Origin of the sequence: Flavobacterium notoginsengisoli, from assembly GCF_014207905.1 — a bacterium.
GTDB lineage: Bacteria > Bacteroidota > Bacteroidia > Flavobacteriales > Flavobacteriaceae > Flavobacterium > Flavobacterium notoginsengisoli_A.
The window spans coordinates 230,687-346,029 of the sequence record NZ_JACHLB010000005.1; the positions used below are offsets into that span (position 1 = coordinate 230,687).

Annotated in this window: 113 protein-coding genes and 3 pseudogenes (2 of these 116 running past the window's edge); 57 read left to right on the forward strand and 59 right to left on the reverse strand. The window is 33.0% G+C overall.

Annotated features, from left to right (window positions below):
- The 4 genes and pseudogenes from HNP35_RS16120 to HNP35_RS23930 all read right to left on the reverse strand — a co-directional run.
- Positions 1–676: the 5' portion of a DEAD/DEAH box helicase gene (locus HNP35_RS16120; RefSeq protein WP_184164339.1), read on the reverse strand. 671 nt of this gene lie to the left of the window's left edge; 676 of the gene's 1,347 nt are visible here — the first part of the coding sequence; it begins with the start codon at positions 674–676; the stop codon falls past the left edge of the window.
- A gap of 169 nt (positions 677–845) precedes the next feature.
- The gene (locus HNP35_RS16125; RefSeq protein WP_184164342.1) at positions 846–1,610 is read right to left on the reverse strand and encodes a TIGR02757 family protein; all 765 of its coding nucleotides are present in this window, start codon (positions 1,608–1,610) and stop codon (positions 846–848) included.
- A gap of 36 nt (positions 1,611–1,646) precedes the next feature.
- A pseudogene (locus tag HNP35_RS23925) lies at positions 1,647–2,096 on the reverse strand (ABC transporter ATP-binding protein); the annotation flags it as partial.
- A gap of 213 nt (positions 2,097–2,309) precedes the next feature.
- Positions 2,310–2,525 (reverse strand): annotated as a pseudogene (locus tag HNP35_RS23930) (ATP-binding cassette domain-containing protein); the annotation flags it as partial.
- 322 nt (positions 2,526–2,847) lie between these two features.
- Between HNP35_RS23930 and HNP35_RS16135 the strand changes: the two are divergent.
- Positions 2,848–3,132: a hypothetical protein gene (locus HNP35_RS16135; protein WP_184164348.1), complete on the forward strand. Its 285-nt coding sequence runs from the start codon at positions 2,848–2,850 to the stop codon at positions 3,130–3,132.
- Between the two features lie 38 nt (positions 3,133–3,170).
- Here HNP35_RS16135 and HNP35_RS16140 read toward each other — a convergent pair whose 3' ends face one another.
- The 7 genes from HNP35_RS16140 to HNP35_RS16170 form a co-directional block, all read right to left on the reverse strand.
- Positions 3,171–5,951: a T9SS type A sorting domain-containing protein gene (locus HNP35_RS16140; protein ID WP_246453556.1), complete on the reverse strand. Its 2,781-nt coding sequence runs from the start codon at positions 5,949–5,951 to the stop codon at positions 3,171–3,173.
- 389 nt (positions 5,952–6,340) lie between these two features.
- A complete protein-coding gene (locus HNP35_RS16145) occupies positions 6,341–6,646 on the reverse strand; it encodes a DUF6787 family protein (RefSeq protein WP_184164351.1) in 306 nt (101 codons plus the stop codon).
- A 33-nt stretch (positions 6,647–6,679) separates the two neighbouring features.
- Positions 6,680–7,114, reverse strand: a complete 435-nt coding sequence (locus HNP35_RS16150) for a DUF6146 family protein (protein WP_184164354.1) — start codon at positions 7,112–7,114, stop codon at positions 6,680–6,682.
- Positions 7,115–7,286: 172 nt separating this feature from the next.
- The gene (locus HNP35_RS16155) at positions 7,287–7,850 is read right to left on the reverse strand and encodes a DUF937 domain-containing protein (protein WP_184164356.1); all 564 of its coding nucleotides are present in this window, start codon (positions 7,848–7,850) and stop codon (positions 7,287–7,289) included.
- A 102-nt stretch (positions 7,851–7,952) separates the two neighbouring features.
- Positions 7,953–8,903 (reverse strand): D-2-hydroxyacid dehydrogenase, encoded by a 951-nt coding sequence (locus tag HNP35_RS16160; RefSeq protein ID WP_184164359.1) that lies wholly within the window; start codon positions 8,901–8,903, stop codon positions 7,953–7,955.
- A gap of 103 nt (positions 8,904–9,006) precedes the next feature.
- Positions 9,007–10,077, reverse strand: a complete 1,071-nt coding sequence (gene serC / locus HNP35_RS16165) for a 3-phosphoserine/phosphohydroxythreonine transaminase (protein ID WP_184164362.1) — start codon at positions 10,075–10,077, stop codon at positions 9,007–9,009.
- A gap of 93 nt (positions 10,078–10,170) precedes the next feature.
- Positions 10,171–11,238 carry an acyl-CoA reductase gene (locus HNP35_RS16170; RefSeq protein WP_184164365.1) on the reverse strand — a complete coding sequence of 356 codons (1,068 nt, stop codon included), beginning with the start codon at positions 11,236–11,238 and terminating at the stop codon, positions 10,171–10,173.
- Between the two features lie 182 nt (positions 11,239–11,420).
- Between HNP35_RS16170 and HNP35_RS16175 the strand changes: the two genes are divergently transcribed.
- A complete protein-coding gene (locus HNP35_RS16175) occupies positions 11,421–11,771 on the forward strand; it encodes a 4Fe-4S dicluster domain-containing protein (protein WP_184164368.1) in 351 nt (116 codons plus the stop codon).
- A 168-nt stretch (positions 11,772–11,939) separates the two neighbouring features.
- Entirely contained in the window at positions 11,940–13,103 is a 1,164-nt protein-coding gene (locus tag HNP35_RS16180; protein ID WP_184164371.1) for a hypothetical protein, read from the forward strand.
- A gap of 61 nt (positions 13,104–13,164) precedes the next feature.
- Here HNP35_RS16180 and HNP35_RS16185 read toward each other — a convergent pair whose 3' ends face one another.
- Together HNP35_RS16185 and HNP35_RS16190 are read right to left on the reverse strand one after the other, a co-directional pair.
- Positions 13,165–14,361 carry a M57 family metalloprotease gene (locus HNP35_RS16185; RefSeq protein ID WP_184164373.1) on the reverse strand — a complete coding sequence of 399 codons (1,197 nt, stop codon included), beginning with the start codon at positions 14,359–14,361 and terminating at the stop codon, positions 13,165–13,167.
- 178 nt (positions 14,362–14,539) lie between these two features.
- Positions 14,540–17,245 (reverse strand): TonB-dependent receptor, encoded by a 2,706-nt coding sequence (locus HNP35_RS16190; protein WP_184164376.1) that lies wholly within the window; start codon positions 17,243–17,245, stop codon positions 14,540–14,542.
- Between the two features lie 295 nt (positions 17,246–17,540).
- Here HNP35_RS16190 and ychF point away from each other — a divergent pair, with 295 nt between their 5' ends.
- The 11 genes from ychF (at position 17,541) to HNP35_RS16240 (ending at position 30,070) form a co-directional block, all read left to right on the forward strand.
- Positions 17,541–18,635, forward strand: a complete 1,095-nt coding sequence (gene ychF, locus HNP35_RS16195; RefSeq protein ID WP_184164379.1) for a redox-regulated ATPase YchF — start codon at positions 17,541–17,543, stop codon at positions 18,633–18,635.
- A 347-nt stretch (positions 18,636–18,982) separates the two neighbouring features.
- Positions 18,983–19,660 carry a TIGR02117 family protein gene (locus tag HNP35_RS16200; protein WP_184164382.1) on the forward strand — a complete coding sequence of 226 codons (678 nt, stop codon included), beginning with the start codon at positions 18,983–18,985 and terminating at the stop codon, positions 19,658–19,660.
- Positions 19,661–19,666: 6 nt separating this feature from the next.
- A complete protein-coding gene (locus HNP35_RS16205; protein ID WP_184164384.1) occupies positions 19,667–20,344 on the forward strand; it encodes a hypothetical protein in 678 nt (225 codons plus the stop codon).
- 105 nt (positions 20,345–20,449) lie between these two features.
- Positions 20,450–21,409: a YihY/virulence factor BrkB family protein gene (locus HNP35_RS16210; RefSeq protein ID WP_184164387.1), complete on the forward strand. Its 960-nt coding sequence runs from the start codon at positions 20,450–20,452 to the stop codon at positions 21,407–21,409.
- Complete coding sequence (locus HNP35_RS16215) at positions 21,406–21,930, forward strand: NADPH-dependent FMN reductase (RefSeq protein WP_184164390.1); 525 nt, start codon at positions 21,406–21,408, stop codon at positions 21,928–21,930. The genes HNP35_RS16210 and HNP35_RS16215 overlap by 4 nt, the downstream gene beginning before the upstream one ends.
- The gene (locus HNP35_RS16220) at positions 21,931–22,911 is read left to right on the forward strand and encodes a transglutaminase domain-containing protein (RefSeq protein WP_184164393.1); all 981 of its coding nucleotides are present in this window, start codon (positions 21,931–21,933) and stop codon (positions 22,909–22,911) included.
- A 22-nt stretch (positions 22,912–22,933) separates the two neighbouring features.
- Positions 22,934–23,902: a transglutaminase domain-containing protein gene (locus HNP35_RS16225; protein ID WP_184164396.1), complete on the forward strand. Its 969-nt coding sequence runs from the start codon at positions 22,934–22,936 to the stop codon at positions 23,900–23,902.
- Between the two features lie 85 nt (positions 23,903–23,987).
- Positions 23,988–25,163 carry a nicotinate phosphoribosyltransferase gene (gene pncB, locus HNP35_RS16230; RefSeq protein ID WP_184164399.1) on the forward strand — a complete coding sequence of 392 codons (1,176 nt, stop codon included), beginning with the start codon at positions 23,988–23,990 and terminating at the stop codon, positions 25,161–25,163.
- Between the two features lie 163 nt (positions 25,164–25,326).
- The gene (locus HNP35_RS16235; protein WP_184164403.1) at positions 25,327–27,195 is read left to right on the forward strand and encodes a DNA topoisomerase IV subunit B; all 1,869 of its coding nucleotides are present in this window, start codon (positions 25,327–25,329) and stop codon (positions 27,193–27,195) included.
- A gap of 3 nt (positions 27,196–27,198) precedes the next feature.
- Positions 27,199–27,327, forward strand: coding sequence for a hypothetical protein (locus tag HNP35_RS23935; RefSeq protein ID WP_260402250.1), 129 nt, complete (start codon positions 27,199–27,201; stop codon positions 27,325–27,327).
- 22 nt (positions 27,328–27,349) lie between these two features.
- Complete coding sequence (locus HNP35_RS16240) at positions 27,350–30,070, forward strand: DNA gyrase/topoisomerase IV subunit A (protein ID WP_184164406.1); 2,721 nt, start codon at positions 27,350–27,352, stop codon at positions 30,068–30,070.
- Positions 30,071–30,134: 64 nt separating this feature from the next.
- Here HNP35_RS16240 and HNP35_RS16245 read toward each other — a convergent pair.
- Positions 30,135–30,794: pseudogene (locus HNP35_RS16245) on the reverse strand (AAA family ATPase); the annotation flags it as partial.
- Positions 30,795–30,796: 2 nt separating this feature from the next.
- Between HNP35_RS16245 and HNP35_RS16250 the strand changes: the two are divergent.
- Complete coding sequence (locus tag HNP35_RS16250; protein WP_184164409.1) at positions 30,797–32,560, forward strand: type VI secretion system baseplate subunit TssF; 1,764 nt, start codon at positions 30,797–30,799, stop codon at positions 32,558–32,560.
- Between the two features lie 67 nt (positions 32,561–32,627).
- On the opposite strand, the gene HNP35_RS16255 is transcribed toward HNP35_RS16250, so the two are convergent.
- From HNP35_RS16255 to murQ, 9 genes are all read right to left on the reverse strand, one after another.
- Complete coding sequence (locus HNP35_RS16255) at positions 32,628–34,412, reverse strand: cytochrome-c peroxidase (RefSeq protein WP_184164412.1); 1,785 nt, start codon at positions 34,410–34,412, stop codon at positions 32,628–32,630.
- Between the two features lie 70 nt (positions 34,413–34,482).
- A complete protein-coding gene (locus tag HNP35_RS16260) occupies positions 34,483–35,961 on the reverse strand; it encodes a hypothetical protein (protein ID WP_184164415.1) in 1,479 nt (492 codons plus the stop codon).
- Between the two features lie 158 nt (positions 35,962–36,119).
- Positions 36,120–36,755 (reverse strand): 3'-5' exonuclease, encoded by a 636-nt coding sequence (locus HNP35_RS16265; protein WP_184164418.1) that lies wholly within the window; start codon positions 36,753–36,755, stop codon positions 36,120–36,122.
- Between the two features lie 2 nt (positions 36,756–36,757).
- On the reverse strand, positions 36,758–38,677 hold the full coding sequence (locus HNP35_RS16270) for a DUF294 nucleotidyltransferase-like domain-containing protein (protein WP_184164421.1): 1,920 nt from the start codon (positions 38,675–38,677) through the stop codon (positions 36,758–36,760).
- Between the two features lie 145 nt (positions 38,678–38,822).
- On the reverse strand, positions 38,823–39,194 hold the full coding sequence (locus HNP35_RS16275; protein WP_184164424.1) for a DNA topoisomerase IV: 372 nt from the start codon (positions 39,192–39,194) through the stop codon (positions 38,823–38,825).
- 33 nt (positions 39,195–39,227) lie between these two features.
- The gene (locus tag HNP35_RS16280) at positions 39,228–39,803 is read right to left on the reverse strand and encodes a DUF1572 family protein (protein ID WP_184164427.1); all 576 of its coding nucleotides are present in this window, start codon (positions 39,801–39,803) and stop codon (positions 39,228–39,230) included.
- A 2-nt stretch (positions 39,804–39,805) separates the two neighbouring features.
- Positions 39,806–40,378: a pentapeptide repeat-containing protein gene (locus HNP35_RS16285; protein ID WP_184164430.1), complete on the reverse strand. Its 573-nt coding sequence runs from the start codon at positions 40,376–40,378 to the stop codon at positions 39,806–39,808.
- Between the two features lie 61 nt (positions 40,379–40,439).
- Positions 40,440–40,661, reverse strand: a complete 222-nt coding sequence (locus HNP35_RS16290; RefSeq protein WP_184164433.1) for a DUF6095 family protein — start codon at positions 40,659–40,661, stop codon at positions 40,440–40,442.
- Between the two features lie 183 nt (positions 40,662–40,844).
- A complete protein-coding gene (gene murQ / locus HNP35_RS16295; protein ID WP_184164437.1) occupies positions 40,845–41,657 on the reverse strand; it encodes an N-acetylmuramic acid 6-phosphate etherase in 813 nt (270 codons plus the stop codon).
- Between the two features lie 168 nt (positions 41,658–41,825).
- On the opposite strand from murQ, the gene HNP35_RS16300 reads away from it, so the two are divergent.
- Together HNP35_RS16300 and HNP35_RS16305 are read left to right on the forward strand one after the other, a co-directional pair.
- Positions 41,826–42,965 (forward strand): helix-turn-helix domain-containing protein, encoded by a 1,140-nt coding sequence (locus HNP35_RS16300; protein WP_184164439.1) that lies wholly within the window; start codon positions 41,826–41,828, stop codon positions 42,963–42,965.
- A 156-nt stretch (positions 42,966–43,121) separates the two neighbouring features.
- Complete coding sequence (locus tag HNP35_RS16305; RefSeq protein ID WP_184164444.1) at positions 43,122–45,509, forward strand: TonB-dependent receptor domain-containing protein; 2,388 nt, start codon at positions 43,122–43,124, stop codon at positions 45,507–45,509.
- Between the two features lie 280 nt (positions 45,510–45,789).
- Here the strand turns inward: HNP35_RS16305 and HNP35_RS16310 are convergent, their stop codons facing one another.
- Positions 45,790–46,458 carry a ZIP family metal transporter gene (locus HNP35_RS16310; protein WP_184164447.1) on the reverse strand — a complete coding sequence of 223 codons (669 nt, stop codon included), beginning with the start codon at positions 46,456–46,458 and terminating at the stop codon, positions 45,790–45,792.
- Positions 46,459–46,552: 94 nt separating this feature from the next.
- Positions 46,553–47,317 carry a class I SAM-dependent methyltransferase gene (locus HNP35_RS16315; protein WP_184164450.1) on the reverse strand — a complete coding sequence of 255 codons (765 nt, stop codon included), beginning with the start codon at positions 47,315–47,317 and terminating at the stop codon, positions 46,553–46,555.
- Between the two features lie 148 nt (positions 47,318–47,465).
- Between HNP35_RS16315 and HNP35_RS16320 the strand changes: the two genes are divergently transcribed.
- The 3 genes from HNP35_RS16320 (at position 47,466) to HNP35_RS16330 (ending at position 49,707) form a co-directional block, all read left to right on the forward strand.
- Positions 47,466–48,623: a THUMP domain-containing class I SAM-dependent RNA methyltransferase gene (locus HNP35_RS16320; protein ID WP_184164453.1), complete on the forward strand. Its 1,158-nt coding sequence runs from the start codon at positions 47,466–47,468 to the stop codon at positions 48,621–48,623.
- A gap of 145 nt (positions 48,624–48,768) precedes the next feature.
- The gene (locus tag HNP35_RS16325; RefSeq protein ID WP_184164456.1) at positions 48,769–49,005 is read left to right on the forward strand and encodes a hypothetical protein; all 237 of its coding nucleotides are present in this window, start codon (positions 48,769–48,771) and stop codon (positions 49,003–49,005) included.
- Between the two features lie 9 nt (positions 49,006–49,014).
- A complete protein-coding gene (locus HNP35_RS16330; protein ID WP_184164459.1) occupies positions 49,015–49,707 on the forward strand; it encodes an aspartate/glutamate racemase family protein in 693 nt (230 codons plus the stop codon).
- Positions 49,708–49,791: 84 nt separating this feature from the next.
- Here HNP35_RS16330 and HNP35_RS16335 read toward each other — a convergent pair whose 3' ends face one another.
- Genes HNP35_RS16335 through rlmD form a run of 3 tightly spaced genes read right to left on the reverse strand, consistent with a single transcriptional unit; the run spans position 49,792 to position 52,525 of the window.
- On the reverse strand, positions 49,792–50,631 hold the full coding sequence (locus HNP35_RS16335; protein WP_184164462.1) for a DUF6048 family protein: 840 nt from the start codon (positions 50,629–50,631) through the stop codon (positions 49,792–49,794).
- Positions 50,603–51,103, reverse strand: a complete 501-nt coding sequence (locus HNP35_RS16340) for a DUF6452 family protein (RefSeq protein ID WP_184164465.1) — start codon at positions 51,101–51,103, stop codon at positions 50,603–50,605. The genes HNP35_RS16335 and HNP35_RS16340 overlap by 29 nt, the downstream gene beginning before the upstream one ends.
- A gap of 9 nt (positions 51,104–51,112) precedes the next feature.
- The gene (gene rlmD, locus HNP35_RS16345) at positions 51,113–52,525 is read right to left on the reverse strand and encodes a 23S rRNA (uracil(1939)-C(5))-methyltransferase RlmD (RefSeq protein ID WP_184164468.1); all 1,413 of its coding nucleotides are present in this window, start codon (positions 52,523–52,525) and stop codon (positions 51,113–51,115) included.
- A 330-nt stretch (positions 52,526–52,855) separates the two neighbouring features.
- Here rlmD and HNP35_RS16350 point away from each other — a divergent pair, with 330 nt between their 5' ends.
- On the forward strand, positions 52,856–53,731 hold the full coding sequence (locus HNP35_RS16350) for a sensor histidine kinase (protein WP_246453558.1): 876 nt from the start codon (positions 52,856–52,858) through the stop codon (positions 53,729–53,731).
- Between the two features lie 13 nt (positions 53,732–53,744).
- On the opposite strand, the gene HNP35_RS16355 is transcribed toward HNP35_RS16350, so the two are convergent.
- The 4 genes from HNP35_RS16355 to epsC all read right to left on the reverse strand — a co-directional run bounded on the left by HNP35_RS16355 (position 53,745) and on the right by epsC (position 57,076).
- Positions 53,745–54,146, reverse strand: coding sequence for a hypothetical protein (locus HNP35_RS16355; protein ID WP_184164474.1), 402 nt, complete (start codon positions 54,144–54,146; stop codon positions 53,745–53,747).
- A gap of 129 nt (positions 54,147–54,275) precedes the next feature.
- The gene (locus HNP35_RS16360; RefSeq protein WP_184164476.1) at positions 54,276–55,262 is read right to left on the reverse strand and encodes an aldo/keto reductase; all 987 of its coding nucleotides are present in this window, start codon (positions 55,260–55,262) and stop codon (positions 54,276–54,278) included.
- A gap of 133 nt (positions 55,263–55,395) precedes the next feature.
- Positions 55,396–56,283, reverse strand: a complete 888-nt coding sequence (cysM, locus tag HNP35_RS16365) for a cysteine synthase CysM (protein ID WP_184164479.1) — start codon at positions 56,281–56,283, stop codon at positions 55,396–55,398.
- 1 nt (position 56,284) lies between these two features.
- Positions 56,285–57,076, reverse strand: a complete 792-nt coding sequence (gene epsC / locus HNP35_RS16370) for a serine O-acetyltransferase EpsC (protein WP_184164938.1) — start codon at positions 57,074–57,076, stop codon at positions 56,285–56,287.
- 190 nt (positions 57,077–57,266) lie between these two features.
- Here epsC and HNP35_RS16375 point away from each other — a divergent pair, with 190 nt between their 5' ends.
- Entirely contained in the window at positions 57,267–57,968 is a 702-nt protein-coding gene (locus HNP35_RS16375; protein WP_184164482.1) for a DUF1003 domain-containing protein, read from the forward strand.
- A gap of 66 nt (positions 57,969–58,034) precedes the next feature.
- On the opposite strand, the gene HNP35_RS16380 is transcribed toward HNP35_RS16375, so the two are convergent.
- A complete protein-coding gene (locus tag HNP35_RS16380) occupies positions 58,035–58,319 on the reverse strand; it encodes a DUF2752 domain-containing protein (protein ID WP_184164485.1) in 285 nt (94 codons plus the stop codon).
- A 107-nt stretch (positions 58,320–58,426) separates the two neighbouring features.
- On the opposite strand from HNP35_RS16380, the gene HNP35_RS16385 reads away from it, so the two are divergent.
- Entirely contained in the window at positions 58,427–58,600 is a 174-nt protein-coding gene (locus HNP35_RS16385) for a hypothetical protein (protein ID WP_184164488.1), read from the forward strand.
- Position 58,601: 1 nt separating this feature from the next.
- Positions 58,602–59,153: a Smr/MutS family protein gene (locus tag HNP35_RS16390; protein WP_184164491.1), complete on the forward strand. Its 552-nt coding sequence runs from the start codon at positions 58,602–58,604 to the stop codon at positions 59,151–59,153.
- Between the two features lie 151 nt (positions 59,154–59,304).
- Here the strand turns inward: HNP35_RS16390 and HNP35_RS16395 are convergent, their stop codons facing one another.
- On the reverse strand, positions 59,305–60,312 hold the full coding sequence (locus HNP35_RS16395; protein ID WP_184164494.1) for a hypothetical protein: 1,008 nt from the start codon (positions 60,310–60,312) through the stop codon (positions 59,305–59,307).
- Between the two features lie 87 nt (positions 60,313–60,399).
- Between HNP35_RS16395 and HNP35_RS16400 the strand changes: the two genes are divergently transcribed.
- A complete protein-coding gene (locus tag HNP35_RS16400) occupies positions 60,400–61,524 on the forward strand; it encodes a cysteine desulfurase family protein (RefSeq protein WP_184164497.1) in 1,125 nt (374 codons plus the stop codon).
- Between the two features lie 80 nt (positions 61,525–61,604).
- On the opposite strand, the gene HNP35_RS16405 is transcribed toward HNP35_RS16400, so the two are convergent.
- Positions 61,605–62,165: an L-threonylcarbamoyladenylate synthase gene (locus HNP35_RS16405; protein ID WP_184164500.1), complete on the reverse strand. Its 561-nt coding sequence runs from the start codon at positions 62,163–62,165 to the stop codon at positions 61,605–61,607.
- 212 nt (positions 62,166–62,377) lie between these two features.
- Between HNP35_RS16405 and HNP35_RS16410 the strand changes: the two genes are divergently transcribed.
- Both HNP35_RS16410 and HNP35_RS16415 read left to right on the forward strand, forming a co-directional pair.
- A complete protein-coding gene (locus HNP35_RS16410) occupies positions 62,378–63,163 on the forward strand; it encodes a DUF5672 family protein (RefSeq protein WP_184164503.1) in 786 nt (261 codons plus the stop codon).
- Between the two features lie 15 nt (positions 63,164–63,178).
- Positions 63,179–63,949: a lipopolysaccharide kinase InaA family protein gene (locus tag HNP35_RS16415; RefSeq protein ID WP_184164505.1), complete on the forward strand. Its 771-nt coding sequence runs from the start codon at positions 63,179–63,181 to the stop codon at positions 63,947–63,949.
- A gap of 244 nt (positions 63,950–64,193) precedes the next feature.
- On the opposite strand, the gene HNP35_RS16420 is transcribed toward HNP35_RS16415, so the two are convergent.
- The 3 genes from HNP35_RS16420 to HNP35_RS16430 form a co-directional block, all read right to left on the reverse strand.
- A complete protein-coding gene (locus HNP35_RS16420) occupies positions 64,194–64,970 on the reverse strand; it encodes a glycosyltransferase family 2 protein (protein WP_184164508.1) in 777 nt (258 codons plus the stop codon).
- 5 nt (positions 64,971–64,975) lie between these two features.
- Positions 64,976–66,043, reverse strand: coding sequence for a glycosyltransferase family 9 protein (locus tag HNP35_RS16425; protein WP_184164511.1), 1,068 nt, complete (start codon positions 66,041–66,043; stop codon positions 64,976–64,978).
- A 203-nt stretch (positions 66,044–66,246) separates the two neighbouring features.
- Entirely contained in the window at positions 66,247–67,278 is a 1,032-nt protein-coding gene (locus HNP35_RS16430) for a hypothetical protein (RefSeq protein WP_184164514.1), read from the reverse strand.
- On the opposite strand from HNP35_RS16430, the gene HNP35_RS16435 reads away from it, so the two are divergent.
- Entirely contained in the window at positions 67,278–68,027 is a 750-nt protein-coding gene (locus HNP35_RS16435; RefSeq protein WP_184164517.1) for a glycosyltransferase family 2 protein, read from the forward strand. The genes HNP35_RS16430 and HNP35_RS16435 overlap by 1 nt on opposite strands.
- A 75-nt stretch (positions 68,028–68,102) precedes the next feature.
- Here HNP35_RS16435 and HNP35_RS16440 read toward each other — a convergent pair whose 3' ends face one another.
- Positions 68,103–68,918: a 2,3,4,5-tetrahydropyridine-2,6-dicarboxylate N-succinyltransferase gene (locus HNP35_RS16440; RefSeq protein ID WP_184164520.1), complete on the reverse strand. Its 816-nt coding sequence runs from the start codon at positions 68,916–68,918 to the stop codon at positions 68,103–68,105.
- Positions 68,919–69,188: 270 nt separating this feature from the next.
- Between HNP35_RS16440 and HNP35_RS16445 the strand changes: the two genes are divergently transcribed.
- The 3 genes from HNP35_RS16445 to HNP35_RS16455 all read left to right on the forward strand — a co-directional run bounded on the left by HNP35_RS16445 (position 69,189) and on the right by HNP35_RS16455 (position 72,023).
- Complete coding sequence (locus tag HNP35_RS16445; protein WP_184164523.1) at positions 69,189–69,818, forward strand: PAS domain-containing protein; 630 nt, start codon at positions 69,189–69,191, stop codon at positions 69,816–69,818.
- A gap of 171 nt (positions 69,819–69,989) precedes the next feature.
- Positions 69,990–70,403, forward strand: a complete 414-nt coding sequence (gene ruvX, locus HNP35_RS16450; protein WP_184164526.1) for a Holliday junction resolvase RuvX — start codon at positions 69,990–69,992, stop codon at positions 70,401–70,403.
- A gap of 126 nt (positions 70,404–70,529) precedes the next feature.
- Positions 70,530–72,023, forward strand: a complete 1,494-nt coding sequence (locus HNP35_RS16455; RefSeq protein WP_184164529.1) for a malate:quinone oxidoreductase — start codon at positions 70,530–70,532, stop codon at positions 72,021–72,023.
- Between the two features lie 41 nt (positions 72,024–72,064).
- On the opposite strand, the gene HNP35_RS16460 is transcribed toward HNP35_RS16455, so the two are convergent.
- Positions 72,065–74,287, reverse strand: coding sequence for an FUSC family protein (locus tag HNP35_RS16460; protein WP_184164532.1), 2,223 nt, complete (start codon positions 74,285–74,287; stop codon positions 72,065–72,067).
- 200 nt (positions 74,288–74,487) lie between these two features.
- Between HNP35_RS16460 and def the strand changes: the two genes are divergently transcribed.
- The 3 genes from def (at position 74,488) to mazG (ending at position 76,498) form a co-directional block, all read left to right on the forward strand.
- Entirely contained in the window at positions 74,488–75,078 is a 591-nt protein-coding gene (gene def / locus HNP35_RS16465; RefSeq protein WP_109192716.1) for a peptide deformylase, read from the forward strand.
- Positions 75,079–75,140: 62 nt separating this feature from the next.
- Positions 75,141–75,629 (forward strand): DUF5606 family protein, encoded by a 489-nt coding sequence (locus HNP35_RS16470; RefSeq protein WP_184164535.1) that lies wholly within the window; start codon positions 75,141–75,143, stop codon positions 75,627–75,629.
- Positions 75,630–75,727: 98 nt separating this feature from the next.
- Positions 75,728–76,498 carry a nucleoside triphosphate pyrophosphohydrolase gene (gene mazG, locus HNP35_RS16475; protein ID WP_184164538.1) on the forward strand — a complete coding sequence of 257 codons (771 nt, stop codon included), beginning with the start codon at positions 75,728–75,730 and terminating at the stop codon, positions 76,496–76,498.
- Here the strand turns inward: mazG and HNP35_RS16480 are convergent.
- The gene (locus HNP35_RS16480; RefSeq protein WP_184164541.1) at positions 76,495–77,178 is read right to left on the reverse strand and encodes a Crp/Fnr family transcriptional regulator; all 684 of its coding nucleotides are present in this window, start codon (positions 77,176–77,178) and stop codon (positions 76,495–76,497) included. The two genes, mazG and HNP35_RS16480, sit on opposite strands and share 4 nt — an antisense overlap.
- A gap of 203 nt (positions 77,179–77,381) precedes the next feature.
- Here HNP35_RS16480 and HNP35_RS16485 point away from each other — a divergent pair, with 203 nt between their 5' ends.
- From HNP35_RS16485 to HNP35_RS16520, 8 genes are all read left to right on the forward strand, one after another.
- Complete coding sequence (locus HNP35_RS16485; protein WP_184164544.1) at positions 77,382–79,769, forward strand: heavy metal translocating P-type ATPase; 2,388 nt, start codon at positions 77,382–77,384, stop codon at positions 79,767–79,769.
- A gap of 114 nt (positions 79,770–79,883) precedes the next feature.
- Entirely contained in the window at positions 79,884–80,075 is a 192-nt protein-coding gene (ccoS, locus tag HNP35_RS16490; protein WP_091491194.1) for a cbb3-type cytochrome oxidase assembly protein CcoS, read from the forward strand.
- A 2-nt stretch (positions 80,076–80,077) separates the two neighbouring features.
- Positions 80,078–82,261 carry a cytochrome-c oxidase, cbb3-type subunit I gene (ccoN, locus tag HNP35_RS16495; protein WP_184164547.1) on the forward strand — a complete coding sequence of 728 codons (2,184 nt, stop codon included), beginning with the start codon at positions 80,078–80,080 and terminating at the stop codon, positions 82,259–82,261.
- Positions 82,262–82,268: 7 nt separating this feature from the next.
- Complete coding sequence (locus tag HNP35_RS16500; protein WP_184164550.1) at positions 82,269–82,463, forward strand: CcoQ/FixQ family Cbb3-type cytochrome c oxidase assembly chaperone; 195 nt, start codon at positions 82,269–82,271, stop codon at positions 82,461–82,463.
- 1 nt (position 82,464) lies between these two features.
- A complete protein-coding gene (locus HNP35_RS16505; protein ID WP_184164553.1) occupies positions 82,465–83,406 on the forward strand; it encodes a cbb3-type cytochrome c oxidase N-terminal domain-containing protein in 942 nt (313 codons plus the stop codon).
- Between the two features lie 16 nt (positions 83,407–83,422).
- Positions 83,423–84,841, forward strand: a complete 1,419-nt coding sequence (ccoG, locus tag HNP35_RS16510; RefSeq protein ID WP_184164556.1) for a cytochrome c oxidase accessory protein CcoG — start codon at positions 83,423–83,425, stop codon at positions 84,839–84,841.
- Between the two features lie 12 nt (positions 84,842–84,853).
- On the forward strand, positions 84,854–85,303 hold the full coding sequence (locus tag HNP35_RS16515) for a FixH family protein (RefSeq protein WP_184164559.1): 450 nt from the start codon (positions 84,854–84,856) through the stop codon (positions 85,301–85,303).
- Positions 85,304–85,310: 7 nt separating this feature from the next.
- Entirely contained in the window at positions 85,311–86,012 is a 702-nt protein-coding gene (locus HNP35_RS16520; RefSeq protein WP_184164562.1) for a sulfite exporter TauE/SafE family protein, read from the forward strand.
- Between the two features lie 19 nt (positions 86,013–86,031).
- On the opposite strand, the gene hemN is transcribed toward HNP35_RS16520, so the two are convergent.
- The 5 genes from hemN to HNP35_RS16545 form a co-directional block, all read right to left on the reverse strand.
- Positions 86,032–87,396 (reverse strand): oxygen-independent coproporphyrinogen III oxidase, encoded by a 1,365-nt coding sequence (gene hemN / locus HNP35_RS16525; RefSeq protein WP_184164565.1) that lies wholly within the window; start codon positions 87,394–87,396, stop codon positions 86,032–86,034.
- Between the two features lie 120 nt (positions 87,397–87,516).
- Positions 87,517–87,993 carry a hypothetical protein gene (locus HNP35_RS16530; protein ID WP_184164568.1) on the reverse strand — a complete coding sequence of 159 codons (477 nt, stop codon included), beginning with the start codon at positions 87,991–87,993 and terminating at the stop codon, positions 87,517–87,519.
- Between the two features lie 98 nt (positions 87,994–88,091).
- A complete protein-coding gene (locus HNP35_RS16535) occupies positions 88,092–88,439 on the reverse strand; it encodes a hypothetical protein (protein ID WP_184164571.1) in 348 nt (115 codons plus the stop codon).
- Between the two features lie 108 nt (positions 88,440–88,547).
- On the reverse strand, positions 88,548–88,970 hold the full coding sequence (locus HNP35_RS16540; protein ID WP_184164574.1) for a DoxX family protein: 423 nt from the start codon (positions 88,968–88,970) through the stop codon (positions 88,548–88,550).
- A gap of 122 nt (positions 88,971–89,092) precedes the next feature.
- Positions 89,093–90,721, reverse strand: a complete 1,629-nt coding sequence (locus tag HNP35_RS16545) for an acyl-CoA carboxylase subunit beta (RefSeq protein WP_184164577.1) — start codon at positions 90,719–90,721, stop codon at positions 89,093–89,095.
- Positions 90,722–91,058: 337 nt separating this feature from the next.
- On the opposite strand from HNP35_RS16545, the gene HNP35_RS16550 reads away from it, so the two are divergent.
- The 3 genes from HNP35_RS16550 (at position 91,059) to HNP35_RS16560 (ending at position 92,491) form a co-directional block, all read left to right on the forward strand.
- Positions 91,059–91,649 (forward strand): TetR/AcrR family transcriptional regulator, encoded by a 591-nt coding sequence (locus HNP35_RS16550; RefSeq protein ID WP_184164579.1) that lies wholly within the window; start codon positions 91,059–91,061, stop codon positions 91,647–91,649.
- A gap of 69 nt (positions 91,650–91,718) precedes the next feature.
- A complete protein-coding gene (locus tag HNP35_RS16555) occupies positions 91,719–92,177 on the forward strand; it encodes a hypothetical protein (protein WP_184164582.1) in 459 nt (152 codons plus the stop codon).
- A 2-nt stretch (positions 92,178–92,179) separates the two neighbouring features.
- Positions 92,180–92,491, forward strand: coding sequence for a DUF3817 domain-containing protein (locus HNP35_RS16560; RefSeq protein ID WP_184164585.1), 312 nt, complete (start codon positions 92,180–92,182; stop codon positions 92,489–92,491).
- Between the two features lie 250 nt (positions 92,492–92,741).
- Here the strand turns inward: HNP35_RS16560 and msrB are convergent, their stop codons facing one another.
- Positions 92,742–93,185 carry a peptide-methionine (R)-S-oxide reductase MsrB gene (msrB, locus tag HNP35_RS16565; RefSeq protein ID WP_184164587.1) on the reverse strand — a complete coding sequence of 148 codons (444 nt, stop codon included), beginning with the start codon at positions 93,183–93,185 and terminating at the stop codon, positions 92,742–92,744.
- Positions 93,186–93,258: 73 nt separating this feature from the next.
- Positions 93,259–94,357 (reverse strand): peptide chain release factor 2 gene (gene prfB, locus HNP35_RS16570; protein WP_184164589.1). Its coding sequence is split into 2 segments (ribosomal slippage): positions 93,259–94,293 and positions 94,295–94,357, totalling 1,098 coding nucleotides; the frame shifts between segments, so codons are not numbered across the junction.
- A gap of 151 nt (positions 94,358–94,508) precedes the next feature.
- On the opposite strand from prfB, the gene HNP35_RS16575 reads away from it, so the two are divergent.
- Positions 94,509–95,528 (forward strand): threonine aldolase family protein, encoded by a 1,020-nt coding sequence (locus HNP35_RS16575; RefSeq protein WP_184164592.1) that lies wholly within the window; start codon positions 94,509–94,511, stop codon positions 95,526–95,528.
- Between the two features lie 52 nt (positions 95,529–95,580).
- Here the strand turns inward: HNP35_RS16575 and HNP35_RS16580 are convergent, their stop codons facing one another.
- Positions 95,581–96,555, reverse strand: coding sequence for a hypothetical protein (locus HNP35_RS16580; RefSeq protein ID WP_184164595.1), 975 nt, complete (start codon positions 96,553–96,555; stop codon positions 95,581–95,583).
- Positions 96,556–96,565: 10 nt separating this feature from the next.
- Positions 96,566–96,886, reverse strand: coding sequence for a YbaB/EbfC family nucleoid-associated protein (locus HNP35_RS16585; protein WP_091491161.1), 321 nt, complete (start codon positions 96,884–96,886; stop codon positions 96,566–96,568).
- A gap of 69 nt (positions 96,887–96,955) precedes the next feature.
- Between HNP35_RS16585 and HNP35_RS16590 the strand changes: the two genes are divergently transcribed.
- The 4 genes from HNP35_RS16590 to HNP35_RS16605 all read left to right on the forward strand — a co-directional run bounded on the left by HNP35_RS16590 (position 96,956) and on the right by HNP35_RS16605 (position 102,729).
- On the forward strand, positions 96,956–99,091 hold the full coding sequence (locus HNP35_RS16590) for a S9 family peptidase (RefSeq protein ID WP_184164598.1): 2,136 nt from the start codon (positions 96,956–96,958) through the stop codon (positions 99,089–99,091).
- Positions 99,092–99,162: 71 nt separating this feature from the next.
- Positions 99,163–100,203, forward strand: a complete 1,041-nt coding sequence (locus HNP35_RS16595; protein ID WP_184164601.1) for a PLP-dependent cysteine synthase family protein — start codon at positions 99,163–99,165, stop codon at positions 100,201–100,203.
- Positions 100,204–100,524: 321 nt separating this feature from the next.
- Positions 100,525–101,433 (forward strand): LamG-like jellyroll fold domain-containing protein, encoded by a 909-nt coding sequence (locus HNP35_RS16600; RefSeq protein WP_184164604.1) that lies wholly within the window; start codon positions 100,525–100,527, stop codon positions 101,431–101,433.
- Positions 101,434–101,829: 396 nt separating this feature from the next.
- Positions 101,830–102,729, forward strand: a complete 900-nt coding sequence (locus tag HNP35_RS16605) for a LamG domain-containing protein (protein ID WP_184164606.1) — start codon at positions 101,830–101,832, stop codon at positions 102,727–102,729.
- 43 nt (positions 102,730–102,772) lie between these two features.
- On the opposite strand, the gene HNP35_RS16610 is transcribed toward HNP35_RS16605, so the two are convergent.
- Positions 102,773–102,976 carry a hypothetical protein gene (locus HNP35_RS16610; RefSeq protein WP_184164610.1) on the reverse strand — a complete coding sequence of 68 codons (204 nt, stop codon included), beginning with the start codon at positions 102,974–102,976 and terminating at the stop codon, positions 102,773–102,775.
- A gap of 386 nt (positions 102,977–103,362) precedes the next feature.
- The gene (locus tag HNP35_RS16615) at positions 103,363–104,076 is read right to left on the reverse strand and encodes a YebC/PmpR family DNA-binding transcriptional regulator (protein WP_184164613.1); all 714 of its coding nucleotides are present in this window, start codon (positions 104,074–104,076) and stop codon (positions 103,363–103,365) included.
- A 489-nt stretch (positions 104,077–104,565) separates the two neighbouring features.
- On the opposite strand from HNP35_RS16615, the gene HNP35_RS16620 reads away from it, so the two are divergent.
- Positions 104,566–105,816, forward strand: coding sequence for a site-specific integrase (locus HNP35_RS16620; RefSeq protein ID WP_139420232.1), 1,251 nt, complete (start codon positions 104,566–104,568; stop codon positions 105,814–105,816).
- A 95-nt stretch (positions 105,817–105,911) separates the two neighbouring features.
- A complete protein-coding gene (locus tag HNP35_RS16625) occupies positions 105,912–106,379 on the forward strand; it encodes an immunoglobulin-like domain-containing protein (RefSeq protein ID WP_139420230.1) in 468 nt (155 codons plus the stop codon).
- A 91-nt stretch (positions 106,380–106,470) separates the two neighbouring features.
- Here the strand turns inward: HNP35_RS16625 and HNP35_RS16630 are convergent, their stop codons facing one another.
- From HNP35_RS16630 to HNP35_RS16640, 3 genes are all read right to left on the reverse strand, one after another.
- Positions 106,471–106,752 carry a helix-turn-helix domain-containing protein gene (locus tag HNP35_RS16630; RefSeq protein ID WP_139420228.1) on the reverse strand — a complete coding sequence of 94 codons (282 nt, stop codon included), beginning with the start codon at positions 106,750–106,752 and terminating at the stop codon, positions 106,471–106,473.
- Entirely contained in the window at positions 106,749–107,045 is a 297-nt protein-coding gene (locus tag HNP35_RS16635; protein WP_139420226.1) for a helix-turn-helix domain-containing protein, read from the reverse strand. Before HNP35_RS16635 ends, HNP35_RS16630 begins: the two co-directional genes overlap by 4 nt.
- Positions 107,046–107,145: 100 nt before the next feature.
- Positions 107,146–107,571: a hypothetical protein gene (locus HNP35_RS16640; protein ID WP_139420224.1), complete on the reverse strand. Its 426-nt coding sequence runs from the start codon at positions 107,569–107,571 to the stop codon at positions 107,146–107,148.
- A 107-nt stretch (positions 107,572–107,678) separates the two neighbouring features.
- Here HNP35_RS16640 and HNP35_RS16645 point away from each other — a divergent pair, with 107 nt between their 5' ends.
- Positions 107,679–107,939: a DUF3781 domain-containing protein gene (locus HNP35_RS16645; RefSeq protein ID WP_139420222.1), complete on the forward strand. Its 261-nt coding sequence runs from the start codon at positions 107,679–107,681 to the stop codon at positions 107,937–107,939.
- Between the two features lie 509 nt (positions 107,940–108,448).
- Here HNP35_RS16645 and HNP35_RS16650 read toward each other — a convergent pair.
- From HNP35_RS16650 to HNP35_RS16660, 3 genes are all read right to left on the reverse strand, one after another.
- On the reverse strand, positions 108,449–108,766 hold the full coding sequence (locus HNP35_RS16650; RefSeq protein ID WP_184164616.1) for a DUF6922 domain-containing protein: 318 nt from the start codon (positions 108,764–108,766) through the stop codon (positions 108,449–108,451).
- A 39-nt stretch (positions 108,767–108,805) separates the two neighbouring features.
- Positions 108,806–109,480: a nucleotidyl transferase AbiEii/AbiGii toxin family protein gene (locus tag HNP35_RS16655; RefSeq protein WP_139420218.1), complete on the reverse strand. Its 675-nt coding sequence runs from the start codon at positions 109,478–109,480 to the stop codon at positions 108,806–108,808.
- A gap of 143 nt (positions 109,481–109,623) precedes the next feature.
- A complete protein-coding gene (locus HNP35_RS16660; RefSeq protein WP_139420215.1) occupies positions 109,624–110,082 on the reverse strand; it encodes a DUF3408 domain-containing protein in 459 nt (152 codons plus the stop codon).
- A 564-nt stretch (positions 110,083–110,646) separates the two neighbouring features.
- Between HNP35_RS16660 and mobA the strand changes: the two genes are divergently transcribed.
- Positions 110,647–111,081 carry a conjugal transfer protein MobA gene (mobA, locus tag HNP35_RS16665; RefSeq protein ID WP_184164619.1) on the forward strand — a complete coding sequence of 145 codons (435 nt, stop codon included), beginning with the start codon at positions 110,647–110,649 and terminating at the stop codon, positions 111,079–111,081.
- A 4-nt stretch (positions 111,082–111,085) separates the two neighbouring features.
- Complete coding sequence (gene mobB / locus HNP35_RS16670; RefSeq protein ID WP_184164622.1) at positions 111,086–112,342, forward strand: conjugal transfer protein MobB; 1,257 nt, start codon at positions 111,086–111,088, stop codon at positions 112,340–112,342.
- A 77-nt stretch (positions 112,343–112,419) separates the two neighbouring features.
- On the opposite strand, the gene HNP35_RS16675 is transcribed toward mobB, so the two are convergent.
- Positions 112,420–113,511 (reverse strand): tyrosine-type recombinase/integrase, encoded by a 1,092-nt coding sequence (locus HNP35_RS16675; protein WP_184164625.1) that lies wholly within the window; start codon positions 113,509–113,511, stop codon positions 112,420–112,422.
- A gap of 910 nt (positions 113,512–114,421) precedes the next feature.
- On the opposite strand from HNP35_RS16675, the gene HNP35_RS16680 reads away from it, so the two are divergent.
- Both HNP35_RS16680 and HNP35_RS16685 read left to right on the forward strand, forming a co-directional pair.
- Positions 114,422–115,063, forward strand: a complete 642-nt coding sequence (locus HNP35_RS16680) for a DUF305 domain-containing protein (protein ID WP_184164627.1) — start codon at positions 114,422–114,424, stop codon at positions 115,061–115,063.
- 8 nt (positions 115,064–115,071) lie between these two features.
- Positions 115,072–115,343, forward strand: the 5' end (the start) of a protein-coding gene (locus tag HNP35_RS16685; RefSeq protein WP_184164630.1) for a YncE family protein. It continues 1,132 nt past the right edge of the window; the window shows 272 of its 1,404 coding nt (coding positions 1–272); it begins with the start codon at positions 115,072–115,074; its stop codon lies off the right edge, out of view.

The following is a 115,343-nucleotide window of genomic DNA, read 5'->3' on the forward strand; positions in this document are numbered from 1 at the left end:
AATTCGGAACATTATAAGTAAGCTGAGTAATTTTTTCTAATGGAGTTCCTGATGGAGCTAACGTTACTTCTTCAGGAAATTCAAAATAATCATTTAAAAGATCATCAACTTCATCTGTCATTGTTGCCGAGAATAAAATGTTTTGGCGTTTGGTTTTCATCATTGCAAAAAGTGAAGTTAGCTGTGGTCTGAAACCTAAATTCAGCATTTCGTCAAATTCGTCAATAACCAGTTTTTGAGTTTCATCAAAACGAACAACTGCGTCAAGCGCTAAATCCATTGTACGTCCAGGTGTTCCAACTAAAATGTCTACACCTTCGTAAACCGCTTTTTTTTGTGTATTGATGTTTACGCCTCCATAAATACCTAAAGTTTTAACCGACATGTATTTAGTTAGTTTTTCTACTTCTTCAACCACCTGAACCACTAATTCACGGGTTGGAACCAGAATCACAATTTTAGGAGTATTGGTATGAGTAAACTTGTAAAGTTTTAAAAGAGGCAGTAAATAAGCAAATGTTTTACCAGTTCCGGTTTGTGCAATTCCCATCATATCGCGTCCAGACATGATTACAGAAAAAGATTTTTCCTGAATAGGAGTAGGCGTAACAAATCCTAATTCGTCAACTGCTTTTTGTAATGATTTTGGAAGATTGAATTTTTCGAAAGTGCTCATTTGCTTTAAATTTTGTGCAAATGTACGTTAAATTCATGGTTTTTTGTTGAATTTGTAATTTTTGATGTCTTTTTGTCACTCTGAGCGAAGTCTGAGAGTATTTCAAATAAAACGTAAGCTTCGACTTCGCTCAGCCTGACAATGTGAGTTTTATGTGAATTTCTAAGTTTTAAAAACCTTCGAAAACCCCTAATCCAAACAAAGCAAAATCATATTTTACAGGGTCATTCGGATCCATTTCTCTTAATTTTGTATCTAATTCTAATAATGCTTTTGCATCATTTTGCTTTCGCGAAAGAATTTCGAGTTTTCGAGCTACATTTCCAGAATGAACATCGAGCGGACAAGAAAGAACAGCAGGAGAAATGCTTTTCCAAATTCCTAAATCTACTCCTTTTGCATCTTGACGAACCATCCATCTTAGATACATGTTAATTCTCTTCGCGGCAGAATTATTTAAAGGATCGGAAATGTGTTTTTGAGTTCTTGCTAAATGATCGGTTTCAAAGAATATTTTTTTGAATTCGCTAATGCTTTTTTGTAAACTATCTTTTTCTTGATTTTTAGCGAAGACATTTTCTAATCCGTTGTGGTTTACATAAATGTTTTTTAGACCTTTTATAAAACCAGCGAAATCGTGTCCATTGAAAGTTCTGTGAACAAAAGTTTCCAGCCTAGCCAAATCTTCATCAGAATGTGACATAACGAAATCGTATGGCGTATTACCCATTAATTCCATCATTCTGTGTGAATTCTTGATAATCATTTTACGATTTCCCCAAGCGATAGATGCGCTCAGAAAACCAGCAATCTCAATATCTTCTTTTTGAGTAAAAAGATGCGGAATCTGAACAGGATCACTTTCTATAAAATCCTGATTATTATATTGAATGACTTTCTCATCTAGAAAATCTTTAAGTTCTTTTTGATTCATATAAAAATGAAATATTCTTATTTACAGGCAGAGATTTTAATTACTAATTTGCCCATCGACCATAACCAATTTTCTATCTGCCATATTCGCTAATTCTTCGTTATGTGTTACAATAACAAATGTCTGTCCGAATTCGTCGCGAAGCTGAAAAAATAATTGATGCAGATTTTCTGCAGAATGTGTATCTAAATTTCCAGAAGGTTCATCAGCAAAAATAACATCTGGTTTATTGATTAAAGCTCTTGCAACAGCCACACGCTGCTGTTCTCCTCCAGAAAGTTCACTTGGTTTATGATTTATTCTATGAGAAAGTCCAAGATAGGTAAGCAACTTTACGGCTTCTTTTTCTGTTTCTGATGGTTTTTTACCTGCAATATGAGCTGGAATACAAACATTTTCTAGCGCTGTAAATTCTGGTAAAAGTTGATGAAACTGAAAAATGAATCCCAAATTTAAATTTCTAAAATCAGATAGTACTTTGTCTTGTTTGCTTTTCTTTTTAAAATAACGATTGTAATAAAAAAGCATTGAAATTATAGGTAAAAAAAGCGATATACTTGCAACTAATCGAAGTGTGTCATCGAAGATTTTTGTTCTAAAAAACAATAAATAAACTGCTAGAAGTATGATATAAATAGAACCCGTCCAAGTAATAATTTTAAAATTCCTTTCTTGTTTTGAACTCTTGTTCTGAACATTTTGCAATTCAAGAATGTCTCTTCCGTTAATGGTTAAAGAAGAATCTGCATTATGGTCTGGTTTGTCTAAAGTTCCTAAAATTTGCAATAAAGTTGTTTTTCCAGCACCTGAAGCACCAACAATAGAAACAATTTCGCCTTTTTTAATATGTAAATCAACTCCCTTTAAAACTTCTAGTTTGTCGTAAAATTTATGTATGTTTTTTGCGTGTATCATTTGGTGAAACTGTTTTTACAAAGAAACGAAGATTATAGTCAATATCAAATTACAATAATTAAATTCCAAATTCCAAGCGAACTTTGTCAAAGTTTTAAACTTTGACAAAGTTGTAGAAAATCTAAAATCTAAAATCTAAAATCTAAAATCTAAAATCTAAAATCTAAAATCTAAAATCTAAAATCTAAAATCTAAAATCTAAAATCTAAAATCATTAATCGGCATATTTATTGGTATGGGAATTTAGAAATTAAATTAGAAAATGAAATAATAGAATTTGGCAGATTCTTTTTAATTTCGATAAACTAAAAACAAATGTAAGATGCAGGATTTGAATGTTGTAGAAGATGATAAGCTGTCAAAACTAATTATCGGATTGGTTTTGGATGGAATTGGAATGATTTCTTTTTCTATTCCGCTTCTTGGTGAATTTTCAGATGTAATCTGGGCGCCAATTGCAGCTTTTTTAATGACAAGAATGTATAAGGGAAGAGTAGGAAAGGTGGCTAGTGCTTTAACTTTTATTGAAGAGATACTGCCTTTTACAGATTTAATTCCGTCATTTACCTTGACATGGATTTATACCTATTTCTTTCAGAGAAAATAAAAAAAAGGACGGTTTTAAACCGTCCTTTTTGATTTGTTTTACTGTACAATAATTTTTTTAGTATACTGCGTTTTTTTAGTTTGTGGATCAGTGACTTTAATTAGAAAAACTCCTTTAGAATGCAATTGAATTGTTTCTGCGGTATTTCCTCTAATTTTTTGTCTTAATAATTCTTTTCCAGAAATATCATATATTTTAAGATCCGAAACTTCTGATTCTTCATTATCAATAAATACCGAGAATGCGCCATTGCTCGGAACTGGCCACACATTAAAAGAATTATTTTTTATTTCTTTGTTAATTTCTGCTGTTGCTAAGTTAATGCTCTGTCCGCTTATTATATTTACTTTTCTTTTCATTGTACCGCCTTCAGAATCGGTTACTGTAAATTCAAAAGAACATAAACCATTTGATGCTGGAGTAAAAGCTACGGTATTTGTGTTTAACACAGCGCCTCCGTTTACAACATTTGAAATAGAATAAGAAACTCCGCTAGTAAATCCTTGCGATAATTTTTGGATGTTAATATCTATTTTTTTTCCGTCAGGAGATTCATAATGTGGCAAAGACATCCATTGTAAATATTTATCTAAGTTTGTGTAGCCATCTTGATCTGTATCAGCATTTGCATCTGAAAAATCACCAGCGCCAGAATTTAAATTTGTACCGATTAGAGTTTCCCACCAATTTGGAAGTCCATCTAGATCTGTATCCCAATTTGCATCTCTATTCACTATCGGATATATTTCAAAACCGCCTACATCAGATTCTTTGTCTGGAAATCCTGGTTTGCCTGTTACGCTTCCAACAGCAGAATAAGTTCCGTTTAAAGTTTCATTAATAATTCTTTGGTCATGATCATCAAATATTGGCTGGGTACATCCAACATCTGAAAGAACAATTTTGTAGGCATTTTTGGCAGATTGTGTTGTTACGTAAGAAGGGAAAAAGGGTGTGTTTACAAAGTTTTCAAATGTTATGGCAACTCCAGAAGCTTTTCTTCCAGCAGTTTGATTGCTTTCGTCAAAATATCCAGGCATTACGTTTCCGCTAAAATAACATTGCTGTGTTCCAGTTCCAGCTCCTTCATTTTGTTGGTTGAATGCCGTAAATATTTTAGAACCTGCACCTGGTTTATAGTAATTGTTTACAAAGTTTACTTCTTTAGTTCCTCCGTCTGTAGTTCTTCCGCCCCAGTTGTAAACGACATTATTAGTAATATCCATTCTTCCTGCATAAGCACCGCTTCCATCTAAACCTCCTCCAAGACTCCAGTTTCTACCATAACAATGTGCAAGTAAATTGTGGTGAAAACTTCCAATATCACCGCCAATTGTTGCTGCATAACCGTGTTCTGTTCCAGCAGGATAATTTTGGTGATTTGCTGCGTTTAACGCTTCAGAAATAAGTGTTCTTTGCAATGTGATGTTTTTTCCAGATCTTGAGCTAAAAGATTCATCAATTGTCCAGCTGATAGAACAATGATCAATAATACTATTGTCTGCACCAGTTAATCCCATTCCGTCATAAGTAGGTCCAGCACCAATTCTCACTCTCAGATTTTGTACCACGGCATCGTTTCCAGTAACGCCGAAAGGAGCAGAACGTATGCAGATTCCTTTTCCAGGAGCAGTTTGTCCCGCAACTGTTACGTAAGGTTGGCTTAAAACTAGACGTGATTGTAATTGGATAATTCCAGAAGTATTAAATACAATAGTTCTTGGTCCGATATCATTTGTAACAGCTTCGCGGAAACTTCCTGGACCACTGTCATCTAAATTAGTTACTACTACGACTTTCCCGCCGCGTCCGCCTCTTGCGAAACGTCCGTAACCCTCAGCGTCAGGAAAAGCAAGTTGTGCAGGGCGAAAACGCCATACATTTCCTTTTTCAACTCCATTTGCTAAAACTTCATCGATGCGCCAGAAATAAGTTTCTCCTGTGTATAATCCGTTTATTTGATAAGTATTGCTTGCTAGAGCTTGGTTTCCTTTGTATTCTGGAGAAGATGTTGTAGCGGCGTTTACTGCTGCTTGGTCAGTTCCAAAATAAATATTATGCGAAACAGCATTGGCAGCGGCTGTCCATTGCAATAATTTGCCTCCAGAAGTTAACTCCACATGTTCGTCATTTTGTTTTGGATTTGGATTTGTCGCTTGATAAAAAATGTTTGGTGTATTCAATTCAAATCCATTGAACATAATGTTTTTAATATTTTCTGTACCTGAAGTTTCTGCAGCCATTAATATCACAACATCGGTTCCTGTCGTGGCTTGAAATTTTAAATAAACAGATTTTGCATCAGCAGTTTTTAAAGCTCTCACTGTTGGAATCAAATTATCGACAACCAAATTTCCATTTATAGAAATATCTATTGGACTAAAATTATTTCCTGATGGACTGTCTACAGCATTGAAGAAGCCTAAAAATGTATGTTCGCCAGTTGTTAATCCGCTTATTTTAAGTTCAATTTGAGCTCCTAAATTGGCTGTAGTCCCTTTTACGGTAAGTCCGTCACTTACTAATCTTGCGTAATATGGAGCTTGTATTCCGGCTTTGTACCAATTTGTTCCTAAGGCATCTCCATTATTTCCAACTCGCGTTACGGTAAACGTTACACCATTTTCTGTATAAGTACTTGTGTTTCCTGAAGCTACTACCCAAGTGCTGTAATCGGGATCGTTAACTTCTGTTTTAGGTCTTCCTGACTGGTCAAAGTCAATTTTTACAATCGGATTTTGGGCAAAAATCTTTGTTTTCGGTGCAATGAGACAGATTAAAGTCGCCATTACGGAGAGTTTTAAGTAGTTTTTCAGCATTTCAAATTGTGGTTTGGTTAGTAAGTAATTTTAGTTAGAAAATAAAAAATCTTCAATAGCTTGATTTTCAATAGAAAATTCATTTCTAACTATTGTAAAGTTTGGAATTACTTAAAATAAAACTATCCTGCACCATCCTGTTCTGGTTGTTGATTTATTATAAATTTTAGAATAAAAAAACGTATTGTATTTTTTTAATCTAAATTTTTTATGATGTTTATATCTTATTAATATTAGGATGGAATGAATATTGAACCTAAAAGATAGTTTTGTAGAATAACTATTTTTGAAATTGAATTAATTTAAAAATAATAGAAAAATCATGATCAAGAAAGGATTCTGACCAGAACGGATTTTAAGAATAGTGGTGTAAAAAAATGTAAATGAAATTAGTCTTTAAATAAGAAGCCAAGTCCCATTCTTTTTAGCATTTTCTTTTCGAAATTCCAAAAGAAACGGAATTGTCCAAAAAGAGTTCCGATAGCGACTAATAAAACTTGATAAACAGGAAGGATAATCAATAAACGAATAAGGGTAAACCAAACAGCGCCTAAATCTTCTTTGTGAATTCCAACCCAGTCACAGAAAGGTCTAGAAATCCATGCAGATGCCGATCCGGTGATGGCAAAAACAATTAGTATGATTATGGCTTGTAGGTTGGAAGTAATTCCCCAACGTTTTTTTAATTTGTCCATTATTTATTTATAACCATTACAAATATACTAACATTATCGTAATGGCACATAGCCAGCGAGCTTTTGTTTGTAAGTATTTTGAAAATAAATCATATAATTGTAAATTAAGTAATTCACTTCGTAACCGTAATGGATTTGGGGTTGATAATCAATCCTCATTTCGTATAAATTCGGACTGTATCGATTTGGCTGTAAAACCCTATTATTCCATTCTGTCACATATTGATAGTTTTTATTTTCGAGGAAAGCCAATGTGTGATAATTTCTCGGAAGAGCCATAGCGTTTAGCCAGTAATTAAACCCATTGTCAATAATGATAACTTCATATTCTAATGAGTCATTCGCAATTCTAACCGTGTCATTTGCTTTTTTATTTGAAACATTGTCATTGCCAGCAATATTTTGCGAAGCAGTAGAGCATGCAATTATTGTTAATAATATAATTAATATGGAAACGATTTTTTTCATGACTTAAATTTACGAAATTTTTTTTAAAGGGGCTAAGGTTCTAAGTATCTAAGGTTCTGAGTTTTTTTTACAAAAAAAGCCGTTTATATAAATAAACAGCTTTTTGTATTTCAAAAAAAATATTATGTTTTTAAATCTTAGTTCCTCAGAACCTTAGAATCTTAGAGTCTTTTTATTTGCTTCCAAACAATTTTCCAATAAATCCTGCAATTCCGCCTTTACTTTTTGTTACGACTAAAACATCTGCAACGTCGACTTTTCCGTCGTTGTTTTGGTCTAGTCCGAATTGCATTCCATATTTAGAAATAGTATCCATTATTCCAGAAGCTTGTCCGCTATTTCCGGAAATTGAATTTATGATGTCTGAAATTTGAAAACTACTATCATTAGGATCTTTGGCTTTATTAACTAAAGAACCTAAAATTTGTGGAATTAAATTAGATGCCACTCCGTTAGAATCGGCACTGCTTAAACCAAATTTTTGTCCAAGATTACCGCTTAATTGCTGTTGAATTTGCTGTACTACTGGATTTGAACTATCAATTGCAGAGCTTCCATTAAATAATCCTGCAATTTGATCCGTACCGCCTTCAGAGACGATTTTTTTTAATCCTTCAAAAATAGAATTGCTGGTTTCGCCAATTACAGCTTCATTATGTTCGTTTGGGACTGCACTATTGTTTACAACAGCATCTCCTCCGTATTGTTGTACTAATTGGGTTAATTGTTCAAACATGATATTAAGGATTTAGATTAGAACTCAAATTTAAACAAAAAAAGAAAGGGATTTATTAAACAATGTTAATAAATCCCTTGCAAGTAATTTAATTATAGTTAATTAGCTTAACAAAGTAATGATTTGTGATGCTAATTCAGTACCAATTCTATCTTGTGCTTCTCCAGTTGCAGCTCCGATGTGTGGAGTCAATGAAATTTTAGAATGCATTAAGATTGCCATTTCTGGTTTTGGTTCGCTTTCGAAAACGTCTAAACCTGCAAAAGCAACTTTTCCTGAATCTAAAGCTTTTACTAGCGCCACTTCATCAATAACGCCACCACGAGCACAGTTTACGATTCCTACACCATTTTTCATGATTTCAAGTTCTTTTTCTCCAATGATATAACCATCTTGTGCAGGAACGTGTAATGTAATGAAATCAGCTTCTTTGAATAAAGATTCTAAAGATTGAGAAACGATTTTAGTTGTGATTGATTGTCCGTCGAAAAATTCAACTTTTACATCAACTTCTGGAATAAAACTATCAGCAGCGATAACTTTCATTCCTAAACCAAGAGCCATTTTTGCAGTAGCTTGTCCGATACGACCAATACCAACAATACCTAAAGTTTTTCCTCTTAATTCAGTTCCGTTAGCGTATGCTTTTTTCAAACCGTCGAAGTTTGAATCTCCTTCAAGAGGCATGTTTCTGTTAGAATCATGTAAAAAACGAACACCAGAAAATAAGTGTCCGAAAACTAATTCAGCAACAGATTCTGAAGATGAAGCAGGAGTGTTGATTACATGAATTCCTTTGCTTTTTGCGTAATCAACATCGATATTATCCATACCAACACCACCACGTCCGATGATTTTGATTCCAGGACAAGCATCGATAATGTCTTTACGCACTTTAGTTGCGCTACGAACTAAAATTACGTCAATGTTGTTTTCGTTTATATAGTTAGCTACTTGTTCTTGAGCTACTTTTGTAGTGATAACTTCAAATCCGCCTTTTTCTAAGGCTAGAATTCCACTTTTAGAAATTCCGTCATTTGCTAATACTTTCATTGTATTTATTTTGTTTATTTGGTTAATCGTTTAATTGTTTAATCGATACACCAATTTTAATTTTTTCTTTTTTTGTACTGAAAACTGTTACTGCGACTGAAAACTAAACTTTAGTTTCAAGTGCTTTCATTACATCAACTAAAACCTGAACGCTTTCAATTGGCATAGCGTTGTAGATAGAAGCTCTGTAACCACCAACAGAACGGTGTCCAGGTAATCCTGAAATTCCAGCTTCTTTCCATAAAGCGTCAAATGTTGCTGTATGATCAGGGTTTGTCAACAAGAAAGTTACGTTCATGTTAGAGCGATCTTCTACGTTTGCAGCACCTTTAAATAATGGATTTCTGTCGATTTCAGCGTATAACAATTCTGCTTTAGCGTTGTTTAATTTTTCAACAGCAGCGATTCCACCTTTCTCTTTAATCCATTGTAAAGTTAAAAGAGAAACGTAAACAGCAAATACAGATGGAGTATTGTACATACTTTCTGCTTTGATATGTTTAGCGTAATCTAACATGCTAGGAATAGTTCTTCCGTTTTTGCCTAAGATTTCTTCTTTAACTACAACTAAAGTTGTTCCTGCTGGTCCCATATTTTTTTGAGCACCTGCATAGATTAAGTCGAATTTAGAGAAATCTAATTCGCGTGAAAAAATATCAGAACTCATATCGCAAACAACTGGAATGTTAGTTGCTGGGAATTCTTTCATTTGAGTTCCAAAAATGGTATTGTTACTTGTACAGTGAAAATAATCAGCATCAGCTGGAATTTCGTAACCTTTTGGAATATGAGTATAATTGTCTTCTTTTGAAGAAGCTACAACGATAGTTTCTCCGAAAAGTTTAGCTTCTTTGATCGCTGCGGTTGCCCACGTTCCTGAATCTAAATAAGCTGCTTTTCCGTTTTCTTTTAATAAATTGTATGGTGCCATTAAAAATGCTGTACTTGCACCACCTTGTAAAAATAAAGCCTGATAACCTTTTCCTTGAAGTCCTAATAATTCTAAAGCAAGGGAGCGAGCTTCTTCCATTACCGCAACAAAATCTTTACTTCTGTGCGAGATTTCAAGAATAGATAATCCTGAATCATTAAAATTTAAAACTGCTTTTGATGCCTTCTCAAAAACTTCCTGAGGTAAAATACTTGGTCCTGCGCTGTAGTTGTGTTTTTTCATGGTTGTTGTTAATAGTCGAAAATTTTAAAGACGCAAATTTCGGCAATAAGAGCCGAAAAAGCGTTAAAATATTCGAAATAATTAAACAATTTATTACTTTGTTGTTAACAAAAACGTTATAGTATCGACATTATCTGCGTAATCCCACAATTGCGGTTTTTGAGTTTCTCCGAATGCAATGCTATTTGGTGTCAAATTACTGCTTACAATACACTGAATTTGTTCTGAATCGTTTTTTAGTCGTTCTTTAAGTTCTTCAAGGTTTTCGTAGTATTCATAAAAAACGCTCGAAATAGGAGAGGCGTAGCTTGAATCTTCTTTTATGGTTAAAAAACCGTTGTCAAGCAACTTAAAATTACTCATTAAAAATACGGCCTTATTGTAATCATAATTGTTGGCATATTTTTCATAATGAATAACGTCTTGATATTTAAACATAGCTTGAAAAAAAGCATCAAAAGAATAGTCTTTAGGAACATAAAGTTTAGAAACATTTCGGCATCCTAAACCAAAATATCTGAAAATATCTTCACCTAAATTTTCTAATTCTTGAGTAGTTTCTATTCCTGTCAAAACTGCAGTAGAATTTCTGTTTTTGCGAATAATTGAAGGTTTGTCTTTAAAGTAATATTCAAAATAGCGAGCTGTATTATTGCTTCCTGTTGCAATTACTGCGTCAAAATTTTCTAGTTTTCCATCAACGAAAGTGATTTTATCTTTAAAGTTTTCATCAACAGCAATTAAATATTTGGCCAAAAATGGCAATAAATGCTGATCATTTGAAGACGTTTTGATTAAAGCTTTGTAACCCGTTATTAAAACAGACAGAAAATCATGAAAACCTACTAAAGGAATATTTCCAGCTAAAATTAAAGCAACTGTTTTAGAATTATCGTTATTTTCATCAATTGTATAAACAGAAAGCCATTTGTTAATGTTCTCTTCTGTTAAAGCTTCTGCCCAAGATTGTATCGAAAAATAAACCTGTTCGGGCGTATACCATCCATTATGTGATTGCGATAAATGTATCAGATTTTCGAAATCATCAAAAAAGATATCATTATATAAGACGTCAGATTTTCTTGCAGAAGCTCCTTCTGAAAATTGACTTAAAAATTTTCCTAATTCAACAAAAACACTTTTTTTTGTTTCTAATGTCATAATGTTTGCTTATGAATTGTTTTGATTGTAATTTTGCACAAAAATAAGCATAATTAAGTCGAAAGACAAAAGTCCAAAGTCGAAAGTCCAAAGTTGAAAAGACTTTAAAAACTTTTACTTTAATACTTTCAAACTTTATGGCTTTAGACTTTATGATTTTTAAACTTTAAGACTAAAAAACGATGGCAATTATTATAACTGACGAATGTATCAATTGTGGGGCTTGCGAACCAGAGTGCCCAAATACAGCAATATATGAAGGAGCGGATGATTGGAGATATAAAGACGGAACAAGTCTTTCTGGAACAATAGTTTTACCTGACGGAACTGAAGTGGATGCAGATGATGCGCAAACTCCAATTTCTGATGAGATCTATTATATTGTACCAGGAAAATGTACAGAATGTAAAGGTTTCCATGATGAACCTCAATGTGCTGCTGTTTGTCCGGTTGACTGTTGTGTGCCAGACGATAATCACGTTGAAGATGAAGAAACTTTATTAGAAAGACAATCTTTCCTACACGGAGAGTAAGTATTTCTGATATTTTAAATATAATCCTGAGTCAAAAGCTCAGGATTTTTTTTTACCCTGATATCAGGTATTTACAAAGGTTAATTTGTTGATAACGAATGTTTTGTTTTTTGACTATTGCTTTATTGTTAAAAAAATAATACTTTAGTTAAAAAAATAACAATGCTTATGAAGAAATTGCTACTTCTATTTGTGGTTTTATTTAGCTATGTAAGTGTTTTGGCACAAAGTGAGGAGTATTCTATTATTGTTAAGGATATAGAAACTTTGGAGCCAATACAAAATGCTACGGTTAAAATAATGAAAACCCAACAGATTTTATTAAGCAATGAAGATGGAAAAGTTACTTTTATGCTAACTGGAGGATCTAATGTTCAGGTTTCTGAAACTGATTATGAAGATTTGACTGTACGCTGGACTTCTTTAAATGGAGAACAAAAATTTGTTATTTATTTAAAGAGTAAAAAAAACAAATTAGATGAAGTAGTATTATCTAAAGAATCTCCAGAAAAAATACTGCAGAAATTGGTAAACAATTCTAGAAAGAAAATTAGTGTTTCTCATAGACAGAAAGTATATGTTAGAGAATTTTTTATGCTCGACAATCAGTATACCTATTATAATGATGGATTGGTAAATTTTCAGTTTGATAAAAATAATAAAGCGACCACTTTATTGGTTGAGCAAAATAGATCCTACGGATTATTGGAAGCTGATGTAAGTGCTGATTTAAAAGGATATAATTTGAATGATATAATGGAAAATTATTCAAATTTTAAATATTTAGAGCCTTTATTAAATCCAAAATCCAAAAAGGAATATGATTTTACTACCAAAGGACATTCAAAAAATAAAGATTATTATGTAATGTCTGTTGTTCCTTTGGATAAATCGAAAGAAGCAATCGACAATTTTGAAATTATTTACGATCCTATAAAAAAGATTATTTTAGAATATACGATTTCGGTAACTCCAGCTAGTTTGGATAAAATAGAGGAGAAAACGAACGTAGGAGATAAAAATATTACGAAATCCTTTGTAAATGTAAATTACCGATTAGACGGAGATGATTATTACATTTTAAACTCTAATGAGGAAATTGGGTATACAGTTATAGAAAAGGAAAAGTCGAAAAATATTCAGGTTAGAAATAGTTTTGTGACAACAGGTTTCAATAAGCAGAATTTTACTTATAAGGAAAGCGATGTTTTTAAAGAAAAATCACTTTTCAATAAAAAGAACAAAATTTTGACCAATTATTGGGATATTTCTGGTTTTACCGCTACAGATGAAGAAAAAGCCATTATTGCCTCTTTAGAATTTAAATTGTAATTAAATATAAATAGAAAAAAAATCCTGAACGATTACGTTCAGGATTTTTTTTGGTTCTAAATTACTTAACTATCACATATCCCAATATTTTTTTATTAAGACCGACGGCATCTCTATTGATTATTGAAAATTCCTGATGATATGCTATTTCTCTATATTGACGCCATAATTTTGCGTCCATAGTTTCATAACTATAAAGTGGAGTTGTTCCAGGTTGCTGTGTTGGGTACAAATATCCTTCAATTCTGTTTGATGATGGAGATGTACTTGTATAATAATTATAATCACTTATATTAGTTTTGTAGATTCGATATAAAGGCACAGTGCCTGGGAGTGCGCTGGAATATAAATAGCAAATATCTCCATTAAAATTAAATTGGCCATCTCCGCTACCTTTTTCACAAGGATCTGTTGTATATAGATTACTGATTCCTTTGGTATATCTATATAGTTTTTTTGTATTAAGACCAAGTGGATATAATGTACTTATGGCAATATTATCATAAGGACTAAAATTGATCCAATTACTAACTACAGCATTCATTACAGAATTAGGATCAGATGTTGGAGTGCATGGAATTAATTCAGATGAAGTTGAATTGTCGGTATGGGTAAAGCCAAAATTGTGTCCCATCTCATGTGTAATTGCGAATGTTTTTTGTGTTGCCGATAAAGAATTATAGTAAGTATTGATAGTTATACTGTTCCCTGAATTACCGTTCGCATCGGGGAAATTTGCAAAAGCTATTACACTAGTGGCAGAATCAAAGTAAATTTGAATATTTATACTAGTGGGAGTAGGTGAATTTACTGAACTTACTGTGATATTAGAATTTATATTGTTCCAGTTAATAATAGCTTGATTTATTGCAGTTTTCCAATCGTTTGGCACATCTGGAGAAACATAAATTTGAATTGTAGAGGAATAGCCAGGTGTCATTGTAAATGGCGATTTTCTTTGTGCGGTTTTTCCAGTGTTGTTTGAATTTGAGTTTGTATAATGTTCGCGGGCATCTTTTAATGATATAAAAGCGTCTCCGTCAATAACAAAATTATTCTTTGCTTTTTGAAAAGAGATTTTACTAAGTTCTATGTTTAATGATTTAGAGATAAAGTTGCTTAAAGTTGCAACTTCATTTGGGTCTGTAACTGAAGCTGCCGTTGAGTTACTTTTTGTTTTCTCTTCGTCGCTACATTGAATAAATGTCAGAGCGCTAAAAACGAGAATGAATTTAAATAATCGTGTAAAATTTTTCATAAATTTGTTTTTTTATTTAAGGTTATTCTTAATAAAGATATTAATTTTTTATTGTATGTAAAAAAAAGTTTACTTATTTACCTAATTGATATAAAAAAACCTGAACGATTAAGTTCAGGTTTTTTTGTTTTTTTTGTCAGGCTGAGATATCCCGAAACTTCGGAGAAGCCCAATATTTTTAGAAATTAAATCCAAGTCTTGCGTAGTAATATGCGCCGTTGAATCCCATTTGTACGGCATCCCAATAACCACCAGCTTCAACCCAGTCATCTTGCTGATCAGGATAGATGTTTAATAAGTTATTGGCACCAAGAGTTATTTTGGTTGATTTAGAAAGCTTGAAGCCTAAAGTTAAATCAGTTACAATTTTAGCGCCGTAAGTGTCTGTAGCAGCTTGTTTCTGAATTGCATATAATTCTGCATCTGTTTGTGATGGAGAAGTTCTAAAATCTTCAGGAGTTAAATCACTCATTTGATAATCTAATAATTTGACTTCGCTAAATCTTGTGAAAGATAATCCAGCGTCAAACCATTTTCTAGCATAATTTAGATTTAAGCCAAATTTATTCGCTGGAGCAGAAGCTAATAAAAAAGCTCTGTCGCGTTCTCCAAAGAATGTTTTTTCATCTAAATCGCCATTTTTTATTTTATCAATTTTCATATGATTAATGTTTCCAACAAGAGTTGCTTCAAATCTATTGCTGTCAAAAGTTTTTTTCCAAGCCAAAACGATGTCAAGTCCTGTTGTTTTTGTGTCTACTCCATTTACGAAAAACTGTGCTTTGTCTACATTCATTCCTAAAGCAGTCGCGTCAAAATAACCAGTTAACACAATTCTGTCTTTTACATTAATTAAATAACCGTCTACGGTTGCTGTAAAATCTCCAAGAGAAGCGGTAAAACCAAGAGAAGCATTTACAGCTTTTTCTTCATTTAATTTATTAATTCCAAAAGCTCTTGTCACTGGACTATCATTTGAAGCAAGCAAAACTTCTGTTGCACCGCCAGAACTGAAGTTTGTAAAACGTAAATTATAATAAATCTGTGCTAAAGAAGGTGCGCGAAACCCTGTACTTACAGAACCTCTTAAATTAATTTTGTCTGTTAATTTAAGTCTCGAAGCAAACTTACCATTCAAAGTACTTCCGAAGTCATTGTAATTTTCATAACGAACAGCACCGCTTACCATCCATGTTTCTGTAACATCTAATTCTGCGTCGGTATATAAAGAGAAGTTGGTACGGCTTTTATTTACTTCGTTTGCAGGGCTGTATCCAGGAAAACCTTGTGATCCTCCAGGTCTTGGCTCGCCAGAAATTGGATCAATTGGCGCGCTTTGTGTTGTTGGATCAGTAATTGGCACGCCATTAGTGTCGTAAGTTGCATAAGAACCTACTTCTCCAGCAAAAATTTCAAATTGTTCTACTCTAAATTCAGTTCCAAATGCAATGTTTAGTCCGCCAAGGATATCTCCATAATTTTTAGAAACATCTAAATTAGTTGTGTTTTGAAGTAAGCTGTGACCTCCAGCATCAAATTCTGTTGGAGAATTTTCTTCAAGCGAAGCATTTAAAGTCCCTTTGATATTATAATGAAATTTATTTTTACCTAAAGTATTGCTAAAATCCCATTTCCATCCTCCTGAAGTTTCTGTTCTAATTCCGGCAGCAATTGAATTATCATTAATTTTTGATGTAATTCTTGGTGTAAACCCGCCTGGATATATCGCTTCTACAACTCTTTCGCCGTCATTTCTGGTAAAGGCGTAAGCATCAGTATCTCTGAAATTACTTCCTCCAAAAGCATAAAATTGTGTTTTTTCTGAAATAGGAATAGCAAGATTGGCAAATAAATTCACACCTTGGATTTCTGCTTCCCCAAATCCTTTTCTAAAATCAAAACCAGGTCTTAAAGTTTTGTTTTTGTTTAAAAATTCTCCAGTAACATTTACATATCCACCTTTGGTTCCAATTTTAGTTCCATAATTGGCCGCAATTTTTACAGAGCCACCATCAAAATCTTGGTCTTTTCCAAATGAGTTACCATAACCATGTTGATCCAATCTGTAACCTTTTGTATTAGCTGTGCCTTCAGGAAAATCTCCTTTTGCATTTGTGTTAAATGCTCCATAAGTGACAGATCCTGTAAATTCATCTACACTATCATTTGTTACAATATTGATGACTCCAGCAATAGCATCAGAACCATATTGGGCTGCAGCACCATCACGAAGGATTTCAATTCTTTTAATAGAAGCTGCAGGAATAGCATTTAAATCGGTTCCAGTATTTCCGCGTCCGCGAGTACCAAATAAATTGATTAATGAAGATTGGTGTCTTCTTTTGCCGTTAATCAAAACCAAAGTTTGGTCTGGTCCCATACCTCTTAAAGAAGCAGGGTCAACGTGATCGGCTCCGTCTGAACCAGATTGTTTATTAGCATTAAAAGAAGGAGCAACATATTGCAATAATTGGTTGATTTCAATTTTTCCACTTTGAGTTGTAACATCTTTTACGTTGATTACATCAATTGGTACAGCAGAATTTACAACTGTTCTTTTTGAATTTCTAGAACCAACGACAACAACATCATTTAAAACCTGACCATCACTTTCATCTAAAACCACATCAATTTTATCTCCAGAAACGATTTTTTCTACAGAAGAAAATCCGACATAGCTAAAAATTAACGTTGCACCATCTTTTACTTTTATTCTGTAACTCCCCTCAAAATCAGTAGAAACTCCGTTTGATGTTCCTTTTTCGACAATATTAACACCTGGAAGCGGCGCTCCAGTTTTGTCTTTTACAAAACCCGAGACCTCTTTCTGGGCAAAAATAAATGCTGAACTCAGCAGAAATAGTAATAATGCAATCTTTTTCATGGTAATTGGTTTTTTGGTTTGTTTTTTATTGATTAGTTTTATAAAAGTAATGTTTTTTAACAAAAACTTAAGGAAATGTTTAAAAATTTTCCAGAACAGCTTTAAAATTATATTATTGAACATTTTTGCTTCGTGCAAGAGCTATTAAATCTTATATTTGCAAAATTTTAAAGCCAAAAAATAGTATTTTGGCAGAAATCGAAAAAACAGATAAATCATAATACATTAAATTACAGCATTTAGTGTTTTAGGTCTAAATAATAAAGGCCGAATAAAATAATATAGAAACAAACAGATGAAAGCAGGAATTGTAGGATTACCAAATGTTGGAAAATCAACATTATTTAATTGTTTATCTAATGCAAAAGCGCAAAGTGCAAACTTTCCTTTTTGTACAATCGAACCAAATATTGGTGTTGTAAACGTTCCAGATCCAAGAATTAATAAATTGGAAGAATTGGTAAAACCAGAGCGCGTTCAAATGGCAACTGTAGATATCGTTGATATTGCGGGTTTAGTAAAAGGAGCAAGTAAAGGTGAAGGTCTTGGAAACCAGTTTTTAGGAAACATTAGAGAGTGTAATGCTATTATTCACGTTTTGCGCTGTTTTGATAATGATAATATTGTTCACGTTGACGGAAACGTAAATCCAATTCGCGATAAAGAAACAATTGATATCGAATTGCAGTTAAAAGATTTAGAAACAATCGAAAAACGCTTAGAAAAAGTAAAACGTGCTGCAAAAACTGGAAATAAAGAAGCTCAAGCTGAAGAAGCTTTATTAAACAGAATTAGAGAAGCTCTTTTGCAGGCAAAATCTGCAAGAACAATTGTTCCTCAAAATCAAGACGAAGAAGTTTTATTGGAAAGTTTCCAATTAATTACGGCAAAACCAGTTTTGTACGTTTGCAACGTTGACGAAAGTTCTGCAGTAAGCGGAAATAAATATGTAGATCAAGTTCGTGAATTAGTGAAAGATGAAGATGCTGAAGTTATTGTACTTTCAGTAGGAGCAGAAGCTGATATTACAGAATTAGAAAGCTACGAAGAGCGTCAGGTTTTCTTAGAAGACATGGGATTAGAAGAGCCAGGAGCATCGGTTTTAATTCGTGCGGCTTACAAATTATTAAAGCAACAAACTTACTTTACAGCTGGTGTAAAAGAAGTTCGTGCTTGGACAATCAATATTGGAGCAACTGCACCACAAGCAGCTGGAGTTATCCATACTGATTTCGAAAAAGGATTTATCCGTGCTGAGGTAATTTCATATGATGATTACGTTCAATACGGTTCTGAAGCAAAAGCAAAAGAAGCTGGAAAATTCAGAGTTGAAGGAAAAGAATATGTTGTAAAAGATGGTGATGTAATGCACTTCCGTTTCAACGTTTAATTTTTTTTTCTGAGAGAAGAATAAGATTTTAGAAGAAAGAATAAAGACTAAACTGCTGGAGAGATTCAGCAGTTTTTTTTATGTTTAAAAACTTAAGACTTAGTGTTGTCAGGCTGAGCGAAGTCGAAGCCCACGCAAAGATTGTCGACTTTCTTTGCGGAGCTTCTAGCGTGTCCTTCGACTTCGCTCAGGATGACAATTGGGATAAAAAAAGAATGATGTAAATCTGAGCTTTCACGAAAGCGAATCGGTAAAATTTGTGTACTATTTTTAGTGTTATAATTTTTGGCTCAAAATTTGGTTACAGAAAAAATAACCAATTACTAATCTAAAATCAACCAATCAAAATGCTAAAAAGAACTTTCAAATTTCTAGGCTGGACACTGTTCGGAATCTTTAGTTTTATTGCTTTATATGTTACTGCCGTTTTAATAATTTCAAAAATCACAGTCAATTCAGATGTTGCTCAAGTTGAAGAGCAAAATGCAATTCCAATTTACATTCTTTCAAACGGCGTTCATACCGATATTGTCGTTCCAATCAAAAACGAAATTAAAGATTGGCGAAACGAAATTCAATTCAATCAAACCCAATCTAAAGATTCCTTAATGAATTATATCGCTTTTGGTTGGGGCGACAAAGGTTTTTATTTAGAAACGCCAGAATGGGCAGATTTGAAAGCAAGTACAGCTTTTAAAGCCGCTTTCGGAATTAGTTCTTCTGCCATGCATACGACGTTTTTCAAGCAATTGAGAGAAGGTGAGGATTGCAAACGCATTTTAATTTCAAAAGAAAACTATAAAAAATTAGTCAATTATATTTCAAATAGTTTTCGTAATCCTGTTCATCCAGAATGGATTGAAGGCCACAGCTATGGAAGAAAAGATGCTTTTTATGAAGCAAAGGGAAGTTACAGCCTTTTTTATACTTGTAATACTTGGGCAAATAGCGCTTTAAAAGCTGCGAATCAAAAAGCTAGCTTGTGGACGGTTTATGATAAAGGGATTTTTTGTCATTATAAATAAAGAGCTATGAAAAAAAGGTTTATAATATTTGTTGTAATAGCTGTAGTTAGTTCTTGCAAAAAAGCCGATGCGGAAGCCACTCCTTTAAATAGTTATACTTTTTATTTTGAGAATCCCCAACCAATTAATGATTCTGAGTTAAATAGTTTTCCTCCTAAATTTCAAGGACTATACAAGACAGCCGATTCTAATTTTTTAAGAATTACTGATGATAGAATCCTTAAAGAATATTATTTTAAATTAAAGGTTCACAGAAAAGAACTGGATTCTCAAAAATCTGAATATGATCTTGTTGATGGAAAGCTAATTACAAAAGATACAAAGGATAAATACGATGTGCTTAAAATAGGTGATTCAATAGAATTATCTCAAACAATCACAGACACATTATATAGATTATCATATAATCAAAAATTAAAACGTATTAGTGGACAGCTGGTTTTGAGTACTCGAGATTCTGTTTTTTGGGAAATGGAAGTAATTTCGTTAGAAAAAAATATCCTTAAATTCAAACATATTTTTCTGCAAGAAGACCTAAAACGATTAGATTCTGTTACCCAAACAAAAGGACAAATGTTAGACTCGCTTTCTTATTTGATAAAACCAACGAGAAAGGAATTTAAAAACATTTTGAAGATTAAAAATCTGGGTAAAGATCGCCTCTATACTAAAGTTTCTGAATAGATTAATAGTATATAAGATGGAAAAAATATAAAATATCATTAAAAAGAGAGAATTCATACGTTTTCATTATTGCGTAAATTTGAGAGAATATCAAAAAATCAGCAAATGAAAATCAAAAGTATACTTTCCAAAACATGGTTTCTTTTAAAAAATACTTTTTTAGAATTTAACGATGATAACGCCATTAAACTTAGTGCGGCATTAGCATATTATACCATATTTGCGTTGCCACCTTTATTAATTATTATCATTACGATTTGTGGAGTCTTTTTTGGAGAAGAAGCAGTAACAGGAGAATTGTACGGACAAATAAATGGTTTAGTTGGTAACGGCGCAGCTGGTCAAATTCAAGAAGCTATTAAAAATGTGCAATTGTCTGGAGATAATGTTTTTGCAACCGTATTTGGAGTTGTAATGCTGTTAATTGGGGCATCAGGAGTTTTTGCTGAAATACAAAGTTCAATCAATTTTATTTGGGGATTACGAGCAAAACCGGATAAAGGAATTAAGAAATTCATTCAAAACCGTTTGATGTCATTTTCTATGATTGCTTCGGTTGGTTTTTTAATGTTAGTCAGTTTATTTATTAGTACAACTTTAGATTTACTGAGTACACGTTTAAAAGTTTATTTTCCAGAAAGTACTGTTTATTTGTTTTATGTAATCAATATTATCATTGTGTTGGCGAGTATTAGTACTCTTTTTGCCATTATTTTTAGAACATTGCCAGATGGAAAAATAAGATGGAAAGATGCTTTTATAGGATCTGGAGTTACTGCAATCCTTTTTATGATTGGTAAATTTGCAATTGGTTTTTATTTAGGAAGTTCGACAGTTGCATCAGTTTACGGTGCGGCAGGTTCGGTAATTATTATTTTGGTTTGGGTTTATTATTCGGCAATAATTCTGTATTTTGGAGCAGAATTTACGAAGGTCTATGCAAAATCTTATGGAGGAAAAATATATCCTAACGAATATTCAGTAGAAATTGCAAAAGAGATTTACGAAATTGATACACCAAGAAAAGAACCAATTGAAGAAAAATTATTAAACGAAAAACCATGAAAATAGTAGCCTTTGGAGGAAGTAACAGCAAGCAGTCTATCAATAAACATTTAGCAACTTATGCGTCTAGTCTTTTCGAAAATGCAGATGTAGAGGTTTTGGATCTAAATGATTTTGCAATGCCAGTATTTAGTGTTGATTTAGAAAAAGAAATTGGACAGCATGAAGTAGCAAAAGCATTTCTAAATAAACTTAAAGAGGCAGATGTTTTGGTTGTTTCAATGGCAGAAAATAATGGGAATTATTCTGTAGCTTTCAAAAATGTTTTCGATTGGAGTTCTCGAATTGAAAAAGATGTTTTTCAGCATAAACCAATGCTTCTTTTAGCAACTTCACCAGGTGGAAGAGGAGGTGCATCTGTTTTAGGAATTGCTCAAAATCTTTTTCCGCGTTATGGTGCAGAAATTAAAGGAAGTTTCTCATTACCAGCATTTGGCTCGAATTTTGATTTACAAGATAATAAAATATCTAACCCTGAGTTAGATAAAGAACTTAAAGATATTATCAAATCAAATTTTTAAATGCCACAAAAAAAGATTTCATTTTTATTCTTTTTACTACATATTGTTTTTTTCAATTTTGCTTTCTCCCAAAAGATTAGCGAAGTTGACAAGATTGTAGCTAAATATCCTAAAAGCTTTAATTCAACTGAAAAACTGGCTGAAAGAATCGAAAAAGATTTTGATTCGGATGCCGAACGCGCCCGTGCGATTTACAGCTGGATTGCTTTTAATGTAAAATACGATTACAATGTATATTTGAATTCGCCAAAAGCGCAAGGGTTTAGTTATTCTTCTGAAGCTGAAAAACAAAGGAAATTAAAACAGATAAATGATAATTTAATTCAGAAAACTTTTAAAACTCAAAAAGGGGTTTGTGAAGGTTTTACGGCTTTGTATCAATATTTAGCTGAGTTGGTCGGATTGAAATGTGAAATAATTCGTGGCGATTCTAAAGTTTCCTTAAGAGATATTGGGCGCAAAACTACTTCATCCAATCATGCATGGAATATAGTTTTAATTGATAAAAAATGGCGTCTAATTGATGTAACTTGGGGACAAGGCTATTATGACAGCAGTAAAGGAAGAATGGTAAATGATTACAATCCAGTTTATTTTGATACTGATCCCGATTATTTCTTTGCCAAACATTTTCCAGACTCTGGAACTTTTTTAGGAAGCCGTTTAAGTAAAGAAGACTTTTTAAATGGTCCTTTAATTTACAATACGACAATTGAAAAGGATTACAGAATCAAAACTCCTGATTCTGGTATAATTCAAGCTAAAAACGGAGACAAAATCACAGTCGAAATTAAAAATGTTTCCAAATCCAATCAGGTTTTTTATTTAAATAAAAAGAACCAAGCTGTAAAAGTGCTAAATCCAAAAGAAAAACGTGGAGGTTTAGAATTTCAAATTCTTATAGATAATAATATTGGTGATTATGTCACTATATTTATAGATACAAACAGTATTGTTTCGTTTAAAATTGTTTCGAAATAAGATTTTTTCAGCCTAAAAATTTATGATCACACGAAAAATTGCTTTTGTATTTCTTTTTTTGAACTTCTTGAATTTGTCTTATTCTCAAAAGTATAATGCAATTGATAGTATTGTATCGAAATATCCAAATTTTGCAGATACAGAAAAACTGGCAGAACGAATTCAAAAAGATTTTACTACAGAATACGATAAAGCAAGAACGATTTACAGTTGGATTACGCTTAATATTGAATATGATGCAAAAAAGTTTTTCAATCCTTCGGTTCCAAAATCATTTATTTCTAAAGACCCAACTGAAATTGACAGAGAAATAAAGAAGTATATAGATAATGAGATAAAGAAAACGTTTAGAAGTAAAAAAGGAGTCTGTGAGGATTTTTCTCGTTTATATGAACAAATTGGTACTTTGTCAGGTTTAAATGTAAAGGTAATCAATGGAGATGCAAAAATTGATTTTAATGATATCGGTAGAAAAAGATTGTACAGTAGGCACGCATGGAATGTAGTAGAAATTGATGGTAAATGGATCTTGATAGATGTTACTTGGGGAGAAGGCTATCTAGATTACAAAACAAAAACAACAGTTAAAGAATTTACACCAGTTTATTTTGATACAGATCCGAAATATTTTTATGCTTTACATTTCCCTGAATCTGAATATAAAAACCTTAAAGATAAAGAGGTTTATTTGAATGGACCATTAATTTATAATCAAACGATAGAAAGAGATTGTGAGATTTTAATGCCAAAGTCGGGTATTGTTACCGCAAACATCGGAGATGAAATTTTGTTTAAAATTAAAAATCTATCAGAATTCGATGATTTATATTGTTTTGATGACGATGGCCAAGAAATTGAAATGTTTGATGTAAGAGAGAAAAATAATGTATTAGAATTTGAGATTTTATGTCAAAAGAAGAGAAATCAGTTTGTTACACTTTATCGACATTATAAAGCTATTGCTTCTTTTAAAATAATATCAAAGCAATAATAAATTAAGCTGAATCTCACTCAGATCATTTTCTTCTTCTGACGAAATGATGTATCTTAGCAGGAATGATCCGAATTTGAACATTATGGAAGCAACTTTTCTGAAATCGATCCTCGATAATGATTTCTATAAATTTACGATGCAGCATGCTGTAATCAAACTTTTTCCGAAAGCAAAAGTTCGTTACGGATTCATAAATCGTGGTAAACATATTTTTCCAGATGGTTTTGCAGATTTACTTCGAAATGCTGTAGACGCAATGGCTGATCTTCGTTTAACTAAAGAAGAAAAAAACTATCTGGCACATTATTGTCCCTATCTCGATCCAACTTATTTAGATTTTCTGCAAGGATATCGTTACGATCCATCTGAAGTTCATATTACTCAAGAAGGTTCAGAAATAAAAGTTACTGTTGAAGGATTTTGGTACAGAACCATTTTATGGGAAGTGCCTTTAATGGCTTTGATTTCGGAACTTTTTTATAAATCAAATCATTTGATTCGTCTAAATGATGAAGCGGTAAAAAAACTTACCAAAGAGAAAATCGATAATTATAATAAACTTGGAGTTTCGATTTTAGAATTTGGAACGAGACGTCGCCATTCTTACGATGTTCATGATTTGGTAAATGAAACTTTACGAACAAACGGTGGAAATAGTTTTATTGGAACCAGTAATGTACATTTTGCAATGGTTAATAATAGAAGACCTTTGGGAACTCATGCACATGAGTGGTTTATGTTTCATGCCGCACAATATGGTTTTCAAATGGCCAATTATTTAAGTCTTGAAAATTGGACAAAAGTATATGGAGGCGATCTTGGAATAGCTTTGAAGGACACTTACACCACAGAGATTTTTTTCAATCAGTTTGATAAAAAATATTCTAAACTTTTTGATGGTGTGCGTCACGATAGCGGCGATCCGATTGAATTTGCTCAAAAAGTGATTTCACATTACTCCAAAATGGGAATTGATCCAAAATCAAAAGCTATAGTTTTTTCTGATTCTCTCAATTTCGAAAAAGTAAAAAAGATTGCAGATTTCTGTCAAGATAAAATAAAAATGTCATTCGGAATTGGGACAAATTTCACTAATGATGTAGGCCTTCCTGCTATGAATATGGTGATTAAATTAACCGACACAAAACCAGATAATGTACATTGGCAAGGCGTTGTTAAACTTTCAGATGAAAAAAACAAAAACACCGGAACGCCCGAAATGATTGCATTGGCGAAAGAAGTGCTCGGAATCAAATAGTGTTTTTTTGCTGAAAATGCAGTTTTTACATAATTTTAGTGTTCGTTTTATTTTAAAATCAATTTAAATAGATTTTTAACTGTTATTATTCGTAACAAAAAGAAAATACACTTTCATTTTTTGCTAAGAAATGGTACATTAGCAAAAAATCCTAAATTCATTTATGCTAGAGCAAAATCAATACAACGAAGATAATATTCGTTCACTCGATTGGAAGGAACATATTCGTATGCGTCCGGGTATGTACATCGGGAAATTAGGGGACGGATCATCACCGGATGATGGTATTTATATTCTTTTAAAAGAGGTTTTAGACAACTGTATCGATGAGTTCGTTATGGGTGCTGGTAAGACTATCGAAGTATCTATAAAAGACAAAACAGTTTCTGTTCGTGATTATGGACGTGGAATTCCGTTAGGAAAAGTGGTCGATGTAGTTTCGAAAATGAATACTGGAGGAAAGTACGATTCTAAAGCTTTCCAGAAATCAGTTGGTTTAAATGGTGTCGGAACAAAAGCTGTAAATGCACTTTCTACTTTTTTTCGTGTAGAATCGGTTCGTGATGACAAACAAAAAGGAGCGGAGTTTTCGGCTGGAAATTTAGTTTTAGAAGAAGATGTAATCGATACGACCAAGCGTAAAGGGACAAAAGTTGTTTTTACGCCAGATGAAACTATTTTCAAAAACTATAAATTCCGTTTAGAATATGTAATCAAAATGGTCAAAAACTATTGTTATCTAAACAATGGTTTGACGATTATTTTCAATGGAGAAAAATACTATTCAGAAAACGGACTTCGTGATTTATTAGAAGAAACCATCAATGAAGAAGATCTAGAATACCCAATTATTCATTTAAAAGATCACGATATTGAGGTTGCGTTAACACACAGTAAAACGCAATACAGTGAAGAATATCATTCTTTCGTAAACGGTCAGAATACAACACAAGGAGGAACGCACTTAGCGGCTTACCGTGAGGCGGTTGTAAAAACAATTCGTGAATTTTACAATAAGAATTTCGAGGCATCAGATGTTCGAAAATCGATTGTAAGTGCAATTAGTATTAAAGTAATGGAACCGGTTTTTGAGTCTCAGACTAAAACCAAATTAGGTTCTACCGATATGGGTTCAGATGATGGAACTCCGGCAGTTTCTGTTCGTACTTTCGTTAACGATTTCATCAAAACGAAACTGGACAATTATCTGCATAAAAACCCGCCGACAGCCGAAGCTTTATTACGTAAAATTCTTCAGGCAGAACGTGAAAGAAAAGAATTGTCAGGAATTAGAAAACTGGCGACAGATCGTGCTAAAAAGGCCAATCTTCACAATAAAAAATTAAGAGATTGCCGTGCGCATCTTCCAGATACCAAAAACCCAAGAAACTTAGAAAGCACGCTTTTTATTACCGAGGGAGATTCGGCTTCTGGATCGATTACAAAGTCGCGTGACGTAAATACACAAGCGGTTTTCAGTTTACGTGGTAAACCTTTGAATTCATACGGAATGTCTAAAAAAATTGTGTATGAAAACGAAGAATTCAATTTGTTGCAAGCTGCACTTGATATAGAAGATGGATTGGAAAAATTACGCTACAACAACATTGTAATCGCAACCGATGCCGATGTCGACGGAATGCACATTCGTTTGCTTTTAATTACGTTTTTTCTTCAGTTTTTCCCTGAATTAATCAAAGAAGGACATTTGTATATTTTGCAGACACCACTTTTCAGGGTTCGAAACAAAAAAGAAACCATTTATTGTTATTCTGAAGAAGAAAGAAAAGACGCGATCGAGAAATTAAAACCAAAACCAGAAATCACACGATTTAAAGGTTTGGGAGAGATTTCGCCAGATGAGTTCAAAAACTTTATTGGGGACACAATTCGCCTTGATCCTGTTATGATGGATAAACATACTTCGATTGAGCAGTTATTATCTTTCTATATGGGGAAAAATACTCCAGATAGACAAGAGTTTATTATCAAGAATTTGAAAGTTGAGATTGATGAATTGGAGGAGGCTTAATAGATGGAAAAGAAAAAATTGATATACGCAGCAATTGTATTTATTTTAAGTTTTGCTTTAACTTATACTGTAATAAAAATGTATAAAAATAGGCAAAGCAAAGAAACAGTTGAAAATATTAAGGATAAATAAAATAATATCGGAATCAAAATAAATGAAAGACGAAGAAGACGACAACATAATTCCAAACGACGACGAGAATAATCAAGAGGAAAACCTGATGGATGATAATCAGGATGGAAATGACGATGAGATTATTGATGTAGACGCGAAGCATTTTGAAGGAGCGCATTTTTACGAAAATCAGGAAGAAGAAGGAGAAGACGTTATTACCAAAGTAACCGGAATGTACAAAGACTGGTTCTTGGATTATGCTTCGTATGTAATCTTGGAACGTGCAGTTCCTGCTATCGAGGACGGATTTAAACCAGTTCAGCGTCGTATTATGCACTCTTTAAAAGAGTTGGATGATGGTCGTTATAATAAAGTTGCCAATGTTGTTGGTCACACCATGCAGTATCACCCACACGGAGATGCGAGTATTGGTGACGCTATGGTACAAATTGGTCAGAAAGATTTATTGATTGACTGCCAAGGAAACTGGGGAAATATTTTAACAGGAGACGGTGCTGCGGCGCCCCGTTATATTGAGGCACGTTTATCTAAATTTGCTTTGGAGGTTTTATATTCTCCAAAAATTACAGAATGGGGATTATCGTATGATGGTAGAAAAGCTGAACCGATTAATCTTCCAGTAAAATTCCCATTGCTTTTAGCTCAAGGTGCAGAAGGTATTGCAGTTGGTCTTTCGACAAAAGTTCTTCCTCATAACTTCAACGAATTGATTGATGCTTCGATTAAAATCTTAAAAGGAAAGCCATTTACGCTTTATCCTGATTTTATGACGCAAGGTATTGCCGACGTTTCGAATTACAATGACGGAATGCGTGGCGGTCGTGTGCGTGTGCGTGCTAAAATTTCGCAATTAGACAAAAATACATTGGTGATTACACAGATTCCGTTTTCGACCAATACATCGAGTTTAATTGACAGTATTTTGAAAGCCAATGAAAAAGGTAAAATCAAAATCAAGAAAATTGAGGATAACACCGCTGCCGATGTAGAGATTTTAATTCATCTTTTTCCAGGTGTTTCGCCAGACAAAACAATTGATGCCTTGTTTGCTTTTACAGCTTGTGAAACTTCTGTAGCGCCTTTAGGATGTGTGATCGAAGACAATAAACCGTTGTTTATTGGAGTTTCTCAAATGTTGAAAATTTCAACACAGAGAACAGTCGATTTACTTCGTCAGGAATTAGAAATTCAGTTAGAAGAATTAAAAAATAAATGGCATTTTTCTACTTTAGAAAAAATCTTCATTCGTGAAGAAATGTATATCGACTTCAAATTGTATGGAGACAGAGAATCACTTTACAAATATTTATACGATCGTTTTGAGCCTTTCAAAAAATCATTCGTAAGAGAAATCAACGATGATGATTTACAAAGACTGACTCAAATTCCAATGATTCGTATTACACGTTTCGACTCTGATAAAGCAGATGATTTAATCGCGAAGTTAGAAGACGAGATGAAAGAAGTAGAGCATAATCTGGAACATTTAACAGATTTTGCAATTGCTTATTTCACCAAATTAAAAGAGAAATACGGAAAAGGACGTGAACGTCAGACAGAATTACGTGTTTTTGATAACGTTGAAGCTACAAAAGTAGTTTTACGTAACACAAAACTTTATGTAAATCGCGAAGAAGGTTTCGTAGGAACGAGTTTAAAGAAAGACGAATATGTAGGAGATTGTTCTGATATTGATGATGTTATCGTGTTTTTACGTGACGGTACATTGATGATTACTAAAGTCGATGCTAAAACTTTTATCGGAAAAGATATTATACACGCCGCCGTTTTTGATAAAAACGATAAACGTACTATTTATAACATGATGTATCGTGATGGTAAATCAGGTCCGTCTTATATTAAGCGTTTTAATGTTACTGGTGTAACGCGTGATAAAGCTTACGATTTAACAAACGGCACAAACGGTTCTCAGGTAGTTTATTTTTCACATAATCCAAATGGAGAAGCTGAGGTTGTGACTATTTTATTGCGCCAAGTTGGAACGATCAAAAAACTAAAATTCGATATTGATTTTGCTAAGTTAGCAATCAAAGGAAGAGGTTCTAAAGGAAACTTAGTTACTAAATATCCAATCAAGAAAATTGAATTAAAAGAAAAAGGTATTTCGACTTTATTGCCAAGAAAAGTTTGGTTTGATGATACCGTAAAACGCTTGAATGTAGACGCGAGGGGAGAATTATTGGGAGAATTTAAACCTACAGATAAAATCTTAGTAATTAGCCAGTCAGGAAAATTAAAGGTAATTATTCCAGAATTATCGACTCATTTCGATGAAGATATGATAGTCTTGGAAAAATGGAAACCTAAAAAACCAATCTCGGCTATTTATTACGATGGTGAAAAAGAACGTTACTTCTTAAAGCGTTTCTTAGTTGAAAATGAAGGAAAAGAAGAAAGCTTTATTACAGATCATCCAAATTCGCAGTTAGAGATCGTTTCGACGGATTATCGTCCTGTAGCACAATTGGTTTTTGCAAAAGTAAAAGGCGTTCAAAAAGACGATTTGCATATTGATGTAGAGGACTTTATAGCCGTGAAAGGTTTTAAAGCTCTTGGAAACCAATTAACGACTGATAAGTTAAGACAAGTAAACTTGTTAGATCCACTTCCTTACGAAGAACCAGTAGAAGAAGTTCCAGAAAAACCAGAAATATCAGAAGATGATCCGGTTGAGACAGAATTAGATGATGATGGCCAAATAGGTTTGGTTTTAGAATAAAAAGAGAAAAGCGCTAAGATTTATTTCCTAGCGCTTTTTTATTGTTTTTTGAGGTTGCCAATATTTAATTTTCAATAGTTGCAATTTCTTCTTTAATCCATTTTACTTGATTGTTTTCAATAAGAACAAAAACGATATCACCATCTTTTACTTCACCAGATATTATTTTTTTAGCTAAAGGTCTTCTCAAATGGCTTCTGATAATACTTTTAAGAGGTCTAGCTCCGTATTTGGCATTAAAACCATTTTCTGCCAGATAAAGTTTAGTTTCAATTGGGATATTGACCGTAATATTAATGTTTTTCAATAAATCCATGAATTCTTTTTTGAGATGTACTTCAAAGATCTTTAATGCATTATCTTTACTAATAGGCGCAAAAGGGACAATTTCAGTTAGACGGCCTAAAAATTCTGGTCTAAAATAATTTGCCATGATTTCTGTTAAAGAATTTGAAGTAGGGATTTCATTATTATTGAATGAGTTCACAATATGATCAGCACCAATATTTGATGTAAAAAGAATAATGGCATTCGAGAAATCACCTTCTTTTCCTAAACGATCGTGAAGTTTACCCTCGTCCATAATCTGAAGGAAAATATCAAAAACAGAAGGATGCGCTTTTTCGATTTCATCAAATAAAACAATAGAGTAGGGTTTTTCCCGAATCTTGTTTATTAGCAAGCCTCCAGCGTCATACCCTACGTATCCTGGCGGGGAGCCATGAAATGGAAACTTCATTTGATCCTGTAGTGGCGATGATGCTGAATGCATTATCATATGAATTGGAAAAAGTAGCTCACGAACTCGAAGATTCTAAAACCCGTGTTGTCGAAAGGGTTTTAGAAATTATGTTTCCAGAAGTGACATCTGGAGCGAAACCCGCCAGGGCTATTGTGCAAGCATTGCCAATAGAGAATAATATTAAAGTTTCTCTGCAAAATCAAATGACAGCAAACAGAAGGATTCATAATATTTATAATCCGTTGGCGCCAATTGCAAAAGATATTGTGCTTGCGCCGACTTTGGAAGTAAAGTTGTCTGCCTGCGAAATAAAATATATTGCCTACGAAAGAAATCTGCATAAGATATCCAATCTTTTTTATAAAGATATTGTTAGGAATTATAATCATACTCTGCCAGCAGGAGAGATTGTTCTGGGAATCGAATTAAGCAGCGAAAGGGTATCAGAGTTAGATGATTTAATGTTATATATCGATATTAAAAACACTCATCAGAAAGAGATGTTTCATTATTATTTAAAACAAATGAAATGCTTTCATGATGATAAAGAGATAGAAGTAAAAGAAGGCTATAATGTACCTTTAAATAACCTCGATATTAACGGAATTATTAATAATAACTATTCAAACTTAACTGAAATTCTACAGGAGGTGAACGAGTTTTACTTTGATAATTTTTATACTTTAAAAGGGAATTTGAAATATAAAAGTATAAATGAATATGGCTCAGAATATAAAGCTTTTGCAGAAATAGCAGATAAAAATGAAAAGCCAGTTATTTGGTTAAAGATGATATTTCCGGAATCATTAGTTCCTCAAATTATCGATAATGTTTCTTTTACAGCAAACTGTATTCCTGTAATTAATAAGAAGAAACATTCCTTAACTAAGACATTGAATACTTTTCTGTCTTATATAGCTTTAGACACAAAGAATGATATTTTTCTAGATATAGACACTGTTGTAGATGGGTTAAACAGGCGTTACGAAATAAAAGAATTTAAGGAAGGTATTTTAGAAGAAGGAAATGCAGTATTAAGAGCAGGAGGAGTTTCCAGATTTGATTCTAGAACGGCTTCTGAATTATTGCAAAATGTGTTAGATTTATTAAAAGACGAAAGTTCTTCTTTTGCAGGTTTGGGAAAAGACTTTATGAACAGCTCTTTAGTTGAGATTAATCAGTTATTAGCTTCGGTAGAACAACAGGCAAAAGAAAGCAATTTTTCCAAAAATAATGATCCTTATTTGATGATTAAGCCCAAAGCAGACGAGTCAATAGGAAAATCATTTAAGATTAGCTATTGGTCAACATGTGCAGATGAAGGAAACGATATTAAAGCAGGAACCATTCTGGAATGTAAGGATGATTTGTTTTTTGTAAGTAATAGCACTACGCTAATGACCAACACTACGGGAGGTTTAAATAAACAAAGCAATAAAGACAGAATCTTAGCTTATAGAAATGCTTTATTGACACGTGGAAGAATTGTTACTTTTGCAGATATAAAAGCTTTTGGTTTTAGTCATTTTAAGAGTACAATAGAAGATATTAAAATTGAAAAAGGAACGCGAAAGGAAATCTCTGTAAAAGCAGGATTTAGCAGAACGGTCGATATTTATATTAAAACAAATCCTGAAGAGAAACAGCATTTGTCCAATTCGGAGTGGGAGTATTTGTGTGATAGTTTCATGAAGAATCTTAAAAATAAGTCATCAAATGTATATCCTTATCGCATGTTTGTTGATTAAGAAAAGTAAAAAACGCCGAAAAATATACTTTTCGGCGTTTTTGTTGAATTGAGGTTTTATTTTGGTTTTACTGGTATTTTTTATCCGTAAGTGTCTTCATAAAAGCAACAAGCGCTTTTTCTTCTTTGATAGTTAAATTCAGTTTATCGAAAGGAAGTGTTTGATTTTCTACTTCGTAACCCAAACCAATTCCACCTCCTTTGTTGTAGAAAGAAACTACCTCTTCCAGCGTTTTAAAAACTCCGTTATGCATGTACGGAGCTGTAACAGCCGAATTTCTAACCGTTGGTGTTTTGAAAGCACCAACTAATTGTGGCATTTGATTGTATATATAGCGACCTTTATCGGGACTTAATTTCTTTCCAGAAGCTTCACTAGGAGTTCCAATAACTTCGTGTTCTGTTTTGGAATAACTTGGCGGAACTGTTCCGTTAAATAGAGGCGTAAAATGACAGGTCGCACATTTGGCTTTTCCCATAAAAAGATTCATTCCCTCAATTTCTTCGTTGTTTAACGCATTTTTGTTTCCACGCATATATTCATCAAATCTGGAATCAAAAGCATTTAAAGAACGTACATAGCCTGCTATGGCATTTTGAATCTGCCAAGCTTCAGGTTTTGTGTTTTTTGGATAGGCTTTTTTGAAGAGAGCAACATATTCTTTGTCTTGCTGAATTTTAGCATGAATGTTTTCCATTGAACCATGCATTTCATCTTTATTCTGAATCACATCGACGCTTTGTTTTTCTAAATCCAATTGGCGCATATCCCAAAATTGAGCATTCTGTAGAGAAGCATAGGTTAGAGTGGGAGTGTTTCTAGGTAAACTCATTCCAGTCAATGAAACGTTTGTTTTTAAGCCGTCTGTAAAAGCCTTTTCAGGATTATGGCAGGTTGCACAGCTTCGGTCATTGTTTTTGGAAAGACCTTTATCATAAAATAATTTTTCTCCCAAAACTGCTTTTTCTTTGGTATAATTATATTCTTCAGAAAGTACAAAAGCGTTTACATCAAAAGCATCTTTATCAAATAAAGTTTCAATAGTTGGTTTTAATGGGCTACTTTTCTTTACATTTTTTATTTTTTCTTCTTTCTGAAAAGCTTTTAAATTTTTAGAAATCGGATTTAGGTATTCACTAATAAAAGCAGCGCGGTTAAAAGCATTAAAATTATTATTGTCAGTGCAATATTTTTGAGCTTTTTTAGTGATTTCTTTTAAAGCAGACAATGATTTATTACCTGCATTAATTTTTTCAAGAGTTTCGGGAATTGAGATTAAACTTTCTCCAGCTTCCGGAATTGAAGATTGCAAAATCGGACTATCAAAACCGGTAATTCCCAAAGCAATAACTCTGAAAACATTCTGCTGAATGGCATCCAAAACATAATCATCACTTATCGTAATGACTTCAAAAGTACTTTTAAGCTGTTTAATATTCGATTGAAAAATATTTAATTCTCGTATTAAGTCTTCTTTGCTTTTGCTGTCATATTCTGGATAAATCATTTCTTCCATAACTTGAAAGCCATGAGGTTCAAAAGATCTGTTTTCTTCCAATTCCATTTCGTCCAGAGCTGGTCCGTTCATAAAACGTGCAGTTTCGGGAATAAAGTATTCAATTGCCCATTCTGTTTTTTTATAAGCCAAACGGGATTTTTTAAATTGGGCTACAATTTCTTTTGGAGAAGCATTTGTAGTTACTAATTTTTGAAATTGTACAATCTCATTGTTTAGTTTACCTAAATCAATAAGCAAATCTTGTTTGATAGTCGGTTTTGAAGCCTCATTTTCTTTACATGAAAAGAAAAAAGAAAGCAGTATAAATAAAAAAGTAAAGTGCTTTAATTTCATAATAGTATTGTAAATAGAAACAACCCCTATTGAAAAATAAGGGCTGTTTTTATGATTTTAAACGAAATTATTATCGCTGTACGTTTCTAATAATTACAGTTTGTCCGCCTTCTTTGTTGGTTTGAGTTCCAGAACCGTCAGCATTTTTAAATGCATCGCTCTGCCAAGTGTGAGGGTGAATGTTTACTGTGAAAGTATTTGGAACACCAATGATCTCTGAAATATCTTCCATGGCACCGTATTCCCAGCTTCCAAATCTCATTTCGCCAGATTGGTTGTAAAGTGTATTCCAAGCCACATCTGTTCTCTTGTGGTTCATGTTTAGCCAAGCTTTGTTTTGTTTAGAAGCAATGTTGTATTGCCAAATGTATGAATCGTGTTGAGCAGCTGCATAATAACTGTCGCCATCTTCCTGAATGTAAACGTAATTTTCAGTAACACATAAGTTATCCGGATTGATGATTCCTGTCCCTGGAGTACTGTCACCTTCAACAGCCAATTCTAAAGTTCCTTTTAATGGGTTTGTAGCGTCTAATTTCAGTTTATAAACTCTTCCCCACATTGTATATCCGTCAACAGGAGCATTATTTGTTGCTTGTCCAGTTGCAGTAAAGTAGATTTCTCTATTGTTACTTGCGCTTCCTTTTCTGTAATCTACGTCTTCAACTCTTGAAAAACGAATTGCTTTCAAATCGTTTACAGTTGTATTAATCACAGCTCCAGTTAAGTTTTTAGCATTTGGAATTTCAACAAATTCAACTGGATAAGAATTGTTTAATGTGATAGTTGTTTCAACCTGATTTCCGTCAGTTCTTTTTAGAGCATAAAGTTTTCCGTTTGATAAATCACCAACAGTACTTACATACATAATCAGCTGACCAGCACTTACGTGAGATGTTGCATAAGATTGATCTTCTCCAATTAAAATAACAGTTTTTCCAGGGTAAGCCTCTTTTGGAAGCGGAACAGCGTTTTCCATACTTGCTTTTCCTAAAGCTGGTAAAACTCTGTCGGTTCTTGCTTTGTCTGTAGATAATCCAAGCGGGTTAATTCCGTGAACCATACTTTCTTGACCGCTTTCTCCAGCAGTTAAAAACATTGGGCCAAATCCGTGAATTTCTGGAGTTGCTAAAGTTGCGGAGCATAAACGAGTTAAACCTCCAACACCATCAACAATGTAATCACCTTTTACAGGCTTGAAAGTTTTATCTAAATATACTCTTGATACAGATTGAATAATTTCGTGGTTTGTAATCAAGATGTATCCATCACCATTTGGATCTTTCATCAATCCAGCTCCATCTGGCTGTGCTCCATAAACAAAAGAAGGTGAATTAGGAAGAACATCGGCACTTGTAATTAAAGTACTGATTTTTAGATTTTCAAATCCTGTCATCGGATAAACAAATGCAGGGATTTTTGATTGTGAGGTAAAATCGATGCTAGCATTTACATCGTTTTTCGAATCTTTGTCATCATTTTGACAGCTTACTAAGGAAAGAGACGCTATTCCAAATAAAGCAATAGATTTAAGAAGGTTAGTTTTCATAATTGTTTTTGTGTTTTTTTTTGATAGAACAAAGCTATCTTTCCAAAACAAAATACAGGTTATGTTAATTTTTTCTTAATGCTAATAATTGTAAGTCTTGTATTATCAAATAGTAAATAATAGGTTTCGAATGTAAAGTTAAGACTCATAAAAAAATCTTAAAGAGGCTTAAAAAGCTGATTTAAGTTAGTTGCTTTTTTCTCTTTCAGTTTTTTTACAATTTTAAGAAACGCGATGGCAGTAATGTAGGCATCCCCTAAAGCGGTGTGTCTGTCCTTTTTTGAAATGTCAAATTTATCAGCCAAATCGTCTAAAGTGTAATGATCTTTTCGTTCAAACAAATGAGATTGAATTAAAGTCTTTTTATACAAATAAGCCGTATCTAAAGTTTTGTTTGTTAACGAAGGAAGACCATTTCTTTCTAAAGCTTTATTAATCATTGTAACATCAAAAATGGTATGATGCGCAATGATTATTGAATCGCCTAGAAAATCTAAAAATTGTTGTAATGCTTCCAGTTCGCTCGGACGTTTAATAAGCAAGTCTTTTAATATTCCATGAATCTGAGCTGTAGATTTATCGTAATGATCTTGTTCAAGATAAATTTCAAAGCTGTTTTGAACATTGATAATTCCGTTTTGAAGCACAAGCGCGCCAATGCATAACATTCGGTCATTATCGTAATCAAAACCTGTAGTTTCAGTGTCTAAAACCACAAAACGAGTTTCTTCGATGGTGATGCTTTCATCAAAGAAATTATGTTCTTCTTTTTTCCAAAAATTGAATAAACTCATTATTATACCAGATTTGAGATATTAAAACGTACCGAAATTAATTCCTGAAGCTCTTTAATAGTTTTAAAAGTACGTTTCAGTTTAATTTTTTCCATTTTCGTTAAAGATTCCAATTCGATAAACTGACCAGAATCATGATGCAATAATCCTTGTTTGGTTCTGAATTTTAATAAGGCTTTAAACGAATACGAACACGATAAATACAATTCTCTGTTGTTAGGTTCTAACTCTGCCAATTTTTCAAAACGTTCGGCTGTATTGCTTATTCCTTTTATAGAATGTGATAAAATTAAGACACGCGCAGCATCAGTTAAAGGCATTAAAGCTCTTCGTTTAATGTCGAAGTTGTCTTTATTGGCTCCGTCCTGTTCTACTAAAAATTGTCTAAAGAAACCTGTAGGAGATGGACTTTGCAAAGCACCGCTCACCAAATGCATATAAAAAATTGGATTCGCTTTTATAGTTTCAAAAATATAATCTGAAAGCTGACTTACTATTTCGGTATCACCATAAGTAGAGCTGTAATCAAAGAAAATAAAAGATAATAAAACCTCATTTTTTCCAGGATTGGTAATCCAATGATGTACTTGAGCTTTCCAATCGTCAAGACTCATACACCATTTTGGGCTAGATGCCATCATGTCGGCAGGACAGTAATCATATCCAATTTCAAAAAGACCTTTATTGACTAGTCCTGCAAATTTTTGGAAATAAATTCTGGTTTCATCCCTAAAAACTTCGTTTACATTTTCATATACAATAGCATTATCTTGGTCGGTATGTAGCATTTGTTCGCCTCTTCCTTGACTTCCCATTGCTAGCCATGCAAATTTTACAGGAGGCGGACTGCTCATTTTGTCAATACAGATTTCAATTACACGAGTAGTGCAAGCTTCATTCAGTTCTGTAATAATTTTGGTAATTAAAGTCATAGGAATATTTTGATCTAAATATCCCTGTAGCAATTGCATAATCTGGTTTCGAATAGGCTTTATTTCCTTAATTTTTTTGGTACGTTTTAAAGCTTTTATCAAAACTGCAGGATTGTTTCCAAGTGCAACCATTACGTCATGTTTCGATAAAATACCAACTGCTTTAGTATTTATTGTTCCATCTTTTGTTAAGCATAAATGGCTAATATTGCTTTTCATCATTGCCATTTGTGCTTCTGTAACAGTCATTTTTTTTGGATACGTAATAACTGGTTTTGTCATTATCGTTTCTGCTGTTGTTGTAATAGGAAAATCACCAGTTACAATTTTATTGCGCAGATCTTTATCGGTCAAAATACCTATGGGAAGCATTTCATCTACAATCAAAATCGCTCCAACTTTCTTTTTATTCATAATTATGGCGATATCTTTTACAGTTGTAGAAGGACTGCAAGTCACAATTTTTTTTGAATATTTAATGGGAGCTAAATCAAAAGAATGATTGTTAGATTGAAGATTGTCATCTAATATTTCATCACCGTATAATTTATCTTTATGGATATCAGAATAAGGATTTCTAGTATTTGAAGCATAACTTTCTATCAAGAAATTACCGATATTTCTATTTTCTAAAGCATAAGGCTTAAAAACAGCAATCGGAATAGCATATAAAATACTTTCCTCATGCGCTACCGCTTCCATAATATAATTTTCTTGTGCTAAAAGCGGGCGAAGTCCAAAAATATCACCTTCGTCACACATGTCTAAAACTGTATTTTTGGTGCTTTTTTTCAAAGCGACAGCACCTTTATGTACTACATAAAAAGAATCGTGAGTTTTGTCGTTTTCAGCAAATATTACAGCATCTTTTTCTTTATAAATAATAGAAATCTGTTCAGATAGTTTTTCTAAATCTTTCGGATGCAAAAAATTAAATGGCGGATATCCTTTTAAAAAGTCGGCAACTCTCTGCGAAATGGTATTTTTCATGTGGCTAGATTAAAGTTCTAAAGTACTATTTAAAATAGAAATGTAAAAGAAACACGTTATAATAATTTGCCACAAAGGCACAAAGTCTCAAAGAAATAAATCCTTCGCGTCTTTGTGCCTTTGTGGCAGAAGAAAGCTTAATTATTTAATCAACTCTATGAACAGTACCACGCTGTTTCTCTTCAGAACCAACCAGACCAAATTCAAAAGTGTAAGAATCTTTAGAAGTCGTTAAAATTTTCATGCTGATGGCTTTTTCTTCAGCCATGTTTTTTGGATGTTTTTTCTGCAGAATATATTCACAGTCGCTTACCCAACGAATGGTTGCTGTATCTGTCTTTCCTTCAAAGGTTTCGATTTCAATATATTCTTTGCGTTCAAATAAAGTAGTTTTTTTAACGCCGTTTACTTCAGTTTCAAATTTGAATTTACCGGTTTTAAAATCTTTGCAATTGTGTTCTGCATTGTAGCAAGATACTAAAGCTAGAATAGGGAATAAGAATAGTATTTTTTTCATTTTTTTTTATGCTTAAAGCTTATAGCTTTTTTATCATTTCAATCTTTTCAGTTCATCATCGGTAAAGTTCTTAATTTCTTTTTCTTTGGCAAACTTTTCGGCATTGTAATTTCCCGATTTATTCTTCGGAATCGATAAACTATTCCACTCGCTGTTTTTCAATTGTTTGGCATAAAAAACAATCTGTCCAACATGATAAGGATAATGCGCTAATTGACGATTGATTGCTTCAATAACCGTATGGCCTTCATTTCGGATGTAAATAATGTCTGAAAGCTGTTCGGGTTTTAAACTTTCTAAAGCATTTTCAAGACAATTCCAGCCTTTGTTCCAAACTTCGAGAACTTCTTCTTTAGATTGTAAATCATTTTCAAATTCGGCATCACGATTTCGCCATTCTTTTTCGCCATCAGAAGTTAAAAAGTCAGTCCAGCGTGAAAGCATATTTCCTGAAATATGTTTAACAATGGTTGCAATACAGTTGGTATCATCATTAAAAGAAACAAAAAGCTGTTGAGGTTCGAGTTGATCGATAGCTTTTTCGCCAAGCATTTTATAATACAAAAACTGTTTTTTGACACTTTCCAAGTAAGATTGATCGGCGCTCATGATTATACTATTTTAATATCATATTTATCTAATAATCCGACAATGCCCTCTGTAGAAAACTGAGCCTTTTTCATCGGATTGAATTCGGGATCAATTTTGTAATTGTAAGCTGTTTTAAAATTGACTCCAGCCAATTGTGTTTCGTTAAAGATCGCCCCATCGAGATTACAATTATCAAAAACAGAACTCGTTAAATTAGTTCCGATAAAAGTTACCTCGCGAATCGAAGAATTGATAAATTTGGTTTTAGGCATTTTTTTGTTTGTAAACAAAGCATAATCTAGTGTGCAATCTTCGAAGTAAACCTGAAATAAGAAATCGTCACATTCGTTAAAAGCAATGCCGAGAAGTTTACAATTTTTAAAAGTGACATTCTTTAAACTTGTTCCTGTTAAACTGGTCATAGACAAATTACAGTCAATGAATTCGCAGTCTAAAAAAGTATTGGAACCAAAATTACTGCTAGAAAAATCACAGTTTTTAAAAACGCAGTCTTCAAATTCACGATTGTTGATTCGTTTATCAATGTAAACGACTTTCTCAAATGTTTTCTGAATGTGAATTAGACTTTCCATTTTATATAAAGTATTAAACCTAACAGGTTTTTAAAGCCTGTTAGGTTTGTATTGTGATTATTTAGTCATTAAATATACCCTTCATAATAATTTTCAATCCTAAAAAGATCAAAAACATAGAAGATAAACAAGCAATAATTCCAATTCCTAAAACAAGATAATGCCAGTTGGTATGCTGATTTTGAAAAGCATTATAAATCATCGATGGTCCAAGAAACATCAAAGGCAGAGCGCCTGATAAATATTTCACTCCTTTTATAAGTAATTCTTTATTTGTTGCCATGTTTTTAGTTTCAAGTTTAAGGTTTCAAGTTGTTTGACTTGTATTTAAACGCAAAGGTCGCAAAGTTTTTTTACATTAGAAACTTTAAATAAAACGCAAAGTTCGCAAAGCTTTAGAAAACCTTGCGAACCTTGCGTATACCTTAGTGTGCTTTGCGGTTAAATCATCAAGCAGAAAACACTTTTATTTCTTATAATTATCAACAGCATTTCTCACGCTGCCGTATTTTTTTAATAATTCGGAGGCTTCTTCATAAGAAACAGAAATTTCATCCATAATCATTTTAACGCCTCGATCAACTAGCTTAATGTTGCTTAATTGCATGTCAACCATTTTATTTCCTCTCACTTTTCCAAGCTGAATCATTGACGCAGTAGAAATCATATTCAAAACTAGTTTTTGAGCTGTTCCCGCTTTCATACGTGAACTTCCTGTAACGAATTCCGGACCAACCACAACTTCAATAGGAAATTGAGCAGTTAAAGCTAACGGACTTCCTGCATTACAAGTAATACAGCCCGTAATAATATTATTTTGATTACAAGCTTCTAAACCGCTGATAACATAAGGAGTTGTTCCAGACGCAGCGATTCCGATTACGACATCATTAGAATCAATATTATGACTTTGAAGATCAATCCAGGCATTTGTTGTACTGTCTTCGGCATTTTCTACAGCACGTCTTATAGCTGTATCACCACCAGCGATTATTCCATTTACCAAATCAAAAGGAACGCCAAATGTAGGCGGACATTCTGATGCATCAACAACACCAAGACGACCAGAAGTTCCTGCTCCGATATAGAATAATCTGCCTCCTAATTTTAATTTAGAGACGATTTGTGGAATCAAAGCTTCGATTTGCGGTAAAGCCTTCTCTACAGCATAAGGAACCGTTTTGTCTTCTTGATTAATGTTTGACAACAATTCATGAACAGACATTTTTTCTAAATGTTCATATTTTGAAGATTGTTCCGTGGTTTTTGTAAATGTCATTTTATCGTTATTTAGACTCGCCAAAATTAATATATTTTATCTCAATCTCGCAAAGTTCAAAGATTTATAATCTTCATTTTATTTCTTTTTTGTTATTAAAGACGATTTTGAAAGATCATTGTTGCACCAACGAAAATATTATATTTGTTTATTATTTTAACTAAATAAATGGACAAATTAGATTTATTACAGGGAATAGCTCGAATTTCAGTTTTTGTTTCCTTATTGCTTGCCTTTTTTTTATTGACAGTAAAAACTCAAAATAAACTGGCAAATCGCTTATTTGCATGGTTTTTTATTTTTTCGGCAATTGATCTTAGCGGATTTTTTATCGAAACGACCAATAGAGTTGAACTTAATTTGGAAATTTTTAGGGCTACATCCTGTTTATTAGGAATGCCATTATTCTATCTTTTTGTTCTGGCAGTCTGTTATTCAGATTTTAAACTAAAAAAGAAGCATCTTGTCCATTTGATTCCTTTTGTAGTGGTCAATTTGGTTTTTATCCCTAGAATTTATTTGAATTTTGATCTGAGTTTTGAAAATTTTTTAAAGACTTTGAACCTGAAACCTGAAATTTATTTTATTCAAATTGTAGTTGAATTTCAATATGCGTTCTACATTATCAGTGTATTTTTAATTTTAAGAAAGTACAGAGAAATCTATTTGGAAAATTATGCTAACCCAAGCACGGCAACTTATAAATGGCTTTTTCAAATAACTTGTGTTTTTCTTACTGCACATTCTGTAGTTGTTTTAAAAAATTTATTGCGTTATAGCGGTTTTAGAGAAATATTTCTTTGGGCAAATGTTCTTGTCGGAAGTATTGCTCTATTTATAACGTGCTGGTTTATAATGAAAGCACTAAATCATCCCGAACTTTTTAGGGGAGTTAATTCTAAATTGAAATTAACAAAAGAGATTCTGCCGAAAGTTGAAGAAAAACAGGAATCTTTAAACGAACAAAATGATTTAATCAAAATTCAGATTTTAAATCTAAAACAATATATGACCGAAAAAGAGCCTTTTCTGGATCCGTCATTAACAATTCAAGAATTGAGTAATCAGATTAATATTCCAGTACGAGATTTGTCTGTTTTAATTAATCATCAAATGAATCAACATTTTTTTGATTTTGTGAATGAATATCGAATTCAAAAAGCCATGAAAATCTTAAAAGATCCTTCTAAAAATGAGTTTACGGTTTTAGAAATCTTATACGAAGTTGGTTTTAACTCTAAATCTTCTTTCAATACCTCTTTTAAAAAATATACCAATTTAACTCCGACTGCTTATCGAAACGCTTAATAATTAAGGGTTTGTAAAAAGTCGTACGTCGCACGGAATAAAGTCGAACTAATTTTCTAAACAGAAAATGGTTCGACTTTTTTTTGTCGGTCGCGTAGGGAGAATTTCTAAGGCAACTTTGCTTCAAATTAATCAAACAAGCAAAAAATAGAAATCATGAAAAAAGCAAACCTTCTTATTTTTTTACTATTACCACTATTTTGTTTAGCACAAACGACTTTAAAATTAAAAGGAAAAATAACGAGTGAAAATGCTCCTTTAGAATGGGCAAATGTTTCCATTTTAAATTTGGAAGGAAAAATTATTAACGGAACTACCAGTTTGCAAGACGGATCTTTTGAGATTAATCTTAAAAAGGATTCGTATAAAATGATCATAAATCTCTTGGGGTTTACAGATTTTGAAAAAGAGATTGCAATTTCAAAAGATACTGATTTGGGACTTATTGTTTTAAACAAAAATGTTACCGATTTGGTCGAAGTCGTAATTCAAACTAAAAAGAAAACAATTGAGCAAAAAACGGATCGACTAATTTATAATCTCGAAAATAATGTTTCAACAACAGGAAGCGATGCCTTAAGCGCTATAAATACAGCTCCAGGAGTTGTTGTAAAAAATGATGCAATAACAATTTTGGGCAAAGGAACTTCTCGTGTAATGATTGATGGTCGTTTGATTGAACTTACAGGAGAGGAATTAAACAGTTTTTTAAAATCAATTTCAGCGAGCGATATTAAGAATATTGAAATTATTAGCAATCCGCCAGCAAAATACGAGGCAGATGGTTTTGGCGGATTAATTAATATTATTATGAAAAAAGGTGTTAGAGATTCTTGGAAAAATACAGTCACAGCTTCTTATGATCAGAATAGATATGGAATTTATACGCTTAGGGATAACTTTTTTTACAACAAAAATAAGTTTAGATTTTCGGCAAGCGTTAATGGAAAAACAGGGTATAAAAATGCTGATGAAGTTTTGGAAATGTATTTTCCTGATGGACTTTCTAAAATGAGCAGTACAACAAAAGTAAAAAATGAAAATTTTTCTGGAAAAATTGCTTTAGATTACGATTTATCTGAGCGTACTACAATTGGTTTTCAGTTTTTGAATGACAGAAATAATCCTGATTTTAATTCGGATATCAGAATTGATAATTATAATACTCAAAATGAATTGGATAACGTTACACTTAATAAAAGTTTTACCGATAAAGGTTCAAAAAATCAGACTTATAACGGGCATTTGATAACCAAATTAGATTCTCTAAACCGAAAATTATCTTTTGACGTGGATTATTTTAATTACAGTTCAAAATTCAACCGAGATTTTACTGCAAATGATTATTCATCTGAAATGCAATTTATTGGAATAAATCAGGCAGGAAGAAATATTTCGAATCAAGATATTGATAATTGGAGTTTTAAGGCAGATATGGAGCATCCGTTTACAGCATTTAATTTGTCTTATGGGGCAAAAATGAGTTTTACAAATAGTGTAAGCGATGTAGCTTTTTACAATACAATTTCTGGAACTCCAGAATTAGATCCAAATCAATCAAATCGATTTAAATACACTGAAAATAATCAGGCTATTTATATTAACGGAGATAAAAAAATAAATGAAAAATGGAACATTCAATTGGGATTAAGGCTTGAAAACACCGAAACTAATGGGTTTTCGGAAACATTGAATCAGGAAAATGTAAATAATTATTTAAAGCTGTTTCCCACTTTTTTTACTTCTTACAAGAAAAATGATAACAATACTTTTAGCTTGAATTATGGAAAAAGAATTAACAGACCTCGTTTTGATTTATTGAATCCATTTAGAATTTATATCAATAGCAATAGTTATTCTGAAGGGAATCCGTTTTTGAGACCTTCTTTTAGTGATAATTTTGAATTAGCACATTCGTATAAAGATATTTTGAGAACGAGCATTTTTGTCAATGTAATTACAAACGGTTATGGCGTGATTTTCACATCAAATCCAGATACAAATACGCAGATTGTAACACGCGAAAATTATTTTAAAGGATTAAACTATGGTCTGGGAGAAAGTTATTCTGCTAGTTTTGTAGATTGGTGGCAAAGTGAAAATTCGGTATATTTTTTAGGTTCACAAACCACATTTACAAAGGATTTTGATGCAACACCTTCGAATAGTTTACAGATTGATTTTACGACAAATAATACTTTTATTTTAGGAAAAACTACTAAACTTCAGATTGATTTTAATTATAGTACTCCGTTCAAAAATGGTTTGTATAATATTGGTTATGTTTCGAGTTTTGATATCGGTTTTAAACAAGATTTATTGAATAAAACTTTGCAGATTGCATTTTTAGCAAATGATATTTTTAATACTTCATATTTAAAAGATTTTACTTCGGTCGTAAATGGTGTAAAACAAGTTTACAGTCAAAACGAAAGTAATCGATTTGTACGATTGTCGGTAATTTACAATTTTGGAAATAATAAAATCAACATTAAAGAACGAGCTTTTGGAAATCAGGATGAGAAGAAAAGAACAGGGAATTAGATAGTTATTAATTTTTATCAGAAATTTTAAACCTAAAAAACTATAACAGCAGTGATGTCACTCTGAGCGAAGTCGAAGAGTATAACGTAAAGGGCTTCGACTTCGCTCAGTCTGACATTGTGAACAGAACTTGAAACCTGAAACCTGAAACTTGAAACTTTTTTGCGTGAGGGATAGGAGGAAGCTACCGAAGTAGCCCGGATAGCCCGACAGCTTTTAAGTAAATGCCCAATGAACGCAAAGTTTGTTGGGCATTTACTTAAAAGGTGGCACGCCCCGATTATAAAAAGAATGCCAGTAGAATTCCGAGAACGATCATAGAAACTTTAGCAATATTGAATTTATGTCCTTCGCTGCTTTCAAAAATGATAGTCGATGAAATATGGAACAGAATACCAATTACAATGGCTGTTATTTCGGTATAATAATCGTTTAATATAGGTAGAAATTCAGAGGCTACAGTTCCTAGCGGTGTCATGATGGCAAAGGTCAGCATGAAAGCAAAGATGGCTTTTTTATTTAAATCGGCATTGATGAAAAATGTCGTTAAAATTACAGCAATTGGCAGATGATGAATGGCAATTCCGATGGCAAGACCTTGATGATGACTTACCGGAAAACCTTCTAAAAACGCATGAATGCATAAACTGATAAATAAAAGCCACGGAATTTGAGACATTTTTGCATGGCCGTGAACGTGTCCGTGTTCTGCTCCTTTTGAGAAAAACTCCAGTACGATCTGGAATAAAATTCCGATCATTATAAATATTCCAATGTTATGATTATGAGATTCGTAAACTTCTGGAAGAAGGTGCATCACAGTCAAAGACAATAGAAAAGAACCGCTAAATGCAAGCAGTAATTTTAAATTGGTTTTGTTTTTTGGTTTAATAAACAAAGCCACGCCATATCCTAGAAGTACAGAAAATAAGGGTAGTAGATAATTCATCTTTTTGTTTAATCGTTTTTTGTTTAATTGTTTAATCGGGTTTTTTGTCAATTTGCTCTAACGATTAAACAAATCAACGGTTAAACGATTAAACTTACTTAAAAATCATGATTAATCTTTCGCTTTCGGTTTTGTGGAATTTTTTAAGCTTGTAATCTCCAAAAATATCTAATAGAAAAATCCCAGCTTCGTCCATCATATCCTGAAAGTCTTTCAAAGTTAATGCTTTTACTTTTTCTGTAAAATGATATTTTCTTCCTTTATCTTCAAAATCAATTTCTTTAAAAATATGCCCGTCTTCAACGTATCTTTTAATATGAAAATCAATATCTTCTACAGTTTTTACTTCTTCTGGAACAAGATTTTCAATAACGTTTGTTACGTTCATGAAATCAATTACGGCGAATCCGTATTCTGATAAACTTTCTTTGATTGCTTTTAAAGTAGTGAGATTATCGTCATCATTTTCGAAATAGCCAAAACTGGTAAAAAGATTGAAAATAGCATCAAATTTTTCTTCAAAAGGTTCGCGCATATCGTGCACTTTAAAATGAAGTGTTTCGTTACTGTTTTTGCTGGCTTCTAAAATACTGTTTTCAGACAAATCGGCGCCTAGAACATCAAAACCTAACTGATTTAAATAGATAGAATGACGACCTTTTCCGCAAGCCAAATCCAATACCTTGGCTTTTTCGGGCAAGTTTAGATAGTGCGTTAAATTGTCCATGAAAATCTGAGCTTCACGATAATTACGATCCTTGTAAAGAATATGATAATACGGTGTATCAAACCATGAAGAATACCAGTTTTGATTATCACCATCCTGATTCGGAATTGATTCGTTATGCGTTACAGACATTTATTCTATTTCAATTAATTTAAAGTCCGGCAAATTTAGTGTATTTTTGCCGAAAAATAACTATTTAACAACGATACATTGTTGCATTATGTGAAGATGCAAGATTGGCATCTTTTAATTTTTAGTTTTTTTTAATTTAAAAGAAAAAATGGAAGAAAATTTTAAAATGATTGCCAAATGTTTTTTTGGCTTTGAAGAAATATTAGAAAAAGAATTACGCACACTTGGAGCTCAAGATGTTGAAAGAGGTGTAAGAATGGTAAGCTTTAAAGGCGATAAAGGTTTTATGTATAAAGCCAATCTATCTTTACGAACTGCACTTAAAATATTAAAACCGATTTACTCTTTTAGAGCAAATAACGAGCAAGCGCTATATAAAGGAATTTCAGGTGTGAACTGGTCTAAATTCCTAAATGCAAATCAAACTTTTGTGATTGATTCGACTGTGCATTCTACTTATTTCAATCATTCTGAATTTGTTTCTCAAAAATGTAAAGATGCGATTGTAGATCAATTTAGAGAGAGAACGGGTCAGCGCCCTAGTATTGATAAGCAATATCCAGATTTACGAATTAATATTCATATTGATAAAGACCAAGTTTCTGTAGCTTTGGATACTTCTGGAAATTCATTGCACCAGCGTGGCTACAGAACAGCAACGAATATTGCACCTATCAATGAGGTTTTGGCAGCGGGAATTCTTTTGCTTTCAGGTTGGGACGGACAAAGCCACTTTTTAGATCCAATGTGTGGTTCTGGAACTTTCTTGGCAGAAGCGGCAATGATTGCTTGTAATATTCCAGCGAATATCAATAGAAAAGAATTTGCTTTTGAAAAATGGAAAGATTGGGATAACGATTTATTTGATACCATTATTGAAAGTTTAATGAAAAAAACTAGAGAGTTTCATTATACAATTAAAGGTTTTGATAAAGCGCCAAGTGCCGTTAGTAAGGCAAAAGACAATATCAGAAATGCCAATTTAGAAGATTATATTAAAGTTTACGAAGATAATTTCTTTGATACTGAAAAAGAAACAGAAGGAAAGCTTCATATCGTTTTCAATCCGCCTTATGATGAGCGTTTGGATATTCATATGGAAAGATTTTACGCTAATATTGGAGATACTTTAAAGAAAAATTACCCAGGAACAAACGCTTGGTTTATTACCGCGAATCTAGAAGCTCTAAAATTTGTGGGATTAAAACCTTCAAGAAAAATCAAACTTTTCAACGGAAGTTTAGAAGCACGTCTCGTAAAATACGAAATGTACGAAGGAAGCAAGAGAACGAAATTTCAAGTCTAAGTTTCTAAGATACTAAGATTCTGAGGTTCTAAGAATTTTAGTGAAATACAAAAGAATAAAAATATTAAGTTTCTAAGAATATAAGTTGCAAAGAAAAAAATCTTAGCATCTTAGAACCTGAGAACCTTAGCAACTCAAAAAAAACATGTCAAAATTACAACTACGCGCTTTTTTATATCAATTAGCGGCATTTGCGGTTCTTTTTATCGCATTCCGATTTTTAATTGACGCTTATACAGGATTAACAGGAATCTGGATTCCGCTAACAGCCTTTATTGTTGGAACAATTGTTGGCCCAAAATTTCAAGCCGTACGAACTAAAGATGGTGAAAAGCTTTTTATGAAATGGCTTTTTATAAAAGGAATTAAAGAAATCGGATAATTAAAGATTATGAAGAAAATTGGACTTATTGGTGGAATAAGCTGGGTTTCGACATCCGATTATTATACTTTAATTAATAAAGGAATTAATGATAAACTTGGCGGATTAAACTTCTCCGAATGTCTTATTTATTCTTTTAATTATGCTGAAATCAAAAAGAATAACGATAATAACGATTGGGATTCGACTTTTAAAATGCTTTTAAAAGCTGCTGAAGTTTTAAAATCGGGCGGGGCAGAGGCGATCGTTTTATGTGCCAATACGATGCACTTGATAGCAGATAAACTTCAAAATGCAATTGGCTTGCCTCTTATTCATATTGCAGAAGAAACGGCTGTTGAAATTCAGAAAAAGCAACTTAAAAAAGTAGGTTTACTCGGAACGAAATTCACAATGGAATTGGATTTCTTTAAAGATAAATTAACCGAAAAAGGAATCGAAACTATAATTCCAACCTCTCAAGAAGATAAAGATTTCATTCATTATACCATATTTGAAGAACTTGGCCGCGGAATCGTAACGGAAGAAACAAAAAAACGTTATTTAGAAATTGCAAATGGATTAATTCAAAATGGTGCCGAAGGAATCATTTTAGGCTGTACTGAAATTCCATTAGTAATAAAAGAAGGAGATTTAAGTGTTCCTATTTTTGATACCACTTTAATTCATACACAAGCAGCAATTAATTTTCAATTATCATAAAAAAAAAAGCAAATTCTAATTTAGAATTTGCTTTTTTTTAATATCTCAGAACCTTAGTTTCTTAGCATCTTAGAGCCTAAAAAATTAAGGCTTTTTCTTTTTAGAAGCTTCTTCTTTTACCACTTCAGAAGCCATTGTTTTCTTTTTATAGATAGGAATGAAATAAGAAACAGTATAGTTAAAACCTACTCCAAAACTTCCATCGTATGTTCTGTTGAAACCTGGAATGTATAAATTTTCAAAATTGTCAGGTTCTTTATTCATAACCAAAAGTTTAAGCTGTACACCAAAGCCAACAAAAACGTTTTTTACAACTTGTGCCTTCAATCCTAAACCAACTTCAATCCAGCCAGCTGTTAGACCGCTGTATTTATGATATTCGTCTATTGCAGGAAGTTCTCCCCAATATGGGTTCGGATTGTAGATTTTATAGTTATATAATTCTTGGTTGAAAGTACTAAAACCACCACGCATTCCAATTGTGATAAGATTTTCCATATCCAGCCAGTTTTGATAAAAATTGTAATCAAAACCACCTTTAATATAGGTTCCAGAAGCCGCAGAAGTTAATCGGTCGTCTACCGTTTTTTTATCTTCATAACCTAATTCGGCTGCTAAATAGTATTTTTTTGTTAATCTCCAATCTCCAACAAACTCAATACCTTTATAATCTTTATCATAAAGACCGCGAGTCAATTTGTATAAATCGACACCTACGCGAAGTCCATAACGATCTGTTTTTACAACGCTGTCTTTTTTTACCTCCTTAACAACTTCTGTTTTTACAGTTTCAGTTTGCGGTTTTTTGGTTTTTATTTCTGTATCTTTTTTATCTTTTGAGATCTCTGGTACATCTTGAGCTTGCCCTAAAAATACCGAAAACAATAAACAAATACTAGAAATAAACTTCAACGTGTGTTTCATTTTCAGAGTCAATATTAGGGTTAATTAATTGAACTGTAGACATCCAAACAGTGTCTCCGTCTGGATCTGTACGATTAACAGATTTTACATTAAAAATAGTCTTAAAACCGCAAGCTCTTGATACATAAACGTTTTGAGTCGTATAATTAATAGTCAAAACATCTGCGTTTCTATCCGAAGGAATAGTGCTGGCTGCATTATAAGTTAATTTATAGGTTGTAATAGTGTCATTAACTTTTAGAGGTAGTGCGATAGTGCTTACACCTGCAAAAGAAAGTCCGGTTGCTGCGTCCATACCTTCACCAACGGCAGTCAAATTACTTATTTTTCTTTGTACGCTAGGGTCATTATTATCATAAAATGTAATAACCATTCTTGGTGTAGTTGGTGTATTGGCGTCGCAGATATCATCTTTCTCACAGCTTGACAAGCCAAAAGTAAAAACCAATAAAAGAGAGACTAGTTTTTTCATCTATATTTTTTATCGAAGTTCTAAAAGTACAACATTTTCAACATGATGTGTCTGCGGAAACATATCTACAGGTCTAACACGTGTTACTTTGTATTTTTCATCCATTAAAGCCAAATCACGTGCTTGTGTTGCAGAATTACAACTTACATAAACGACTCTTTCTGGAGCAATTTTTAAAATTTGCTCCACAACATCTTTATGCATTCCGTCACGAGGCGGATCTGTTATAATAACATCTGGTTTTCCGTGTTGAGCAATAAAAGCTTCATTAAATACTACTTTCATGTCTCCAACAAAAAACTCGCAATTAGTAATATTATTGCGTTCTGCATTGGCTTTAGCATCAATAATTGCTTCAGGAACACTTTCTACTCCGATTACTTTTTTTGCTTTTTTAGAAACAAACTGTGCAATTGTACCAGTTCCAGTATACAAATCGTAAACAGTTTCGTTTCCTGTTAATCCAGCAAATTCTCTTGTAATTTTGTATAATTCGTAAGCTTGGTCAGAATTGGTTTGGTAGAAAGATTTAGCATTAATACTAAATTTTAAACCTTCCATTTCTTCTAAGATGTAGTTTCTTCCTTTGTAAAGAATAACGTCTTGATCGTAAATAGTGTCATTTTGTTTTCCGTTTACTACATATTGTAATGAAGTAATTTGAGGGAATTTCTCGTATAAATGATCTAAAATTAATTCTCTATTTTCTTTGTCATCTTCAAAAAACTGAATTAAAACCATGATTTCGCCAGTAGAAACGGTACGAATCATTACGGTTCTCAATAATCCAGAATGCTCTCTCGGATTGAAAAAAGCCAGATTATGCTCATTTGCAAATGCTCTGATCTCGTTACGAATTGCATTTGAAGGATCTTCTTGCAAATGACATTTATTAATGTCAAGAATTTTATCCCACATTTTAGGAATGTGAAAACCTAAAGCATTTCTGTTTCCTAAATCTTCAGTGCTTCCAATTTCTTTTTCTGTAAGCCAACGGCTGTTTGAAAAAGAAAATTCCATTTTATTTCTATAGAAAAACTGTTTCTCAGAACCTAAAATATCTTCAAATTCTGGAAGCTCGATTTTTCCTATTCTCTGTAAATGATTTTTAACTTCATTTTGTTTGAATGCAAGCTGTTGGCCATACTTCATATTTTGCCATTTGCAGCCTCCGCAAACGCCAAAATGTTCGCAGATTGGATCTACTCTGTAATCAGATAATTCATGAAATTGTACGGCTTTACCTTCGTAATATGCCTTTCTTTTTTTAAATGTTTGTACGTCCACAACATCTCCAGGTACCACATTCGGAATAAAGATTACTTTTCCGTCAGGCGCTTTGGCTACTGAAACTCCTTTTGCACCAGCATCAAGAACTTGAATTTGATGAAAGACAACTTTGTCTGTATTTTTTCTTCCCATAGCGCAAAAATAAGCCTTTGAAAACTTTTACAAATTTTATTTATAAAATTTTTTAGAAATTCTTTAAAAAATTAGTTTAATCCAGTTTAAAAGTTAATTTTGTTTGTGTAATAAACCCAAAGAATTACAGTTTTAACCTACTATTATTGTTGCTTTATGAAGTTGTATCATACACTCTCACGAATAAGCTTTCTTAAAAGAAGTTATGCTTTTAAATTTCTATTTGTTGCATTTATTGGTATTCATATCCCTTTAATCGGAATTTTATTTTTTGTACTCTATTTTCAGCACAGTATTTCGCCAACTTCTATTCTTGTATTTTCTTTGTTAATGACCTTGATCGCAACGGCATTGACACTATTGATTTTAAATCGATTAATAAAACCTATAGAAATAGCCTCAAAAGCATTAGACGATTATAGAAGTACACGAAAATTATCGGTTTTGCCAACAGAATATACAGACGAAGCTGGTTTATTAATGTGTAATATTCAGGAGTCTATTTATGAGGCAGAAGGTTTTATTAACGAAAAACAAGATTTAATTTATATGCTTTCGCATGATTTAAAGAACTTTGCTGGTAATCCGCAAGGTTTAGCTAAATTAATCATAAGCGAAGAACCTTCGGATTCTGTTAAAAATCTAGCAGAATTAATTTGTGAATCTACCAATCTTCAATTTAGATATATTGAAAACTTCATTAAATTATTAAAAGAACAAGATGAAGTTGTCAAAGTAAATCAAGAAACTAAAACGGTTTTATTTCCTAATATTCTTCCTTTTGTAAATGAACAAGTCGAGCAACGTTTATTCGATAAAAAAATAACACTCAATTTAGTTTTAGAATGTGTCGAAGCCAAACTAAAAATCGACGAAGGTTTGTTGATTCAGGTTTTAGTGAATTTGATTAGCAACGCCGTAAAATTCTCTTATTTTGATAGCGAAATTAAAGTCCGAATCTATTCTGAAGATTCTAAATTAATCCTTACCGTAAAAGATAACGGAATCGGTTTTGATAAAAATCAAATAGAAGAATTGTTTAAAAAATTCACCAAAATGAGCCGTTTAGGAACCGCAAATGAAGGCTCTACCGGAATCGGACTGTATCTTTGCAAAAAAATAATCGAACGAAACAAAGGTCGATTGACAGCATCAAGCGATGGCAAAAACCGTGGTGCCGAATTTAGAATAGAGTTTGATATCTAATTTTCTTTGGTTTTTAGTACAATGCTGTTGCGTAACTTAATTTAGGTTTTCCATCAACGCAATCTACTCCGGTTGGAGGGATTACAACATCGCAGGTTGACATTATATTCCATTTTATGTCATAAGCAGTTTGTGCGTCGGTGTATGCTTTTACTTTGGCAAGAAATGCTTCTTTATTTATTTTTTTTGAGTATGGAATAAAAAGTGCTACGCCTCCACAGGCTTTAGTGCCAAGCGGCGTAAAATCCCAATCTTTTGCATCCGTACATGATTGTGTAGTTGCTAGAGAAAGTGCAATAATCTCCTGATGCATTTTTTCTAATTTTGCAGCTTCTTGTTCTTGAGTGGTTGCTTCATCATTTGTGCAAGAAGATAAAAATAAGGTTGCAAGTAAAATAAAACTTAGTCTTTTCATGGTTAGTGATTTTATAGTTAGTTTTATTATTAGATGTGGTGATTCACAAATGGTTGCGTGAATATAAAAAAAAACTGAGATACATGAGCAAAAATGCAGTATCTCAGAATTTAAAATGTCTTTAAAAAATTACCAAAGCTGATGAACAGCAGGTTTTATCAATTCATCGTAAATTTTATTCATTTCCGAAATTTGTTCATTCGATAATTTAGGAGCGTCATAAACCGATAAATTCGATAAAACATGATTTACTTTTGATGCGCCTGGAATAATACAGCTAATTTCATTAAAACTCAAAATCCATTGTAATGCAATTGGAGCAAGATTTTCAGATCCTGGAAATAAAGCTTTTAATCTTTCAACAGCTTTTAGACCTAAATCATAGTCAATACCAGAGAAAGTTTCTCCTTTATCGAAAGCTTCGCCATTGCGATTAAAATTACGATGATCTTGAGGTTCGAAAGTAGTGTTTTTGCTGAATGTACCCGTTAAAAGTCCGCTTGCAAGAGGAACTCTCGCGATAATTCCGATATCTTTCTTCTTCGCTTCTGAGAAAAATAACCCAGATGGACGCTGACGAAATAGGTTGAAAATAATTTGAACAGTAGTTACGTTATCATATTCAATTGCTTTTAAGGCTTCTTCGACTTTTTCTACACTGACACCAAGATTAAGGATTTTTCCCTGTTCTTTTAATCGGTCAAAAAGTTCAAATATTTCAGGACGATAATATACTTCTGTAGGCGGACAATGCAATTGAATCAAGTCTAAAGTTTCTAAACCTGTTCTTTTCAAACTGTCTTCCACAAATTTCTGAAGTACTTTTGGCGAATATCCTTCATTAACATGTGGATTGATCTGACGACCGCATTTTGTGGCAACAAAAATTCGTTCAGAACGAGAGCGAACGACTCTTCCAACAGCAGTTTCACTTAACCCGTTTTCATAAACATCAGCAGTATCAATAAAATTTACGCCGTTGTCAATAGCAGTATTTAAAAGTTCGTCGGCAGTTTTATCATCAAAACCCGATCCCCATTTTCCTCCAACTTGCCAAGTGCCAAGCGAAATTTCAGATATATTAAAATTTGTTTTTCCTAGTTTTCTGTAGTTCATTTTTTTTAAGGTTCTAAGGTTCTGAGGTGCTAAGATTCTAAGTTTTTTTCTAAAGTTGCTGAGATTCTGAGATACAAAGTTTTTTAGTTATCCAAATCTTAGCATCTTAGAACCTTAGCAACTTAGTATCTTTTTAATCAAATAAATCCGAAGACAAATAGCGATCGCCTCTATCGCAGATAACGGCAACCACAACTCCAGATTCTAATTTTTCGGCAATTTTTAAGGCAACGGCAACAGAGCCTCCGCTGCTCATTCCTGCAAAAACACCTTCTTCAAGAGCTAATCTTTTCGTCATCGCGCGAGCTTCTTCTTCGCTTACATCAACAACAGTATCAACTTTTGATGCGTCGAAAATTTTAGGAAGATATTCTTGTGGCCATTTACGAATTCCAGGGATCTGAGAACCGTCGCTTGGCTGCGCACCAACAATTTGAACATTCGGATTTTTCTCTTTCAAATATGTAGAAGTTCCAATAATAGTTCCTGTTGTTCCCATTGCCGAAACAAAATGTGTTACAGTTCCATCCGTATCGTTCCAGATTTCTGGACCTGTTGTTTTGTAATGTGCTTTCCAGTTGTCATCGTTTGCAAACTGATTTAGCATCAAATAACCGCCTTGCGCTACTTTTTTGTCTGCATAATCACGAGAACCGATGATTCCTTCGCTTGCAGGCGTTAAAATAACAGTTGCACCGTAAGCACGCATAGTTTGAGTTCTCTCTTTTGTAGAATCTTCTGGAAGAACTAATTCTATTTCTATACCAAATAATTGCGCAATCATTGCTAAAGCAATTCCAGTATTTCCGCTCGTTGCTTCAATTAATTTGTCACCTTTTTTAATGTCGCCTCTTTCTAAAGCAGCAGCAATCATATTGTAGGCCGCTCGGTCTTTTACGCTTCCTCCAGGATTATTTCCTTCAAGTTTAAGTAAAAGTTTGACATTTTTATTAGGAACCAAATTAACTGTTTCCATCAACGGAGTATTGCCAATGAGGTTTAGTAATTTATGTGAATTCATTTTATTTTTTTTCTTTGATTTTAACTTCAGTTGTAGTGGTGTTCAAAACGATAGAATCTGCCGGAATCGATTTTGTAATCCATGAATTTCCTCCTACAATGCTATTTTTTCCTATTACAGTTTCGCCTCCGAGAATTGTTGCATTAGCATAAATGCAAACATTATCTTCTACAGTTGGATGCCTTTTTGCATTTTTCATTTCCTTGCTTACGCTCAAAGCACCAAGCGTAACGCCTTGATAGATTTTTACATTCTTTTTAATAACGGTCGTTTCACCAATTACAATTCCAGTAGCGTGATCGATAAAAAATGGCGATTCAATGTTCGCTCCAGCATGAATATCGGTTCCTGTAATTCGGTGTGCATATTCGCTCATTAAGCGAGAAAAAAGGAGCAAGTCTAGTTTGTACAATTCATGGCTTAATCTGTAAATAGCGATCGCGTAAAAACCTGGATATGCTAAGTAAACTTCATCGATACTATTAGAAGCAGGATCATTCTCTAAAATATATTCGGCATCTTGATTTAATTTTTCTAAAACACCAGGAAGTTTTTCAAGAAATCGGTCCCAAATAGAACCACATAAATTTTGCGGTTTTTTACAAGCCAAAACAGCTATTTCTTTAAAACGGATTTCTAATTCGTCAATGCTTTCGTCTAAAGCTGCATTCGAATCAAAAAGAGTATAAAAAAGCTTTTCAGTAAAGTCTTCTGTTTTTGTTTTAATACCGTAATTTATGTGCGAATGGCTCTTTAAAGCCTTTATATTTTGTATGATATTGTCTTTTGTCACAATGGTAAAAATGAATGAATAATTTTGGAACGTTAAAAGTAAGGTGTTTTTTGGAAATAAAGTCACGATTTAACTAAAGAAATTTTCTGTAGAATATCATATTTGTGATAAAAAAGCAATTGTAAACGAGGCTTTTTTATAACATTCTTAAGAAGTTATTTACGTAAATTAGCCTATAAAATTTACAAAAATGAAAAACAATCAAACATTTAAAAGTGCTATTTCGGGACTTCCTTTTTCTGAAAGTGAAAAAATCTGCGGAAAATCTATTCATGATCCAATTTTGGGTTTAATTAAAAAAGAATTTCCCGATTTTAATGATGATGATTGTATTGCTGTAAACGAGTTGAATTTATATCGCCAAAAATACATTTCGAATTACCTTTCGACAGAAATCGGAGCACTTTCGGCTATGGAAAAAAGCGTTATTTCGTCTTTAAAAGATGATAAATCAATCGTAAGTAGCGTAGAAGACGAGGAAGAGCCTCGAAATCTTGGGCAAAGAGTGGCAGATAAAGTAGCAGATTTTGGAGGTAGCTGGACTTTTATTATCTCGTTTGTGGTTTTTATTACCATTTGGATTAGCTCAAATGTTTATATTTTTCTAAATAAAGGTTTCGATCCTTATCCGTTTATTCTCTTAAATTTAATTCTTTCTTGTGTTGCTGCTTTGCAGGCTCCGGTAATTATGATGAGCCAGAATCGTCAGGAAGAAAAAGATCGAAATCGTGCTAAAAAAGATTATATGATTAATCTAAAATCAGAATTAGAAATCAGAATGATTCACGATAAAATTGATCATTTGATTATGCATCAGCAACAAGAATTAATCGAAATTCAGAAAGTTCAAATTGAGATGATGAATGATATTTTGGATCAGATTAAGAAGTAGAATTAATTAAAATTTCATTTTTTAAAATCACAAATTCCAAAAAGAGGGCCGTTTTTTTTCGAAAATCTAAAAATAAAAATGCTTTAGATAATAGCCAATAATTATAAAAACGAAATTCAAAATTGCCATTTTCCAAACTAGTTTTTTATTTTTTTTTGATTTGTCTAAAAAATGAAATAATACAAAAAACAAAAATAAAAGACAGGAAAATATCGCTGGATACATTTTAAAAGCGGCTAAAAATTCGCCTTGAAAAAGTAAGAATAACGAGCGCTGAAAACCACATCCTAAACAGTCAAAACCAAAGATGGTTTTGAAGAGGCAAGGAATCATATATTGCTCTAAATTCATGGCAGTTCTTTTTTGCAATTTTACTAAAAAAATGTGACAAAGGTTTCGGGTAGGATGAAAGTGCTATTTGAAAGTTTTATACTTTTGGAATCTTAAACTTTGAGTAAATGAAAGCTTTTAAAATTATAATAATGATTCTTGCGATTTCGGTTGCGTTGTATGAGCAAGTTTCTGAAGAAAAAAATATCTATATCATGATTGTTGCAATTGTGGTTTTCATGTTTGGAATGATGCAATTGAGCGCAAAAACGCCAAGTAAAAATAACGATAAAGAAGAGTAGGATGTTGGTAAAAGGAGATAAGGTTTCAGTACTCGATGAAGCCATAAACGGAACAGTAGTTTCGGTCAAAAATAACGAAATTTTAATAGAAACTACAGATGGATTTACGATGACATTTTTTGTCAACGAATTGCTTAAAATACAAGATTCCAGTAATTTAATGAATTCTATTAAAAGAATTAATTTAGATGAAGTTTCAAAAGAAAAAACAGAGCCAAAACCGAGAAGTTTTGTTAAAGAAAAGAAAGATAAACGTGATTTTGGAGTTCCAGAATTCGATTTACACATCGAAAAATTAGTTCCCAATAAACGCGGAATGTCGAATTATGATATTTTGACTTTACAGACAGAAACAGCAAAAAGGCATATCGAATTTGCTATTAGAAATCGCATTCCTAAAATCGTTTTTATTCACGGCGTTGGCGAAGGAATTTTAAAAGCCGAACTTGATTTTTTGTTAGGACGTTATGACGGAATAGATTTTCAAGACGCCAATTATCAAAAATATGGTCTTGGTGCGACCGAAGTTTATTTTAGACAAAACAATAAATAAAGTAATTTTAAAGCGCTCAAATACTTTCATTTTTGAGCATAAAAAAACGTCTGTTTTTTGATCTGATTTCTTTTAAAATCAGCTTCGAAAAACAGACGTTTTTTTGTAAGAATATTTTTTTTTGATTTCTCAGAGAAATCGGTTTGGATTATTAAGGTATAGTTTTGGTAATTGTTCCAAGAACGAAACTATCTCCTAGCTCAAAACCAGTTTTTCCTTTAACTCCTTTAACGAGTCTTACTTTTCTTAATACTATCGTGTGAGTAAAAGTTTTTTCCCCTACTACTGTGGTGGTAACTTCTATCATACCACTTTTGTTTTCCACTCCTATTTGTCCTGTCCATGTTTGGTCAACAGTTGGTGTTTCCGGTTTTTTTTCTACGCAGATTGCTGCGTCGGTAAAAGTACCCGTACCCGATTTTACTGTTCTGTAATATACCATATTTTCTGTTGAAGTAATATATCTTCGACGAGGTTGATTGGTTGGAGTGACCACATTTTGAAGTAAATAATCTGTATCCATGTTTTCAATCGATAAATAGAAAGAAGTATTTAGATTATAAACTCCTTTCATATACGAACATTCTCTAACTTGCTGATCGGCTGGAAAGACTAAACTTGCTGAAGGTACAGTGGTTACATAATTTCCAAAAACAAATTTTTCGTTAGTTTGAATTCCGCTTGGTTTTGCAAAAGTGATATTTCTAAAAATCACGCTATGTGTGTATCCTGTTATTCTCGAACTTCCATCTGTTGTATTTGGAATTTCATTTGAATTACTTTCAATTTCGATTACACCATCTGTTCCAATCCATTCTTCTGTGATTTTTGGAGTACTTGGAGGGATTGTTCCGCAGATATTTGCTGTTGCTACGGTTCCATCGTATGCTCTGTATAGCACTCGATAAGAACCATTTCCTTTTGAGTCGATGTTGTAAGTGTAAGTAGAATCGTTTTCATTTCTAAACGATCCTGCAGGCATTTGAAGTAAAAGAGCTTCTTGAGTTTTTAATTTATAAACTAATGTACTTGTTGCTGCATCGCCACAGGCTTGACTCTGCTCAATATCTTCGAAGTTTATAGTGTCTACAGTTAAATCTCCGTCATCGCATCCGTTCAAGAAAAGAGCAAATAGTAGGAGGGCGGTATATTTTTTCATTGTAAAATTTATTTTGGTCAAAAATAGTGAAAAAATTGCCAAATGATATTTAAGATTTGACAATTGATATTTCTTAACTTTGCAGTAATGAAAAAAGTATACCTAGATAACGCCTCAACAACTGCAATGCGTCCTGAAGTAGTTCAGGAAATGACAAAAGTAATGTTGGAGGATTATGGAAATCCATCTTCTACACATAGTTTCGGACGAAACGGTAAAACAATCTTAGAGCTTTCAAGAAAAAGTATTGCTAAACATTTAAACTGTACGGCGCAAGAAATCATTTTTACGTCTGGCGGAACCGAAGCTGATAATTGGATTCTTCGCTCGGCGGTAGAAGATTTAAAAATTGAAAGAATTATTACTTCCAAAATAGAACATCATGCCGTTTTGCATACGGTTTGGGTCCTTAAAGAAGAATATAATATTCAGGTCGATTATGTAAATGTAAATGCCGACGGAAGTTTAGACCTGACACATTTATCCAATTTGCTTTCTAATGAAAAGAAAACGTTGGTGAGTTTAATGCATGTAAATAATGAAACTGGTGCTATTTTAGATTTAGATCGCGTTGGATTGATTTGCAAGCAATATAACGCTTTATTTCATTCGGATACGGTTCAGTCTGTCGGGAAAACAGAAATCGATCTGCAAAAGACTCCAGTTGACTTTATTTTGGCTAGTGCGCATAAATTTCACGGACCAAAAGGAATTGGATTTGCTTTTGTTCGAAAAAATTCTGGTTTACAACCTTTGCTTTTTGGTGGAGAACAGGAAAAAGGACTACGCGCGGGAACAGAAGCTGTGCATCAAATTGCTGGAATGGCAAAAGCTTTGTCTATTTCTTATGAAAAATTAGAGGAAGAAAGAGCCTATATTTCAGAATTAAAAAACTACTTGATCGATCAATTAGAAAAACATTTTCCAGATTTTAGAATTAACGGGAAAAAAGACGATTTTTATAATATCATCAATATAATTCTGCCTTTTTCATCAGACAAAACTTCGATGTTACTTTTTGCTTTAGATATGAAAGGAATTGCAGTTTCTAGAGGAAGCGCTTGCCAATCTGGAAGCATAAAACCTTCTCATGTTTTAAACGAAATGCTTTCGGAAGCAGATTTAAAATTACCAAATCTCAGAATTTCATTTAGTCATTACAACACTAAAGAAGATATCGATTGGCTTATTGAAAGTTTGAAAACTGTTTAAAGGTTTTTTGTTTCAAGTTTCAAGTTTCAGGTTTCATGTTCTGGATTAAACTTGAAACTTGAAACCTGAAACAAAAAAAACTATTTACGAATCACTTTTACCTGCGAATCGTTTGTTAATTTGATAATCGTAGAAGATTTTCCGTTGATTTTATCTTGGTTTAATTTCACGACGTAATCTACTCCATTTATGATTTCTGGACTTATGTCTTTAAAACTTTGTGGTGTTGGCTGGCCAGAAATATTAGCTGAAGTTGAAACTAATGGCTTTTTCATTCTTTCCATCAATTTGTAGCAGAAAGGTTCTTTTACCAATCGAACTCCCAATGATTTATCGGCTGCGATTATATTTGCGGCAACATTTCTAGCGTCATCAAGAATCAAAGTAGTTGGTTTTTCAGATAAATCCCAAATCTGCCAAGCAACTTCGGGAATGTTTTTAAAAACATTATAAATCATTTTTTCACCATTCATCAAAACAATCATGCTTTGTGTTTCTGCGCGTTGTTTTAATTTATAGATTTTGGCAACCGCATCGGCATTGGTAGCATCGCAGCCAATTCCCCAAACGGTATCGGTGGGGTAAAGAATGATTCCGCCTTCTTTGATTACTTCGTATGCTTTAATTATTTCTTCGTTCATTGTAAAGGGCAATATAGAATTCAATTGCAAAAATAATCTTTCTACTTGGTAAAAAGTTTAAATTTAATTGACAATAATTAAGTTTTTGTGATTTATAAGATTATTTTTGTTGCTAAAGATAGAAGGAGGTCAGGAAAAACAGACAATATCATTAAGAGATTTGTGTTTTACTTTATTGCTTCTCAGATGTTAAATAATCTTATAAATGCTACATGGATAAAAAAACAGCAAAAATAGTTATTCCTGTTTACAAGGAATATTTTGGAGAACTTGAAGAAAAATCGTTTTTGCAATGCTGTAAAGTTTTAAAAGATTATGAAATTGTAATCGTACATCCAGAAGGATTAAATTGTGCTTATTTGACAGAGAAATTTAATGATTTAAGCTTTAAAAGTTTTTCTAAACATTATTTTGCTACAATTGATGGTTATAATGAATTGCTGTTATCTTCGGTTTTTTATGAAAGTTTTTTAGATTCAGAATATATTTTAATTTATCAGCTGGATGCTTTTGTTTTTAGAGACGATTTGATGAAATGGTGTCAAAAAGATTATGATTATATTGGTGCGCCTTGGATTGCAACATCTACAGATTCTTTCGGAATGAATATTTTTAATAAAGTGGCAAGGCTATTTCGATCTAAAAAGAAAAATGCACGCGAGCAGACTTTCTTTAAAGTAGGCAACGGAGGGTTTTCTTTACGAAAAGTAGCATCGCATTATGAAATTACCAAACAACAGCAACAATTTATATCGACAATTCTAAATGAAAGCGAAAAGAAAATCTATGCGATAGAAGATGTTTTCTGGTCATTGAAAGCTATAGAATTTAATCCGAATTTTAAAATTCCTGATTATAAGGAAGCTGTATATTTTGCGATGGATCGTAAACCAAACTTGGCAATGAAATTGACGAATAATGAACTTCCTTTTGGCTGCCACGCTATCAATAAACCAAAGGTAATTGACTTTTGGAAACCTATAATAAACCAATATTAAATTGCTTAATTGTATATGATTACAAAATTTAAATGCGCTGCTGAAAAAGAACAACAGAAAGATATTCTTGGTTTTATTCAGAATTTTAAAACTTCTGGTGAACTTTTTGGCAACGGTGATCGTAATAAAATTAAATTATTCGAATTGGACGGAAAAACGATTAATATTAAATCGTTTAAAGTTCCTAATCTAATAAACAAAATTGCCTACAAGTATTTTAGAAAGTCAAAAGCGAGACGTTCTTTTGAATACGCTACAATTCTACTAGAAAAAGGAATTGGAACCCCAGCGCCTCTTGCATTTCTTGAAAACTTTAATTTCATAGGTTTAAAAGACAGTTATTATGTAAGCGAACATTTGGTAACAGAATTAACCTTTAGAGAACTTGTAGAAATTCCTGATTTTCAAGAGCATGATAAAATTTTAAGACAGTTTACTAAATTTTGTTTTGATCTTCACGAAAAAGGAGTAGAGTTTTTAGATCATTCCCCAGGAAATACTTTGATTAAGAAAATAGACGAAAATAATTATGCATTCTATTTGGTTGATTTAAACCGAATGAATTTTCATAATCAAATGGATTTTGAGCAAAGAATGAATAATTTTAGACGTTTAACACCTAAAAAAGAGATGATTGCGGTAATGAGCAATGAGTATTCTAAATTTTACAAGGAAAAAAGCGAAACTGAAATTTTTGAGAAGATGTGGAACGCGACAGTAGATTTTCAAGAAAGCTTTGCTAAAAAGAAAAGATTAAAAAAGAAACTTAAGTTCTGGAAATCCTAATAAATTTATATTTTCTATACTTTTTAACGATAAGATTTTCAATTTATCAATAGAAGAATAGTTGTTCTTGTGTTATTTTTTTATACAAACGAACTACGATAATAAGTCGGATTCTTATTATAGTAAAATGCGTTTCGAGATGTAAAAACGCATGAAGGAATTAATAAAACAAAATCATTAAAGCCTTACTTATTGAATATTTTGTCCTTTTTTGCACAATGGGATATTTTCTATCTTCAATATGCTATAGTTGCTTCGAAATCCTGATTTTTTTAAGTTCTTGAAAACGAACAGAAACACTCAAAGCATTTAAATAGCAAATTGTCAAACCCTTTCTGCCATCTAAAAAACCTAAACGAATCACAAATTGATTTAGAAATTGGTAAGCTGGACGAATATAAAAATGAAAGAGATTAGGTTTGGTATTTTTTGCTAATTCTTCCTGAGCCTTCAATTTTCCGTAAAAAATCATTTTTTCCTTATAATCATCAAAGGTGGAGTAAGAAAAGTGAATTAATTTATTTTTTAATTTTCTTGCTTCACCATCTATAATCAGTTTTTCATGAACGATTTTTTCGTGATTGTAAAAAGCATTTTCTTTCTTAAAAAGACGAATAATTTTATCCGTCTGCCAACCGCTGAAACGTAATCTTTTGTTTTTAAACATAAAGGTTCGATGCATAAAATATGCAACAGCTTTATTTTCTTCATTAATAACCGTTTCAATTTCGTTTTTAAGATTCGGAGTTACCCTTTCATCCGCATCAATAAAAAGAATCCACGAATTTGAAGCTAAACTTATAGCGTAATTGCGCTGAGAAGCAAAATTCTCAAAAGAATGCTGTACAGCTTTTACATTTTTGAAAGATGATGCAATCTCAAATGTTCGGTCTGAACTAAAAGAATCAACCACAATAATTTCGTTAGCAAATATAAGATTTTCCAAAACAGATTGAATGTTTTGCTCTTCATTGCGGGTAATGATTAATGCCGATAATAGTTGTTTTTCTGAAGAAACCATTGTCCTTAATTAAAGCCGTTTTGTTTTAAAAACAATTTGATACTATCTTCAAAAAAATCAGGTAAAAATTTTTCATATAAAGAAAGCGATTCTTTTTTAAGCATTTTTTCTGTTTTGTTTTCAAACAACGCCGGACGATAATCTTTTAAATGAACAGAAAGGTGATGAATTCCGTCTTCAAAAGTAGCCCAGATTTTCTTTTCGATCCAAGGTGAGAAAATAATAAAAGAAGGTTTGTCTAGAGCTTTTGCCATATTTATAGCGCCACCGTCATTTCCTATAATAGCATCACATTGATTTACTAAACCAATAAAAGATCTTAAATCACCGCCTAGTAAATCAAAATAAATTTTGTTTTGTGTCGAAGGTTTACAGGCGTTAAAAACAGTTTTTGCTTCTTCCAATTGTTTCGGAAAATAATTGAAAAGAATATTTACGTCGGCATTGTCTGCAACATAATCTACTACTTTCGACATAAAATCTAGCGGATAAGTTTTAAGTTTTTCACTGCCTAAAAGACTTATCATAATTGTTTTTCTGTCTTTTTTGACCTGGTGTTTTTCAAAAAGTGCAATCGCATCTTGATTTTCTTTTTCAGAAACAAACAATTTCGGAATTGGATTAATTTCTATTTTAAGATCAAGAGGTTCTAATAAAGAAAGTCTTCTTTCTATTGCAAGTCCGAGATTAGTTTTAGGAAAAGGTTCAAACGGAACATTGTCAGTGTATAAAAATGTTCTTCCAGGTTTTTTATAAGAGATTTTTCTTTTTGCATTACTCAATAAAACCAAAACCCAACTTTCTAGTTTTGAATAAGCATCAATTAGTATATCGTAATTTTCTTTTCTGAGTTGAAGCCCCAATTTTAAAAGTTCTTTTTTACTATTTCGATGTTTTTCTTCAAACAAAATAATGTTGTTAATATTAAGATTTCCTTCTAAAACTGGGGTTGTTAAAGAATAAACCAGATAATCTATCTGAGCATTTGGATAAGCAATTCTTAGGTTGTTGCAAATAATGCTGCTCACCAAAACATCTCCAATCATTTTTTGTTGGATTACAAGTATCTTCATTTATTAAAGTGGTATTTTAAATAAGATCTTGCAAATTGAAGCAAAAAAAATCAAATCTCAATCATTTTTCAGAAAGGAATTTGAACAAATAAAATAAGAATAACTCTTTTTTGTTTAAAACATATTTTTAATCGTGAATAAAGTTTAAGTTAATTATATTATTAATCCTTTTTAGAATATTAATTATTAGAGACTTATTGAAATTACGAATTGTTGTGTAAATCAAAAACTGTTTCTATCCAATTTTGTATAGTATATTTTACATAAATATCCTCAGGAATTGGCTCGTATGGAGAAGAAAAAAAATCACTGTCAAAATGCACATTTTCTTCGTTAATAACTAATATGTTATTCGGATTGTAAAAATCGTAGTGAACAATATTAGGATTTGTGGTAATTAATTTTTTTTGAAGCCCCAAGCTTTCAAATACTCTAAAAGTTAATCCATTTTGTTTTTGTCTATGAATATCTAAAAGAAATTTAGTGTCATTTATAAATTCATTAACCTCATTGATTTGAATGTATTCTGATATGAATTCAATATTGGGATTTTTTGTTTTATTCTTTCGATCATAAACAATAATTCTAGATGTAATACCAAGGTTTATCAATTTTTCCGCAATTTTAGAGATGGTTCTAAATCTATTGTCTTTTGAACTTATATTGAAAATATCATATTTATAGCTTTTTGATAGATCCAATTTTGATTCTTTGTAGATAAAATTTGTAATAAATTTTAGGTTGTATTTTTCGCAATCTTCTTTTTCAAATGAATAGACTTCATCGAAATAGGGAAGCACTCGGATTATTTTTGGACATCGATAAATATTATCATTAAAAAAAGCTATTGATTTTTTAGTATATTTTTTAAAGTCTAAAATTTTTTGTGGATCAATAAAATCACCTTTAATGGTTAAAATCACATCCTGAATTTGCCCCAATGCTTCTAATCGATTATTTATTTCTTTTCCAAAATGAATGTTTTTAATGTTTTTCTTAAATAGCAATTTTAAAAAGAAATTATAAATACGATAAGAGAAATTAGGATACTTATATTTAAAAGTATTAAAATCTATATGATTTACTATGTGTCCTCGTTTTTCAAGGGCTGTGACAATATTATGGTTATAACCCCAATTGTCATGGCTAATGATTGTAATTTTCATTGTAAGAATAATATTATTTATTTTACTCAAAAGTAATATAAATATTATATTTTTGTAAGAAAAATACAATGAAAATTAGTGGTTTAGTGATTGCTTTTAATGAAGAAAAGAATATAGGCAAATGTATAGATGCTTTATTGAAAGTTTGTGAAGAGGTAATAGTTGTTGATTCATTTAGTAAAGACAACACAGTTGAAATAGCTGAAAAAAAAGGTGCTAAAGTTATTAGGCAAACTTTTTTAGGAGACGGACCTCAGAGGACACATGGTCTGCCTTATTGCAAAAATGATTGGATTCTTAATCTTGATGCAGATGAGTTTCTAGATAAAGATGCAGAACAATTTATATTGAATAAAAAGTATCTAGAAGGAAACTATGATGCTTACAGTTTTAGGGTGAAAAACTTTTTAGCAGATAAACTCATTGATTTTTCAGGATGGTATCCCGATCGTAAAGTTCGTTTTTTTAACAGAAAAACTGCGCATCCATCTAATTCAAAAGTGCACCAAAAGATAATTACTCAAAATGATAAGGAAGTAGCTGTACATATACTTCATTATGGTTGGGATTCTTTAGATCAAATTATTGCGAAGAAAAATCAATATTCTAGCTGGCATGCACAACAATTGTTTGATCAAGGAAAAAGAATAAATGCTTTTAAACCTATTCTTAACGGTACTGTTGCTTTTGTACGTTGTTATTTCTTTAAAAAAGGTATTTTTAATGGCATTGATGGTTTATCAATAGCAATGATTCAAGCCTTTTTTTCGTACATGAAGTATGCAAAACTAATAAAACTTCAAAGAAATAATAGATAAAAAAAATCCAAATTCCTAGGATAATCAATTGGAATTTGGATTTTTAAAAATTGAAAATTTATATACTATAAAGTATTAAACTGCAACATCATATTCACGAAGTGCATTGTTTAAAGAAGTTTTCAAATCTGTAGATGGCTTACGAGTTCCAATGATTAAAGCACAAGGAACTTGATATTCTCCTGCTGCGAATTTTTTAGTGTAGCTTCCAGGAATAACTACAGAACGAGCTGGGACAAAACCTTTCATTTCAACTGGCTCATCACCAGTAACATCGATAATTTTAGTAGAAGCTGTCAAACATACATTAGCACCAAGAACTGCTTCTTTACCAACGTGAACACCTTCAACCACGATACAACGAGATCCGATAAAAGCACCATCTTCAATAATAACTGGAGCAGCTTGTAATGGCTCAAGTACACCACCAATACCAACACCACCACTTAAGTGTACGTTTTTACCAATTTGAGCACAGCTTCCAACAGTTGCCCAAGTGTCAACCATTGTTCCTTCATCAACATAAGCACCAATATTAACATAACTTGGCATTAAGATAACACCACTAGAAATATAAGCGCCGTAACGAGCAACAGCATTTGGTACTACACGAATTCCTTTTTCTGCATAATTTCTTTTTAGTAACATTTTGTCGTGATATTCGAAAATACCAGATTCCCATGTTTCCATTTTTTGAATTGGGAAATACATTACAACTGCTTTCTTAACCCATTCGTTTACTTGCCATTTGTCACCAACTGGTTCAGCAACACGTAATTTTCCTGCGTCTACCAATTCGATTACTTCTCTAATGGCATCAGTTGTTGTAGTTTCTTGCAATAAAGCTCTGTTTTCCCAAGCTTGTTCAATTATAGTCTGTAAAGAATTCATACGTTTAAATTTTTGGCAAAGATAACGTATTTGTAGAAATCCAAAAAAGCAAAACGACTCGAAAATGTTACAGATTTAACTTTTTGTTTCTTATTTGTAAAGTCTTTTTAGAACTGAGATTTGATTTTTAGAAATTTTCATAAGCCACCTCTAAAAGTTTTTTTTGTGGCAAAATATGACAAAAATCAGATTTTATGCTTTTTGTTCTGCCTAATTTCGCTCTGTTGAAAAACATTCCATTCAAACAAAATAATCATATAAGCAGTAAATATGAATCAAGAAAATCAGTTTCAAAACAAAGTAATAATTGACAAAGAAGTGGCTTGGGATAAAACCCGAGTTATTATGAGTAAAACAAATGCCTTTGGTATTATAGAATATGCAAATGAAGTTTTTGTAGACGTTTGCGGTTATGAAGATTACGAATTAATGGGGCAGCCACATAACATTATTCGCCATCCCGATATGCCGAAAGTAATTTTTAAGGTGCTTTGGGAGAATCTTAAAAACGGAAAAAACTTCCATGCTATTGTAAAAAACCTTGCAAAATCGGGTAGATATTATTGGGTAATTACAGATTTCGATATTGCTCGCGACGAAAATGATGTTATTGTGAATTATTTTGCCAGAAGACAAGCTGTTCCGCAAGAAGTAATTGCAGTTCATATTGAACCTTTGTACAAAAAGTTACTGCAAATTGAAGCAGCTAGCGGAGTTGAATTTAGCGAAAAATACTTGATTGGTTTTCTAGAAGAAAAAAAGAGAACTTATGTGGAGTATATTAAGGAATTGATTTTTGAGCATGAAAAATCTCAGGCTAAATTTTCTAATTATGTAGAAGAAGAAAGCGAGGAAGAAGAGGAACATAGAGGCTTTTTCAGCCGATTGTTTGGAAGATAAATTGAAGTTATTTTTTAGGTTTTTGAATATTTGGATAGAAAGTCCGTCTTGAATCTTTCAAGGCGGATTTTTGGTTTATTCTTTAATATTAATCAAAATAAATCGCATTTATCTAGTTGAAATAAAATCATGAATATATTTTGAAGTAAATTTGCTGAAAACTTAAAAAAAATGCCAAGAATACTCTCTATAGATTACGGACAAAAACGCACAGGAATTGCAGTTACAGACGAAATGCAAATTATCGCTTCAGGTTTAACAACAATTCCAACAAATACTTTGACTGATTTTTTGAAAGATTACTTCGCAAAAGAAAAGGTTGAAGCTGTTTTAATTGGCGAACCCAAACAAATGAATGGACTTCCTTCAGAAAGCGCTTCTGTGATTAATGGTTTTGCTAAACATTTTGCTAATGTCTTTCCAGAAATTAAGATAATACGAGTAGACGAGCGATTTACTTCAAAAATGGCATTTCAAACTATGATTGACAGTGGCTTAAATAAAAAGCAACGTCAGAATAAAGGATTGATAGACGAAATTTCTGCTACAATTATGCTTCAAGATTATCTTTCTTCAAAAAAATAACGCTGTACGACGTATTTTTTGTTTATAATTTAAAGGTTTTTAGAAATTCCTAACTTTTATCATGTAAAAATTAGTTTTTTTTTGCAATTAAAAAAGTACCTTTGCACTTTAAATAAAAATACTGTTATGCCTGACGAAACCATACGTTCAAATAGTGATGTAGTACTCATTGGCGCTGGAATAATGAGTGCCACTCTCGGAGTAATTTTGAAAGAATTACAACCAGATATAAAAATTGAAATTTACGAAAGATTAGATGTTGCTGCCGCAGAAAGCTCTGATGCTTGGAATAATGCAGGAACCGGACACTCTGCTTTTTGTGAATTAAATTATACTCCAGAAAAGGCAGACGGAAGCATAGATCCTAAAAAAGCAATAAGTATTGCAGAATCATTTGAGATTTCTCGTCAGTTTTGGTCTTACTTAGTGCAGGAAAATAAAGTTCCTTCTCCAGATAATTTTATTAAGAGCGTTCCTCATATGAGTTTTGTTTGGGGTGACAAAAACGTTGATTATTTAAAAAAGAGATTCGACGCACTTCAAAGCAATCCGATTTTTGCTGATATGACTTTCAGTACCGATTTTGAGCAGCTTCAAAAATGGATGCCGCTGGTAATGGAAGGACGTAATGCTGATGAAAAATTAGCTGCAACACATATGGAAATTGGTACCGATGTGAACTTTGGTGCTTTAACAAGAAGTATGTTCAATTATTTAGAAAAATTAGACGGTGTTTCTTTGTTTTTTAATCATGAGGTTAAGAAATTAAGACAGCGTGAAGATAAATCTTGGAGAATAAAAATTACAGATTTGTCTACAGGAAAAAAACGTAAAGCTTACACTAAATTTGTATTTATTGGTGCTGGTGGAGGTTCTTTACCTTTATTAGAAAAAGCAAACGTTCCAGAAGGAAATGGTTACGGAGGTTTCCCAGTAAGTGGACAATGGCTGAAGTGTACAAATCCAGAAGTAATTGCAAAACACGCTGCAAAAGTTTACGGAAAAGCTAGCGTTGGAGCTCCTCCAATGTCTGTTCCTCATATTGATACTCGTGTAATTGACGGAGAAAAAGCACTTCTTTTTGGTCCATTTGCAGGATTCTCAACTCGTTTCCTTAAAAATGGATCTTATTTAGATTTGCCTTTATCGATTAAAGCAAATAACTTAATTCCGATGTTGGCAGCTGGATATCATAATATTCCATTAACAAAGTATTTGATTGAGCAAGTTCGTCAGTCTCCAAAAGACAGAATGAAAGCTTTACGCGAATATCTTCCAACAGCTCGTTCTAAAGATTGGAAATTAGAAAAAGCAGGTCAACGTGTTCAGGTTATCAAAAAAGATGAGAAAGAAGGCGGTGTGTTAGAATTTGGAACAGAAGTTATTAATACGCACGACGGAACTTTGGCTGTTTTATTGGGTGCTTCTCCAGGAGCTTCTACAGCGGTTGGTATTATGGTTGATTTGGTTGGCAGATGTTTTGCAAATCAAATTAAAACACCAGAATGGGAAGCGAAATTAAAAACAATGATTCCTTCTTACGGCCAAAAGTTAAATGAAAAACCAGAGCTTTTAGCAGAGCTTAGAAAACATACAGCAGAAGTTTTGAAAATAAAATAAAGCTTCTGTACATATTAGAATAAAAAACAAATCCAGATGAATTAATCTGGATTTGTTGCTTTTAGGTCGGTTGTGTTTTTTAGAATTTTTTCGGCAAGATTACTCATCCAGATTAATTGTTCAATAACCATAGAAGCTTCTTGCATTTTGGCTTGACGCGTTTCTTTATCCAAATCGTCATCTTCGGCAAGACGCGTGAAGTTTTTTCTTTTTAATTCTTCAAATTGTAAAGTCACGTCTTCTTTTTCAAAAAAGGTATCTTTCAAAATCACTTCATTTCTTAAAACTGCAATAGCATGATCAAGATTCGCTAAAATTGTCTTGATAATATAATTGAATGACTCTGAAGCAGAAGTCGTTTGGTGCGATTGTATATAGGTCGAAAGTGAAGCCAAAGCAGATAGTAAAGAATGGTTTAAAACCACTAATTTGTTTACTAAAGGCATTGTTTTTTGCTTCGATTTTGGTTCCTGCATCATTCGCTGAAAAGAAGTCATCAAATTACCAATTTCAACAAAAGCATTTTTTCTTGCCAATCTATAAGATGTGGGAACTTCTCCTTTTTTATTGTAGAAATCTGCAATTTCTTTCAGATAAGCTCTGTTGGCACGAATTGAATTTTCGATATGGATAGGTGTATTAATAAATTCCCAAGCTGGCCATAAAAAATGATTGGCAATAAAAGCTAGAATTGCGCCTGCAAGCGAATCTAATATTCTATATTGAATTACTTCGTTTATGTTTGGAGTTAAAATTCCATAAATAAAAACAACATACATTGTCACAAACGTAGCACTGATTTTATAATTGATTTGGGTAAAAGAAATTCCCAAAAGCATACAAATGATGGAGAAAATACTTAAAGCAACGTGATTTTGAATTACCGATACAATTCCAAAAGCTATCAGACCACCCAAAACGGTTCCGAAAATTCTATTGTAAGAACGCTCTTTTGTTAGTCCGTAACCTGGACGCATGATCACAACTATTGTTAGTAAAATCCAATAAACGTTTTGAAATGGAAGAACTTGTCCGAGGAAAAATCCAATCAAAATAGTAATGGTTAACCTTATAGAATGTCTGAAAATTGAAGAAGAATAGCTTAAATTCTCAATTAAAGTACGCAAAGGATAATATTGTGGAGTCAAGAATTTTTCAAGTTCCTTGTCTTTGTCTTTTAATTTATAAGATTGCATTGCCAAAGAAAATGCTCGCTGAATAATTTTGATTTTTCCAACCTGATTTTTGGCGTATTTGAGCATATTTGTCAGCATCAAAACGCCTTCTGCAGCTTCTTCTTTGCCTAATGTTTTTTCGTAATCAAAAATAGCAAATTCGAGAGCGTCTAATTCATTTTTCAAATCATGTTTGTCAACATAGACACTAATATGACGAACATTTTTAGAAAGTTTTTTTAAAGTAGAAGCTAGTTTGTAAGCCACATTTTGATACGTTCTCAAAACATCCGGATGCTTAGCAAATTTCTCATGAAGTTTACTATGGTCAAAAGAAGTGTAAAGCGCTAGTTCTTGAATTTCAACCAAAGTAATAAAAACCAAAAGCATTTTTCGGTTCTGACTCGTAATTCCAGATGCATTCTGATTTCCAATCAATGATTTTCTTAAATCCTCGTGAATAAGATTTAAATCAACTTGAACAGCCAATTGTTTTTCAATAATGGCTCTTCTATTTGCTTCGGGACTCCATAAATCTCCTCTTAACTTTAGATATTTTGCTGTCAGTTTTATTCCTTCTGCAATTTGCAGTTCTACATATTTATAAGGCTGTACAAAATGAAAAACAAGCGACACAATTAAATATAGAATTCCTCCAATAAAAATAAAACCTGAATATTCAAAAGCTTCCCAGCCTTCATGCAAATGCCCAAACGAAAGTGAAATTGATAATAATGCCGAAAAAGAGATTAAAGTTGCACGTTGTCCGTACACCGAAATCATCGAGCAGAGAAATAACAAAAATCCTAAAAAGATATAAAATAGAAAAGGATAAGGGTAAACGAGATTTACTAATAAATTTACTCCCGAAACGATAAAAGATGCAGCAATTAATCCTTTAATTTTGTGGCTAAGAGAACTCGGAATATCACTAGGATATGTGTAAAATGCTCCAAGCGCAATAGTGAAACCAATTTCAAAATGACCCAAAAAATTTAAAACCAAAACAGGAACAACAGAAGCGATAGTTACTTTGGAAGCATTGAAAAACGAGGTACTGTTCGTGAATTTTGAAATTTTATCAAACATAAAGAGAGGTTTACTAGCAAAGGTAAGAATTGTAAGAGTGATTTTGGCATAATTATAGCTGAGATTTCTAACGTTGAGGAAAAAATATGATATAAAATAGTATAAGAATTATTCATTGACTATTTTTTACTATTTTTGCCAGCTGAATTATCAGAACTTTAATTCTGTTTTTTACAGCTTAAAAATATAAACAAAAACAAATGATTTTACCAATTGTAGGATACGGTGATCCAGTTTTAAGAAAAGTAGGGCAGGACATTACGCCAGAATATCCAAACCTAAAAGAAACGATCGCAAATATGTACGAGACTATGTATAATGCGTACGGAGTGGGGCTTGCGGCACCGCAAGTTGGCCTTCCAATTCGTTTGTTTGTTATTGATACAACTCCTTTTAGCGATGATGAAGATCTTCCGTCAGAAGAACAAAAAGATTTGAAAGGTTTCAAAAAAACATTCATAAATGCTAAAATCGTAAAAGAAGAAGGTGAAGAATGGGGTTTTAATGAAGGCTGTTTAAGTATTCCAGATGTACGCGAAGATGTTTACAGAAAACCAACGGTAACAATAGAATACTGTGAAGAAGATTTCGTGATGAAAACAGAAGTATTTGATGGTTTAATAGCTAGAGTTATTCAGCATGAATACGATCATATTGAAGGAATTTTGTTTACAGACAAAATCTCTTCTCTTAAAAAACGTCTGATTCAAAAGAAACTAAAAAATATTACTGAAGGAAAAACGTTTCAGGAATATAGAATGAAGTTTTTTGCAGCAAAAAAAGGAAGATAAAATTTCTAGAGTATCTTTAGAAAAAAAAATAAAGCAAATTCTTAATACAAATTTTAATAAAAATGAATTTAACGAAAATTTTAGCCATTTCAGGAAAACCAGGTTTATACGAATTGAAAGTTCAAACTCGTACAGGTTTTGTGGCGGAATCATTAATTGATGGGAAGAAGATTACTGTAAATCTAAAAAGCAATGTAAGTTTATTGTCTGAAATTTCGATTTATACTTATGAAGGTGAGAAACCGTTAACTGAAGTAATGCAGCAGATTGCCGTTAAAGAAAACAAAGGTCAAGCAATTTCTCATAAAGAAGACAACGCTACTTTGGCTGCATATTTCAAAGAAATTCTTCCTACTTATGACGAAGAAAGAGTTTATCCGTCTGATATTAAAAAAGTATTAAATTGGTATAACACACTTCAAGCTAAAGGTTTGGTTACAGATTTAGCTCCAGCAGTTGAAGAACCAAAAGAAGAAGCTCCAGTTGCTGCAGAAAAACCTAAGAAAGCTCCAGCTGCTAAAAAAGCAAAAGCTAAAAAAGAAGAAGAATAAAAACTTTTCTTTTTAAATATATAATATCCTGTTAAGATGTTTTCTTGGCAGGATTTTTTAATTTTACATTATCGAGTTTAATATAAATAACTTCAAAAATGAGTAGAGAAAACCAATTAAAAGCGTTTGAGAGATTGTTGAATATCATGGATGAACTTCGTGAGCAATGCCCGTGGGATAAAAAACAAACCCTGCAGACATTGAGACATTTAACAATCGAAGAAACTTACGAACTGGGCGACGCTATTCTGGATAATGATTTAAATGAAGTTAAAAAAGAATTGGGAGATCTTTTACTGCATATCGTCTTTTATGCCAAAATAGGAAGTGAAACCAATGATTTCGATATTGCCGATGTTTGCAATGAAATCTGCGAAAAACTAATTCATCGTCATCCGCACATTTACGGAGATGTAAAAGTTGAAAATGAAGAAGAAGTAAAACAAAACTGGGAAAAATTAAAGCTCAAAGAAGGAAAAAAATCTGTTTTGGAAGGTGTTCCAAGAAGTCTTCCTGCATTAGTTAAAGCAAGCAGAATTCAAGATAAAGTAAAAGGAGTTGGTTTTGACTGGGAAGAACCGCATCAAGTCTGGGATAAAGTTCAAGAAGAACTACAAGAATTGCAAGAAGAAGTGCAATCTGGAAATCAAGATAAAATTGAAGATGAATTTGGGGACGTTTTATTCTCAATGATCAATTATGCCCGATTTTTAAATGTCAATCCAGAAGATGCTTTAGAAAGAACCAATAAAAAATTCATTAAACGCTTTCAATACTTAGAAAGTAAGGCGGGCGAATTAGGAAAATCTTTATCAGATATGACGCTTACAGAAATGGATGTCTTTTGGAATGAAGCGAAAAAACTTTAATTATCGGCTAATTTTTTTAAAGCACGAACGTCTTTAAGCTTGATTTTTTTTCCAACTAATTCAATTAGGTTAGATTTATTAAAATCAGATAAAAGACGAATACAACTTTCCGTAGCTGTACCAATAATTCCAGCCAATTCTTCTCTAGTTAATTGAACTTTAAGCGTTTTGTCTGTGTCTTCGCCAAATTCGTCATGTAAATGAAGCAGAGTTTCTGCTAATCTTTGTTTGACTGTTTTTTGGACTAAGGCAATTTTTTCATTTTCAGATTCTTTCAAATCCTCGCAAACAGATTGCATCATGTTTAAAGAAAACTGATTGTTGCTGTTAAAGAAATTGATGATTTCAGTTTTAGGAATAAAACAAACTTCCATATCTGCGATAGCTTTAGCCGTTAAGTTAGCAGGCTCATTGCTAATCATCGAACGCTGTCCAAGAAGTTCACCAGATTTTACCAGTTTTACAATCTGATCTTTGCCATTTGCACTCAATTTGGAAAGTTTTCCAACACCATCTTTAACACAGAAAACACCGTTTGTAACTTCACCTTCCTCAAAAAGAGCTTCCCCTTTTTTTACTTTGTAAGTGGTTTTACTGTTCGCTAATTTTATAATCTCCTCTTTATTAAGGGCTTTTAACGAACTTAACTGGCGTACAATGCATTGATCACATTTATTCATGACAATATTTGTTTGATGCAAAAATAAGGATATTTAAGACTTTTTGACATTATTAGACGGTAAAATTATTATAAATAAGAATTTGGGTTTATTTGACGCTTTTATTTTTATTAAATTTAGAGTTCAATTTCAATAGAACATGACAATTATCATCTTAATAATTGTGCTTTAATTGGAAATTTGCGACAAATAAAAACAAGTTTATGAGGGAGCAAAGTTGTTTTCATTGTGGTTTATCTATTGAACAAAATGAAGAAATTGAGTTTGATGATAAGAAGTTTTGTTGTGCAGGCTGTAAAACGGTTTACGAAATTTTCAGTCTTAACGATTTAGCCTCTTATTATGATTTTGAAAAATCGCCTGGTGCCACACCACAAGACATTGCAGGTAAATACGATTTTTTAGATAATGAAGCCATACTATCAAAAGTATTGGAATTTCATGAAGGAAACACTGCTATTGTTTCTTTAAATATTCCGCATATCCATTGCAGTTCTTGTATTTGGATTCTAGAAAATCTAAACCGATTACAGCCTGGAATTAGCATTTCTCAGGTTAATTTCCATGAAAAAAGAGTTCGAATTACCTTTAATTCAGAAACAGTTTCTCTAAAAGAAATTGTGTATTTGTTGAGTTCAATTGGTTATGAACCTTACATTAGTTTAGAAAATTACGAAACAGGAAAAACAAAAGTAGACAGAAGTTTAACCTATAAATTGGGTGTCGCTTTTTTCTGTTTTGGTAATATTATGCTGCTTTCGTTTCCTGAGTATTTCGAAATGAAAGAATTTTGGTTAGATAGCTACAAACCGTTCTTCCGATTATTAATATTTCTTTTAGCCTTACCAAGTTTCTTATATTCAGCAAGCGGCTATTACGTTTCTGCTTATCACAGTATAAGAACTCGAATGTTCAATATTGATATTCCAATTGCGTTGGGAATTATCGTAATGTTTGTTCGTAGCACCTACGATATGCTTATGGATCACGGACCTGGTTTTTTTGACAGTTTAGCAAGTTTAGTGTTCTTTATGCTTTTAGGAAAAATGTTCCAAACTAAAACATATAGTTTTCTAAGTTTTGAAAGAGATTTTAAATCCTATTTTCCAATTGCCGTTACTAAAATCAATAAAGACGCTTCAGAAGATAATGTTGCGATTTATGATGTTGTAAAAGGTGATCGTTTATTGATTCGTAATCAGGAATTGATTCCGGTTGATGGAATTTTAATCAGCGAAAACGCCGAAATTGATTATAGTTTTGTGACGGGAGAAGCGGTTCCAATTACTAAAAAATCAGGAGATAAAGTTTTTGCAGGCGGAAAACAGATTGGAAAAGTAATCGAAATGGAGGTTTTGCATTCTGTTTCTCAAAGTTATTTGACTCAATTGTGGAGTAACGAAATCTTTCAGAAAAAAGTAGATCAAAAACACAAAACCATTACAGATGCAATTAGCCGTTATTTTACCCCTATTTTATTGATGATTGCATTTGCTGGTTTTGGTTACTGGATTTCTATAGATGCCAATATTGCTTTTAATGTTTTTACAGCAGTTTTAATTGTGGCTTGCCCGTGCGCATTGGCATTAACGGCTCCGTTTACTTTTGGTAATATTTTGAGAATTTTAGGAAAGAAAAAATTCTATTTAAAAAATGCTGTGGTAATTGAACAATTAGCAAAAGTTGACACGATTGTTTTTGATAAAACAGGAACTATTACAACCAATAAAAAATCGAACATTTTATATGAGGGAAATGTTATTTCTGATGAAAATATTGTTTTGATTAAGAATGTTTTACGTGCTTCAAATCATCCTTTAAGCAGAATGCTTTACGACTTTTTACCCGAAACAAAACGAGTTAATATTTCTGAATTTCAAGAAATTACTGGAAAAGGAATTTTGGCTGTTGCCGAAAATAAAGAGATTAAAATTGGTTCAGGACAATTTGTCGGTAATTTGGTTTCTGATGGTTCAGAAATTGAAAAAACGGCTTTACACATTAAAATTGATGGAATTTATTTTGGAAGATTTGTTTTTCAAAACCAGTATAGAGAAGGATTGGAAACTCTTTTTTCAAAACTGAATAAAGATTACGAAATCAAAGTGCTTTCCGGAGATAATGATGGAGAAAGAGCTAACTTAGAAGCGATTCTTCCTAAAAATACCGAACTAGTATTCAACCAAAAACCAGATCAGAAACTCGAATTTATTAAACAACTTCAAGAAAAGGGAAAGAATGTTATGATGGTTGGAGATGGTTTGAATGACGCCGGAGCTTTGGCACAAAGTAATGTCGGAATTTCGATTTCAGAAAATGTAAATGTTTTTTCGCCAGCTTGCGATGCTATTTTAGATGCTTCAGAATTTTCACGTTTGAATTACTTTTTAAAGCTTTCTCATAAGGCGATTTTTATCATCAAAATGAGTTTTGGCTTATCATTGCTCTACAACGTTATTGGACTGGCATTTGCAGTCACAGGAAACCTTCTTCCGTTGGTTGCTGCTATCATTATGCCGTTGAGTACAATTACCATCGTCAGCTTCGTTACTTTTATGTCTAACTATTTCAGTAAGAGTAATTTAGAATAATTTTAAATAATTGAAAAGATATTTTTTTTAATTTTATTATTCTTCTTTGACCATGATAATTATCATATTTTAAACGCCGATTGCCTAGTAATTTTGTTAACATAAATTTACGGTATGAGTGTTATTTATCTTTTAATTTCAGTAAGTATTTTCGTAGCAATTTGTTTCTTCATTGCTTTCATTATTGCTGTCAAATCTGGCCAGTACGACGACGATTATACACCTTCAGTCAGAATTCTTTTTGACGATGAGACCAAAATTATTTCCCAAAATAATAATTCACCAATCGAAGAAAAACAAGTATAATTATGGAAATGGAACAGTTTTATTACGACAACAAAATTGTAAAAAAATTCATTTACGCCACAATACTCTTTGGAGTTGTGGGTATGTTAGTGGGACTTACCCTCGCGGTAATGTACCTTTTTCCCAACATTACAGATGGGATCTCGTGGCTTAGCTACGGCCGTTTAAGACCATTACACACCAACGCTGTTATTTTTGCCTTTGTGGGTAATGCCTTTTTTGCCGGAATGTATTATTCTATGCAGAGATTGTTAAAAGCCAGAATGTTTAGTGATTTCTTAAGTAATCTTCATTTCTGGGGATGGCAGTTAATTATTGTAGCTGCAGCAATTACACTTCCGTTAGGTTATACTTCTTCTAAAGAATATGCAGAATTAGAATGGCCAATCGATATTGCAATTGCTTTAATTTGGGTGGTAATGGGAATCAACATGATTGGTACCATGTTACGCCGTAGGGAGCGCCACTTGTACGTAGCAATCTGGTTTTATCTCGCAACATTCGTAACAGTAGCGGTACTACATATTTTTAATAATATCGAAATTCCGGTTTCCGGTTTAAAAAGTTATTCCGTTTATGCCGGTGTTCAGGATGCATTAGTGCAATGGTGGTACGGACACAACGCGGTAGCATTCTTCTTAACGACTCCGTTTTTAGGATTAATGTACTATTTTGTGCCAAAGATTGCCAACAGGCCTGTTTATTCTTATAGATTATCAATTATCCACTTTTGGTCTTTAATCTTTATCTATATCTGGGCAGGACCTCATCACTTGTTATATTCTGCATTACCAAACTGGGCACAGAATTTAGGAGTAGCTTTCTCAGTAATGCTAATCGCTCCATCTTGGGGAGGTATGATTAACGGACTTTTAACGCTAAGAGGTGCATGGGACAAGGTTCGTGAAGAACCAGTTTTAAAATTCTTTGTAGTAGCAATTACAGGTTACGGTATGGCAACGTTTGAAGGACCGATGCTTTCTCTTAAAAATGTAAATGCTATTGCGCACTATACAGACTGGATCGTTGCTCACGTTCACGTTGGAGCTTTAGCTTGGAATGGTTTCATGTCGTTTGCGATTATTTACTGGTTAATTCCACGAATGACAAAAACAAATTTGTTTTCTAAAAAATTGGCAAACTTCCATTTCTGGATTGGAACTTTAGGTATTATTGTTTATACAATTCCGTTGTATGTGGCTGGTTTTCAACAAGCATCTATGTGGAAACAATTTAATCCGGACGGAACTTTAACTTACGGTAACTTCCTTGAAACTGTAACCGCTATTATGCCAATGTATTGGATGAGAGCTATCGGAGGTACTTTGTACTTAGTGGGGATGCTGACATTGGTTTACAACATTATCATGACAGTTAAACAAGGTTCTCCAGTTGAAGATGAATTAGCTCAGGCTCCTGCTTTACAAAGAATCAGTAGCGGAAGAGTAAGAGGAGAGAAATTCCACTCTTGGTTAGAAAGAAAACCAATCCAATTAACAATCTTAGCTACAATCGCGATTTTAATTGGTGGTATTATTCAGATTGTGCCAACAATTATGGTAAAATCAAATATTCCGACTATTTCAAGTGTAAAACCATACACACCTTTAGAATTGGAAGGACGTGATTTATATATCAGAGAAGGTTGTGTGGGATGTCACTCACAATCCGTTCGACCATTCAGAAGTGAAGTCGAACGTTACGGAGTGCAATCAAAAGCGGGAGAGTTTGTTTACGATCATCCATTCTTATGGGGATCAAAACGTACAGGTCCTGATTTATTGAGAGTTGGAGGTAAATACAATGATAACTGGCACTTTAACCACATGTGGAATCCGCAAAGTACATCTGCAGGATCAATTATGCCAGGATATAAATGGCTATTTGATAACAAACCGCTTGATATTTCATTGACACAAAAGAAAATGCAGGCTATGATTACTTTAGGTGTACCATATACTCCTGAAGATGTTGCCAATGCTGAGAAAACTTTAAGGACTCAGGCTGTTAAAATAGAGAAGAGTTTAGAAAGCGATCCTGACTTTGTAAAAAGCTATGAAGACAGCCGTAAAAAAGCGGCTGCAAAAGGAGAGAAATTCGTTCCAATGAACGAAAGAGAAATCGTTGCTTTGATTGCTTACATTCAAAGACTTGGTACTGATATTAAAGTAAAAGAAACTAAATAACAGCATTATGTTCGAACAAATAAAACACAATATGGAAACAATATCGGGTGTAGAATTATACCCGATTATTTCCCTCTTGATTTTCTTCTTCTTTTTTGTAGGATTAGGCGTTTGGGTATTCTCTTATAAAAAAGATAAAATTCAGGAAATGAGTAACATCCCTTTAGATGAAGGACTTAGTGTAATTACAAAAGACAGATAAAATGAAAAAGTTTTTCCCAGTATATGTTAGAGTACCATTGATTTTCTTCATTGTCTTTGGTTTAATGGAATATTTTGTTGACTCAGGAGATAGGCCAGCGTTTGTAAAATTTCCAATGATTTCGGTATTCTTATTTGCCTTCTTATTCATTTTGATTGCTATTGAGATTACACTTAGTGCTGTAAATCGTGTCATGTATCAATTAATGACACCAGAAGAAAAAGCCAAAAAAGAATATGAAGAAAGTCTAAGCTTAAAAGAAAGCACTTGGTTTAAAAACCTAATGCAAAAGCTGACAAGAACATCACCTATTGAAAAAGAAGGTGAGATTTTAATGGATCATGATTATGACGGAATTAAAGAGTTAGACAACAATTTACCGCCTTGGTGGGTCTATTTATTTTATATCTGTATCATTTTCGGAGTTATTTATGTAATCCGTTATGATGTTCTTGGGGCTGATAATCAAGAAATGGAGCTGAAAAAAGAAATGGCTCAGGCAAAAATTGATGTTGAAGAGTATTTGAAAACCGCTCCAGATTTAATGGATGAAAAGACAGTTGTTTTACTTACAGATGATGCAAGTCTAGCAGCAGGAAAAGAAATCTTCACCACAAACTGTGCAGCTTGCCACAGAGCGGATGCCGGAGGACAAATTGGACCAAACTTAACAGATGACCGTTGGATTTTAGGAGGAGGAATTAAAAACCTTTTCCATACTATTACAAACGGAGGTAGAGATGGTAAAGGAATGATTTCCTGGAAAGGAACCTTAAAGCCAAAAGAAATTCAGAAAGTAGCAAGTTATATTCTGTCATTGCAAGGAAGTAATCCAAAAGATCCGAAAGAAGCGGAAGGAGATGTTTGGGTTGATGATAGTGCGCCAAAAACTGATGCAGGAGCAGCTATACCAACAAAAGATACCACAACAGTTAAAAAATAATTAGAATACAAATATCATGTCAAATTTACCAGACGAAGCGTTTAGAGATACCATTGGAACTATAGATGAAGGTGGTAAACGGAAATTTATTTTCCCTAAAAAACCGTCTGGTAAGTTTTACGATTATAGAAAAATTGTCAGTTATGTTTTATTGGCTATTTTATTTATAAATCCGTTTATTAAAATAAATGGAAATCAATTTATGATGTTCAATGTTTTAGAACGTCGTTTTAACATTTTTGGATTTCCTTTCTGGCCTCAGGATTTTTACCTCTTTGTAATTTCAATGCTTATTGGAGTTGTATTTGTGCTGTTATTTACAGTAGTTTTCGGAAGGATTTTTTGCGGCTGGATTTGCCCGCAGACTATATTTCTAGAATTGGTTTTCCGCCGAATAGAATATTGGATAGACGGAGATCGAGGTTCTCAATCACGTCTGGCAAGAATGGAATGGAATGGAGAAAAAATTAGAAAAAGACTCCTCAAATGGACCATTTTCTTTGTGATTTCTTTTCTTATTGCCAATGTATTTCTGGCTTATTTAGTTGGAAGCGACAAATTGTTTTTAATGATTGAACAAGGTCCAATTCAACAAGCGAGTAATTTTGTAGCACTTCTTATTTTTACTGGAATCTTTTATTTTGTATTCGTTTGGTTTCGCGAGCAGGTTTGCATCATCGCTTGTCCTTATGGAAGATTGCAAGGTGTTCTTTTAGATAATAAATCGATCAATGTTGCTTACGATTTTGTACGAGGAGAAAAAGAAGAAGGACGTGCAAAATTCAATAAAAAAGAAGACAGAGCATTAACAGGAAAAGGAGATTGTATTGATTGTCTTCAATGTGTTCATGTCTGCCCAATGGGAATTGATATTAGGAACGGAACACAGCTAGAATGCACGAACTGTACAGCTTGCATTGACGAATGCGATCATATTATGGAATCTGTAGGATTGCCAAAAGGTCTTATTCGTTACGCTTCTGAAGACGAAATTGCTAAAAAAGAACCTTTCAAGTTTACAGCTAGAATGAAAGGATATACAGCTGTTCTCTTTATTTTATTAAGCATTTTTGTTGGAATGCTGTTTTTAAGAACTGATGTTCAGGCAGTTGTTTTGCGTTTACCAGGACAGTTATTTCAGCATAATGGGGATAAAATCAGTAACGTTTACACTTATAAAATTGTAAACAAAACAATGAAAGATTTCAATGATATTCATTTTGAGTTAATTGATCAGAAAGGTGAGATAAAAAATGTTGGAAAACAGCATTTTAAAGTTGCCAAAGAAGGAATTTCTCAAGGAACATTATTTATTGAAATAAAGGAAGTTTTATTAGAAAGTGATAAAACAAAAGTAAAAATAGGAGTTTACAATGGTTCTGAACTCATAGAAACTACATCAACAAATTTCTTAGGACCACGCAGTTTTAATTAAAATATTTAGATTATGAAAATTAATTGGGGCACAGGAATCGTCATTGCATTCGGATTGTTTATGACATTTATATTATATTTTGTTTTTGAAGTACAATCAAACTCTAAATACGATAATGATTTGGTTGTCGAAGAATACTATAAACACGACACGCATTTTCAGGAAGAAATGGCGAGAATTCAAAACGCTCACGATTTGCAGCACAAACCTTCAATCAAATATACAGATAGTGGAGTAGCTGTAACTTTTCCTGCTGGATTTGAAAGTGATAAAGTACAAGGCAACATCTTGTTATACCGACCTTCAAATAAAAAGTTTGACTTTAATACCAAAATTGCCTTAACAAATTCTTCTATTGTTATTCCACAGAAAAAATTAATAAAAGGACGTTGGGATGTTAATATGGAATGGCAATATGAAGGCAAAAAATATTTAACTAAAGAAGTAATTTACGTAAACTAATTGCAAAATGTTGTTTTCAGCTTTCTTTTTAGGTCTTATCAGTAGTCTGCATTGTGTTGGCATGTGCGGGCCAATTGCTATGATGCTTCCTGTAGACAGACAAAATGAAGCCAAAAAAGTAACGCAGATTTTGACCTATCATTTTGGAAGATTAACAGCTTATGCCACAATCGGATTAATATTTGGATTATTAGGAAGAGGTTTTTTTCTAGCAGGATTACAACAGAAAATGTCCATCATCATTGGTGTAATCATGATTATCGTAGTTTTGATTCCAGAGAAAAAATTTGCTAATTATAATTTTTCAAAACCGATTTATAAAATCATATCTAAAATTAAATCAAACCTTGGAGCTCAATTTAAAAACAAGAGTTATAAATCTCTTTTTACGATTGGTCTTCTAAATGGATTTCTTCCTTGCGGAATGGTATATGTAGCGCTGTTTGGAGCAATTGCAATGCAAAGTGCTGGTTTTGGTGTTTTGTATATGCTCTTATTCGGAATAGGGACAATACCTTTGATGACAATTGTAGTATATGTAAATTCATTACTAAAATTGCCTTTCAGAAATAAGATTCAAAAGGCAATTCCGTATGTTGCTGTAATTATTGGAGTTTTGTTTATCCTTAGAGGATTAGGACTTGGAATTCCATACATTTCTCCTTCAAATATGAGTCTTTTTGTACAGCAGGCTCCCAACTGTCATTAAAATACATCTTACTTTAATTTTATACAGTCATCGAAAACAAGTTGGTTTCCGGTGACTTTCTTTTTAGATGTAAATCGAAAGCCATGCAGATGTTACGTACAAATGGCCTTCCTTCTTCTGTAATTTTAATTGAATTTTCTTCAATGATAATTAAACCATCATTTTCTATTTCTTGTAAAGCAATTAAAACTTCGGGAAGTTCTGTGAAATTTAAAGATTCTTTTGTCCAGGAAGTTTCTAATTCACAAGTTAGATTTAAAATATGCTTTCTAATTATAAGATCTTCATCGTTTAAAATATGACCTTTTACAACAGGTAATTTATCCCATTCTAACAATTGATAATAATCTTCCAGATTTTTAGTGTTTTGAGCAAAGCTATACCAGCTGTCACTAATGGAAGAAACACCTAAACCTATCATGACTTGTGTTTTAGAAGCACTGTATCCCATAAAGTTGCGGTGTAAATTTTCATTGTGAGCTGCTTTGTATAGACTATCGGTTTCTAAAGCAAAATGATCCATTCCAATTTCATGATAACCATTTTGGGCAAGCAGTTTTTTTCCAGTTTCATAAAGCTCTCTTTTTTCAGCATCTTTTGGCAGGTTTTCATCATTAAAACCACGTTGTCCGTTTCCTTTTATCCAAGGAACGTGAGCATAACTGTAAAATGCCAATCGGTCTGGTTTTAGAGAATTTGTTTTTTCAACCGTATCAATTACATCTTCAATGGTTTGAAAAGGAAGTCCAAAAATTATATCGTGTCCAATAGAAGTATAACCAATTTCTTTTGCCCAAAAAGTTACTTTAGCAACATTGTGAAAAGGTTGGATTCTATTAATAGCTTTTTGAACGGTAGGAGAATAATCCTGAACACCAAAACTCACTCGGCGAAAGCCTAATTCATACAGTTTTTTTAACTGTTCATGTGTTGTGTTATTTGGGTGACCTTCAAAACTGAATTCATGATTTTCTGCTTTTACTGCATAGCTGAAAATTCCATTGATTAGTAATTCCAGATTTTCTTTTGAAAAGAATGTTGGTGTTCCGCCTCCTAAATGGATTTCTTTAATAACAGGTTTTTCAGGAAGTATTTTACAATACAAATACCACTCTTTTAAAAGCGCTTTAATATAAGTTTCTTCGACAGAATGGTTTTTGGTAATTCTTTTGTTACATCCGCAGAAAGTACACATGCTTTCGCAGAATGGCAGATGAATGTATAAACTAATTCCGTTTTTTGAATTGCTTTCTGAAAATGATTTTTGCAAAGAAGTAATCCATTTTTCAGTTGTGAAATCAGCTTCATTCCAATACGGAACTGTCGGGTAGCTAGTATATCTTGGGCCTGGGACATTGTACTTTTGTGTCAAGGAGATTTTCATAATGACGGATTTAGTTTACCTCAAAATTAAAACTTCGATGACCGAGATAAAATGACAAATATCATATAAAAGACAAAAAAAAGAGGCTCAAATTTGAACCTCTTTAGCTGAATTAAATAACTAACGTGAAATAGAATCTTGGATGATTTTATGCCATTTTTTCGCAAACTGATGATCTTGATAAACGCTTATTTGTTTGATGCGGTCATCATCAAAATCATAGAATGGAATTATAATCTTTTTAGATGTTTCTTTGTCTAAGAATTCGAAATCAATTTTAATTATGGTATTCGAATGTGCGTCTGTCGTTGGAATTAATTTACAAGAATCTACAGTGTTTAAATCAACATAAATTGATTCCTGTTGGTTTGGGTTGAAATTCATTAAAATGAATTTATTGTTTTTCTGATCCAGAGTTAATGTTTTGTTGTTGATTGATTCCGTTAAATCAAAACTTTCAGGATTAGAAGGGTTGAACCTTTTCTTAATGTTTAGGATTCTTGATTTACTGGCTGCACTTGAACGAGCAGAAAAATATACTGGGATTGCGACAATAATTAGAATCACAATACCCATAATGGTTGTTGTAGTTTCCATAATGTTTTCAATGAAATAAATAAATTGATACAAACCAGCTTTCAGTTAGAAAGTGGCTATAGTTTGAAGAATAAATCTTCGATTGAATCAAGTTTTATTTACCAGAAAAAATGAAAAGCATAGAGTATGACTAGAACCTTTTTACTTTGAGTAGTAAATAGTTTAGTATATGTTGAAGTATATGTAACGGTTTGATGCTGTGGGATAAGAGGTAAGAAAGAATCTAAACATTTTAATATCCCAGATGAGGCAGTTTTGATGTTTGCCGCAAATTGATAACTGCCTTGCGGCTGAATAAATGCAGATGAATCTCCAGTCTCTTTACAGAAATTAGAATCCGTTTTTTGTGTTTCAGTTATATGCACAGAAGCCGTGTCTGCGTGATAAGCAAACAAACCTGCAATCAAAAGTGCAATAAATATAACGGTTTTACGAATCCAATTCATGTCGGCGAATTTAAGTCATAAAACACAATTAATGAAATTTTATAGAATTAATTAACAAACAAAAATAATCCTCAGTTTTTTCTATTAAAAAACTGAGGATTTATATGGTTATTGTTGCATTTTAAAGTAGTAATCTGCAGAATGTTTGCCACTTCCGTAAAACAAGAAGAATACGCAGATAAATAAAACGATTAATGCTAAAACTAAACTTTCAGAATGCATTTTTCCCATAAAGTTTACGAGAACAGCACCAAATAAAATAGGAAGTTGAGCAGCAATTGCCCAACGGGTTAATAGTCCAAAAATAATCATTATACCACCAATCATATGGGCAGGAGCAATGTAATGCAGCATAAACATTCCTCCTCCAAATTTATCAATAGGGGAAATTAAATCATGCAGGTACTGAATATTGGTGACAAACGAGACACCTTTCATAAATAAAAATCCACCCAAAACAATACGTACTAGATCCACCGGTAAATAAGTGTGCGAGTTCGCCCATTTATTCAAACTTTTTACATTTTCCATGATGTTGTGTGATTAAAAATTATATATAAAGTTACTGATTTTTAAATATATATGTATTTTTTACAGCTGGAAAATGAGTTTTTTGTTTTTTATTTAACGTATTGCTGCCAATTCTTGAAAATCTAAACTTGAATAACGCCCAAATTAAATGGTTTTTGAATAGGAGCATGGTTTGCAGCTTCGATTCCCATTGAGATCCAGGTTCGGGTATCTAATGGATCAATAATAGCGTCGGTCCATAATCTTGATGCAGCATAATAAGGAGAAGTCTGTTCGTCGTAACGTTCTTTTATTTTATTGAAAAGTTCGGTTTCTTTTTCTTCATCGACTACTTCTCCTTTCGCTTTAAGCGAAGAAGCTTCAATTTGGGCTAAAACTTTTGCAGCCTGAGTACCGCCCATAACTGCTAATTCTGCACTTGGCCAAGCAAAAATCAATCTTGGATCGTATGCTTTACCACACATGGCATAATTTCCAGCACCATAAGAATTTCCAACAATAACAGTAAATTTAGGAACAACAGAATTACTTACTGCATTTACCATTTTCGCACCGTCTTTAATAATACCGCCATGTTCTGATTTTGAGCCAACCATAAATCCGGTAACATCTTGTAAAAACACCAACGGAATTTTTTTCTGATTACAATTGGCAATAAAACGGGTTGCTTTGTCGGCGCTGTCAGAATAGATTACACCACCAAACTGCATTTCACCTTTTTTGGTTTTTACCACTTTTCTTTGATTGGCAATAATTCCAACTGCCCAACCATCTATTCGTGCATAGCCAGTAATTAGCGATTGTCCGTAACCGCCCTTGTAAGCTTCAAATTCTGAATTATCAACCAAACGTTTAATGATTTCCATCATATCGTATTGTTCAGTTCTTGCTTTTGGTAAGATTCCGTAAATTTCATTTGGTTCTAAAGCTGGTTTTTCGGCTTTGATTCTGCTGTAGCCTGCTTTTTCAAAATCACCAATTTTATCTACTATATTTTTGATTTTATCTAAAGCGTCTTTATCATCTTTTGCTTTATAATCAGTAACTCCTGAAATTTCACAATGCGTTGTTGCTCCGCCTAAAGTTTCGTTGTCAATGGTTTCGCCAATTGCCGCTTTTACCAAATAACTTCCGGCAAGGAAAATACTTCCGGTTTTATCCACGATTAAAGCTTCATCGCTCATAATTGGTAGATAAGCTCCTCCTGCGACGCAGCTTCCCATAACGGCAGCAATTTGGGTAATTCCCATACTGCTCATTTGAGCGTTGTTTCTAAAGATTCGCCCGAAGTGCTCTTTATCCGGAAAAATTTCATCCTGCATTGGCAGATAAACTCCTGCGCTATCTACAAGATAAATAATAGGAAGTCTATTTTCGATTGCGATTTCCTGCGCGCGAAGGTTTTTCTTTCCTGTAATTGGAAACCATGCCCCGGCTTTTACAGTAGCATCATTTGCTACAACAATACATTGTTTACCTTTAATATATCCTATTTTAACCACAACACCTCCAGACGGACATCCTCCGTGTTCCGGATACATTCCTTCACCTGCAAAACCGCCGATTTCAATACTTTTAGAATTTTCATCCAATAAATAAGCGATTCTTTCGCGAGCGGTCATTTTGCCTTCGGCATGTAGTTTTTCGATACGTTTTTCGCCTCCGCCTAATTTAACTTTGGCAAATTTTTGTTTTAATTCAGAAAGGAGCAGTTTATTGTGATCTTCGTTTTTATTGAAGTTTAAATCCATGATATAGTATTGATTTTACAAAATAGTGTTGGCTAATTTACAAAATCAATTGAAATAAAGTGATCGCTTTATGAATTAAGAGAAGTTTGTAATATTCTATTTTTATTTAAACACATAGAAACATAGACGATAATAAATTAGAAAAAGAATTAGAAAGAAACTAGTTTCTAAAACATAGCTTTGTGTAAACGGTTGCACAACTTTTTCAAAGTTTAGCACATAGTTCTCTATGTGCACAACTTTTTCAAAGTTTAGCACATAGAGAACTATGTGTTTAAATTAATTACACCAATTATTTTTCTTTAAATTTGCTTTTTCATACTAATCAGTATTTTTTATGTCAAAAGCAGCAAACACCCGTCTAACTATTTTACAAAAGGCATTTGAATTGATTTATACTAAAGGGTATCAGACCACCAGTATAGATGAAATAATTGCTACTACTCAAGTCACCAAAGGAGCTTTTTATTACCATTTTAAGACCAAAGACGAAATGGGAGTTGCTATTATTGAAGAAATTTTGAAACCGACCATGCAGGAACATTTTATAAAACCAACTGAAGCTTCTCAAAACCCAATTGAGGACTTTTATAATATGATTTCGTATTTGCTTTTAGAAGATCCTTTTTTACAGATAAAGTATGGCTGCCCTGTTGGAAATCTTACACAGGAAATGACGCCTTGGAATAATAAATTCAGTGAAGCTTTGACAGAATTAGTGAATTTGTGGAAAGAAACTATTATAAATTCAATTGAAAAAGGTAAAGAATCTGGTTTAATTCGTAAAGAAGTCGTTGGCGAACAAGTAGCATTATTCATTTTGTCAGGCTATTGGGGAGTACGAAATTTCGGAAAATTACAAAATGATAATTCTGCTTATTTAGTTTATTTAAAGGAGTTTAGGGGGTATTTAGATAGTTTGAAATAAAATTATTTTTCAAAAACATACTAATTGGTATGTTTTTGAATATATTTGCATTGTCTAAATCAAAAAACAATGTATCAAACTCTTTTAGAAGGCCATTCCTATATAAGATGGCTCGTATTGGTAAGCTTGTTATGTTCTATTTACATAGCTTACAAAGGTTATTCGCAAAAACTTCCATTTACTAAAACAGCGAATTTATTACGGCACTGGACGGCAACTATTGCTCATATTCAGCTTCTCTTTGGAATATTAGTGTATGTGCAGAGTCCGATTGTAAAATATTTTTGGAGAAATTATAAAGATGGATTTCAAAACTTAGATGCTTCCTTTTTCGGAATCATTCATATTGCTTTGATGTTAATAGCTATTATCATAATAACAATTGGTTCGGCTTTAGCAAAAAGAAGAAAAACTGATGCAGAAAAATTCAAAACTATGTTTGTTTGGTTTTTGATCGCGCTATTCATCATTTTTATTGCCATTCCGTGGCCATTTTCACCTCTTGCCATTCGTCCTTATTTTAGATAATTATGAAAAACTTATTGCAGACAAACATCGGAAGATTACGAATTATTGGATTCTTAGAAGGAACATCACTTTTGATTTTACTTTTTATAGCGATGCCAATGAAATATATTTTTGAAATGCCATTTCTGACAAGACCTGTTGGAACGATTCACGGTGCTTTATTCTTACTTTTTATTTTTAATACAATAAGTGTTGGAGTAGAGCAGAACTGGAAATTCACAACTACAACATGGAAAGTGCTTTTGGCCTGTGTTATTCCGTTTGGGACTTTTTATATCGATTCTAGAATTTTGAGTAAAATCACAAATGAGTAGTTATGGTTTTTGTATTTAAAACAAATATTGACAGCATTTCTAAAGTAAAGAAAGTAACACCAAAACTGAACAGGTTGTTTCCAAATACAAAGTGGAATTTTGATCTCGAAGACTGTGATAATATTTTGAGGTTTGAGTGTAACGATAATATAGTCGAAAAGGTAATTTTCTTAATGAAAGTTATTGGTTTTGAATGTGAAGCTTTATAGAATAAAAAAGCAGAAGTTTTACTTCTGCTTTTTTATGATACTTATTTCACTTTGGAAAGAGAAACAGCATTGATACAATAACGTAAACCACTTGGCGGAGGTCCGTCTGGGAAAATGTGTCCTAAATGTGCATCGCATACATTGCATACCACTTCTACACGAACCATTCCGTAAGATCTGTCAGCATGATAAGCGATAGCATTTTCTTTTATAGGTTGTGTAAAAGAAGGCCAGCCTGTTCCTGATTCGAATTTTTCACTCGCATCAAAAAGAACTGTTCCGCAGCATTTACACTCATAAATTCCCGGATCAAATAAACTGCACATTTCTGAGCTGAAAGACCTTTCTGTACCCTTTAAACGTGTTACTTGAAATTCTTCAGGAGTCAGGATCTGTTTCCATTCTTCCTCCGTTTTTTCGACTCTCTTTTCAGGAGCCGGATTTCCCTTATTTGTAAAATGAATTACATCTGCCCATTTTATCATAACTTTTGTTTTTTTGTTTCAGGTTTAAAGTTTCAAGTTGTTGTAACTGAAAACTGAGACCGCGACTGAAAACTTACTCTTCCTCTTTCTGTCCCATCATCATTAGATAGGCTTTCAAGAAAGGATCGATATTTCCATTCATTACGCCATCTACATCGCTGGTTTCGTAACCTGTACGAACGTCTTTTACTAATTTATAAGGTTGCATAACGTAATTACGAATCTGCGAACCCCATTCAATTTTCATTTTTCCAGCTTCAATATCAGCGCGTTGTGCTTGTTGTTTCTTTAACTCAATTTCGTACAATTGAGAACGTAGCATCTGCATGGCACGCTGTCTGTTGTCTTGTTGAGAACGTGTTTCAGAACATTGAATCTGAATTCCGGTTGGTTTGTGTACCAATTGCACTTTAGTTTCTACTTTATTTACATTTTGTCCTCCCGCACCACTCGAACGAGAAGTGGTAATTTCAATATCAGCAGGATTAATATCAATTTCGATACTGTCATCAACCAATGGATATACATAAACAGAAACGAATGAAGTATGACGTTTGGCGTTACTATCAAAAGGAGAGATTCTTACCAGACGGTGAACACCGTTTTCTCCTTTTAAATATCCAAAAGAATAATCTCCTTCAAACTCTAAAGTTACTGTTTTAATTCCAGCAACATCGCCTTCTTGAAAGTTAAGTTCTTTTATTTTGTAACCATAACTTTCGCCCCACATCATGTACATACGCATCAGCATTCCTGCCCAGTCGCAGCTTTCTGTTCCACCAGCTCCGGCTGTAATCTGAACTACAGCACTTAAGCTATCACCTTCATCAGAAAGCATGTTTTTGAATTCGATATTTTCTATATGAGATTGAGCAATATTGTATTGTTCATCTAGTTCATCAACAGAAAGTTCTCCTTCTTTATAAAAATCATAAGCTAACTGTAATTCTTCTGTAAGAGATACAGCTTTATCATAATCTTCAATCCATTTTTTCTTGTTTCGAAGATTTTTTACAATGTTTTCGGCATCTTTTGGGTTGTTCCAAAAATCTGGTGCAAAAGTTTTTTCTTCTTCGTTTGCGATTTCGATTAGTTTGGCATCAACGTCAAAGATACCTCCTCAACGCACCAAGGCGCTCCACAATACCTTTTACTTGTTCGGCTGTTGTCATAAATTAATTAATAGGTTTTATATGTTTTTTAGAATTATTACGTTAATTTGGTCTAGAGAAACCAACGAGTTAAATTTTACTAAAACTTGCTGAGAATAACTATAAGTAATACGTAATTTTGCATACAAAAATAAGATATAGTTTTTAGAATATGGAAATAAATTTAATCAGCGATACCATAACAAAGCCTACTTATGAAATGCTGCAGTATATGTTTAACGCCCACGTTGGCGACGATGTATACAAACAGGACCCAACGGTGATTGAATTGGAAAACAGAACGGCTGAATTTTTTGGCATGGAGGCTGGTCTATTTTTTCCGTCTGGAACTATGGCAAATCAAACTGCAATCAAGCTGCATACTCAGCCAGGAGAACAGTTAATTGCTGATAAATATGCACATGTTTATCATTATGAAGGAGGAGGGGTTTCTTTTAATAGCGGTGTTTCTTGCTGTTTGTTAGATGGAAATCGTGGTATGATAACGGCTTCTCAAGTTGCTGCAGCGATAAACGATCCAGAGTTTTATCATAGTCCGTTAACAAGTTTGGTTTGTGTTGAAAATACAACCAATAAAGGTGGCGGAGCTTGTTATGAATTAGACGATTTAAGAGAAATAAAAAAAGTTTGCGACGCCAATAATCTAAAGTTTCACTTAGACGGTGCCAGAATTTGGAATGCATTAGTGGCCAAAAGACAGAATCCGAAAGAATTTGGAGCTATTTTCGATACTATTTCGGTTTGTTTGTCTAAAGGTCTTGGAGCTCCAATTGGTTCTGTATTGCTTGGAAGTAAAGATGATATTCGTAGAGCGTTGAGAATCAGAAAGATATTAGGTGGGGGAATGCGTCAGGTAGGGTATCTTGCTGCTGCTGGATTGTATGCGTTGGCTCATAATATTGAAAGATTGGCTGAAGATCATCGCAGAGCAAAAGAAATTGCAAAAATTCTAAGTACAAAACAATGGATTGCTTCAATAGAGCCTGTAGAAACTAATATTTTGATTTTTTCGCTTGCCGAAGGTTATAGCGATCAATTATTAATTGAAAAGTTAAAACAGAAAAACATATTAATAAGTTCTTTGGGACATAATAAACTTCGTATTGTAACACATTTAGATTATAAAGAAGTGATGCATACTTATGTGTTAGAAACACTTTCGAAATTTTAGATTTTAAACATTATAAAACTAAAAAAAGGCAGGATTAAAATCCTGCCTTTTTTTAGTTTACTTGGTCTACAATAATAAAATTGCTATCAATCAAAGTGTTTGATTTCAGAGCAAAATATTTGTATGCTTTGGTTGAAATATTAAACTTTAAAAGGACAAATTCTTCAGTTCCTTTTTGAACGCAGCATACATATTCATTGCTATTTTTGTCAATATATCCCTGCCCATTTAGATAAGCGTAGCCTAATTGATCGTTAGGCAATAAATCTTCATAAGTATAGTTTGATAGATTGATTTTAGCAATTGTATTGCCGATGGAACCCGTTTTATTTGTTATGCAATAAGCAGTGTTAGTTGAAATAACAGAAGGCTTTGAAAAAGAAAATGCAGCATTATTAAATAATACTTTTTGTGCTTTATTATTGTCTATGTCTATTTCGTAAGTCCCTTGATTAGAATAAGAACTATACAGTTTGTTTCCGTTTAAGAATATAGAAGTAGAAGCAGTTTGATCAAAACTTAGGCCTAAATAAGAGATTTCAAAGGTTTCAGGATCTATTTTTATAAAATAAGAAACATTGTTTACGGGTGAAATATAAGTATTAGAAATAATTGTTCCGTAAAGTGCCTTCTTCGAATCGTTCCATATTAAAGAAGAAATAGAAGGATAAGAGCCAACTGCTTCATTTGGCAAAACAATTGACTTTGAAATTGTCTTTTTTGTCTTTTTATCAAAAACAAAAAGTTTTGTTGAAGGCGAATAATATTCAACTAAAAAAATCTTATCACTATTAGAAGTAACAGCATTCAGATTTATAGTATTTGAAGTTAGGCCTTCAAACTCAGCATAAGGCGTGATTTTTCCACTATTATTTCCAATTTTGTTTATTTTTCCAGCAAAAGTGACAGCTAAAAAATCATAATCATCTTTAACAGAATCATCTGTTGGTTCTGAAGAATCGTTAGAGCACGAAAATAAAAGTAAGCTGGTAAAGATAATCGCAAGAGTTTTGAAGGCTAATTTCATAATTTGCAGCTTATTTAAACAAATTATCCATTCCAGGAATAGATGGCATATCCATTCTGGCTACTGCGTCTAATTCTCTTTCGTTTACATTTGTTGCTTTTTCGATTGCTTTATTAAGAGTTACAATCAAATAATCTTCCAATTGTTCTTTATCTTCCATTAGAGAATCGTCAATAGAAATCGATTTTATTTTTCTGCTAGCGGTGATAGTAACTTTTAATAATCCGTCAGCGCTTTGTTCGTCAATTAAAACAGTATCTAAACGCTTTTTAGTATCTTCAATTTTTTGTTGGGTTTCTTTAAGTTTGCCCATCATTCCCATTAAATCCATTTTTGTTGATTTTTTAAATTATTTCAGACAAAATTAGTATATTGCTGTATTAATTCAATAGAATATTTTATGAAAAAATTAATTTTGTTCTGTTGGCTTTATGCTATTTTTGCGACTTCATATTTAAAAATTAATGCTCAATCAATGCAAAATGATATATCGGCTCCAAAGGCTAAAATAATTCCAAAAACATTAAAAAAACATAAAGAATCCAGAGTTGACAACTACTTTTGGTTGAATGATAGAGAAAATTCGGAAGTGATTGATTATCTGAATCAAGAGAATGCTTATTATGAGAATATGACTTCTCATACAAAAGATTTAAAAGACAATCTCTTTGAAGAAATGAAAGGAAGAATTAAAGAAGACGATTCTTCAGTTCCGTATTTTTATAATGGATATTTTTATATTACTCGTTTCGAAACGGGGCAAGATTATCCCATTTTTGCAAGAAAAAAAGGAAGCCTTGCTGCCCAAGAAGAAATTCTTTTTAATTGTAATGAAATGGCAAAAGGACATGCTTATTTCAAATTGGGAGGTTTGAGCATTAGTCCTGATAATAAATTTGCCAGTTTTGGAGTAGATATTGTTGGAAGACGAATTTATACCATTCAAATTAAAAATTTAGAAACTGGTGAAATTTTGGCAGATAAAGTAGAAAATGTTACAGGAGCTTCAGTTTGGGCTAATGATAACAATACTATTTTTTATGTTAGACAAGACGAAACAACATTAAGAGCAGATAAAGTTTTTAGACATAAATTAAATACAGCTTCTGAAAAAGATGTTTTGGTTTATGATGAAATAGATGATACTTTTAATGTGTCGATTAGCAAGGAAAAGTCAAAAAAATATATTGTTATTGGCTCAGGAAGTACTTTGACTACCGAATACAGAATTTTAAATTCTAATGATCCAGACGGAGAATTTGTTGTTTTTCAACCACGTGTACGTGGACTAGAATACAGTATTTCTCATTACGAAGATTCATTTTATATCTTAACAAATAAAGATAAGGCGACAAATTTCAAATTAATGAAAACGCCAGAAAACAAAACAGGAAAGAAAAACTGGGTAGATCTTATTCCGCACAGAGAAGATGTTTTGTTGGAAGATATTGAAATTTTTAAAAATTATTTAGTTGTAGAAGAGCGTTCGAATGGTTTGAATCATATTCGAATTATGCCTTGGAATGGTGAAGAAGATTATTATCTTCCTTTTGGCAGTGAGACATACAATGCCTACACAACAACAAATGTTGATTTTGATACCGATATTTTACGTTACAGTTATCAATCTTTGGCAACGCCATCTTCTGTAATTGATTTTAATATGAAAACTAAAACCAAAGAAATCTTAAAAGAACAACAGGTTTTAGGAGGGAAATTTGATAAAGATAATTATGTAGAAGAGCGAGTTTGGGCAACTGCAAGAGATGGAGTTAAAGTTCCGATTTCGATGATTTACAGAAAAGGATTGGAGAAAAATGGTAAAAATCCGCTATTGCTTTATGCTTATGGTTCGTACGGAATAACAATGGATACCTATTTTTCTTCAACTAGATTATCACTTCTTGACCGCGGATTTGTTTATGCTATTGCGCATATCAGAGGAGGTGAGGATTTAGGAAGACAATGGTATGAAGATGGAAAACTGTTAAAAAAGAAAAATACCTTTACAGATTTCATCGATTGCTCTAAATTTGTAATAGACCAAAAGTATACTTCTCCTGAACATCTTTATGCTGAAGGAGGATCTGCTGGCGGACTTTTAATGGGAGTAATTGTTAATGAAGCTCCAAAATTATATAATGGCGTTATCGCTCAGGTGCCTTTTGTAGACGTAATTACCACAATGCTGGATGACAGTATTCCGCTTACAACTGGAGAGTATGACGAATGGGGGAACCCAAACAACAAAAAATATTACGATTATATGTTATCGTATTCACCTTACGATAATGTAAAAGCGCAGGAATATCCTAACATGTATGTGTCTACTGGATTGCATGATTCGCAGGTACAGTATTGGGAGCCAGCAAAATGGGTTGCAAAATTAAGAGACTTAAAAACAAATGATAATCTTTTGTTTTTAGATACTAATATGGATGCAGGTCATGGCGGGGCTTCAGGACGTTTTGAAGCTTTGAAAGACTTAGCAAAAGAATTTAGTTTTTTATTAGATTTAGAAAAAATTAAAAGCTAATTAGATTTTTTTTGTTAAATTTGCAACCTATCAAGGTTAATTTAAAAAGGCCTTTGATTAACTATTTTTTTATGAAAGAAGAAATAACCGCTTATAATAATGTTTTAGAGTTAATAGGTAACACCCCCCTTATTAAACTAAATAAAATCACCGAAGAGTTAGAAGGAAATTTCTACGCAAAGGTAGAAGCTTTCAACCCAGGTCATTCCTCAAAAGATAGAATAGCATTATATATTATTGAAGAAGCCGAGAAAAAAGGAATTCTTTCTCCGGGAGATACCATTATTGAAACAACATCTGGTAATACAGGATTTAGTTTAGCAATGGTAAGCATTATTAAAGGTTACAATTGTATTTTAGCAGTAAGTTCAAAATCGTCTAAAGATAAGATTGACATGCTAAGAAGTTTAGGAGCTAAAGTATATGTCTGTCCGGCTCACGTTTCTGCAGATGATGAAAGATCATATTATAATGTAGCAAAACGTTTACACGAAGAAACAAAAGGGTCAGTTTACATTAATCAATATTTTAACCAATTGAATATTGATGCTCATTACAACACTACAGGTCCAGAGATTTGGGAACAAACAAAAGGACAAATCACGCACTTAATTGCTTGCAGCGGAACAGGAGGAACTATCTCAGGAACTGCAAAATTCTTAAAAGAAAAAAATCCAAATATTAGAATTCTAGGAGTTGATGCTTTTGGATCTGTATTGAAAAAATACCACGAAACAAAAGAATTCGACAGTAAAGAAATTTACCCATATCGTATAGAAGGTTTAGGTAAAAACTTAATCCCGTCAGCTACAGATTTTGATATTATTGATAAATTCATGAAAGTAACCGACGAAGAGAGTGCGCATTCAGCAAGAGAAATCACTCGTAAAGAAGGTTTATTTGTTGGTTATACTTCTGGAGCAGTAATGCAGGCTATTAAACAATATGCAGAAGAAGGCGAATTTACAAAAGACAGTAATATTATTGCTATTTTCCCAGATCACGGTTCTCGTTACATGAGCAAAGTATTTAGTGATGATTGGATGAATGAACAAGGTTTCTTTGATAGTGTTAATGAAGAAGAAGCTCAAAAAATAGAATTCGTAAAGTAATTAAGTTACTTTTTTAAATATAAAAACTCCGTTCGTTAATTCGAATGGAGTTTTTTTTATTATACAATTCTGGAATTGAAGTATATTATTAATTCCGCGTATTTATACGTAAGAAATTATTAATTTGATTGAATTAAATTTATTATTTTAATAATATTAAAATAAAGTAGCAAGACGCATTTTAACGATAAAAATAACCAAAATTCGTTGTTTTAACGAGTATTTAGGTAAGTTGTCGGAATTTTTTTCGTCAAAATTCATAATAATCTAGTTTAGCAGTGTAAAATAACATTAGTTGTTTAATCCCAAAATCTAACTATTATGAAAAAATCACTACTTACACTATTGTTTGTATGTTATTTGAATGTTAATGCGCAAACACCAATCCAAGAATTTAATTTTAACGGTACTTTAAATAATACCGCAAACACGATCTCATTTATGGGAACCGACAATTTTGTGACGGACAGGTCTGGAGTTGTAAAAGGTGCTCAACGATTAAATAATAGAGCTTTAGAAGCTGTAATTGATAATGTTCCGCAGGGAAGGGCTGCAAGAACAATTAGTATCTGGGTTAAATTTAATGACATTGCCAACGCAAATTATATTTGGGGTTATGGAAATGCTTATAATGCTCAATATTGCGGTTTATTACAACAAGGTACATCTTCTTCTAATTCAGATTTAAGTTTAGCAGCGTGGGGCGCTTCCAACGATGTTATTGTGTCTACACCACTTGAAAAATATGTTTGGTATAATTATACCATTACTTATGAAGGTGTTACTTCTAAAATATATCGTGACGGAAAGTTGTTAAAATATCTAGAAGGAATGACTAGATCTACAAATGGCAATGTTTTTAGATTGGGCGAAATCAATACTACAATTGGAATAAATGCTGATGTAGATGATTTGAAAATTTATGATTTTGCAATGACACCAGAACAGGTTAAGGATTTGTATGAAAAAGAAAAACCTGTACTTTCGGTAGCTGCAGCACCAACTGAACAAGCAAAAACAACAGCTACAGTAGTAAAAGGGAAAATAGTTAAATCATCAAATGGTAATATTATAACTTCAAGTGATGTTAATTCGACTAAAAATGTTGAGGTTTATTCTCAAGGGCAAAAAATTGTAAACGGAAATACCATGAATATTAATGATTTGCCAGAGGGAACTTATTTGTTGAAAATAAGTAGTAGTCCATCTAAAAAAATCACATCCAAATAACGGCCTTACTTAATTTTTTTAAATATTAATTTTTGTATTGCGAAAGCAATTAAGTTTTTTGAAATAGTAATTAAAAGTCTTTCTGCTAAGCGGGAAGACTTTTGTTTTAATCTGAGATTTTGATTCAGAAATTCCATCGAAAAAAATCCTGTTAAATGGTTTTATAAGTAATAATTTTTTTTGCCTTACATTGATAGGAAGCTTATAAAACTATTTTTGTGAGAATTCATTATTTATGTGTAGGAATTGTTTGTTGGTGTTGAATTAAAATTATAGATTTAACAAAAATTGTGAAAATTATAAAGAGAAACAAGAATTGTAGATTTTGATTTTTAGAATTTTTCATTCTATAATTATTTGCCTTTAACTCCAACTATACCGCTAAAAGTTATAAATATGAAAAAAATATTACTCACGTTAATGTTTGTAAGTTTTTTAAATGCGAATGCACAAAATCCTGTACAGGAATTTAATTTCAATGGAAATTTAAATAGTGCTGATAATTCAATTTCCTTTTTAGGAACACCTGTTTTTGTAAACGATCGGAACGGAATTCCCAAAGGAGCTTTGAGATTGACTAATAAAGCGCTTCAAGCTGTTGTAGGCGATCTCCCGCAAGCAAACAAACCAAAGACAATTTCTGTTTGGGTAAAGTTTAATACCGTAAATGCAGCTAATTATATCTTTAACTACGGAGCGCCGGTAAACGGTCAGTATTTTGGATTATTACAACAGCCTACAACCTCTGGTCTTTCTGATTTAAGCTTAGTTGGTTGGGGAGATGCAAATAATTTGGTAGTTTCTGTACCTCTTGTAAAAGAAACGTGGTATATGTATAGTGTTACTTATGATGGTAATGTTTCAAAAATTTATCGCAATGGCGAATTGCTAAAAGCTGTTGAGGGAATTCAGCGTTCGGCAAAAGGTTATATTTTAAGTCTTGGAAAACTAAATACGGCAACTAGTATAAATGCTGATATTGATGATCTAAGATTATATAGTGTGGCAATGACAGATGAACAGGTTTTAGAAGCGTACAACAGTTCAAAGCCAACGCTAACGACGCCAACTGCTCAAGTTGCAAATACACAGAAAAAAGCTGTTACAGCCCCTGCAGCTCCAGTGAAAACAAAAGCTCCTGTTGTTGCTTCTTCTGTAGATACTAATAATGCTACTAAAAATATTGAAGTCTATTCTGAGGGAAAGAGAATTTTAGAAACAAACACAATCAATATCGGAGATTTACCAGACGGAACATATTTAATAAAAATAACCAATTCTGGTGGTAAGAAATAAGCATAAAAAAAAGCCTTCTGAGAAATTTTCAGAAGGCTTTTTTTTATTTCTTTTTTTGTTGTCCTGGCGCATAAGCTTTCGCGCTTTTATCTCCATTCATCTTCTTGGCTTGTCCTGGAGGTATTTTCTTTTCTGTTGTTGTATAAGTGTTTGTGTGTGAATGAGTGCTGCAGCTCAATACACTTAACACTAAGAACAAAAGAACTAGTGCGACCACAGCAATTCGAGTAATTTTAGATGTTTGCATTTTGTTTAATTTGAGGTTATACAAATATAATAGCAAATCAGTTATTTTGTTGGTTTAAGCTTAGTTTAAAATAGATTTAAATAAAGCTTTTGTCTCAAGTTTTTTGTTTGAAAAAGAATAAATAAGCATAATTTAAAAAGCCTTCTAAATTTTTAGAAGGCTTATATTTTTAGCTAATAACACTAATCACAATAAATAAGATTACAAGTGCTATTACGGCAAATTTCATAAATTTTGAGGATTGCATAAAAGTAGGTTTAAAATTAATATATTTCAGATATCAGCAAATATAATTTTTTTATTGAATTGAAAAAGTTAAAGTTCATTAAAACAAAAAAGCCCTAGAAAAATCTAGAGCTTTTATATCGATAAAAAGAAGGAAGAGATTATGACTCTTGCATAGTATGATAAACGTTCATAACGTCATCATCTTCTTCAATTTTTTCAATTAATTTTTCCACATCAGCGATTTGAGCTTCAGTTAATTCTTTTGTGATTTGTGGAATACGCTCAAAACCAGAAGATAAGATTTCTAAACCTCTGTTTTCTAATTCTTTCTGAATAGCACCAAAACTTCCAAAAGGAGCATAGATTAAAATTCCGTCTTCGTCTTCAAAAACTTCCTCAGCACCAAAATCGATTAATTCTAATTCTAATTCCTCAGCATCAAGACCGTTGTTAGCAATTCTAAAGTTGCAAGTATGATCAAACATAAATTCAACAGAACCTTGAGTTCCCATTGTTCCGTTGCATTTGTTGAAATAACTACGAATATTTGCTACAGTTCTATTGTTGTTGTCGGATGCAGTTTCAATTAAGATAGCAATTCCGTGAGGAGCGTATCCTTCAAACAAAATTTCTTTATAGTTAGCAGTGTCTTTATTACTTGCATTTTTAATAGCGCGCTCCACATTGTCTTTTGGCATGTTGGCAGCTTTCGCATTTTGTATTACAGCTCTTAATCTAGAATTGGCGTCTGGGTTTGGTCCGCCTTCTTTAACAGCCATAACGATATCTTTACCAATTCTGGTAAATGTTTTGGCCATTGCAGACCAACGTTTCATTTTTCTTCCTTTTCTAAATTCGAACGCTCTTCCCATTTCTAATTATAAGTTTTGTGATGCAAAAATACGGTTATTCCTTATTTTTCCAAAAACAAAATGGCTCTTTTTTATTGTTTTTATTTTGTTTCAGGTTTCAAGTTTGAAGTTTCAAGTTTCAAGTTGAGTGGATTGAGTTGAAAAAAGTGTAGTGTTTTTTTTTACCGCAAAGCACGCTAAGATTTACGCAAAGTACACGAAGAAATATTTAAGTTAAGTTTTATAAAATAAAGTTTCAGTAAAAATACATCAAAGATTAATAACAGGTAAAACGGTTGTAAATAAAGACTTTACAGCCGTTTTATGATTTTTTGGTAATGAGGTAAAAAGCAGTAAAAAGCGAGGTTTGGCAAAAGTAAGGTTACTAAAACGTTACTTTTAAACATTAAAAACAATCGTTTTAAAATACTGTATTTCAGCTTTCTGCATAGTTTTTCATATTGTTCCGTAGCTCACATAGGTTTAATTTTATCATTAAGAATTGTGAGTATGGAAACGACAAAAAAATCAACGTTTAAGGTATTGTTTTACCTTAAAAAGAACGCCCCAAAGAAAAACGGAAAAGTTACGGTTATGTGCAGGATTACCGTAAACGGCAAACAGTCTGCATTCAGTACAAAGCTGGATATTTCCGCAACAAATTGGGATTTGAAGTACGGCAGGGTTTTAGGTAAAAGCCGAGAAGCCCAAGCCACGAACAGCAAACTTGACAAAATTCGTTCGGGTATTGAGGAATGCTATTCCAAAATCCTGAAGAACGAGGGGGCTGTAAACAGTGCTAAACTTAAAAATGCCGTTCTTGGTATGGAAAGCGGAGAACTGACCTTTTTCAAATTTTATGACCAGTTCCTATCCGACTATGAGAAAAAGGTTAATAGTGGACTTCGGGTAAATGGCACACGCAGTAAATACAAAATACTTTTGAAACATCTTCGAAATTTTGCCTTTGCAAAATACGGTTATTCCGATGTGTCTTTTAACGACCTTACTCCTGATTTTGTGCAGGACTTTGATTACTACCTTCGTGACGACCAAAGCCTAACACACAACACCATTTGGCTGTATATGATTGGGTTTACTACACTTTGCCGATTGGCAATGAGCAGAAAGCATCTTGCTTTTAATCCGTTCAGCGAGTACAAGAATACCAAAAAGGATAAAGACCGTGGTTATCTATTGCGTAATGAATTGGAACAGCTCGTAACGTTCAACTGTGATAAAAAGAAAGACGAATTGGTTAAGGATTTATTTGTTTTCAGTTGCTTTACAGGGCTTTCCTATTCAGATATGAAAGGGCTTAGAAACAGTAATATTCAAGACTTTTTTGATGGCAATCAGTGGATAATCGTACGCAGAAAGAAAACGGCAACATCATCCAATGTAATGCTGTTGGATATTCCAAAAATGATTATCGAAAAATATGCAGGACTGTCAAAGGACGGAAAGGTTTTTCCTGTCCCCTCAAATACGGTCTGCAATGACAGCTTGAAAAGAATATCCAAACAAATTGAGTGTCTTAAAGAGAAGAAAGTAACCTTTCATTTGGCACGCCATACCTTTGCCACACTATTTTTAAGTGAGGGTGTTCCATTGGAGAGTTTGAGTAAAATGTTGGGGCATAAAAACATTGCCACTACGCAGATTTACGCCAAAATACTCAACGAGAAAGTCGGAAAGGATATGCAAAAGGTATCGCATAAATTTAAAGGAATGGAACAGTCTTTTGTTTCTCAACTATGAAGTCTATAAAAGTAATCAAAGAAAGTCAATGTTATTATACGTTGGCTTTTTTTGTATTTTAGCAATTGGTAGAAACAATGACAAAAAATAGAATAATGAAAAAACTTATCCTACTTATAATTTCAGCAACACTTTTATTGAGTTGTAACCAAAATAAAAAGGAAGAAGAACAATCATCCAAAAAAGAAAAAGTAAATGATGTTGAGGATAAGTCTGTATCATTATCTATAGAGCCAAATGTTTTTAAACTTTCAGAAATCCCAGATACTATAAAGGTTACAATAATAAACAATACAAATGATACTATCACTACAGGGTTGCATTATCAGATTGAAAATTACGAGAAAAACGAATGGAAAGACATTTCGCCAAAGGGTATTGCGTTTAACGACCTTGGTTGGCGACTAAAACCAACCGATACAGAGAGTTTTGAAAAGAAATTATATAAAGACCAAATCAGTTATAAAGTAGGCAAATACAGAATTGTCAAATATTATCTGAACTCCGACTATCAAAAGACAAGGGAAAATAATAATGTTTACGGAGAGTTTGAGATTAAGTAGAATATAAACAACACAGCCCACCGCATTTAAGCAGTGGGCTGTTTTTTTAATTGACCGATATGGTTAAGTTTCAAAGCATTCATTTAATCAGCTAACGCTGATAGTTATCTTCCAATACCTTGACAATATCGCTTTCACGAAACAAGATTTTCCGTTCGAGCTTGATAAAAGGTATCAGTCCGTCATCCCTGTATTGTTGCAATGTCCGTTTGCTGATGTGTAACATCTCGCAAACCTGTTCGCCTGACAGATAGATTTCCCCTTTTAGTAATGGGTGGAAATATTCTCTGATATACAACAGTTCATTTTTGATGCCTACCACAGCTTCGAGCAGGGCAAGCATATCTTCGTTTGAATCTCCAATCTGTTTCATTTCTTTTGCTTTTTTAATGGTCGCTCTCCCTGCATAAGTAACTCCACTTCGGATAATCTGAAATACGTTTTCCGATTGATCTGCGTTGCTCCAAGAATGCCTTTTGCCCTATACGTCTGCAACGTTCTTTTGCTGATATTGAGCAGTTGGCAGGCTTCCTGTTGGTCGAGCCATTTCGTTGCCTGTTGCAATGCCTTGTAAGGCGTAGTGATTTTCTTAATCAATAAAGAAACTTCCTTTACTTCTCTGTGCAATGCTTTTAAAATCTGAATGTCCAAAACTGTTATTTCCATATCCGCATCATTTAATCCTCAAAAGTAAAAGCAACTTATAAAGGTTGCTCCAATGTTGTAGTCAGAAGTAGCATTTGGCGTTTAGTTGCCAAATACTCGGTTATAATCCCAACTTTGGTTTTTGGTTTTTTGGGCGAGCCTGTTGTATTTTGTTTGAATTGTCCATTTTTAAAGCAGGCTTTTTATTGGTCTGTACGTTCTGATTGTTTTCAGCATTTTTATAACCCGAACGCATAACCGTTTTGGTAGCGCCTATGATGCTTTCAGGTTCGGCAGTCTGTTTTTTTTGTTCAGCACGCTTGCCCCCGAACAGCCTGCCCAGACCTAAACCCTTTGTGTCTGTGAATTGGCGTTTAAAGTTGGCTATGAAATTGGAAATGGGGTCGCTGCCCTTATCGACCTGAATAAAAGGTATATTCTTTTTTTTCTCAGATTCTTCTTTTTCTTTACGCTCTTTGTCGGTTGTTATTTTTTGTGCCATAGGTTCAAAATTTCCCCCAATGTAAACCATAAAAGAATGCTTCATTTGCCTTTGGCTTTTAGTGGCAGTCTTTGGCGTTCAATTGCCAAATGCTTTGATATAAATTCATCTACGGTTAAGATATTTTGTAGTTTTGTATTAAAGAATAGGCAATGAAAGTCAATAAAACCGAAATATTAAATAATATCTGTTACACCGAACTTGTATATGGCAGAATAAATAAAAAGCTACGAGTAGACTATTCAAAATCTGAAATTGAAAAATTGATTTTTAATGCCATAAGCGAAACGGCAGAAAAATTCATTCAGAAAATCGGTAAAAATTATTATATAACAAACACTTACAAAAATATTAGGATTACAATCAACACATACACACACAGGGTTATCACTGTTGACAGAATTACAAAATAACAACTGCTTTAACCACAATTAATATAAGTTAAGCAAAGTATAAATCAACTTCCAAAAAAAGAATAAAAAGGCAGCAAAGATAAGGCAGACAGCCACCGCACCACCCAACCAAAAGCTTACGGCATAATGGCAGGGCAAATATGGTGGCTTCGCCGAGTTTGTTGTGTTGCCCTGCCACCCTTCGGGACTTATTCCGTTTCCTTTTGGTTTTTTCGCCTGTCCGCCTTGTTAAAATGGCTTTCTTTTTTTTCTGTTTTTTTGTTTTGGAAAATATTTTTTGATAGGGAGTTTCAGTACTATAATTAGCAGATGCAGGATACCCCTTGTATCTATAGGTTAGGGATAGCCCGATTTCTTTTTCTTGACAAGTTGCAGAGCAAGAAAAAGAAGCAAAAAGAACTCCGCTATTGGGGTTGGAACTGTTAAGCTAAAGCCGTTGGATGACAAAAAAAGATAGGCTGATTTCTCAGCCTATCCATCTATAAGATAATAAAAATTGTTGTTGTAACTTATATCCAATGGTAAGGCTTGTCCTTACGGTTCAGATAGCAGTACATTTCTTCCTTTTTAAGTTCTGGGAAGAACCTCAATGCCCTATCAATTGCATAGTTGGGTAAGAAGTAAATTTCGTCACGGATTGCTTTGATAACCCTGCTATGACCATAGAAACGGACAAGCTCATCAATTTCATTTTGACCGCCACGTTCTATGATACGGGTTATAATAGTCTTGTAGGCTTTCTTAAAGTCCATTGCTTCGATGTCGAAATCCCAAAAAAACACTCGGTCAAGATTTGGAATGTCGTTATTTTTTTCTCTTAATTCCATATAGTAAAGATACGATTTTTTTAGTTGTTCACTGATTTTTCAACGCCTAAAGCCTCTACCTTTTTTCGGCAGATCGGGTATTTGTCCAAATTTTAAAGACGGATTAAGAACCGCCTTGTTTAAGCGTTCATTAATTTTTTCCATATCGGTCTCTTTACCTTTTAACAACTTAACTTTTGCTTCGTGGTCGATATTCTTGTGATACAATAAGGCGTATGTAGCCATTGCAGGATTACCACCATATTTATTTTGATATGCTTCTAAATAGGTTCTAAGCGGATGGTGTTCTAATAGAAAATGCATATCTATAAAATCCTTAATCCGTGTACCATTTTGGAATATGGCGTGGAGTTTCATTGCCCCTATGTCCTCTAAGGATGCTAATCGTATCCCATCTTTTGTTTCAATTGGCTTTTGCCATGGATATTGATGCGAAAGAATATCAACTTTAATCTTATCTATATCAAGTAAGATTGTATTATTAAACATATCGTTTATCAATACCCGAGGATATTGAGTGACTAAATGTTTTAATAGCTTCTGTTCATCAAAGCCTTTGGTTGTAAAAAGGTCAATATCAATACTCAATCGGTGACCAATCTGTAGACTTAATGCAGTTCCCCCTACAAGGTTAAAATCTTTCAGCATTTCATCTTTCATTAGTGCATGGAGAAGTTTCCACATCTCACTGCTGACTGTTTCTTTGTGTAGCATGATTTTTCGTTTTTCGGGAATTTAATCCCGAAAACGAAGCCTTTGCCCAAAGTGGTAGTCAGTGGCATTGTTTGGCGTTCATGGGCACAATGAGGGATGAATATCCAAAAGATTATATGGCTCTTTGCCTACACAAACCGTTATCAGAACAACGGCTTGTGCTTATCGTTATAGATTTCCTTAATCAGCTCTCCGAACTCCTGAAAGTGGAATTCGATAATATTATCCAGATAAGCATAAATTGTCAGCTTGTCAATTCCCATAATGTTGGTAAGCCTGTTAAATGTTTCGTGATGTTCCTGCCGTACATAGACCGATTTGCCTTTGCTTGCATTTCTTTTAGGGATTCTAAAGAACGTTACGCAATAATCCTCTTTCGTCAGCTTCTTTGGTTTTGAAACGGTTCTTTTGGTATCGCCTGCAATCGGTTTTGTATCTTCTGGTTCTACAGATTTTTCGCCTGTTTCAATTGCAGTAAGCTCATCACTATGCGGTAAAGTGTTCTGCTCTTGTTCAGGTTCTTTCTTTTCATCAGTTAGGAAATTTTCAATAGAAAAACTCTCTTTTTCGGGTTGCTGATTTTTGTTTTCTTCGTGTATCATATCTCTTAATTTTAATATTATATCCAATTAGCTGTTTGGTTGGTTAAGTAGTCAGCTGTATGTTCTGTACCAATGTAACAACCTATCTACCTATGCATTTGCATACCCTTAATTAGCTGTTTCGCTAACTGAAAAATATGCAATTAGCCAGCAACCACGTATGTTGATTTGTTATCAGTCACCCTCATTTGCAATCAGGATTTATGCTGATTGGTTACATCGTTAACGATACAAGTAACCAGCTGGCTAAACATATACAAAGGACGCAAAAGCAGTCCCAATCTTAATCAGGGTGGCAGTCAGTGGCACAATTTGGCGTTCATTGTCATTGTTGTAAATAACTATTATTCAAATAGTCTTACCGAAATTTGTAATGGAAGCTATGGGTTTTTCCTGCTAACTACAATCCGTTGGCAAAACGGATTTTTCTGAACCCTTGTTCAGAGCAAGTTATCTTTTGAGGTACTCGAAATGAATTTCGGCACCTCAAAAGCACTTGCCCTTGCAGGGGGCTGGAAACGGCTCCGAAGTCGCCCGTTTGTTTAAAAATTAAAATGGATTATTATGGAAGAGAATGACAGAAAACAGATTAGGAAAACAGGGAGAAAACCAAAGATTGACCCTGCGGTACATCGGTATTCCTTTAACCTGAATGACGAGGACAATGCCAAATTCCTTGCCCTTTTTGACCAGTCGGGAATGAAAGTAACGGCACATTTCATTACGGCTTGCATCTTTCAGAAGACAGTAAAGACCGTCAAAATTAATATGGATGCAGTAGAATACCACGAAGGGCTGACCCGATTTTTTAGCCAATTCAGAGGGATAGCAACCAATTACAATCAGATTGTAAAGCTGTTGAACACAAACTTTTCGGATAAGAAAGCATCTGCATACCTCTATAAATTGGAAAAACAGACAATAGAAATGAAAGAATTGTTGCTGAAAGTTGTTGCCCTAAGCTCAGAATTTGAAAAGAAATACCTGAAAAAAGAGTAGAAAAATGATTGCAAAAATTGGAAAAGGAAGCAATATGTACGGGGCAATTCTGTACAATCAGCAGAAAGTGGAAAAGGAAAACGGAGCGGTTCTGTTGCTAAATAAGATACCTGATACGGTGGACGGCAGGTATTCTTCCCAATATTTCAACAAATGTTTTGAGCCGTATCTGTTTGCCAATATCAAAACAGAAAAGACGGTAAGGCATATATCGCTGAACCCAGATCCTGCGGATAAGGTCAGCGACCAGCAGTTTGCGGATATGGCACAGGAATATATGGAACGTATGAGGTACGGCAATCAGCCCTATATTGTTTTCAAGCATACCGATATAGACCGCACGCATATCCATATCGTTTCGACCTGCGTGGAAATTGACGGAAAGAAAATCCCCGATGATTACGACCACCCACGCTCAATGGCAATCTGTAGGGCTTTGGAAACGAAATATAACCTGAACAAAGCCACCGAACAGGAACAGAAACAAGCCGATAAGGTTTTTAAGCCTGTAAATCATAAAAATGGAGACATCAAAAGTCAGATTGCTTCGGTAGTACGGCATCTGCCAAAGTATTATAGCTATTCTACTATGGGTAGCTACAATGCGTTACTTTCCCTTTTTAATATCACAGCAGAAGAAGTCAAAGGCGAGCGAAACGGTCAAACCGTAAACGGATTGGTTTATGTGGCATTAGATGAAAATGACAACAAGACAAGCAATCCGTTCAAAGCATCACTTTTTGGAAAAGATGCAGGAGTAACACAGCTTCAAAAACATTTTGAGCAGTCCAAAGAAAAAACGAAAACCAATCCTGCAAGGTCTGTATTAAAGAATACCATTGAATTGGCTATACGTACCACAAACAGCGAAACGGAGTTTAAAAAGCAACTTGTAGAGCAGGGTATCAATACGGTTGTAAGACGTAATAATGAAGGACGAATTTACGGAATGACCTTTATTGACCACGAAAGCCGTAGTGTTTGGAACGGTTCAGCTTTGGATAGAAACCTGTCAGCAAATGTCTTTAACGAATGGTGGGACAATGGAAATAAGCCCGAGTTAAAAATGCAGAATAGCCCTTCTAGTACGAATACGATAGACAATCTGCCGACAAAAGACCTATTTGAAATTATTTCAAATGAGCATTCAGATAGTTCTGATTTAGGATTATTCAGTTTGCTACCTGATGCACAGGGAGAAGATTACGAGGAAGAAGTGTTTGCTAATCAGATTAAGAAGAAAAAATATTACCCTAGATAACAAAGTTAAGAGTCAGTCTTATTGTTGTAGCTAAAATCCTCAGCAGGGTTGTGCAATCGAAACTTCGAGCTTTGATTTCATATCCTATCCAAAGGAGAAACGACTTTAGCAATCGATGAGTCCGAAGCCCTAGCATAAATTTGCGTGGTACGGATATCATTATGCCCCAAAAGCTTTTGGATAAAACTAATGTCTGTACCAAACTCCAAAAGATGTGTTGCATAGCTGTGCCTCAATCCGTGAATGCCTATTTTTTTGTTTATTTTCGCCTTTTCCATTGCCTTTTTGAAAATAAGCTGTGAACTTCGTACTGTATATTGCCCACCCTGCTGCCCCTCAAAAAGAAAGTCTTTCGGAAGATATTCTTTATAATAGCTGCGTAAATCTTCCAAAACTGAATGTGGCAGGTTGACATATCTGTCCTTTTTGCCTTTACCCCTGTGAATACGTACTTTCATATCGTGGCTGTCGATGTCTTCAATTTTCAGGTTCACGATTTCGCTTACACGCAAGCCCATTCCGTAACAAAGTTTTAGGATAAGCCGGTGTTTACTATTTTCAGTTACTGAAAAAAGCTTTTTTACCTCTTCAATATTGAGTGCTTTGGGCAAAAGTAAAGGTTTTTTAGGGCGGGGAATGTCTAGAAACATTTTTTTGCGATGCAAAACTTTTTCGAAGTAGAACTTGATGGCATTTATCCTGCTGTGAATTTGGTTTTCAGAAAGTTTCAGTTCTTTGAAGCAGTATAGAAAATAGCTTTGGAGTCTTTCGGGTGAAAGTTCCTGTACAGGAAAATCTTTAAGCAGGTACAATAATTGGGCAAACTCAATGGAATAAGTGCGAATGGTATTTGGCGATAAGCTTTTGAGAATAAGTATGTTTTGGTATTTTTGAAACTCGGGCAAATTGGATGCCGCTATTTTGGACAGCACTTCTTTTCCGACAATATCGGGCTGCATACCGAAAAGGTTTCTGTTATGCAGATTATCAATCACATACCAAGCTTTTTCCAATTGTGACCAATGTGCTTTGGTTTGTTGTCGTAACATTTCAATCAAGCATTTGTCATAATTAAATTTTAACCAAATCACCTTCTTTTCCCGATGTGTTCCTAAAGTGATTTTAAAAAGCGAAGGGTTAAAATCGGGGTTCGTACTTTGTGTATCCATATAGCTTCGTATTTTGAATATCTACAAATATATAAAATCCTAAGTTACTGACGTACTGCTAGATATTTAATTTGTGAATTTATTAAAACTTTCGCATATTTGTGTGTTGGGCGTCATAGTTAGAAAATTCGTTTTCAAAAGAATATTTATTGCAAATTTCAACCTGAATTTAATGAAAGTTTGTGCTTGAATTCTTGAAATTTTTACGTCATAATTTTATAGAAAATCAAACTTAAAACTGAACTTTGTAGAAAATTTTGCGTGAATATTTTTTGAGATTTTTTTGCGAGAATTTTGTGTTTAATCTGAAAACTTAAACTGAAATTTATCGAAAAGTTTGCGTGAATTGTTTTGCGATTTATGAAATTTGCCGAGAATTATTTTGCCGAATTTTTGTGTTTATTGTGAAAACTTAAAACTGAACTTTGTCGAAAAGTTTGCGTGAATTGTTTTGCGAAAATTCAATAAAATCATCAAAAAATTAAATCATTAAAACATTTAGTTTTTAACCTAAAGATTATGAAAATCATTTAATCATCAAAATCATTTTAAAAACAAAAAAATAGTTTTCTGAAAAGTTTGCGTGAATTGTTTGTGTGAATTGTTTTGCAGAAATTCTTTGTGTTGATTCTTTAAATTCAACTTACATAAATTCTTTCTGAATTGACGCAACTTGAATTAAAGTTACTACGACGCCCAACACAGGTTTTGCAAAACGGTTTAGGCTTGGTTTTTATTTCCGAAGATTTGTAATTAATCAAAAATTTATTTTATATTTGTTAAGGTAATTGCTGAATCAAAACCGCTTCGCAAAGCCTCAAACGTTGGCGGTAATGCCAAGACAATCTACCAAACAGGAAAACACGCCACCCATAACACAGAAATAATTGACCAATTAAAATAATAAATTATGATTATTAAGTCCTTTCAAAAATTGATTTACATTAGTGTTGCCGTAATCTTTTCAACACAGATTACTATTGCACAGGAAATGAAAATGGAGAATCATAAGCATCATCAGATGAATACATCATCGAAAAATATTTTTCTTTCTATGATGGATACGATGATGATAGAAATGGATGCTGTTCCTGTTACATCCATACCGGATTATGATTTTATGGCACAAATGATTCCTCACCACATGGGGGCAATAGAAATGGCTAAATATGAAATTAGCCACGGAAAAAATGAGGAGATGATACAGCTTGCAAAAAGCATATTGGCAGAACAAACGAGTGATATACAAACCATGAAATTATTGATTAGTCAATTGCCAAATAACGCCCCAAAAGCCGACAAATCCTTTGATAAGGCAATGCTTCAATCTATGACCGTAATGATGGATAATATGCCACCCAATGATAAACTCACAGATATTGACAATGCATTTGCAATGGTCATGATACCTCATCACCAGGCTGCAATAGAAATGGCTATTCCTTTGGTACAACATTCTACAAACAAACAGGTAATTATATTTGCCAAGCAATTAATTTCGGCAGAGCAAATAGAAATAGAACAGATGAAAGCTTTTATAAATAAAAAATAGCAATAACCATGAATAAATTAAAATCATCATTTCTTACCATATTCATTTTTACCTCTTTGAATATCTGGGCACAAAGTCCCTATAAAAACGATAGGGTTTATACCGGAAATCAGGTTTCAAATACCGTATCCGTGGTTGACCCTTCTCAAAATAAATTATTAGGAGAGATAAAATTAGGCATTCCTTACCCGAATGTACTGACACCACTATACAAAGGGCAAACATTGGTGCATGGATTGCGATATTCCCCCAAAAGGAAATTATTAGCAGCAGTATCCAT

Excerpts from the sequence above, each read along its gene's own strand:
- HNP35_RS16445 (WP_184164523.1), top strand. The coding sequence starts at position 69,189 with ATGAATCAAGAAAATCAGTTTCAAAACAAAGTAATAATTGACAAAGAA.
- HNP35_RS16520 (WP_184164562.1), top strand. The coding sequence starts at position 85,311 with ATGTTGTTTTCAGCTTTCTTTTTAGGTCTTATCAGTAGTCTGCATTGT.
- HNP35_RS16630 (WP_139420228.1), bottom strand. The coding sequence starts at position 106,752 with ATGAAACAGATTGGAGATTCAAACGAAGATATGCTTGCCCTGCTCGAA.
- HNP35_RS16400 (WP_184164497.1), top strand. The coding sequence starts at position 60,400 with ATGAAAAAAGTATACCTAGATAACGCCTCAACAACTGCAATGCGTCCT.
- HNP35_RS16215 (WP_184164390.1), top strand. The coding sequence starts at position 21,406 with ATGAAAATAGTAGCCTTTGGAGGAAGTAACAGCAAGCAGTCTATCAAT.
- HNP35_RS16330 (WP_184164459.1), top strand. The coding sequence starts at position 49,015 with ATGAAGAAAATTGGACTTATTGGTGGAATAAGCTGGGTTTCGACATCC.
- HNP35_RS16380 (WP_184164485.1), bottom strand. The coding sequence starts at position 58,319 with ATGAATTTAGAGCAATATATGATTCCTTGCCTCTTCAAAACCATCTTT.
- HNP35_RS16235 (WP_184164403.1), top strand. The coding sequence starts at position 25,327 with ATGCTAGAGCAAAATCAATACAACGAAGATAATATTCGTTCACTCGAT.
- HNP35_RS16160 (WP_184164359.1), bottom strand. The coding sequence starts at position 8,903 with ATGAAAGTATTAGCAAATGACGGAATTTCTAAAAGTGGAATTCTAGCC.
- HNP35_RS16150 (WP_184164354.1), bottom strand. The coding sequence starts at position 7,114 with ATGAAAAAAATCGTTTCCATATTAATTATATTATTAACAATAATTGCA.
- HNP35_RS16660 (WP_139420215.1), bottom strand. The coding sequence starts at position 110,082 with ATGATACACGAAGAAAACAAAAATCAGCAACCCGAAAAAGAGAGTTTT.
- cysM (WP_184164479.1), bottom strand. The coding sequence starts at position 56,283 with ATGAATTCACATAAATTACTAAACCTCATTGGCAATACTCCGTTGATG.
- HNP35_RS16180 (WP_184164371.1), top strand. The coding sequence starts at position 11,940 with ATGAAGAAATTGCTACTTCTATTTGTGGTTTTATTTAGCTATGTAAGT.
- HNP35_RS16225 (WP_184164396.1), top strand. The coding sequence starts at position 22,934 with ATGATCACACGAAAAATTGCTTTTGTATTTCTTTTTTTGAACTTCTTG.
- HNP35_RS16250 (WP_184164409.1), top strand. The coding sequence starts at position 30,797 with ATGGAAACTTCATTTGATCCTGTAGTGGCGATGATGCTGAATGCATTA.
- HNP35_RS16125 (WP_184164342.1), bottom strand. The coding sequence starts at position 1,610 with ATGAATCAAAAAGAACTTAAAGATTTTCTAGATGAGAAAGTCATTCAA.
- HNP35_RS16560 (WP_184164585.1), top strand. The coding sequence starts at position 92,180 with ATGAAAAACTTATTGCAGACAAACATCGGAAGATTACGAATTATTGGA.
- ccoN (WP_184164547.1), top strand. The coding sequence starts at position 80,078 with ATGGAAATGGAACAGTTTTATTACGACAACAAAATTGTAAAAAAATTC.
- HNP35_RS16640 (WP_139420224.1), bottom strand. The coding sequence starts at position 107,571 with ATGAAGCATTCTTTTATGGTTTACATTGGGGGAAATTTTGAACCTATG.
- HNP35_RS16620 (WP_139420232.1), top strand. The coding sequence starts at position 104,566 with ATGGAAACGACAAAAAAATCAACGTTTAAGGTATTGTTTTACCTTAAA.
- HNP35_RS16645 (WP_139420222.1), top strand. The coding sequence starts at position 107,679 with ATGAAAGTCAATAAAACCGAAATATTAAATAATATCTGTTACACCGAA.
- HNP35_RS16155 (WP_184164356.1), bottom strand. The coding sequence starts at position 7,850 with ATGTTTGAACAATTAACCCAATTAGTACAACAATACGGAGGAGATGCT.
- HNP35_RS16460 (WP_184164532.1), bottom strand. The coding sequence starts at position 74,287 with ATGTTTGATAAAATTTCAAAATTCACGAACAGTACCTCGTTTTTCAAT.
- HNP35_RS16610 (WP_184164610.1), bottom strand. The coding sequence starts at position 102,976 with ATGCAAACATCTAAAATTACTCGAATTGCTGTGGTCGCACTAGTTCTT.
- mobA (WP_184164619.1), top strand. The coding sequence starts at position 110,647 with ATGGAAGAGAATGACAGAAAACAGATTAGGAAAACAGGGAGAAAACCA.
- HNP35_RS16470 (WP_184164535.1), top strand. The coding sequence starts at position 75,141 with ATGAATTTAACGAAAATTTTAGCCATTTCAGGAAAACCAGGTTTATAC.
- HNP35_RS16145 (WP_184164351.1), bottom strand. The coding sequence starts at position 6,646 with ATGGACAAATTAAAAAAACGTTGGGGAATTACTTCCAACCTACAAGCC.
- rlmD (WP_184164468.1), bottom strand. The coding sequence starts at position 52,525 with ATGGGAAGAAAAAATACAGACAAAGTTGTCTTTCATCAAATTCAAGTT.
- HNP35_RS16655 (WP_139420218.1), bottom strand. The coding sequence starts at position 109,480 with ATGCTACACAAAGAAACAGTCAGCAGTGAGATGTGGAAACTTCTCCAT.
- HNP35_RS16575 (WP_184164592.1), top strand. The coding sequence starts at position 94,509 with ATGGAAATAAATTTAATCAGCGATACCATAACAAAGCCTACTTATGAA.
- HNP35_RS16625 (WP_139420230.1), top strand. The coding sequence starts at position 105,912 with ATGAAAAAACTTATCCTACTTATAATTTCAGCAACACTTTTATTGAGT.
- HNP35_RS16140 (WP_246453556.1), bottom strand. The coding sequence starts at position 5,951 with ATGCTGAAAAACTACTTAAAACTCTCCGTAATGGCGACTTTAATCTGT.
- HNP35_RS16600 (WP_184164604.1), top strand. The coding sequence starts at position 100,525 with ATGAAAAAATCACTACTTACACTATTGTTTGTATGTTATTTGAATGTT.
- HNP35_RS16595 (WP_184164601.1), top strand. The coding sequence starts at position 99,163 with ATGAAAGAAGAAATAACCGCTTATAATAATGTTTTAGAGTTAATAGGT.
- HNP35_RS16515 (WP_184164559.1), top strand. The coding sequence starts at position 84,854 with ATGAAAATTAATTGGGGCACAGGAATCGTCATTGCATTCGGATTGTTT.
- HNP35_RS16265 (WP_184164418.1), bottom strand. The coding sequence starts at position 36,755 with ATGAGTTTATTCAATTTTTGGAAAAAAGAAGAACATAATTTCTTTGAT.
- mazG (WP_184164538.1), top strand. The coding sequence starts at position 75,728 with ATGAGTAGAGAAAACCAATTAAAAGCGTTTGAGAGATTGTTGAATATC.
- HNP35_RS16335 (WP_184164462.1), bottom strand. The coding sequence starts at position 50,631 with ATGAAACACACGTTGAAGTTTATTTCTAGTATTTGTTTATTGTTTTCG.
- HNP35_RS16175 (WP_184164368.1), top strand. The coding sequence starts at position 11,421 with ATGGCAATTATTATAACTGACGAATGTATCAATTGTGGGGCTTGCGAA.
- HNP35_RS16435 (WP_184164517.1), top strand. The coding sequence starts at position 67,278 with ATGAAAATTAGTGGTTTAGTGATTGCTTTTAATGAAGAAAAGAATATA.
- HNP35_RS16650 (WP_184164616.1), bottom strand. The coding sequence starts at position 108,766 with ATGGAATTAAGAGAAAAAAATAACGACATTCCAAATCTTGACCGAGTG.
- hemN (WP_184164565.1), bottom strand. The coding sequence starts at position 87,396 with ATGAAAATCTCCTTGACACAAAAGTACAATGTCCCAGGCCCAAGATAT.
- HNP35_RS16320 (WP_184164453.1), top strand. The coding sequence starts at position 47,466 with ATGGAAGAAAATTTTAAAATGATTGCCAAATGTTTTTTTGGCTTTGAA.
- HNP35_RS16500 (WP_184164550.1), top strand. The coding sequence starts at position 82,269 with ATGTTCGAACAAATAAAACACAATATGGAAACAATATCGGGTGTAGAA.
- ccoG (WP_184164556.1), top strand. The coding sequence starts at position 83,423 with ATGTCAAATTTACCAGACGAAGCGTTTAGAGATACCATTGGAACTATA.
- HNP35_RS16410 (WP_184164503.1), top strand. The coding sequence starts at position 62,378 with ATGGATAAAAAAACAGCAAAAATAGTTATTCCTGTTTACAAGGAATAT.
- HNP35_RS23935 (WP_260402250.1), top strand. The coding sequence starts at position 27,199 with ATGGAAAAGAAAAAATTGATATACGCAGCAATTGTATTTATTTTAAGT.
- HNP35_RS16190 (WP_184164376.1), bottom strand. The coding sequence starts at position 17,245 with ATGAAAAAGATTGCATTATTACTATTTCTGCTGAGTTCAGCATTTATT.
- HNP35_RS16505 (WP_184164553.1), top strand. The coding sequence starts at position 82,465 with ATGAAAAAGTTTTTCCCAGTATATGTTAGAGTACCATTGATTTTCTTC.
- HNP35_RS16580 (WP_184164595.1), bottom strand. The coding sequence starts at position 96,555 with ATGAAATTAGCCTTCAAAACTCTTGCGATTATCTTTACCAGCTTACTT.
- HNP35_RS16290 (WP_184164433.1), bottom strand. The coding sequence starts at position 40,661 with ATGGCAACAAATAAAGAATTACTTATAAAAGGAGTGAAATATTTATCA.
- HNP35_RS16275 (WP_184164424.1), bottom strand. The coding sequence starts at position 39,194 with ATGAAAAAAATACTATTCTTATTCCCTATTCTAGCTTTAGTATCTTGC.
- murQ (WP_184164437.1), bottom strand. The coding sequence starts at position 41,657 with ATGACATTTACAAAAACCACGGAACAATCTTCAAAATATGAACATTTA.
- HNP35_RS16545 (WP_184164577.1), bottom strand. The coding sequence starts at position 90,721 with ATGGATTTAAACTTCAATAAAAACGAAGATCACAATAAACTGCTCCTT.
- HNP35_RS16220 (WP_184164393.1), top strand. The coding sequence starts at position 21,931 with ATGCCACAAAAAAAGATTTCATTTTTATTCTTTTTACTACATATTGTT.
- HNP35_RS16635 (WP_139420226.1), bottom strand. The coding sequence starts at position 107,045 with ATGGAAATAACAGTTTTGGACATTCAGATTTTAAAAGCATTGCACAGA.
- HNP35_RS16585 (WP_091491161.1), bottom strand. The coding sequence starts at position 96,886 with ATGGATTTAATGGGAATGATGGGCAAACTTAAAGAAACCCAACAAAAA.
- def (WP_109192716.1), top strand. The coding sequence starts at position 74,488 with ATGATTTTACCAATTGTAGGATACGGTGATCCAGTTTTAAGAAAAGTA.
- serC (WP_184164362.1), bottom strand. The coding sequence starts at position 10,077 with ATGAAAAAACACAACTACAGCGCAGGACCAAGTATTTTACCTCAGGAA.
- HNP35_RS16325 (WP_184164456.1), top strand. The coding sequence starts at position 48,769 with ATGTCAAAATTACAACTACGCGCTTTTTTATATCAATTAGCGGCATTT.
- HNP35_RS16415 (WP_184164505.1), top strand. The coding sequence starts at position 63,179 with ATGATTACAAAATTTAAATGCGCTGCTGAAAAAGAACAACAGAAAGAT.
- ruvX (WP_184164526.1), top strand. The coding sequence starts at position 69,990 with ATGCCAAGAATACTCTCTATAGATTACGGACAAAAACGCACAGGAATT.
- mobB (WP_184164622.1), top strand. The coding sequence starts at position 111,086 with ATGATTGCAAAAATTGGAAAAGGAAGCAATATGTACGGGGCAATTCTG.
- HNP35_RS16285 (WP_184164430.1), bottom strand. The coding sequence starts at position 40,378 with ATGGAAAGTCTAATTCACATTCAGAAAACATTTGAGAAAGTCGTTTAC.
- HNP35_RS16425 (WP_184164511.1), bottom strand. The coding sequence starts at position 66,043 with ATGAAGATACTTGTAATCCAACAAAAAATGATTGGAGATGTTTTGGTG.
- HNP35_RS16405 (WP_184164500.1), bottom strand. The coding sequence starts at position 62,165 with ATGAACGAAGAAATAATTAAAGCATACGAAGTAATCAAAGAAGGCGGA.
- HNP35_RS16680 (WP_184164627.1), top strand. The coding sequence starts at position 114,422 with ATGATTATTAAGTCCTTTCAAAAATTGATTTACATTAGTGTTGCCGTA.
- HNP35_RS16355 (WP_184164474.1), bottom strand. The coding sequence starts at position 54,146 with ATGAAAAGACTAAGTTTTATTTTACTTGCAACCTTATTTTTATCTTCT.
- HNP35_RS16270 (WP_184164421.1), bottom strand. The coding sequence starts at position 38,677 with ATGAAAAATACCATTTCGCAGAGAGTTGCCGACTTTTTAAAAGGATAT.
- ccoS (WP_091491194.1), top strand. The coding sequence starts at position 79,884 with ATGAGTGTTATTTATCTTTTAATTTCAGTAAGTATTTTCGTAGCAATT.
- HNP35_RS16390 (WP_184164491.1), top strand. The coding sequence starts at position 58,602 with ATGTTGGTAAAAGGAGATAAGGTTTCAGTACTCGATGAAGCCATAAAC.
- HNP35_RS16255 (WP_184164412.1), bottom strand. The coding sequence starts at position 34,412 with ATGAAATTAAAGCACTTTACTTTTTTATTTATACTGCTTTCTTTTTTC.
- HNP35_RS16360 (WP_184164476.1), bottom strand. The coding sequence starts at position 55,262 with ATGAACTACAGAAAACTAGGAAAAACAAATTTTAATATATCTGAAATT.
- HNP35_RS16395 (WP_184164494.1), bottom strand. The coding sequence starts at position 60,312 with ATGAAAAAATATACCGCCCTCCTACTATTTGCTCTTTTCTTGAACGGA.
- HNP35_RS16300 (WP_184164439.1), top strand. The coding sequence starts at position 41,826 with ATGGACAAATTAGATTTATTACAGGGAATAGCTCGAATTTCAGTTTTT.
- HNP35_RS16675 (WP_184164625.1), bottom strand. The coding sequence starts at position 113,511 with ATGGATACACAAAGTACGAACCCCGATTTTAACCCTTCGCTTTTTAAA.
- pncB (WP_184164399.1), top strand. The coding sequence starts at position 23,988 with ATGGAAGCAACTTTTCTGAAATCGATCCTCGATAATGATTTCTATAAA.
- ychF (WP_184164379.1), top strand. The coding sequence starts at position 17,541 with ATGAAAGCAGGAATTGTAGGATTACCAAATGTTGGAAAATCAACATTA.
- HNP35_RS16480 (WP_184164541.1), bottom strand. The coding sequence starts at position 77,178 with ATGAATAAATGTGATCAATGCATTGTACGCCAGTTAAGTTCGTTAAAA.
- msrB (WP_184164587.1), bottom strand. The coding sequence starts at position 93,185 with ATGATAAAATGGGCAGATGTAATTCATTTTACAAATAAGGGAAATCCG.
- HNP35_RS16315 (WP_184164450.1), bottom strand. The coding sequence starts at position 47,317 with ATGTCTGTAACGCATAACGAATCAATTCCGAATCAGGATGGTGATAAT.
- HNP35_RS16485 (WP_184164544.1), top strand. The coding sequence starts at position 77,382 with ATGAGGGAGCAAAGTTGTTTTCATTGTGGTTTATCTATTGAACAAAAT.
- HNP35_RS16260 (WP_184164415.1), bottom strand. The coding sequence starts at position 35,961 with ATGAAAACTAACCTTCTTAAATCTATTGCTTTATTTGGAATAGCGTCT.
- HNP35_RS16170 (WP_184164365.1), bottom strand. The coding sequence starts at position 11,238 with ATGACATTAGAAACAAAAAAAAGTGTTTTTGTTGAATTAGGAAAATTT.
- HNP35_RS16135 (WP_184164348.1), top strand. The coding sequence starts at position 2,848 with ATGCAGGATTTGAATGTTGTAGAAGATGATAAGCTGTCAAAACTAATT.
- HNP35_RS16455 (WP_184164529.1), top strand. The coding sequence starts at position 70,530 with ATGCCTGACGAAACCATACGTTCAAATAGTGATGTAGTACTCATTGGC.
- HNP35_RS16205 (WP_184164384.1), top strand. The coding sequence starts at position 19,667 with ATGAAAAAAAGGTTTATAATATTTGTTGTAATAGCTGTAGTTAGTTCT.
- HNP35_RS16605 (WP_184164606.1), top strand. The coding sequence starts at position 101,830 with ATGAAAAAAATATTACTCACGTTAATGTTTGTAAGTTTTTTAAATGCG.
- HNP35_RS16530 (WP_184164568.1), bottom strand. The coding sequence starts at position 87,993 with ATGGAAACTACAACAACCATTATGGGTATTGTGATTCTAATTATTGTC.
- HNP35_RS16350 (WP_246453558.1), top strand. The coding sequence starts at position 52,856 with ATGACCTTGATCGCAACGGCATTGACACTATTGATTTTAAATCGATTA.
- HNP35_RS16555 (WP_184164582.1), top strand. The coding sequence starts at position 91,719 with ATGTATCAAACTCTTTTAGAAGGCCATTCCTATATAAGATGGCTCGTA.
- HNP35_RS16340 (WP_184164465.1), bottom strand. The coding sequence starts at position 51,103 with ATGAAAAAACTAGTCTCTCTTTTATTGGTTTTTACTTTTGGCTTGTCA.
- HNP35_RS16440 (WP_184164520.1), bottom strand. The coding sequence starts at position 68,918 with ATGAATTCTTTACAGACTATAATTGAACAAGCTTGGGAAAACAGAGCT.
- HNP35_RS16615 (WP_184164613.1), bottom strand. The coding sequence starts at position 104,076 with ATGGGAAGAGCGTTCGAATTTAGAAAAGGAAGAAAAATGAAACGTTGG.
- HNP35_RS16280 (WP_184164427.1), bottom strand. The coding sequence starts at position 39,803 with ATGAGCGCCGATCAATCTTACTTGGAAAGTGTCAAAAAACAGTTTTTG.
- HNP35_RS16185 (WP_184164373.1), bottom strand. The coding sequence starts at position 14,361 with ATGAAAAATTTTACACGATTATTTAAATTCATTCTCGTTTTTAGCGCT.
- HNP35_RS16310 (WP_184164447.1), bottom strand. The coding sequence starts at position 46,458 with ATGAATTATCTACTACCCTTATTTTCTGTACTTCTAGGATATGGCGTG.
- HNP35_RS16540 (WP_184164574.1), bottom strand. The coding sequence starts at position 88,970 with ATGGAAAATGTAAAAAGTTTGAATAAATGGGCGAACTCGCACACTTAT.
- HNP35_RS16210 (WP_184164387.1), top strand. The coding sequence starts at position 20,450 with ATGAAAATCAAAAGTATACTTTCCAAAACATGGTTTCTTTTAAAAAAT.
- HNP35_RS16200 (WP_184164382.1), top strand. The coding sequence starts at position 18,983 with ATGCTAAAAAGAACTTTCAAATTTCTAGGCTGGACACTGTTCGGAATC.
- HNP35_RS16385 (WP_184164488.1), top strand. The coding sequence starts at position 58,427 with ATGAAAGCTTTTAAAATTATAATAATGATTCTTGCGATTTCGGTTGCG.
- HNP35_RS16420 (WP_184164508.1), bottom strand. The coding sequence starts at position 64,970 with ATGGTTTCTTCAGAAAAACAACTATTATCGGCATTAATCATTACCCGC.
- HNP35_RS16535 (WP_184164571.1), bottom strand. The coding sequence starts at position 88,439 with ATGAATTGGATTCGTAAAACCGTTATATTTATTGCACTTTTGATTGCA.
- HNP35_RS16550 (WP_184164579.1), top strand. The coding sequence starts at position 91,059 with ATGTCAAAAGCAGCAAACACCCGTCTAACTATTTTACAAAAGGCATTT.
- HNP35_RS16305 (WP_184164444.1), top strand. The coding sequence starts at position 43,122 with ATGAAAAAAGCAAACCTTCTTATTTTTTTACTATTACCACTATTTTGT.
- HNP35_RS16590 (WP_184164598.1), top strand. The coding sequence starts at position 96,956 with ATGAAAAAATTAATTTTGTTCTGTTGGCTTTATGCTATTTTTGCGACT.
- HNP35_RS16375 (WP_184164482.1), top strand. The coding sequence starts at position 57,267 with ATGAAAAACAATCAAACATTTAAAAGTGCTATTTCGGGACTTCCTTTT.
- HNP35_RS16240 (WP_184164406.1), top strand. The coding sequence starts at position 27,350 with ATGAAAGACGAAGAAGACGACAACATAATTCCAAACGACGACGAGAAT.